Raw genomic sequence first — 105,000 nt, forward strand, 5'->3', positions numbered from 1 at the left:
TTCCTCCTAAACAAAAAAATATTTTTACACTTTTCTCCCTTCTTATACATATATTAAATAGTACATATACCCATCCTCATGTAAGAAGCGTGGTTTCTAAAAACAAAACATGAATAGAAATCCACTCACCAACCTCTCATCAATAGCATTTTAGATTTTTGAGAGCAGGATTAAACAAGGAGGGATTCCTATGCCTACGTGGCTAAAAAAACAAATGCAACGTGCATATTTCGAAAAAAACCGGTATCAAATTAAGTTATTAAATGAATGCTGGTTTTATTATAGCAAAATACATCAAAGCTCATAATCCATTACACTTTTTATTTCATAAAAAAAGAGCAGTTTCATCTGCTCTCTTCTCTTACTATTCAATCGGCAACATAGATAGTGCAACGCGTCCTTTTTTTGTATCAATATCATCTACCCATACTTTTACAATTTGCCCTACTGATACAACATCTAACGGATGCTTTACAAACTGTTTGCTAAGTTTAGAAATATGTACTAAACCATCTTGCTTTACACCAACATCAACAAAAGCACCAAAATCAACAACGTTACGAACTGTTCCTTCTAGTTCCATACCACGTTTTAAATCTTCTAATTTCAAAATCCCTTTTTTCAAAAGTGGTTTAGGCAACTCATCCCTCATATCTCGTTCAGGACTAATAAGCGCATCTATAATATCAACTAACGTCGGCTCCCCAACTCCTGTTTCTTGAGATAACTTAGAAATCTCTACTTCTTCCAATCTCTTTTGTAATTGCGGTTGTCCTACGTCATCTATCGATAACCCTAGACTCTTCAATAACAATTCAACATTTTTATATTGCTCTGGATGAATACCTGTTCGATCTAATGGATTCGCTCCTTCTAGTATACGTAAGAAACCTATACATTGTTCATAAGTCTTTGCACCTAAACGTGGGATTTTCTTTAATTCCGTGCGCTTCGTGAATTTCCCATCTTCTTCTCTCTTTGCTACAATATTTTTCGCAACAGTTTTCGATAAACCTGAAACATATTGTAACAATGCAACCGAAGCCGTATTTACATTAACCCCAACTTGGTTAACAGCTGTTTCTACTACAAATGTTAATGACTCATTCAGTCTCTTTTGAGATACATCATGTTGGTATTGTCCAACCCCAACTGATTTAGGATCAATTTTCACAAGTTCAGCAAGTGGATCTTGCAGACGTCTCCCAATAGAAACGGCACTTCTCTCTTCAACTTGTAAATTTGGGAATTCCTCACGGGCTAAATCAGAAGCTGAATATACACTAGCACCCGCTTCATTTACAATAATATAAAAGACATCTCGATTCACACTTTGTAATACATCTACTATAAACTCTTCTGTTTCTCTAGATGCTGTCCCATTACCAATTGCAATCATTTCAACTTGATATTTATCTATAATAGAAAGAACTTTCGTTTTTGCATCATCATATTTACGAACAGGTGGATGCGGATAAATAACATCGATATGTAGTACTTTCCCCGTATCATCTACTACAGACAATTTACAACCAGTTCTATATGCCGGATCTACCGCTAGCACGACTTTCCCTTTCATCGGAGGTTGTAATAATAAGTTACGTAAGTTCTCAGAGAAAATATGTATTGCTTGTTCTTCAGCTGTTTCTGTTAATTCTTTACGAATCTCTCTTTCGATTGAAGATTGAATTAATCGTTTATAACCATCTTCAATCGCTAATTGTACATAATGTGCACTTTTCGAATCGTTATCACGAATTACTTTCTTATTTAAGAAGGTTACTATCTCATCTACTGGTGGAACAACAGCAACTCTCAATATATCTTCTTTCTCGCCACGATTCATTGCTAATACACGATGTGGTACTACTTTTTGCAATGGTTCTTCATAACTGTAATACATTTCATATATATTCTTTTCATCTTTTTCTTCATCTTTCACGGAAGAAGACATAACACCTTTTCTAAAAGTAACATTTCGAATCCAACTACGATACGTAGCTTCATCTGAAACCATTTCTGCAATAATGTCTTGTGCACCTTGTAAAGCTTCTTCTGCAGATTGCACTTCTTTCTCTACATTAATAAATTCCACTGCCTTTTTAGCCGGATCTTCTTTCTTATATAACAATAACCATTCAGCTAATGGTTCTAATCCTTTTTCTTTAGCAACTGTCGCTTTCGTTCTTCTTTTCTCTTTATATGGACGATATAGATCTTCTACTTCTTGCAACTTTGTAGCTTTAACAATTTGCTGTCGTAGCTCTTCTGTCAGTTTCCCCTTCTCATCAATAAGACGAAGAACTTCTTCCTTCCTATCTTCAAGTTGCATCATATATTGCCATCTCTCTAAAATCGTACGAATTTGCACCTCATCTAAAGAGCCTGTCCATTCTTTTCGGTAACGAGCAATAAATGGAACTGTGTTACCTTCTTCTGTTAATTGAATAACATGACGAACTTGCTTTTCGGTAAAGCCTAATTCTTTCACTAACATTTTCATTAACGCTTGTCGATTATCTACCATTTCCATATACAACCGTAACCTCCTTGTATGTTTAAGTTAGGTTTTTAGGAAAGGGATTTACCTATAAACCCAAGGGTATTTTAACTATTGTAAGATACTCTTACTTGTAGATAGAGTGTTGCCGTTCACCTCCCTGAATCGTTGTATTCGTCTTGGAGACTGGTACCTCTATCTAATAAGTAGTTTACGAATGAGTTGGATGTTGCTGACCGTTGGTCATTCTTCGTATCTCTAACAAGGCAGTAACGCTTATTAGATTAGAGGATGTACAACTATCTTATAGCTATAAAATAAGGAGTGAACCTCATGTACTATGTCGGAATTGATATTGCCAAATTTAAACACTATGCTTCCATCATTGATCAAACAGGAAAAGCACTAACTAGACCCATTTCGTTTCAAAATCATACGGATGGTGGAAATAAACTTTTAGCCTGGATACATCAATACGTGGATAACCCTACCGATGTATTAATTGGAATGGAGGCAACCGGACACTATTGGCTAGCCCTCTATTCGTTTCTTTTAGAAAAAGGGTTTTCAGTCATTGTATTAAATCCTCTTCAAACCAATGCTTGGAGAAAGGGAACAGAAATTCGAAAGCGTAAAACAGATTCCATTGATGCAACCTTAATTGCAGACGTAATTCGCTTTGGAAGATTTACAGAAACCGCTTTAGCTGATGAAACAATGCTGGCATTAAAACAACTAAGTCGTTTCAGATATTCGCTTGTACATAGCGTGAGTGATTTAAAACGAAAAGCCATTGTGGTATTAGATCAAACATTTCCGGAATACCATACGGTATTCTCTGATATTTTTGGAAAAACATCCTCCGAAATTTTAATGGAATATACCACTCCCAGCGATTTTGAAAATGTCTCAATTGAACAACTAACTGAACTTATGGAAAAAGCTAGTCGGAAAAGAATTGGCGAAAATAAGGCGAAACAACTCCTACAAATCGCGTCCCAGTCCTTTGGTGTAAGATTTTGTAAAGATGCTTTTTCATTTCAATTAAAAATGTTACTCGAACAAATCAAATTTATTGAAGAGCAAATTAAGCATTGTGAACACCAGATGGGAGAGTATTTAGTTGAACTGGACACCCCTATCACAACCATACCTGGGATTGGCCCCATTTTAGGTGCCACAATTCTAAGTGAAATTGGTAATATTCATCGTTTTGATAAACCAGCTAAGCTTGTTGCCTATGCAGGAATTGATGCTTCCATTTCACAATCTGGGCAATATGAAGCATCAAAAGGTAGCATGTCTAAACGTGGCTCTTCACACTTACGACGTGCCTTATTTCAAGCTGCCATATCCGCCTATCGATGTGACCCAGTGTTACAAGCGTTTTATAAAAAAAAGAAAGCACAAGGAAAGCATTATTATGTTTGTATTGGCGCAGTAGCTAGGAAATTGTGTTACATTATTTATGCCATTTTAAAAAGTAATAAACCATATGAAATTCCACCACATATAGAATAAGTTATATACCACTCTCTATTTTTTCAGCCTTTCGATAAAGGCTTATTTCCTATGCTTTTTAAATTGAATACCCATATTTTCACTTTAATTTACAGTTGACTTTTCATAGTTGGTCTCTATAATAAAAAAGTTGCCCTTCAAAGAGAGCAACTTAAACTGCCGATTTAAAAATCTATTAGTCCTAAACTAATTTGTAGCGCTTCATCTACACGAATCATCATCACTTCATCTAAGTGAGTGATTTTGTCCGTTAAGCGCTGCTTATCGATTGTTCGAATCTGCTCAAGTAAAATAACAGAATCTCTCTCAAAACCGTACTTTTTCGCATCAATTTCCACATGAGTGGGTAATTTCGCTTTTTGAATCTGTGCAGTAATAGCCGCTACAATCACCGTTGGACTAAAACGATTTCCGATGTCATTTTGAATGACAAGAACCGGACGAACGCCTCCTTGCTCAGAACCAACAACTGGGGAAAGGTCTGCAAAATACACGTCGCCGCGTTTTACAATCAAAATATTACCCCCCGCTAACTAAGCGTTCTACTGTATGAGCTGCTTCATACTCTGCTAAGAAAGCTTCAGATGCAATACCAAGATTAATTTTTCCCATTTCAATGTACCCACGTCGCATTGATTCATGTTGGTAGCGTTTCTTCGTCTTATGTTGACGCAATAACAATTGTGTTGCCTGGCAAATTAGTTCATGGCGATTCTTATTCTCTTGTTTTCCAATTCCGTCCAATTCCGTTACCATTTGCTTTGGCAACCGAACCACGATTTCAGTAGTTACACTTGATTCGGACACAAAAATACACCTCCACCGTCAACTACACACCCAAATATATATATGACACCTATTGTAATAATACCATTGTATGGAGCCTGTTGCAAAGACTTCCTTATTCCTTGCTTATGTTTTCCAATTCACAAACAAAACATTCATCTTCTTAAATTTTTTATCTCATAACTAACTAAAAACAATAGAACTCCTCTTCAAAACTTACGTGCAACTTATATAAAAAATGATTATAAGTAAAAAGCTTCTCATCAAAAAGAGCTTATTATCCAGCAATGAACAGTCACTCCAATGACAAGAAGCAATCATACTACCTTCTATATATTGTTCAAGTAATTAATTATCTCTACAACCTTACCATTCCGTATAAATATTCTCGGCACACGGAAACTGATCGTTGCAATAATTTCATAATTAATAGTCCCTGAGTATTCCGCAACCTCTGTAGCGCTAATATACTCATCTCCTTGCCTTCCAATAAGCGTAACTTTCGTACCAAGTGGCACTTCACAAGGAAGATGAATCATGAACTGATCCATTGTTACTCGCCCTACAATCGGTACCCTTTTACCATTTATAAGCACTTCAAATCCTTGTAACCTCCTAAGCCACCCATCTGCATAGCCAATCGCTACAGTCGCAATCCATTCTTCAGTTTTCGTTCGGTAGGTGACGTTATAACTAATTCCATCACCTTTAATTACCTGTTTAATATGAGCGACTTTCGTATGAAGTGATAGCGCCGGTTCTAATTCAAATGGTAAAAAAGGACGTATTTCTACAGAAGGAGATAATCCATACATTGCAATCCCAATTCGCACTGCATTAAATGTAATCCCTTGAAAACGTAACGTCGCAGCACTATTAGCTGTATGAACAAACTTAGGATCCACTCCGAATTCTTTCAACCAACTTAACTGCTCTAAGAACGTGTTATATTGCTTATCAAAATACGAAGTCTCAACTTCATCTGCCGTTGCAAAATGCGTGTATACTCCTTCTAACTCTAAAAACGGTGCACCCTCTAAACTCTTTAAAAATTCTTTTAGCTCTTTTCTTTCACGTATTCCAATTCTCCCCATACCACTATCAAAGTTAATATGGAATTTCATTACAGATGAACCATCCCAAAGTTTAATTGCTTCGTCCACCCATTCTTTTTGAAAAACCGTTAGCGCTACATCATTTTCAGCAGCTACATTTACATCACGCGGCGGCGAGGGACCTAACACTAAAATCGGCTCAGTAATACCAGCCCTCCGAAGCACTAAAGCTTCATCTAAAAAAGCAACAGCTAACCTTGTTGCACCTGCTTCTAATGCCGTTTTAGCCACCGGTACATAATCGTGCCCATATGCGTGTGCTTTAACTACAGCAAAAATCTCTACATTACTTGGGATGAACTCTTTAATATGTGTAACGTTGTTATAAATGGCATCTAAATCCACTTCCACCCAAGTGTCACGGTAAAATGGTGCTTCTTCCATAAATACACTTCCTTATACACGATATGCGAAGCTTATTCTTTTATATGCTTCTTTTATGAAATCCACCTTCAAACGTAACTACTCAGCTTCTTCAAATAAAAAAACAGGCCAAATACATGTTTCCGATTCGAAAACATGAAAAGAAAATACTCCAATCAGAGAAAGAATCTATGCCAAATAGAGAAATTCTCTTATGAAGTCGTGTTATTCCAAGGAACCGTTCTAGTTTCTATGACTTGGTTTATCGCTTGTAAGACCGATTGTTTTTGTTTTTTCATGGTACTCATAAAGCTTCGTATCTGACAAAAAGATTCTGCGCCTTTCTTACTTCGGAAAGTCCCAGACACTTTCTGTTTTACTTTCGTCATCCGAATATCCCGTTCTGCTTGATTGTTATCAAATGGAATGGCTGGATGTTCTAAAAACCCTAGAATTCTGTCAGAATACTTGACGAAGCGATTCCATAAATTTTGAGAAGGCGTCTGCTTTCCTTTCTTCTTTTGTTTCGTGGAAAGAATCTGTTGTTCTTTCAATATGGATTGATACATAATAAACAGATTCTTTTGCGTCGCTTTTGGCATGGTACCTTCGGATTGCTTTTTCATCGTCAACGCTTGCGTTAGAAATTTCTGCATCTGTTGTGCCCATTGTTCTCCAGTACTATCTATAATTCCTTGTAAATCTCGTAAGAGATGGGCATTACATAAAACGTGACGACAATCTGTATACGCATCATACGATTTCCAACCATCATGCATCGCAATTCCAGAAAAAGATGGCAAGATTTCTCCAGCATCCATTGCTTCTTTTCCACGTTTTTGATGAATATGTTGCAATGTCACCTCCGGTGTACTGGCAGTATGTAACCATTGTGTTTTGTTTTCTACACGCATACCAGTTTCATCAAAATGGACAACAGGAGACTGCAGAATCTTTTCCTTTACTTCTTTTATGAATGGCTGCAATTGAGAAGCGAAAGCCTGTGTATGATTTACCAGGGTTCCTTCGCTTATAGAATGTCCAAAACAATCCTGAAAGAATTCTTTTGTTCGCTTCAAAGAAATGCATTGATAATGCGTTAAATAGGGAATCAGTCTTTTTATATTTGGACCATATTGAACAGGACGAGATACTGTCGAAGGAAATTGGGCTTCTTGGATAGAATGGCAATGTGGGCATTCTTTCTGTTCTACTTTATGTTCTGTCACTTCGATCTGAATAGGTGGTAAGTCATACACTTGGCGAATGCGATACCCTTTTACAGGCTCGTGGTTCAAGGAAGTATGACAACAAGTACAATATGTAGGAGAATGTGTAATCGTATGATCTGGAGTCGCTGTCAAACCAAGAGTATGTCCCTTGTGGCCCAACTGGCCACCCGTTTGACGATGAGACGGTTTGCGCAAACTTTTTGTAACGGGCTTACCCAAACCATCTGTAGAAGGTGGCTTATGACTATTTTTGGAGTTTTTTTTTGAAGCATTTTCTAGTTCTTGTATACGTTTTTCTAACTTAGAAAATGTTTCTTCAAATAAAGAAATAACAGCTTCAGGTCCTTTTTTATATGTATCTAAAATAATTTTTCGATCGACCATAAGATTCACCTCCCCTGTTTGATATACTCAGTATTTACAAATGGGAGGCATATGAAACTAGTAAAATTTAAAAAAGACACCGAAAGGTGGCTGAGTAGTTACCTTCAAACTAAGAAAAGACGTGGTGCACATATATCACCACGTCTAAGAAGTTTACTTCACCTGCTTCGCTGTAACTGAACGAGCAACCATTAACAGCTCCTTCGGCTCTAAACCTTTAGACACGAGCATATATTCTACTCCGTTATGCGACCACGTTACAGAGTCTTTCGTTAATGCACCAATCGTAAACCCAAGATCAACTGGTTCTCCACTTACACTTACCGCTGATGATGCCTCTGCAACTTTTGCCTTTTCTTGTATTAAAGTAAAGGCTTTCTTATTTCCAGTGTATGTGAGTATCGCACGCTTGCCACTGTCTGTCTTCAACTCTTTTTCATCTTGCAGAGTCATACCTTGTGGTGTATCAAGTGGATACAAAATAGCAAACGGTTTGTCTTCTTTCGCTGTTGTTTGAACATCTACCTGCGCTCTAGACATATTTTGTTTCGTATCAAATGCACCTTTATCAAATTTCGCATCGAATTTCACTTTAGAGAAATCTACTTTCACAAGAACATTTTGATCATTATCCATTAACTTCACTGAAACTGGAGTCAAGTCGCTCTTATTCAATGTAATCTCTTGTCTCGGCAACATATTTTGATGTTGATAGTTTGTTTTTGTTTTAAAAATATAATACTTATCTGTTTTCTCAAAAGTAAGGTTTTTCTTGTCCTGCAAAATATCTCTTACAAGTGATTCATATAAATAAGCCTGGCTACTATTTTGCGGCCAATCACTTTGAAAACGGAAGCTCTTATTAAGTGCTGGCGTTAATACAAATACACCTTCTTCATTTCTCAAAATAATTTGGCTCTGATCTTTTTTTGCATTTTTTAAATTCACACGATAAAAAGACGGTTCCTTATGCCAAATCTCTACGTTATACTCTTGAGGCTCATTGCCTGTTTTAATAGATAATTTTGCCTCAGCTTGATAACTTTTCATCCCTTTTACTTTTGATTCTAAATCTCTCACGACATCATCTTGCTTCTTTTCCATACAACCCGCCAACACAAAAACGGTCAACAAACCGACAAGAACTAAAAACAGACGCCTTTTCATCAATTCAGCCCCTTTGCCCCTATAAATGAATGGAAGATGTACCTTCCTTATCGCTACCTCAAATATATGAGACAAAGATATAAAATATGCAGACTAGCGTGACAAGCTTTCTAAAACAACTTGAGCAACAGCAAATTCCTTACTATGACTAATTGATAAATGAACAATATACTCTGTACTTGTAATCAGAATTGGCTTACCTCTTTCATCATTTTTCACTTCAATATCTAAAAAACTCACTTCTTTTCCGATACCAGTACCTACAGCTTTTGAATACGCCTCTTTCGCTGCAAACCTTCCAGCTACAAACTCTGTAAGGCGACTTCCTTTCAGCTCCATAGCAACATTACGTTCATTTTCCGTTAAAATACGTTCCATAAATTTAAGCTTTCCATCTAGCATTTTTTCAATACGATTTAATTCAATAATATCGATACCAATCCCTATAATCATTTCAAAATCCCCTTCTTCTATTTAACTTTCTTCTTTCATATTGATAAGAATAACAGAGAATCTTTCTGATGCAAAAGGGGTGATAGTAACCGTATGCTAATAAGATCCACTCATATTTCTTTACAACCGACTATTCTTACCTTACTGCTTATTCATTTAGTCATGATGATATTAGGCGACTTTTTTCTCTTACCACTGGCAGCCTCTAATGAATATATCGCGAAAGGAGAATGGTGGCGTGTCATAACTTCTCTTCTCGTACACGTAGACTTACAACATTTTCTTTCTAATAGTATTTTTTTGTTTGCTCTTGGTTCTTCTATCGAAAAGCAACTCGGACACTTTTCTTTTTTTATTCTATTTTTTCTCTCTGGAATTTCTGGAAATATTTCTTCTTATATTATTATGCCGCTTGAATATATTCACGCAGGTGCATCAGGTGGTATTTTCGGACTATTAGGTGCACAGTTATTTTTATTGTACAATCGATACCGCTCTTCAAAACCAAAAGAAATTGCCATTTTCTCAATTATGATACTTCTATTACTGCTATTTACTTTCTTTAACCCTTCTGCCAATCCGATCAGTCATTTAACAGGTTTAATAACCGGTGGCATTTTAACCCCTTTTTTAACAAAAAAAAAACGATGGTGCAAAGCTTATTTAATATAAAAGCTTGCACCATCGATAATTTCTACATCTACTTGTTCACTTAAATCTCTCATTAATTGAAATAAAGACTCATCCTTCATCTTCGCCTCAATCATACAATCAATTTGCGGAACACTTCCCTTTATCCTTCTTAAAAAAGATAAAAATGCGTCTACATTAACATAATCTGCATGAGCTCTTGGATCTTTTCCCTCTCTAGGGCTAGAGATATGCATTTTAATCGGCAACAAAGACGTTTCCCACGTATGAACAACACGTGCCCAATCTTCAAACCAATCTTCTTGCTCATTATTCATCATATGGTGATGCAAGTCAAATACGACGGGAATATCTAATTTTTCTCCTAAATATAATGGTAACTACTCAGCTTCTTCAAATAAAAAAACAGGCCAAATACATGTTTCCGATTCGAAAACATGAAAAGAAAATACTCCAATCAGAGAAAGAATCTATGCCAAATAGAGAAATTCTCTTATGAAGTCGTGTTATTCCAAGGAACCGTTCTAGTTTCTATGACTTGGTTTATCGCTTGTAAGACCGATTGTTTTTGTTTTTTCATGGTACTCATAAAGCTTCGTATCTGACAAAAAGATTCTGCGCCTTTCTTACTTCGGAAAGTCCCAGACACTTTCTGTTTTACTTTCGTCATCCGAATATCCCGTTCTGCTTGATTGTTATCAAATGGAATGGCTGGATGTTCTAAAAACCCTAGAATTCTGTCAGAATACTTGACGAAGCGATTCCATAAATTTTGAGAAGGCGTCTGCTTTCCTTTCTTCTTTTGTTTCGTGGAAAGAATCTGTTGTTCTTTCAATATGGATTGATACATAATAAACAGATTCTTTTGCGTCGCTTTTGGCATGGTACCTTCGGATTGCTTTTTCATCGTCAACGCTTGCGTTAGAAATTTCTGCATCTGTTGTGCCCATTGTTCTCCAGTACTATCTATAATTCCTTGTAAATCTCGTAAGAGATGGGCATTACATAAAACGTGACGACAATCTGTATACGCATCATACGATTTCCAACCATCATGCATCGCAATTCCAGAAAAAGATGGCAAGATTTCTCCAGCATCCATTGCTTCTTTTCCACGTTTTTGATGAATATGTTGCAATGTCACCTCCGGTGTACTGGCAGTATGTAACCATTGTGTTTTGTTTTCTACACGCATACCAGTTTCATCAAAATGGACAACAGGAGACTGCAGAATCTTTTCCTTTACTTCTTTTATGAATGGCTGCAATTGAGAAGCGAAAGCCTGTGTATGATTTACCAGGGTTCCTTCGCTTATAGAATGTCCAAAACAATCCTGAAAGAATTCTTTTGTTCGCTTCAAAGAAATGCATTGATAATGCGTTAAATAGGGAATCAGTCTTTTTATATTTGGACCATATTGAACAGGACGAGATACTGTCGAAGGAAATTGGGCTTCTTGGATAGAATGGCAATGTGGGCATTCTTTCTGTTCTACTTTATGTTCTGTCACTTCGATCTGAATAGGTGGTAAGTCATACACTTGGCGAATGCGATACCCTTTTACAGGCTCGTGGTTCAAGGAAGTATGACAACAAGTACAATATGTAGGAGAATGTGTAATCGTATGATCTGGAGTCGCTGTCAAACCAAGAGTATGTCCCTTGTGGCCCAACTGGCCACCCGTTTGACGATGAGACGGTTTGCGCAAACTTTTTGTAACGGGCTTACCCAAACCATCTGTAGAAGGTGGCTTATGACTATTTTTGGAGTTTTTTTTTGAAGCATTTTCTAGTTCTTGTATACGTTTTTCTAACTTAGAAAATGTTTCTTCAAATAAAGAAATAACAGCTTCAGGTCCTTTTTTATATGTATCTAAAATAATTTTTCGATCGACCATAAGATTCACCTCCCCTGTTTGATATACTCAGTATTTACAAATGGGAGGCATATGAAACTAGTAAAATTTAAAAAAGACACCGAAAGGTGGCTGAGTAGTTACATATAATGTTTCCTCTAACGTAAAGGTCGTATCATCATTTTCTAATATAATCATTTCTTGAATACCCCTTGGGACATTCGACCAATTCTCTATAAAGCGCTCTAATGCAAGTTCTTTATCTTTATATCCTCCTCCAACATGCAGTACACATCGTTGCTTATGTTCAATCCCCATGCCTTTTAATAATTTTTTGTGCATCTGCAATGTTTTTACAGATTGTTTAAAAACACTCTCTTCAGGTAAATTTAGTACAACAAAATGATCTGGATGGAAATCAATTCTCATATTCATATGAACTGCATATTCACCTAGTTTTTTTAAATTTTCTTTTAACGGACGAATATAGTTCCACTCTAGCAATTCCTCATGATTCGCTAAAGGAATGAGCTTTGAACTGAGCCGAAAGAAAGATATGTCATGCCCTTTATTATGCTTTAATAAACGTAAACAATTTTCTAAATTGGAATTAGCAATTCTTTCAAGCTTACGAATTGCAGCATCACGATCATCTAATTTCTGAAACTGTGCATACGTCATCGTTTGAGATGGAGATGCATTCTTCAAATGCACACTCATCGCAACGTAACCAAGCCTTACAAGCATATAACAGCCCCTTTTCTATCATAACTATTATGTAGTATGCACAATTATAGAAATAAAAAAAAGAGAATGCCCACAAAGGGCATTCTCTTTTTTTTATTAAGCTTGTGGACGGCTATGATGTTTTCTTTCGCCGCGTCCATTTGAAGAACCAGGGCGACCTTGGCCTTCACCTCTACGACCACGACTACCACCATCACGATTACGATCGCGGTTACCATCACGATTGCGATCACGGTTTCCGTCACGATTACGTCCATCACGGTTACGGTCACGATTACGTCCATCGCCACCGCCGCGTCCATCACGACTACGATTACGGTTACCATCACGGTATCCGCCTCCGTTACCGCCGCGTTTTTTAGAACCGCCGCCTCTTGAAACAACAGGTGGTTCTGATGTTAAAGCGATCGGAGTTGTATCCGGCTCTTTAGTCATCATTTTTAAAGCAGCAGCTACTACTGTTACAGAGTCATTTTCTTCTAACATTTCTTCTGCAATACGCTTGTAGTATGCTAAGTTTTCATTTTCAATTGTGCTTTGAAGCTTTTCAGCGATTAAACGTTGTTGACCTTCTAATGCCTCGTCAAGTGTCGGTGCATCCATACGGTCCATTTTACGTTTTGTTGTACGCTCGATATTTTTTAATTGTCCTGATTCACGTGGTGTTACAAATAGCATTGCAATACCTTTTTTACCTGCACGACCAGTACGACCGATACGGTGAACGTATGATTCTGGATCTTGTGGAATATCGAAGTTATATACGTGCGTTACGCCTGAAATATCAAGACCACGCGCAGCAACGTCTGTTGCAACAAGAACTTCAATAGAACCTTCTTTAAATTTACGTAATACAGACATACGTTTCGCCTGAGTTAAATCACCGTGAATACCTTCTGCAGCATAACCACGTAAGTTTAATGCTTCTGATAATTCATCAACACGACGCTTTGTACGACCAAATACGATTGCAAGCTCTGGAGATTGAATATCTAATAAGCGTGTTAACACGTCAAACTTTTTCTTTTCTTGCACTTCTAAATAGAACTGCTGAATGTTTGGCATTGTTACTTCTTTTGCTTTTACTTTAATGTGTTGAGGCTCAGTCATGAAACGCTCAGCAATACGGCGGATTGGATCCGGCATTGTCGCTGAGAATAGTAATGTTTGATGTGTTTCTGGCACATCTGTTAAAATTGCTTCAATGTCTTCAATGAAGCCCATGTTTAACATTTCATCTGCTTCGTCAAGAACAACTGTCTCTACGTTTTGCAGACGAAGTGTTTTACGGTTAATATGATCTAAAATACGACCCGGCGTACCAACAATAATGTGTGGGTGTTTTTTTAGAGCACGAATTTGGCGGTTAATATCTTGACCACCATAAATCGGTAAAATACGAACGCGTTTATGCTTACCAATTTTGTATAATTCTTCTCCAACTTGAATTGCTAATTCACGCGTTGGCGCGATAACAATACCTTGAACCGATTCTTTATGTGTATCCACTTTATCTAATAGTGGTAATCCGAATGCTGCTGTTTTCCCTGTACCTGTTTGCGCTTGCCCAATAATATCTTTACCTTGCAATGCATGTGGAATTGTTTCAGCTTGAATTGGTGTAGCCTCTTCAAAGCCCATACTTTCAACAGATTGCAGTAAAGAATCACTTAATCCTAATTCTCGAAATGTTGTCAATGTTACTTCTCCTTTTCTATCCTATACTTATCATTTAAAAAAAGGCGTTTTCCGAATTTGCGGAAAAGCCCTTTTCCTGAATGCTCACGTATATAAACGGGCGTATATTCTTCACGAAAATACTTCTAAACGTTATTACACTTTATCAATTATAAGTTTTGTATGTGTAAAAAGCAAACCCAACTGTTACCTTATTTTCATATTCAGAGTTTTTTTCTTCACTTTTATTTTTTTATATTTACTGTAAGCGCTTATTATAAGTTTCTTCTATTTTCGTAACTATCATCCCTATTTATATACACCAATTATTTCAACATCGTAATTACTTCTTCTAATTTCATACCGCGAGATGCTTTTATTAATACAACATCTTTCACATCGACTACTGCTTGTAAATCTTTTACTAACTCTTCTTTATTATCATACGCCTTTACACGTTCATTAGGGAAATTAATTTTTGCTCCTTCAGCAATTTGAGCCCCTAATCTACCGTATGTGAATACATGTGAGATTTTTGCTGGATCGATTAATTTTCCTACCTCATAATGGAACTGTACTTCTTGATCTCCAAGTTCTAACATATCACCGAGCACAACGATTTTTTTAGCAAAACCATCTAAACCATTCATTAAATGGAATGCTGCTTCCATAGCCGTCGGGCTTGCATTATAAGCATCGTTGATAATTGTTAAACCACTATTTGTTTTCACAATTTCCATACGCATGCCCGTCATTTGAAGTGTTACTAAACCTTCTTTCATCTCTTCCCACGTTACACCAAAATGTTTCGCAATTGCCATTGAAGCAAGTGTATTATACACATTATGTTTTCCTAACACCGGTAAGTAGAATGAAATATTTTCATCTCTATTCATTTTGAAATGTGTCCCAGTTGCTTGTAATGTTACAGTCGTTGGATAATAATCGTTTGCTCTTGCATCACCAAACGTAACCGTTTCTGCTGCTAAATTCATTCCAGGAACACGATTCGTTAATAAAGGCTCATCTCCGTTATATACGAACACGCCACCTTCTTGTAATCCTGTAACAATTTCTAATTTCGCTTCAGCAATTGCCTCACGAGATCCTAAATCCATTAAATGTGCCTCACCAATATTTGTAATGATAGCTGCATTAGGACGAGCTAACTTAGATAAGAATTCAATTTCGCCTCGGCTTGACATACCCATCTCTAATACTGCTACTTCTGTATTTTCTTCTAAGTTTAAAATGGTAAGAGGTAATCCGATATGGTTATTGAAGTTCCCTTCTGTTTTTTGCACTTTGAATTTAGTCGCAAGAAGACTTGTTACAATATCTTTCGTAGATGTTTTACCGTTACTACCCGTTACACCTACAACTTTAACATCCAATTGATCGCGATAGTTTTTCGCTAACATTTGCAATGCCGATAGCGTGTCTTCTACAAAAATAACCGGAAGATTCTCAGGTGGATTCGCTACATCTTTCATCCATAATGTAGCCACAGCTCCATTTTCAACAGCTTTATCTACAAAAGCATGTCCATCGAAGCGCTCCCCTTGAATCGGAACATACAAGTTTCCTTTTTCAATTTTTCTCGTATCAATAGACACGCCTTGAATAGTAATTCCCTCATATTGCTCTGCTAATTCAGTACCATTTACCATCTGTTCCACTTGCTTTAACATTCGCTTTATCATATATAAACGCTCCTTACATAGAGGAAGCACTATTCCTATGAATAGTGCTTCCTCCTTTTTTGTTAGATTGTATATTTAATTTTTTGTTTTTCTTCGTGACGTTCAATCGCTAAACGAATTAGCTCTTCGATTAATTCTGGATACGGTAACCCAGTATGTTGCCATAATAGAGGGAACATACTGAACGGTGTAAATCCTGGCATTGTGTTTACTTCGTTAATATACACTTCTCCATCTTTCGTTAAGAAGAAATCAGCTCGCGTTAAACCTGCACCGTCTAATGATTGGAATGCAATAATCGCATCACGCTTAATTACATTAGATTCTTCTTCTGTCATTTCAGCTGGAATAATTAGCGCCGTATCACCATCGATATATTTCGACTTATAATCATAGAAGTCCTTTTTCGGAACGATTTCACCTACAACTGAACATTTCGGCTCATCATTACCTAGTACCCCAACTTCTACTTCACGACCTACAATATTTTCTTCTACAATAATTTTGCGATCAAATTGGAATGCCTCTACAAATGCATCCTCAAGTTCTTCACGATTTTTACACTTATTAATACCAACACTTGAACCAAGGTTCGCTGGTTTTACGAAGCAAGGATATCCTAACTTATCTTCTACTTTAGAATAAGCTTCCTCACGATTTTTTTCCCATGCACTACGAATGAAGGATGCATATTTTGCTTGTTTTAAACCAGCCTCTGCAAAGATGTTTTTCATAACAACTTTATCCATACCAGCAGATGATGCTAGAACACCATTTCCTACATAAGGGATATTCATTAATTCTAATAGCCCTTGAACCGTTCCATCTTCACCGTTTGGTCCATGTAGTAATGGGAAAATAACGTCAATAGCGTTCTCCTCAGAAGCTGCAGATGGGATAATTTCTGTACTTAATGATAACGGAGAAATCGCATTTTCTGCACCGCTCATTTTTAAAGCTTCAACATCTGTTACTTCGCCTTCAATACGCTCACCGCGTACCCATTGACCTTGTTCTGTAATATAAATTGGATGAATCTCGAATTTATCTTGATTTAACGCTTTAATAGCAGCAAGAGCCGTCTGTAGCGAAACTTGATGCTCAGCTGATTTTCCACCATATAATAAACCTAATTTAATTTTCGTCAATGAAATCACCCTAACCAATTGTTTTCATTTTTCTATTTTAGCACTTTTTATAAAAATAGGTAGTTCCTATTTGAAATAAAATGTAACTTCCATAAATAATTAAATAACATCACTTATTGGTTTTTCATTTCATTTTCTATATAACTACACAAAATAAAATGACAATCTAATCTAGTTATGTACCTAAAATATGTAGAAATCCCCTTTTTTGTGTATGTCACCTATTCACTAAGAAGATTGTTTGGTTAGTGTGTCTTTTTGCCTTTGCTCAACAAGGCGATCTAAAGAAACATATACAATACCTGCAACTACACATCCTACAGCTAAAATTGTAAATAGAAAGTGACCAAGTAATCGATCTAATAAAAAACCGCCCAAAAGTGGACCAAATGCGCTTCCTGTAATCCACTGCAAACTTGCAGCTCCCATATAAGTCCCTCTCAAATGCTCAGGGGCCAAATTTGCTACAAATGTCATCTGTACAGGCGACATAATCATTTCACCTAACGTATATAAAGCATAAACGAACAGTAGTGTTATTAAAATAATTGTAGCATTTGTATTAAATTCTCCAAACCACTTCGGTAACCACCCTATAAAAAATAATCCAATCCCGAATAAACATGCACCATATAACATCGTCTTCCCGACCGGTTTATCCGTAGACCATTTTGAAATTTGAAACTGGAATAAAACAACTAATAGTCCGTTTAACGCCATTAAATATGGATATGGATTGTTCGTTCCAAAAATACGCTTCATTTCATTATCAAAATGTAGTGGCAACATGCCTTCCGTTTGAGAAAACCCCATCGAAATGATAATACCTGCTAATAAGTAAATCATTAATGCCTTATCTCGCATTACAATTTTCCAAACTGCCCCAGATTCCTTTTCTTTATGTTCTTCCTTATCTGTCCTCTTTGGCATCGTCTCTTGAATAAGAAGTAATACAAGTAACGCATAAAATAGCATTGTAGAAGAGGCAATAATAAACACAAGGTTCTTTGACAACACAACTACTGATGCTCCCATTATCGGACCAATCGCAGCACCTATATTGTGTCCCATTCGTAATAAACCATATGCCTCTGTTCTTTTTTCTGGTGCCGTTACATCCGCGACCATAGCTGATGCAGCTGGATGAAATAAAGAATTACTCAACCCTAAAAAAATAGATAAAATTGCATATGGAATAAATCCTTCTATAAATAGAAAACCGAGCATTAATAATGCATTACTTGCCATAGAAAATATCATAATAGGCTTTCTTCCATATATGTCAGCAATTCTCCCTCCTATAAGTGATCCAAAACTTGCAGCAATTGGAGAAAGCGCCATAATAACCCCAACTTCCAACAACGAATCTACCTTATCTTTTAAATATAATGCAAAAAAAGGCATTAACATCATCATTGCAATTCCATTTAACGTCTCTCCAATAAATCGAATCCATACGTTACGGTCCATCTCCCTTAACTCACGCCACGTATTTTTCATCATTTCACCCCTTTAGTTAGCCAACAATTATCTTATAATAAGTTCAGAAAAATGTAAATTTTCAAATAAAAAAATCCATTCTAACAGAATTAGAATGGATTTTTTCACTTATAAATTTGCAACATCTTCTTCTTTTTTACTATTATTTAAAGCACTATGTTTTCGGCTATATAAGAAGTAAACCGCTATACCAATAACCATCCATATCCCAAAACTAATCCATGCTGTCCCCGATAATTGAAGCATTAAGTATAAACAGAAGATCACTGTTAATGCTGGTAAAAATGGTACAAGCGGAGCCTTAAATGCCCTTGGTAAGTCTGGATGTGTTCTTCTCATTACGATTACCGCAACAGCTACGAGTGCAAATGCTGACAATGTCCCCATATTTACAAGATGTGCTAAAACATTTAAATCTATTAATCCTGAAATCAGTGCCGCAATAATTCCCGTTGTCCATGTATTTAAAAATGGCGTTTTAAATTTCGGATGAACTTTAGCAAGACGTTTCGGCAGTAAACCATCTCGGCTCATCGCATAAGAAACACGAACTTGCCCATACATCATAACTAGCATTACTGTTGTAATCCCTGTAATTGCTCCTACTGAAATTACCCCCGCTAAACCATCTTGTCCAATAAATTGAAGTGCAAAAGCAACTGGATCTGATATATTTAGCTGTCCGTATGGAACAATTCCTGTCAAAATAAGCGAAACAACGATATAAAGAACTGTACAAATTAATAACGATGCAATAATACCAATTGGTAAATCACGTTGCGGACGTTTCACTTCTTCTGCCGCTGTTGAAACTGCATCAAATCCTATAAATGCGAAGAATACTGTAGCCGCTCCAGCCATTACACCATCTAAACCAAATGGCATAAAAGGCGTCCAGTTTTCAGGTTTCACATAATTAAAACCAGCAAAGATAAAAATAAGAACAACTGCTATTTTAATAAATACCATAATGTTATTTACTCGTGCACTTTCACGAACACCCCTAGATAAAAGAACTGTCATCACTAAAATAATTAGAACTGCAGGTAGATCAATTATTCCACCCTTACCTGTACCAGGAGCCGAGGAGAGAATAGTCGGAATATGAATTCCAAACCCCTTTAATAAAGATTGAAAATATGCAGACCAACCGTTCGCTACAGCAGATGTAGCAAGTAAATATTCCAGCATTAAGTCCCAGCCAATTAAAAATGCGAATACTTCCCCCATCGTCGCGTATGTATACGTATACACACTGCCCGAGACAGGAACTGAAGAAGCAAATTCAGCATAACAAAATGCAGCAAAGGCACAAGCTAGAGCGGCAATCGCAAATGATAATATAATAGCTGGCCCAGAATGTTTCGCTGCCACAACACCCGTTAGAACAAAAATACCAGTTCCAACAATTGCTCCGATTCCAAGCATAGTTAAATCTAGCGCGCCCAATGTTCTTGCTAACGTTTTTTGCTTACTTTCTTGCATTAACTTTGCAATTGGCTTCTTTTGAAAAATTTGCTTCATCTTTCACTCCTCCAAGTTTTAAATTTTCTGAAAATTTTTAATTCGCTTTTTTATTTTACTCATTACGCTTTTCCTAGTCAATACTTTTGTCGAAACAAGTAGAAATTCTTCTGAATATGCACAATCCTTATTATTCTTTCTATATATCTTTCCATTATTTTTTTGGTATTATTATACATGTCGATTCCGTGAAAAAGGCATGCCCCCTTATTGAGAGCATGCCTTTTTACTTATTTCACAGTATATGAACCTTGTTCAATCCAGCTATACATATACTTTTCATCTTCTGTTTCATGTGCTTGTTTTACAATACGAAGCGGACGGAATGTGTCTATCATAACAGCTAATTCAAGCGTCTCTTTCTTCCCTATACTTGCCTCTGTTTTCCCCGGATGCGGTCCATGGGGAATCCCGCTCGGATGAAGTGTAATAGAACCTTCTTCCACACCTTTGCGACTCATAAAGTTTCCTTCTACATAGTAAAGAACTTCATCACTATTAACATTACTATGATAATATGGTGCCGGAATTGACTCTGGATGATAATCGTATAAACGTGGTACGAAAGAGCAAATAACAAAATTATGTCCTTCAAATGTTTGATGTACTGGCGGTGGCTGATGAATGCGCCCTGTAATTGGTTCAAAATCCTCTACATTAAATACCCACGGATATAAATAGCCATCCCATCCCACAACATCTAACGGGTGGTGTCCTAAAACATGTTTATGCATATAGCCTCTTGATTTTGTCATTACGACAAACTCGCCTTTTTCATCATATGTCTCTAATTTTTCTGGACCACGAAGATCTCTTTCACAAAACGGACTATGCTCTAACAATTGTCCGTATTCATTTCGATAACGACGCGGCGTTGTAATTTGGCTATTCGCCTCTACAACAAGAAACTTAGTCTCTCCTTCATCTGGAATAACACGATAAATCGTTCCAATTGGAATCGTTACATAGTCGCCTTTTCTATAGTGAATCGTTCCAAACATCGTTTCAATTTTCCCTGTTCCATAATGAACAAATAACATTTCGTCGCCATCACCATTACGATAGAAATAATCCATTTTTTCTGTTGGACTCACTACTCCAATTAATAAATCTTCATTTCCAAGTATGAAATTCCGTCCACTTATTGCATCACCACTTTTTTTACTTTCTTTCGTTCGAAAGTGGCGATGAGAAAGAGCAACATCCTCTTCATACTGCAACTGACAAGAATGCGATAATGCAGAATGACCTACTTCTGTCGGCATATAATGATGATACAAAATAGACTGCGTACCAGAAAAACCTTTTGTTCCCATTACCTGTTCACGATAAAGCGATCCATCTTTTTTACGAAATTGTACATGTCGTTTATGAGGTAGTTCTCCCATGTGACGATAAAACATGCCCATCACCCGCTTCCTTTTCTTTTTTGATTGTATTACGTAGTGTACCTAAACCAGTAATCGACAGTTCTACAACATCTCCATCTTGTAGCCACTCTTCTGTACCCAGTTCTAAAATACATCCTGTTCCTACTGTCCCAGAACCAATCACATCTCCTGGATATAACGTAACGTCCTCTGAAGCACGTTCAATCATTTCAGCAAATGTATAGTAAATATCTTGGAAGTTTCCTTTTGATAATAGTTTTCCATTTACATGAGCAGTCATTTCTAAATTATATCGATCACCATTACGATAAACGTCTAATTCCTCTTTCGTAACAAGATGTGCTCCTAAAGAAGTTGCAAAGTCTTTTCCTTTCGCTGGACCGAGACCTACTTTCATTTCTGTTGCTTGTAAGTCTCTCGCACTCCAGTCGTTCATAATGCAATAACCAAAAATATATTCCTCTGCTTGCTCACGAGAAATATTTCGCCCTTCTCTTCCTATTACGCAAGCAATCTCCAACTCATAATCAAGCTTTTTAGACTTTTTCGGACCAATTACAAAATCACTGGAACCAATTACAGCACGATGATTAGTAAAATAAAAAACCGGAATATCATACCATTCAGGCACAACATCTAATCCTCTTCGTCCGCGAGCTGTTTTTACATGTTGTTCAAATGCGTAAAAATCTCGAATACTACTCGGATTAGGAAGAGCAGCTGTCAATTGTACTTCTTCTAAAGCATATATACCCTTATTTGGATTCTTAATATTCCGCACTACTTCTACATACTCATCCGCTTTCTCTAAAAAAGCAATCATAGAAGAAGGGATTTTCCCTTCACTAGCAAGATTCATATCTATTACTTTGTCACCTTCAAGCCATCCAGCCCGTAGTTCTTTTGAAGGAAGACGAAATGTAACAAATTTCATCCTGATTCCTCCTTATAAAAATGAAATTTCCACCAGCAAAGGGACTTTTGCTGGTGGATACAAATCTTATAAGTTTCCGCGACGCTCTTGTTCTCTTTCAATTGATTCGAATAACGCTTTAAAGTTTCCTTCACCAAATCCACGAGAACCTTTACGTTGAATGATTTCAATAAATAAAGTCGGGCGATCTACAATTGGTTTCGTAAAGATTTGTAGTAAGTAACCTTCATCATCACGATCTACTAAAATCTTTAATTCTTTTAACTTATCAATTTCTTCATCGATTTTTCCAACTCGTGCAGTTAACTCATCATAATAAGTATCAGGTGTATCTAAAAACTCCACCCCATTTGCACGAAGCGCTTCAACTGTTTTAACAATATCACTTGTTAATAAAGCAAGATGTTGTACACCAGCTCCATTATAGAATTCTAGATACTCTTGAATTTGTGACTTTCTCTTTCCATCTGCTGGTTCGTTAATAGGAAACTTAATACGACTTCCATTCGTCATAACTTTCGACATTAACGCCGAATACTCTGTACTAATATCGTCATCATCAAAATGAATCATTTGTTTAAAGCCCATAACATTCTCGTAATAACTAACCCACTCTTCCATTTTTTCAACATTACCAACTACATGATCAACAGCAATTAAACCAGACTCTTCAAATGGAATATTAAATTCTACCTTTTGGAATCCTGGCATAAATGCCCCTTTATAATTTTTACGCTCTACAAGCGTATGAATTGTATCACCATACGTACCAATAACTGCTTTTTTCAATGTACCGTCCTCATCTGTTAATTCCTGCGGTGGAGCAATTGCGACGGCACCACGTTTCACTGCTTCTGAGTATGCTTTATCAACATCATCAACAAGTAGTGCCACATCCTTCACGCCATCACCATGAGTCTTTACAAACTCTGCAATACGATTTTCACTACTTAAAGCTCCAGACACAACGAAACGCATATTTTTTTGCACAAGAACATAAGATACCTTTTCACGGTTTCCAGTTTCTAATCCAGAGTAAGCCACAATTTTGAATCCGAACGCTCTCGCAAGATAATAACTCGATTGCTTTGCATTCCCTACGTAAAATTCCAAATGATCTACATCACGTACTGGAAAAAAGTCCTCCATTTGTGCAGCTAGCGTATCCATAGATTTTTGTTTCATAATATCTTCATCCCCCTGTAAATAGATTAAATGGTCCATACTTAAAACCAACCGAAAACGTTTCCAACGTTAATTAATAGAAATTAGTTAGCAAGCTAACAAATTCTGACCTTTAAAATTTTCTATCTTTTCTGTCAAATTCCTCTTTTTTTCTTACATATAAAATTCGACTTTTTTCTCTTTGAAATAAAGCGGGATTTTATTCAGTGGATTTTTGATTATTCGTTGAATCAAGTTTCAACCGCAACGTTTAATTAGCCATGCATGCTGGATAATGAGGTAACTTTAATACTTGAGGGGATATAAGAAGAATATAAAAAAGACTCCAACATATTAACTACTTACTAATACGTTAGAGTCTTTATTTTTTTTGAATGATTGTATTTATATATCTCATACTAATACATTTGCAAGGAATAGAATAAATGATGTTAATATTACCGCTCCACCTAAGGATCCTAATAAATCTATTTTTGTTACTTGAAACACTTGTTCACTGTTCATATCCCTCATTCTCCTTCCTTTTTTGTTTGATTTAAAACTTCTATTATACTAATACACTTGATAAAAATACGATTAATGCTGTTAATACTACCGCTCCACTTGCTGATCCTACGAAGTCACCTTTTGTTACTTGTAATACTTGCTCTTTCATATCTTTCATTCTCCCTTCCTTTTCTTTTGTTACAAAGCTTCTATTATACTAATACGCTTGATAGAAATACGATTAACGCTGTTAATACTACTGCTCCACTTGCTGATCCTACGAAGTCACCTTTTGTTACTTGTAATACTTGCTCTTTCATATCTTTCATTCTCCCTTCCTTTTCTTTTGTTACAAAGCTTCTATTATACTAATATGCTTGATAGAAATACGATTAATGCTGTTAATACTACCGCTCCACTTGCTGATCCTACGAAATCACCTTTTGTTACTTGTAATACTTGCTCTTTCATACCTTTCATTCTCCCTTCCTTTTCTTTTGTTACAAAGCTTCTATTATACTAATACGCTTGATAGAAATACGATTAATGCTGTTAATACTACCGCTCCACTTGCTGATCCTACGAAATCACCTTTTGTTACTTGTAATACTTGCTCTTTCATATCATTTATCCTCCCTTTTTATAAGTTATCTATATGTAATTTCTAAGAAATGTTTATTTCATAGTTTTTATGTTAACGTTACATTAAATTTGATAACGTAACGTTTGTAACATTAATGTAACATAACTATTATTACGTTGCAATATAATTACGTAAAATTTATTACACTTTTTTTACGTTTTTTTATAATAATCCTCAAAAGCCTTTATTTAATGCGTTTTTCACTAAGTTCACGTTTGTAACATTCGTGTAACATTACAGTCATAAAGTGAAATGTAGTCATATTCCTCTCTATTTTTGTTACAAATCGTTTATTTAGTGACACTAAACCTATCTAATCTTTACTTACTTTTAATATGAGATAAAATACCGTCTTTCCAAGATAAGTTTATATGTTTCCTCTATATAACTATGTATAATAAAAACAAAGAGGTGGTCATTTTGAAATTAATCGCATTAGATATGGATGGTACACTACTATCATCTAATCTTGAAATCTCCAAAGAAAACCTACAAGCAATCCAAACTGCACAAGAAGCTGGTCATATTGTAATGATCTGTTCTGGTCGTGCGAAAGAGGATGCTTTAAAGCTATTGGAAGAATATAAAGTATCTCTTCCAGTCGGAGCAAGCAATGGGGCTATTGTTTATGTGGATGGAAAAGTAATTAACTCGCGTTGTATACAAAACGACAAAGTGTACAAACTTGCAAAATTACTAGAATCTGAAGGTTTCCCATATAAGCTATATACGAATAAAGGAGTTTATTCTCCATATACATGGCAAGATCAAGTGATGCAAGCATTCGAAGAAAATAAGCATGCGCTTGATGTTACATTAGAGGAACTTGAACGAATTACAGAAAAGCAAAAGAAATCGAACCTAATTACTGATTTCAAAAAAATAGAAGATGTTGTAAATAACCAAGAACTAGAAATATCTAAATTCTTCATTTTAACGTTTAATGCAGCGCATCGCGCACAACTATTAAGTATATTACAAGAAGATGCTGATATTATGGTTACAGCATCGGCTCCTACTAACTTAGAAATTATGGATAAGAATGGACATAAAGGAAACGGGATACAGCAGATGGCAGCTCATTTTAATATCCCTATTGAAGATACAATTGCTATTGGTGATAATTTTAATGATGTACCGATGTTAGAAGTAGCAGGCTTATCTGTTGCAATGGGCAACGCTGAAGAAGATGTAAAAAAGCTATGTGATGTTGTAACACTAACAAACAATGAACATGGTGTTGCTCACGCAATCGAGCAATTTGTATTGAAACAAACTTAATCTAGTAAATAAAAAAAGGAATCTTTTTTGATTTTAGCGAATAAAAACAACATAAAATAATAGAATTTTAAAAAATAGCCCTCCACCTGACCCTTTTTGGTCAGGTGGAGGGCTATTTTTTTCATGTTTTGACAAGCTGCGGTGAGATAAGCTTGCATTTGGACAGACTTCAGCCCTCGAAACCGGGCATAGCGGTAGCCATGTAGTTCTTTGGCGTCTGCAAAGCTTCGCTCTATAGTGGAACAGCGTACTTTATACAACCTTTTCCCTGTAGCTGTTAGCTTGTTTTTTCTAGCAATATCCTTATATTTCTCCCACACATGATGAGTGATAACTTTTTGTTTTTGTTTCTTTGAAAAGCACACCTCACGTAACGGACAAACAGCGCAGTCTTCTGGATTCGATTTGTATTGACGGTATCCTTCACGATCAGTTGTTACATATTCTAGAATACATCCCATCGGACAAGCGAAAACATTCATTTCTTCTACATATTTAAATTGGCTTTTCGGTACTTCTTTATTCCGTTTTCCAAATCGGCGATACCCCATCACCATAAATATATTCCGTTCTGATAGTTTCTTACAGATATATCCTGTAAAATAGCCAGCATCAAGGGCAACAGCTTCTACTTTGAAGTCGAATTTATCAATCTGAGCTTGGAGGCGTGCTAAATACGGCTCGGAATCTGCCATATTTCCAGCCGTTACATAGGTATCTGTAATAATATTGTACTTCGCATCAGTCGTACGATGATCCAAGAAATGAAAACCATTTGGTTTTCCATCTCTCATTAAAAATCCACTATCTGGATCCGTTGTACTTATACGAGTTTTTTTGGTAGGGGTATCACTTTCCTTTCTAGGTTTTAATTCTTTTTTCCATGTACCTCACGATCTTCGATTACCGCAGCTTCTAGCTCGTCTATATAAAACTTTGCTTTTTCTTTTTTATATTTATGTACAAATTTATTTTTATTGGCATTGGCCTTAATATGTGTAGAATCTGTCATCAGTGCACGTCCTCCTACCATCCGGTGCTCCGTCGCTTGTCTCACAATCTCATCAAAAATTTCTTCGAAAATATTTGTATGAATAAAACGAGTACGACGATTCCAACTGATTGTAGAGTGATCCGGAATAGTATCCGATAGAGAAAACCCTAAAAACCAACGGTAGGCAATATTCGTTTTAATTTCCTTTTCCAATTGACGCTCAGAACGAATACCGTAAAAATATCCAATAAACATCATCTTAAATAAAACAATAGGATGAATGGACGGGCGTCCATTGTTTTCACAGTAATAAGGGCGTAACTTCTCTTCAATAAAATCAAAACTAATTGTCGCTTCAATTGCACGAAGGAAATGATCTTGTGGAACCAACTCTTCTACAGAAACAGATACACGCTCATCACGATGATTTTTTAAAGCACCCATCATAAAAAATCTCTCCTTTTCCTCTTTTTTATCAGTGTTGACACATAAAAAGAGGTTCAGACACAAAAACAGGCTGTGGAGAAGACTTTCTCCACAGCCTGAAAAGGACTCTTTCAATTTGAAAGAGTCCTTTTTTATACGTGATGACAAGCAACAAAATGCTCTGCACCAACATTACGGAATTCTGGTACTATTTTTTTACAAACATCCGTTGCAAATGGGCAACGTGTATGAAAACGACAGCCCGAAGGTGGATTTGCTGGACTTGGAATATCCCCTTCTAGTATAATTCGCTCTCGCTTCACTGTTGGATCTGGTATTGGAACAGCTGATAACAATGCTTTCGTATAAGGATGTAGCGGATTGGTAAATAACTCATCACGCGGTGCTGTCTCCACAATCGTACCTAAATACATAATTCCGATTTTCGTACATAAATGTTCTACTACACTTAAATCATGCGAAATGAATAAATAAGATAATCCCTTTTTCTCTTGTAACTCACTAAATAAATTAATAATTTGTGCTTGGATAGATACATCTAGTGCCGCCACAGGTTCATCAGCTACAATAAATTCCGGATTTAATACCATAGCTCTTGCGATTACGATACGCTGACGTTGTCCACCAGAAAACTCATGGGGATACCGGTCAATATGATAAGGAGCTAACCCACATAACTCCAATACTTCAATTACCTTTTCACGAACATTTTCTTTCGTCGCTAATCCGTGGGCCAACATTGGCTCTCCAAGCGCTTCTCCAATTCTCATTCTCGGATTTAATGAGCTAAATGGATCTTGGAAAACGAGCTGCATATTAGGGCGATGTTTTCTTAATTCATCCTTGGATAAAGAATGAACATCTTTCCCTTTAAACTTCACTTCTCCCTCCGTTTTTTGAACGAGGCGTAAAATTGTTTTTCCTATTGTTGTTTTTCCGCTCCCTGATTCGCCAACGAGACCAAACACTTCACCTTTATTAATAGTAAAACTTACTCCATCAACCGCTTTTACATGCCCAATTGTTCTACTAAATACGCCACCCTTAATTGGAAAATATGTCTTTAGATTTTTTACCTCTAATAATGGTTCACTCATTGTTCCGCACGCTCCTCATATAGCCAGCAAGCTACTTTATGATTTTCATCATTTACATTTAGATTTGGGGCTTCTTTCCCACATATTTCCATACAATACTCACAACGCCCACTAAAGTAGCAAAACTCACCTAAACCAACTAAATTCGGAACTTGCCCTGGAATAGAATATAGTTTATCTATTCGTTTTCCCATTACTGGTTTTGATTTCAATAATCCTTTCGTATAAGGATGTTTTGGATTTTGGAATATCTCTAGTACTGGGGCTTCTTCGATAACTTTCCCGCCATACATAACGACAACATAATCAGCCATTTCCGCTACGACACCTAAGTCATGTGTAATTAATAAAATCGACGTTTTAAATTCTTCTTTCACTTGTCTTAGTAGATCCAATATTTGAGCCTGAATAGTAACATCAAGAGCTGTTGTTGGTTCATCCGCAATTAATAACTTAGGATTACAACTAAGTGCAACAGCAATCATAATACGTTGTAACATCCCGCCGCTCAGTTCATGCGGATAAGAATGGACGATTTCATCAGCGCGGGCTATGCCAACTTTACGAATTAACTCAATTGCCTTCTTATATGCTTCATTTTTACTAAGTAATTCATGCTCCCTTAACGTTTCTACAATTTGCTCTCCTACAGTGAAGACGGGGTTTAGCGATGTCATCGGTTCTTGGAAAATCATCGCAATATCATTCCCTCGTAAACTACGAAGCTCTTTCTCTTTCATTCCTAAAAGACTTTTTCCTTCATATAAAATATCTCCACCTACTACACTGCCTGATTCAGCAATAAGTCCCATAATAGATAACGCCGTTACACTTTTTCCGCAACCAGATTCACCTACAACACAAACAGTTTCACCTTCTCGAACAGAAAAACTAACATGATTCACAGCTTTTACTGTCCCTTCTTCTGTCTGAAAGTGTGTTTGTAAATCTTTCAGCTCTACTACCGCTTTACTCATATCTCCTCACCTACCGTCTCATCTTTGGATCTAATGCATCACGAAGTGCATCACCAAGTAAATTAATTGATACAACTGTTATAAAGATTGCAAAACCAGGCGGAATCCATAACCATGGACGCTTTTGGAAATCGATTAATGAGTTAGCTGCGCTAATCATGTTCCCCCATGATGGTGTAGGTGGAACGACTCCAAGACCTAAGTAACTTAGTGCGGATTCTCCCAAAATAGAACCTGCAACACCTAATGTAGATACGACAATTAAAATGGGTAAAACATTAGGTATTAAGTGATATATAATTTTCCGGTAATCTTTTATTCCTAACACATCCGCAGCTTGCATAAATGCTTGCTCCCTAAGTGATAAAATTTGCCCTCTTACAAGGCGTGCAAGCCCTGGCCAACCTACTAAACTTAAAATAATCATAATGACATACAAACGATAATCAGACGGTACTTTCCACTCTGATAAAATCGCACCCATTATAATAAGTAACGGTAATCCTGGCATCGACATTAAAATATCTGCAAGTCGCATAATAATATTGTCCACAATACCACGATAAAAACCTGCAATCGCTCCTAATAAAGCTCCAAGTATAACCGATAAAACCATTGAAGCTAAACCAATGGTTAATGAAATACGTCCCGCTTGCATAAGCCTTGTTAAAATATCTCTTCCTAATTGATCTGTACCAAGCCAATGAGAAAAACTAGGTGGTTTGTTAATGAGCGCAACTTGTATTTTTCCTGATGCATATGGAGAAAAGAACGGACCGATAAAACAAAATAAAAACATAAAAATTAATGCATAAAACCCTACAAGTGCCATCTTATTTTTCTTTATCTTTTTAAAAGCTTGTCGCCATGGTGATGATTCATTTCTTCTCTTTTTTTCTTTTTTTTCTGTAATTACTGTAACAGTCTCCATTTCTTTCCCCCCTTACTTCAACCGAATTCTTGGATCAACAACTGCATATACGATATCTGCTAAAAAGTTTGAAACGATTGTTAAACAAGAAAGAAACATCGTAAATGCCATCAATACTGTATAGTCACGGAAATTTAATGCTTCTAATTGAATATTACCAATCCCTGGCCAGTTAAAAATTTGTTCAATAATAATTGCCCCAGAAAACAATCCAGGTAATTCAAATGCTAATAACGTAATTGCCGGTAAAATTGCATTTTTTAATGCATGCTTATAAATAACCGTCTTCTCCTTCAAACCTTTCGCTCTTGCTGTTCGTATGTAATCTTGTCTTACAACCTCTAACATACTTGTTCTAAAATAACGAGTTAGCGAGCCGACCCCAAGAAGTGTCAAAATAAATACTGGTAAAATCATATGTTTTGCAACTTCTATCACGTAAGCAACTCCTGTTGAATTACTGCCAACATCAATCATTCCACCTATCGGTAATAACTTAAAGTCAACCGCAAACACCTTAATTAAAAACAAACCGATAAAGAATGAAGGGAATGACATTGCTGCAAAAACACCGATTGTTACAAGTTTATCGAATAAAGAATGTTGCTTCGTCGCCGAGAATACACCGATAATAAGTGCAATTAGCCAAATAAAGAACAATGCAATAATTGCTACACTAAAAGAATTCCAAATAAATTTATTTAATAATGACGTTACAGGCTCTTGATATTGAAGCGAGAAGCCAAAGTCCCCTTGCAATGCATTACCTAACCAATGAAAATAACGCTCAACAATTGGTTTGTTCAACCCATATAACTCCCTCAGTTCAGCTGCTCTTTCCGGTGTAATTTTCGGGTTTGAATCAATATAATCCCCAGGAAGAAGTGCGAACAGGACGAAGATAATAATTGATGTACCAAGCAGTGTAGGAATCATTTGTAACAACCTACGAACAATATATGTTTTCACCCTTTTTCTCTCCAATCTTATGCTTAAAATAGAAGAACATTTTTTCAAAGCGGCACATTACTAACCGAATGAAAAAATGTCTTCTACTTATACATTCTTATCGTTATTTTTCAAATGATAATACTGGTAAGTTTGCACTAATACTGTTGTACTTTTCAGGATCAATTCCTTTTATATTCCCGTTATAACCAGTAATTGTTCTACGGTAGTTTAATAGAATTACTGGTGGATCATCACTTAATTCTTTATACAATTCTTTATAAATAGGTTTACGCTTTTCGATATCTACAGTTTCAATACCTTTTTGAATTAGCTCATCTACTTTTGCATTCTTATAACCAAGACTAGTTTCATTTGCAGTAGACAAATATTCACCAGCTGTTTCACTCGGATCACTTGTAATCGGTGTCGAAACAGAAGCTAAATCATAATCCCCTTTGTTTACCTTAGAAAGCATCGTATTAAAGTCCATAAATTCAGGATTAAACTCTACACCTATTTCTTTATAATTCTCTTTCGCAATCGGAATTAATAAATCACTATCTTTAGCCGAACTTGGACCGAAATAAGAAAGTTTTAATTTTTGACCATCTTTTTCACGAATTCCATCCGAACCAACTTTCCACCCTGCTTCATCTAATAATTTTTTCGCTTTTTCTTTATCGTATTCGTATTTATTAACTCCTTCTTCCGTATAAGCCCAAGAAGTTGGATGAATTGGTACATTGGCTACTGTACCGTATCCTTTTAACGCTGTATCAACATATTTTTTGCGGTCTAATCCGTAAATAAGTGCTTGGCGAACCTTTTTATCCTTTAAATAAGGCTTATTATTATTCATATAAATATAACTAAATGACGGTGCTGTTTCGATTTGGATATTGGCGAATTCTAAAGCCTTAGCCTGTTCAAGAACCTCATCACCAGTACCTAAGCCAGTATGGTCAACTTCTCCTGTTTGGAATAACTGAAGCTTCGTATCACCAGAAGTAATTTTATAAATGAAGTTTTGAATTTTTGGTTTACCCGCATAATAATTTTCGTTTGCTACAAAACGAACTTCTTGACCTGGAATATACTTTTCAAATTTATATGGACCCGCAGCTAATGGCTTTCCATATAAATCTTTTAAGTAATCTAAGCTTGTATTTTGCTTATAATCTTTTCCATAATAAGCTTTTGATAGTACTGTACCTCCTAAAACAAATATAGCTTGTGAATTCACTTTTTCAGTTGTAATTTTAATTGTTTGTGGATCAACAACTTGAATACCTTCAATTGAAGTTGCTTTTCCTTCCTTATATTCTTTACCACCTTTAACCGCATATTGAGAGATATCTACTTCACCTTCATATGCCTTATCATGTAAAAGCGTCAATGTGAAAGCTACATCATCCGCCGTTAATGGCGATCCATCACTAAATTTCAAATCTTTACGTAAATGGAATGTATATGTTAACTGATCAGAAGAAACGTCCCACTTCTCAGCTAATTCTGGAATTGGTTTCCCTTGTTTATCGGTTGATACAAGAGATGCAAAAATAACTGAAGTTACGTTTCCATCCCAACCATTTTGTTGGAAGTATGGCAAAAATACGCCGCCTGGCTTACTAATACCAACTACTAACGTATCTTTTCTATTCTTCGCTTTGTCTGGCACTTTCGTTTTATCTGTCGCAGCGATCTTTTCAATTTTCACATTTTTTAAATCCTGCTGTTTAACCGGCTCTGTAGAAGCCGTATCCTCCTGTCCCCCACAAGCAGATAACACAAGCGAACTACTAAGTAATACTGAAAATACACCAGCCCATTTTTTTGTCTTTTTCTTCATTGTCCCCACCCTAACTGTTTAATAGTTATACCCTTTGAACTTATTAGCTTATGTATGCCTCCCACAGCATATTTATAGCCAATCGGAAAAGTCGGTTTTAATCGTAAAAAAATAGATGTTTTTGAGGGGTAACAATCTTATTCCGACCTTTCCGGTAGACTTTATGGTTATTAGCTTATATCGTTCATTATGTTTTGTCAATTCTTTCTAAATAAATATTTTTAGAATTTTTCCAAAATTATCACTCTACATTTATACTTTAAGAAAACTCAGCTATAATTCATATTAAAAAACTTAAAAATCTACTTCTATTCCTTCAACATGAAACATAGAATACTAATAACCAATTACCAAAAAGGGGGCGAAAATATGGACAACCTATTCCAATACGTCCTGCACTACGTATTATTAACAATTATGATAGTCGGAGCGCTATTACTATTCCCGTTCTTCCCAAAGTTCGTCCTCTTTTTAGCTTTTTTTATCATGCTCGGGATCGCTATTATAATTTCAACGATAGAAGATGCCACGCAAAAAGAGAGCAGGGTTCAGCGCGTAAAGCTGTAACTTTGCTCTCTTTTCGTTTTCATTCAATAGTCTCTTTTATACATATTTATCCCGCTATTTGCCGGGCAGTAAGAACCCCACCTCAAAATTCAGCGAAAGCAAAAGAAGTTAGGTCGGAGTCGGGCTGCCCGTAAAAGCCCTCACTTTATCTCTCAGGAAATAATTAGCCTTTGTTTTTGTAATTACTCCTATCGAAAAGCCACTAATGACATTTCTTTTTCACCTTATCATTTTCATATGTTTCACAAACTATGCAAATTGAGGAACACGGATTTATCTAAGTTACTGTTTCACGTGAAACACATCTCTTCATTTAATCTTTAAAGCAAAATATCATTATGAAAAAGCCACTTCCTCCAACAAAACTGAAAGGAAGTGGCTTTCTACTCTTTACTCCACAATATTCTCTAACTCACTATATAACTTCGCTCGTAACAACTCTTTCTTCGTTTTTTCCTCATATAATTTTTCAAGTCTTTCAACATCAGCTACATGTTCCATTTCACATTCTATTGCATATATATCTTCTTCTATATGCATTAACTCATTTTCAATCTCTTCAAGATTCCTAGCTTCTTTCTCTTTTACAGGAACCGTTTCAACACTTTTTCTCCCTTGGCGTTTCTGCTTTATTACTTGCTTCTCAAGCTTTTCCTCCCACTTTTGACGAGCCCATGCATAGTTTCCTGCAAACTCAAATAATTTACATTCATCAATCCAGTACGTCTTTTCAAATAACTTATTTAAAAAATAACGATCATGTGAAACAGCTAGGATTGTTCCATTATATTGCTCAAGGGCTTCCTCTAAAACTTCCCTTGATTCAATATCAAGATGGTTTGTCGGCTCATCTAGAATTAGAAAATTGATGTCTTGATACATAAGTTGCGCAAGTCTTAACCTCATTTTTTCTCCACCGCTCAGTTGCGTTACTTTCTTAAATACTGCTGGACCATAAAATAAAAACTTAGCCAATATATGTCTTGCTTCTCCTTCTGTTACAGCTACATACTCTCTAAACGCTTCCAATACATTACTCTTCACATTTCCATACGTATGCTGTGATAAATAACCAATTTTGACACTACTACCAATTCGAATTTCACCAACGTCTGGATTTATTTCTTCTAATAGTAGTTTTAATAATGTAGTCTTTCCTGTACCATTACGACCAATGATAGCCGCACGCTCTTGAAAACGAACATGTAAATTCGCTTGTTCAAATAAAGGTCGTCCAGCAAAACCTTTACTCACTTCTTTCATTACAACAACATCTTTCCCGCTTCTCTCTTGCCCTTCAAACTGAAGACCCATCTGTTTTCGTTCTAAAATTGGCCTCTTTAATTTCTCTATACGTTCTAACGCACGTTCCATATTTCTCGCTCTTTTATGCAATCCTTCATTCGGAGGGTTCGCTTGATTTGCCCATTCACGTAGACGCTTAATTGCTTCTTTCATTTTCTTTATTTTCTTTTGTTGCTCCTGATAAGCTTGAAACTCTTGAAGTAATCTTTCTTCCTTCTCCTCAACGAACTGAGAATAATTCGTATGGTACACGTGTATCTCTCCATCTTCCAAATCAAAAATTTTCGTTACAACTTCATCAAGGAAATAGCGATCATGTGAAATAACTATAACTGTTCCAGTGTATTCTTTTAAAAATTGCTCTAACCATTCAACTGCAAATAAATCTAAATGATTTGTTGGTTCATCTAATAGAAGTAAATCTGGTTTCTGCAATAGCATATATGCAAGGCTTACTTTCGTCTGTTCTCCTCCACTTAATTCCGTAAATACTCTTGAAAATAAGTCTGTCACTTGTAAGCCATTTGCTACCTTCATTATATTTGCCTCGATTTCATAACCACCGAGAAATGCAAATTTTTCTTGAATGACTCCGTACCTCTCCATTAGCTTTTCCAAAGCAGATTGTTCCTGTTCCACCGCCATATTTTTTTCTAAAGCATGCATTTCTTTTTCTAATTCCTTTTCTACTTTAAAAGCAGAACTCAATACATCATATACAGTCATAACCTCATCAAACTTCGGAATTTGTGCGACATGACCAATACGTGTACCTTTCTTCATATGAATGGCTCCTGCATCCAAACTCTCCATTCCAGTTAGAAGTCCAAAGATTGTTGTCTTCCCACTACCGTTACGACCAACTAACCCAACACGTTCACCATTCTTTATTTCAAGCGATATATTTTCAAATATGATGTTTCCACCAAAAGATTTCATTACATTATTTACACTACAAATAGTCATTTTCCGTACTCCTTTCAATATAAAAAACCATGAGAAAGAAACATTCCCCATGGTTTTCGGCATAGAAAAAGGAAGCCAAATAGCGCCCTTTTCACACGTTTATTAAAAATGGGTGAAGAGATTTCTATCGTTCAATAGTCACTATGCAATTGTTAAAAAAGGGCATACGTATCCCGTTAACAACTACATCATGAAAAATCGCACGACAAAAATAAATAAAATCTAAAAATTTGGCACGCGCAGCTAAAGAACGTTTCATCTCATTCACCCCTTTCGTACGGAATTTAATACTTACTTCTTTATTATACTTTCCAATTTCATGTTTGAATAGTCATTTTTCTGAAAATAATGAAGATAGACTAAACATTTCAATAAGTGACATCAAATCTTACAAAACTGTTATGTTCACGTAATGGAAAGCGATAGTACGAAAAGATGCCTCCCTATACAATAAAGATGTAAACAAGCGAGACAAACAAAAGGAGGAAACAAACATGATGAAAGAAATCGTAAAAGCAATCTTTGAGGTATTAGTGAACGGACAAGCAGTTGTAAAAGAACTAAATGAACTATAAAAAGGAGTGAAGAAATATGATGAACATGGTGAAAATGATTTTACACGCTTTAGTCGATGCAAAAGCAGTTAGCCAAGAATTAAACCAACAATAAAAAGGGGTATATGAATATGAAGAAAGCCATTATTATCATTGCAAGCACAGCAATTACCTTATACACAATAAAAAAGAGAAAAAAGAAAAATAATGAAAATGTTCTATATTATCCATACACACTATTAGAGAAAAAATAAAAGACAAGGTACCCTATCGTAATGAGGATATCTTGTCTTTTATTTTTCCCCCTATTCCTTTAGAGGATTTCCTTCTCCTTTTCCCGAATGTATTAAGCGGGATTTTTACACATATTTTAAAGGGGCATATATACAAATGGATACACAACAACTATATTTTTTAAACGATATCGGTAAACAAAAACCAGAAAGTATTCGGAATAGAAGCGCTGCATGTCCATTTTGCGATAAAGAACAATTAACGGATATTTTAGCAACTGATGGTTCTATTATTTGGTTAAAAAATAAATTTCCTACATTACAAGATACATTTCAAACAGTGTTAATCGAAACCAATAATTGCGAAGATCATATCGCAACATATACAGAAGAACATATGAGAAAATTAATGCAATTTTCTATTCAACATTGGTTACACTTACAGAAGAACGAAGAGTTCGCATCTGTGATTTTATATAAAAATCACGGTCCATTTTCAGGTGGAAGTTTGCATCATGCACACATGCAAATTATCGGAATGAAATATGTAGATTATCTTGAAAATATTAAAGAGGAAAATTTCCAAGGAGTAATTGTTCAAAAAAATGAACGCATTGAGCTTAATATTTCAGAGCGTCCCATTATTGGCTTCACTGAATTCAATATAATCATTGATAATATTTCATATATAGATGAAATGGCAAATTACATTCAGCAAACTGTACGTTACATACTGATAGATTTTCATAAAGGATGCAGTAGTTATAACTTATTCTTCTATTACTTAAATGGAAAAATTATTTGTAAAGTTGTTCCTAGGTTTGTCGTTTCACCGCTGTATGTAGGATATAAAATACCGCAAGTTTCTACAAAACTAGAAGACGTAAAAATACAACTAGCGGAGTATTTCACAAAATGACACGATTATCAAAAAAAATAGAGTAGGTATCAAAACCTACTCTTTTATTACACCTTTATTTCGATAGTACACATCTTCTAATCCGATGTTATACTTCATGTTATTATCCGTCCACTCTGGCCCTAAATTCCCTGGCCATCCAGATGTATTCGCTATATATTTCAGTAATGCAAAATCAGTCAAACCTTTTTGCACCCCACGCTTATATCCTTTCATTAAATGCGGCATTGCAATTTGCGCATTTGTACGTGGATCTTTCAGCTCATCATCAGTTAAATGCTCTGGTGCAAGCCCGCCGCCGCGGTGTAGTTGAAACAATCCGAATGAAGTTCCATTATCTCCAACACTTCTTGGATTTAATCGACTTTCATGCTCGGCAATTGCAAGAGGTATCCATTCTGGAAGATTTACTTTCTTCGCTTCCTCTATAATGATTTGTTTCATCTGTTTTGCTTCTTCTGAATCAACATAGCTTGTTCCATTCACTAGCTTATCCATTCCTTCAGACTTTCCTTGGAAATATAAATATACTCCAAGAACAACTAAAAATCCTACAAAGAATTTCTTCACTACCTCTACCTCTTTCTCCGCTGAAATTTGTCCCCTTTCAGCCTTCCCTTTACAATTACCTACATTCTATTACTCTTTTATCATAGCAAATAACTATACATATTATCATCATGCTTTAGACCGATTTTGTGAAAAAACAGCTGGTAAATACGTGCAAAAATGTAACTTTCATAGACTATAACGCATTTATTGTATATAATTGTAAACTGAACTCTATATATAGAATAGGAGCATACAAAATGAAAAAATGCCTAACACTCTTGTTCAGCATTTTACTACTCATCCCTACCTACACCTCTGCACAAACATCATCAAAACCAAAAGTACTTGTTTTGTATAGTACACAAGACGATAAATTTTCAAATAATGTTCAAATCCTTAATACTCAATTAGGACATTTTACAAATGATATAACCGTAAAAAACTTAAAAGAAGCAACTTCAATTAATAACGTATCCTCCTATACACATATTGTTTATATCGGTGAAACAAAAGAAGTGTTTTCCGATGAAACGAAACAATTTCTAGAAAACTTCTCCGGCCCTGTATTAGTATTAGGACAAAATGTTGAACAATTATCTAAGCGTTTTTCTTTCATTACATTGAATAGTGATGATATACGAGTTAATAAAATTGAATATCCAGACAAGAAGCTAAAAAATACTTTAGAAGCGGAACGATTAATTCAATCATTTGATACGAATGGAACTGTGCTTGCTAGCGCCTTAAGCTCAAATAACACTAACCCACTAATCGTTCAGCATGAAACACCTTATTACGTTGCAACGCCAAATCTCTTTGACTGGATGTCTCATTACATCGGTGAAATGTTATTTTCTTACTTCGGAAAAGAGCCAACGACAAATAAAGTAGAAGCTTATTTACGTCTTGAGGACGTTCACCCCGCAGCAGATATAAATCAATTGAAAGAAATTGCTGAATTACTAAAAGAGAAAAAGATGCCTTACATGATTACGGTCATCCCTGTATATAAAGATCCAAATACGGGAAAGACAATACATCTAAAAGATAAACCCGAACTAGTCGATCTTTTACGCTCTATGCAAAATGATGGGGCAGCAATTATTATGCATGGTTATACTCACCAATTTTATGACAGTGAAACCGGTGAAGGGTTTGAATTTTGGGACGTAAAGACAGATCAACCAATTCGCCAACCGAAACATGAAAAACCGAAGACAAAAGATGACTTTCCAAATATAGAGGCATATAACCAATATGTAAAAAAAGGGGAAGAGTTTGAGGAAAAATATACGAAAGATCATATCGAAAAAGGAATTCAAGAACTTGTAGCTGCTAAACTATATCCTGTTGCCTTTGAAGCACCTCATTACACGATGTCTCAAAAAGGATATGAAATATTATCAAGATACTTTTCAACTTATGTAGGACAACTACAGTTAAATGATACAACTTGGAAATCCATGCACTCACCATATTATACAAGTACTCCGTCATTTTTACATGGAATGAAACTATTGCCTGAAACAGTCGGATTTATTGAAGAAAATAAACCACAAACTATTGCTAAAATGAAAGAACGTGCTCTATCTGTTTCTAAATTATCCGATGGAGTTATTGGAGCATTCTATCATCCTTACTTAGGTGTGAAACCATTAAAAGAAGTGTTAAAGGACCTAGAAAGTATTCCAAATATAGAATGGATTGATTTACAAAAGGAAAAGAATGAAGTAAAAATGAAAGATATTCATATTACGACGAATAAAGAAGGCATTCACGTTGAAAAACCAACCAGTGCGAATGACATAATTGATTATATAAAGCAATATGGCATCTTCCTTATACTAGGGTTCGTTATCATTGTCTTTCTTTTATTATTAAAACGTGCGAAAAAATTAGAATCCTAATACAAAACCACCGAGCGGACCGCTTGGTGGTTTTTTGTCCTATATCAAACCGTGGCATTTTATTAAATAAATTCAACTTTTACTTCTTCCGTTACATGATTAAAACTATAATTCTCCTATCCTTTCAAATAAAATCGACTTGTATTTTCATATATTGTTTCTGCGACCTTATCAATGGATATGTTTTTTATAGAACTAATTTCCTTTAATACCTCTCGAATCATTCTTGGGTGCGTTATAACATCTTCTTGAAATTCCCACGGACCATCTGTTTCTACCATCATATATTCAAGCGGATAATACGAAACGATTTTTCTAATCTTCTCCTTATGTAAAACATCCGGTGTAATCGAAATATAATAACCATTTCTCATCATCCGTTTCATTGTTTCATCGCTTCCTTTAAACCAATGGAAGTGTGCACGTGAAACTTTATATTTCTCTAGCAAATCACATACAATGTCAGCATCTTCATAAACTGCGTGTAATACAATCGGCAAATTATACTTACTAGCTAGTTCTATAAATTTTTTCAATACAGCTATGTATGGATCTACAGCAATTCTTTCATCTTCTTTCCTCAAATAATAGGGCAAACCTACTTCACCAATCGCAACAATTTTCTCTGCGTTCTGTTCAATAAGTTGATAAATCTGTTCACACTCTTCTTTATGAATCTGTTGCTCTGGATGAAACCCTATCGCTGGATATATAAAGGGATACTTCTTCGCTAAAGATAACGTTTCCTTACAAGATTGATAATTCATAGATACCGCAATAAGCCCCTTTATTTCCTTACTATTTTCCACCTCTTTTAGTAATCTGCTCTTCTCTTCATCCTTATATTGATCAACATGTATATGACTATCAATCCATTTCATCTTTATGCCCCCATAAAAAAAAACAAGAAAGGACTTCCTTTCTTGTTTTAGCATCTATATTATTTAACAATTAAGTTTGTTATGATATCAAATAATCCAATACACACTACGGCAACAGTAAAGTAGCTACAGAAATCTTTAATTGGTAACTTCACTACTTCTTCTTTACGCATCCCATTCTTCTCCCTTCTTACTAGATCCCTAATTATTTTTCTATCTGTATCTATTATGCAAAAAATATGACAAATTTACTATCGAATTAACTTACGTAAACCTTACAATGTTGTAAGGTTTAAAAAAGGATCCCCATCTTTATTCAGATGAGGATTATTAAAAATTAGTTGGTTTTTCATTCTTCATTACAAACAGAAAGTAATACATTGAGACTTTCTAGTTACACTATATGAAAATTACTATCTTTTAACTATCGAATTACATTACAGAAGGCTTACATGTTTGTAAGTTATGTGTAATGTAATTCGATAGTTCCCCTTACTTATATTGTAACTACTCAGCTTCTTCAAATAAAAAAACAGGCCAAATACATGTTTCCGATTCGAAAACATGAAAAGAAAATACTCCAATCAGAGAAAGAATCTATGCCAAATAGAGAAATTCTCTTATGAAGTCGTGTTATTCCAAGGAACCGTTCTAGTTTCTATGACTTGGTTTATCGCTTGTAAGACCGATTGTTTTTGTTTTTTCATGGTACTCATAAAGCTTCGTATCTGACAAAAAGATTCTGCGCCTTTCTTACTTCGGAAAGTCCCAGACACTTTCTGTTTTACTTTCGTCATCCGAATATCCCGTTCTGCTTGATTGTTATCAAATGGAATGGCTGGATGTTCTAAAAACGCTAGAATTCTGTCAGAATACTTGACGAAGCGATTCCATAAATTTTGAGAAGGCGTCTGCTTTCCTTTCTTCTTTTGTTTCGTGGAAAGAATCTGTTGTTCTTTCAATATGGATTGATACATAATAAACAGATTCTTTTGCGTCGCTTTTGGCATGGTACCTTCGGATTGCTTTTTCATCGTCAACGCTTGCGTTAGAAATTTCTGCATCTGTTGTGCCCATTGTTCTCCAGTACTATCTATAATTCCTTGTAAATCTCGTAAGAGATGGGCATTACATAAAACGTGACGACAATCTGTATACGCATCATACGATTTCCAACCATCATGCATCGCAATTCCAGAAAAAGATGGCAAGATTTCTCCAGCATCCATTGCTTCTTTTCCACGTTTTTGATGAATATGTTGCAATGTCACCTCCGGTGTACTGGCAGTATGTAACCATTGTGTTTTGTTTTCTACACGCATACCAGTTTCATCAAAATGGACAACAGGAGACTGCAGAATCTTTTCCTTTACTTCTTTTATGAATGGCTGCAATTGAGAAGCGAAAGCCTGTGTATGATTTACCAGGGTTCCTTCGCTTATAGAATGTCCAAAACAATCCTGAAAGAATTCTTTTGTTCGCTTCAAAGAAATGCATTGATAATGCGTTAAATAGGGAATCAGTCTTTTTATATTTGGACCATATTGAACAGGACGAGATACTGTCGAAGGAAATTGGGCTTCTTGGATAGAATGGCAATGTGGGCATTCTTTCTGTTCTACTTTATGTTCTGTCACTTCGATCTGAATAGGTGGTAAGTCATACACTTGGCGAATGCGATACCCTTTTACAGGCTCGTGGTTCAAGGAAGTATGACAACAAGTACAATATGTAGGAGAATGTGTAATCGTATGATCTGGAGTCGCTGTCAAACCAAGAGTATGTCCCTTGTGGCCCAACTGGCCACCCGTTTGACGATGAGACGGTTTGCGCAAACTTTTTGTAACGGGCTTACCCAAACCATCTGTAGAAGGTGGCTTATGACTATTTTTGGAGTTTTTTTTTGAAGCATTTTCTAGTTCTTGTATACGTTTTTCTAACTTAGAAAATGTTTCTTCAAATAAAGAAATAACAGCTTCAGGTCCTTTTTTATATGTATCTAAAATAATTTTTCGATCGACCATAAGATTCACCTCCCCTGTTTGATATACTCAGTATTTACAAATGGGAGGCATATGAAACTAGTAAAATTTAAAAAAGACACCGAAAGGTGGCTGAGTAGTTACCTTATATTTCGTACAATAAAGTTAGAAAGTAAGCCAAATAAGAAGAACACTCACATAACCAAATTACATTGCTAGTAGCTACTCTTCTTATACCTTTCACCCATGCTACTACAATGTACCCCCTTCCCCTTTATATAATAAAAAAGCCTTAGTCTATATGGACTAAGGCTTTTTTGTTAATCTCAAAAATACCCTTACCCAGTATTTTTATTTTCGACAAAAAATAGCCGGGGGTATATTTCACTATCTCATCGTTAAAAGTTTGCTCTTCGCATTTATAGGAATATTTGCAACCTCAATCTCTTCAATCGATTCACCGTAACGTCCTTTTGCAAAAACCTTTAATGCTTCATCTCTCTTTAACATATGCTTAACCGTTTTCTTTATTTTCTGCTCTCTACCACGTTCATCGAATGCAATAAATTCATATTCATACCACTCATCACCAATATACTGACCAATTGTATTCACAACCGTATAGTATTCTTTCGTCTTATAAAATGGATTATATTTATCGATAACTGGTCCAAGTTTCGTAGGCAGTAACATTACTACTATCACTATCATCGCTATTATAGTAGTGATCATTTTTTTCTTCATAATAAACATTCCTCCTCTGCAGGATATATATACATCCATTTTAAAAAGGTGGAATAAAATCTACTATTGAATCTCATTACATTACACTTACATTTTTGTAAGAATTAAAAAAGGTGAACGAATTTGCTCGTTCACCTTTTAGCTTGCTTTAAAGCCACCGCCAAGTACATCACGTACATCATGTATAACAACGAAAGCATCTTCATCTACCCGGCTAATAACTTGTTTTAACTTAACAAGCTCTTGTTTATTAATAACAACATATAAAACTTCTTTATTTTTACCAGTATATCCGCCGCGCCCTTCTAATACAGTAACACCGCGTGTCATATTTTTCGTAATAGCTTCACGAATTAAATCTGGTTGATTCGAAATAATTGTAACAGCCGTTTTTGTGTCCATTCCTTCTACAATGAAATCAATCACCTTCGCTCCAATGAACACAGCCACAAGTGTATACATCGCCTTTTCTTGCCCTATTATAAATACAGAACCAGCAATTACAACAATATCAATAATTAGTACGCCTTTACCTACACTCCAACCTAAATATTGATTTGCTAACTGAGCTAAGATTGCTGATCCTCCCGATGTACCTCCGGCTTTGAACATACAACCTAATCCAATTCCCACAAATAAACCAGCAAATAAAGCTGCTAATAATGTATCACTATTTACATGATACTCAATATGTTCTGTAACGTATAAAAACAAAGATGTTTCTACAATCCCTAAAATTGTATAAATCATTGTTTTCTTATCAAAAAATTTATAACCAACAGCTAGTAAAATTGCATTTATAGCAAAGTTCACAATTCCTGGTGACCAATCAAATAAGTAGTACGTAACAACCGTTAAACCAATAATTCCACCTTCCGATAAACGGTTTGGAATTGCAAAGTAATTAATACCAATTGCGAATAATAATGAACCAATTGTAATTAGTGTTATTTCCTTTATACGTTGATTAACCATAGTTCATACCCTCCCCCCATTTGACATTGTATCACTATCTCCTAGAGGTTTAGAAGTGGTTTTTATTCCGCATTTTCCCTCTTAAAAATTGAAATATTATGTTTAAACAGAGGGTTGATTAATTATTCATATTTGCTCTAACTGCACGGACAAATCGCTCCACATTCCCTTTCTGAATATACTTAGCGCGAATGGTTTCATGACTACAAGTAAATTCAAAATACGGATGAAAATCTATGCTATCTATATACAAATATGAATACTCTTTAAATGTTGAAGAATAGTACGGAAATTTCCCGTAAAAAAGGAGACGTCTAGTAGTGGCAACAAAAACCCCATGTTGATACGATAATATAAAATTATCCTTCTCAAATATCCCTACCACAAAAGCCAGAATCTTTTCATCATCATCTACATACTTTTTCATACTCGATAAAAGTTCATTCATGCATATTCCTCCAAATTCTATTCACTGCATTAACACTTGAAAAGAATCCATGGATTATTACAGACCGGTTTAACTCCTTTATAAAGTATGAAACGCGTTTCCTGTCAAAGATATTTCAAAAAAATAATCCGTTATGCGATTATACACATAACGGATTACGATTAAACTGTAGAGCGTTCCACAAGTTCGTATGGAATTTCCAGCTTTTCTTGTTCAGAACTCTCTTCATTCACTTTTCTATGCAACATTTCAAAAGCAGTTTTCCCTATCTCCTTTAAATTTTGATCAATAGTTGTCAATTGTAACACTTGCGAGATAGGTTGATTATCAAAGCCAATAATCGCTAAATCCTCAGGAACTTGAATCCCTAATTTTTCAACCTCTGTCATAACCCCAATCGCAACTTCATCACCTGCTACTATTAATGCTTCAGGAAGATCCTGCATCTCTTTTAACTTATGAGCCACTTTTACACCATCTTCTAGTGTAAAACATTCTGTAAAAATCCATTCTTCATTAACCTCTTCGTCTATAGATTGCAATTGCTGTTTATAAACATCAAAACGCTTTTGACTACTCGGCCCTAATTTTCTTCCCGTACAATAACCAATTTTTTTATAACCTTTCTCAATCAAATAATCCATTCCTAATTGAAAGGCCGCTGAATGATTCGTATATACACTTGAGATGTTTGAAATATCATTGTCTTCACAAGCAATTATTGCGCCGTAAGAAGCATACGGTTCTATCGTTTCCCAATCATTTGCACGTGAACAAATAATAAGACCATCCAATTGTTTTGTTTTTAACATATGTAAACTTTTCATTTCTTCTTTTTTATTATAATTCGTTTGGCAAAGTAGCACCCTGTAATTATGCGCTAACGCAGTCTCCATCATTCCGCTCACCATCGCATCAAAACACGGATGATTAATATACGGTAAAATCACACCAACAATATTCGTTTTTCCTTTTGATAAATGAACAGCATTTGCGTTTTGCGAGTAATTCAATTTCTCAACTATCTCTATAACCGCTTTTCTTTTTTCTTCACTTACATATGGGTGATCATTCAACACTCTCGAAACAGTCGTAACTGAAACTCCCGCCATCTTTGCAATATCTTTAATATTAGCCATACACTCACCTCTACCTTTAACTTAATGAATCTCATGAACATATGTCAAACCTTCTTATCATTACACCTTCATTCTTTTCTCTTACAAAAGTGTAATTTTTCTGTAAGCTAATTCGATAGTGACTTTCCGCAACATTTCATACAATTAAGTCAGAAACAAGGTAACAACTATTCGAAAAGGAGCGGATTAATATGATGAACAAAATAAAAACGAACAATTTCTTACATACAATGGGCATGGTATTTTCCGCTCTTATCGACGCAAAAGCTGTTGCTTCTACATTAAACAAGTAAGGAGAATGTATTATGAATAACATCACTTTTAACAAATTAGATTTTTTAGGACTAGCTAGTGGCTCGATTCTTCTTACTGCTTTTATTTACGCCGCTACGCTTGTATAACTTTGTGTCCCCTTTCCCCTTTCCCCTTTATTATAAATAGTAATAGAAAAGACGACCGTCTATGCCCGGTCGTCTTTTCTTATTTTTGATTTGATTGCAAAGCTTCTTTTAACTCCTCAAACTTCTCATTTAATTGATCCGTCATCATTTTCATAGCGGTTTTTCGATCTATTTGTTCTCCAGCCTCAATTTGAATTGGATCTCCAAAAATCAATTGTGCCTTTTTCCCCTTTATTAATTCTTTTACACTTGATGGACCAACATAAGCTGCTGGTACTAACGGAACATTGGAACGCATCGCAATTGTCACAGCACCCGCTTTTAATGAAACATCTTCCGCTGATCTTGTTCCACTCGGAAAAATCCCTACTACCTTTCCTTCTTTTAATAAACGTGATGGAATTTTAAGTGTACTTGGTCCTGGATTCGCACGATCTACAGGGAATGCATTTACATTTTTAAAGAACCAATTTTTGAATTTCCCTTCAAATAATTCTTTTTTGGCCATGTAATGAATTTGAGTTGGATACATCCCTGTAGCTAACATTAATACATCCATAAAACTTGTATGTGTACATGCAACAACATAGGGTCCACCTTCTGGTAGCTTTTCTCTTCCTTGTACTTCTACTTTCCCAGCTGTTTTAAATATATATTTCAACAAAAATGTAATTGGTTTATACATTTATTTCGTTCCTTTCTAAACATCCGAAGTATAATCATATTCTTATAATAATTATAACACTAAGTTTTAGGAGTTGGTAATAAAATTAAGGATGAATTGTTAAATTTCAATTCTTACAAAAGTGTAATTTTCTTGTAAGCTAATTCGATAGTTACTTCTTACTATATTTCATACAATTAAGTCAGAAACAGGGCAACAATTATTCGAAAAGGAGTGGATCAATATGATGAACAAAATGAAAACGAACAATTTCTTAAATACAATGGGCATGGTATTATCGGCTCTTTTCGATGCAAAAGCTGTTGCTTCTGCATTAAACAAGTAAGGAGAATGTATTATGAATAACATTACTTTTAACAAATTAGATTTTTTAGGATTAGCTAGCGGCTCTCTTCTTCTTACTGCTTTCATTTACGCTGCTACGCTTGTATAACTTTGTGTCCCCTTTCCCCTTTATATAGAAAAAGACGACCGTCTATGCCCGGTCGTCTTTTTAATTTTTTCTTTCTTTCAATTCTTTTAAAAGCTGTATCAGCTCAGCTTGTTGTTTTATCTTTTTACGACCATTTCGATTAATTGCTGCAAGCTCACAGGCAACTCCGACGGCGAAGAAAAACAATAAACTTTCTAACATGTGAAATCCTCCATTTGCCTATTAAACAGCTTGACGTAATTGTTCTTCTTGTAAAACTCTCTTATTTATATTTTCTTCTTTTCTCTGGCAAACGTTATTGCGAATAAGCGCTGCAATAACAAGTACAGTCCCTATAATATCAAACATTGTGATTTGATACCCTTGCATCATCATAATAGCTAAAGTCGTAATTGGTACAAAATTAATAAATAAAATCCCATTAATGGATGATAAAATTTTCACACCATAGTTCCAAGCAAGTAGCGCTACAATACCTGGCAATGTCATCATGAATAACAAATCATATTTCACAATAGAAATCGTTCCCATACTCGGAACTGAAATATATCCAAGCGACGTAATAATTACCGTTATAATTCCTGTAACAGTCGTACCGAATACACACGTCAACGTAGAATAACGTAATGTTGACCAATCACTACAAGTTTGACCACCCATCGTATAAATAACCCACCCTACAACACCAATAAATATAAATGCTAATGGGAACATATTATCTTTCAATGTTACAAAGAAACTCATGTCACCTTTTGTAATAACAAACACAGCTCCTACAAAAGCAATAACCATACTCGTTATCATATACTTCTTCGGTTTTATATGCTTATATCCCCATAAAATACAAATAGAAATCATCGGCATAAGTGCTTCCATAATGGAAGCTACCATTACACCCGACTTACCCATTAACATTTGCCCTAAAAATATGAGGACATTATATACTGTAAATGCCATCGTTCCAAAAAAGACGAGTAACTTTCCTCTTCCCTCTAAACAAAATGCCTGTTTTCCTTCTTTCACTAACAACAATACAATCAGCATTATCGCCACTGCTCCATAGCGAATAAGCGAAAAATAAAATGGATCTATGTATTCTAGCGCATGATCAGCAACTGGAAACATCGCTCCCCATGACATACTCGCAATTAAACACGCCAAAGCCCCTATTATCATTTGACCTCTTCTCACCGCAATCCCCCATTTCTTTCTATTTGCACAAAGAGAATTGTAAAAGAAAAAATATATCACGTAAAATGATTCAAAATGGAATTAAGAGACTTACAAATCTTTAAAAGCGTTGCCGATCAGGGTAGTGTAAGTAGCGCAGCAAAGGAATTAAATTATGTACAATCAAATGTAACTGCACGTATTAAACAACTAGAAAACGAATTAAAAACCCCACTCTTTTACCGCCATAAACGAGGAATGACTTTAACAGCTGAAGGAAGAAAAATGCTCGTTTATGTTAGTAAAATTTTGCAAGATGTCGACGAACTAAAACAAGTATTTTTAGATAGCGAAACACCTTCTGGTATATTAAAAATCGGTACAGTCGAAACAGTAAGTACACTGCCTACCATTTTATCTTCTTACTATAAAAGCTATCCGAATGTCGATTTATCATTACAAGCGGGTCTAACAGAAGAATTAATTAGAGAAGTACTTGATCATCAATTAGATGGCGCCTTTATATCAGGTCCTATTAAACATCCACTAATCGAACAATACGATGTTAGTACAGAGAAATTAATGCTTATAACACAAAATAAAGCCTTTCATATAGAAGAATTTACAACAACGCCTCTACTCGTTTTTAACCAAGGATGTGGATACCGCTCCAAACTAGAACGTTGGCTTAAAGACGAAGGTTTGCTACCAAAAAGAATTATGGAATTCAATATATTAGAGACAATATTAAACAGTGTTGCACTCGGTCTCGGAATTACACTCGTACCACAGTCTGCTGTCCATCATCTTTCTAAAGCAGGTAAGGTACATTGTCATGCAATCCCTGAAAAATACGGCAGTATTTCAACGGTTTTCATACGCCGTAAAGATAGCTATATGACGAATTCAATGCGTAGTTTTTTAAAAACTATTGAAGACCATCATCATATCAATATGCTGTGAAAGACATTCTTACATGAATGTCTTTTTTTCTTACAAAAGTGTAAGTCTTTCGTAAGCTAATTCGATAGTTGGAAGTATCCATATTCCCTATAATTAAGACATAAGCAGGGCAACAACTATTCGAAAAGGAGCGGATACGCATGATGAACAATATGAAATCAAATAAATTTTTAAATACAATGGGCATGGTGCTATCCGCACTTGTCGATGCAAAAGCTGTTGCAACTACATTAAACAAATAAGGAGAGATTATAATGAACAACATTACTTTCAACAAATCAGACTTTATCGGACTTGCAAGTGGAGCTACTCTTCTTACGGCTTTCATTTATACACTTGCTCAAGGTCTTATTTAACACTTTGTTTCCCCAAACCCCTTTATATATAGAAAAAGCTGCTCGTCTTATAGACAAGCAGCTTTTTAGTTTGTCCCGCTTTAATGGGCAGTAAGACCCCCACCTCAAAATTCAGCGAAAGCAAAGAAATTAGGTGGGGGTCGGGCTGCCCATAAAAGTCCGATTGGTGAAGGCTAATAATCAGTGGGGGATGAAGAACCCCCACACTGATTAAAGTTTCACTTTATTTCATATACAATTTGACCTGTTTTCGTAATATCATATCCGCCAATCGCATTTAATTCATTATGAAATTCTTCCGATTGCAGAATGTCTTTCACAACTTCAATCAGCTCTTCATTTTCTTTATTCTTCAAAATTACTAAATCATACTGTTCTTTCATGATTGGAATAAAGTCCACATTTACAATTTGCGAAAACTTTTCTGAACCTACTCCTACATCAGCTTTTCCATTTGCAACTTGCGTGGCAACACCAAGATGATTCGATTCTTCCCATTCATATCCACTAATATCAGCTTTATTTAATTTTCGGATTCGTAATTGTTCATCCACTAACACTCTAATACCAGAACCCTTTTCTCGATTCACAAACTTTATAGTGGACCCGGATATGTCAGCCCATGTCTTTATTTTCTTCGGATTTCCTTTTTGAACATAAAACCCTACATTTCTGGACAATAAATTAATCATAAGACATGGCTGTCCTACTAAAATACGTTTTACGTAAGGAATATTATATGTACCCGTTTCACCATCAAACAAATGCAAACTAACGATACTTCCTTCTCCTTGATACATTTTCACTAAACTCGTTAAGCTACCTTGATACGCTCTTAAAACATTAGAACTTGGCAAACGATTTTCTATACGTTTAGCTAACATATCTAACGTTAGTTCTTGACCACTAATAATACACGTGTTCAAGATACTACTACCATCGTTTTTCACAGGATTAACTTGTACTTTCCCTGTTTTCATTTGCTTTATATATTGATCTAAATCTGCTGCATCAATGCGCATCTGTCTACCAACTCTATAAGAAGGAAGTTCTCCTTTTTTAATTAAGTCGTATACAGTTAATTTTGATACTTTTAATCGCTTTGCTACTTCTTCCGTTGTGTAGGAATGATGATCCATAGACGATTCCTCACTTTCTCCTTTCATTGTAACAAAGAAAAGAATATTTCTCCTATTTTTTAAAAATAGACATATGTTCAAATTATATTCAATTATAACTAGTTATATTTAGTTATATTTAGTTATAATTAGATGTGTCAAAATGAAAGGGGATTTTTTTATGAATAAATTTATATTACGTTCCATCGGGGCACTTATACTTTCTTTCCTTCTTATATTTAGCGCTGCTTGTACAAGTGGGGAAAAGCATACAAAGTCAGCTGCTAAAGAGGATAAACCAGTTGAACTGACTATCTCAGCTGCTGCAAGCTTACAAGATGCATTAAAAGAACTCGAAAAACAATATAAAGAAAAAGAGCCAAATATCAAACTTTCTTTTAACTTCGGTGCTTCTGGAGCACTTCAACAACAAATTGAACAAGGTGCACCTGCTGATTTATTCTTCTCAGCAGCAGAAGATAAATTCCAAACCCTTGTAAAAAAAAGATTCATTAATGAAAAAGAGGGGAAAAATCTCCTTGGAAACGAACTCGTTCTAGTCGTCCCAAAAGATAGTTCTCTTACAAAAATTCAAGATTTAAAAGATGAAAAAATAAAAAAAATTGCACTTGGTACACCTGAATCTGTACCTGCTGGCAAATATGCAAAGGCTTCTCTAACACACGAAAACCTTTGGAATGATGTTCAAAATAAAGTCGTATTTACAAAAGATGTTCGCCAAGTGTTAACATATGTAGAAACAGGGAATGTCGATGCTGGTATCGTATACAAAACAGATGCTCTCATTTCGGATAAAGTAAAGATTGGTGAGACAGCAGCAGCTACTTCTCATGAGCCAATCCACTATCCTTTAGGTGTTATAAAGGAATCTAAACATAAGAAAGAGGCGACTTCATTTTATGAGTATTTGCAGTCAAAAGATGCACAATCTATCTTTAAAAAATATGGATTTACAGTCCTGTCGTAATTACTATGAGCATTGATGCTATTTTATCGCCTGTCTTTCTATCTTTAAGAGTAGCTGCATGCGCCACTATTCTCGTTACAATTTTAGGGACAATTGTCGGGCGAGCACTAGCTCGCTCCTCATGGCGATATAAAGTAATATTAGAAACCATATTTTTATTACCAATGGTACTTCCACCAACTGTTATCGGCTTCTTTCTCATTATCATCTTTGGAAACAACAGCCCGATCGGAAGGTGGGTTGAATCATTATTTCAGCAGTCTATTATGTTCACATCTACTGCTGCGATTATTGCTTCTACAGTTGTTGCATTTCCGCTTATGTACCAATCAGCGAAAACGGGATTTTCTATCGCAAATGTACAAATTGAAGAAAGTGCTCGTGACCTTGGCGCAAGTGAATATCAAGTTTTTCTGCACGTTACACTTCCGCTCGCATTTCCTGCCTTACTAAGCGGGATGATTTTGAGCTTTGTCCGCGCGCTCGGTGAATTTGGTGCTACACTTATGTTTGCCGGGAACATTCCTGGTAAAACACAGACAATCCCAACTGCAATTTACATGGCTATTGATGCAAGTAATATGCAACTCGCATGGACACTTGTAGTTATTACTATCGGTATGTCACTCGTATTTCTACTATGTATTCAACTTATTAATAAAAGAATTACTAACTCTTAAAGCAGCTTTTTTCGAAGCTGCTTCTTTATTTCTTAGGAAATAAAATATACCACCGGGAAATAACTGAATTTTACCTCTTATTAAAATATACATTTTATTTGAATTCACTTTCTAAAATAGGCAATTTCCTGTTATTATATGGAGGTGTTTCAAAAAATGAAGAAATGAAAACGCATTTATATCGTGAATTCTTCATCCTGTTTTAGCGATCGGTAATCTTCTACTCTATTAGTGGGGCATTACCGATCGTTAGAACGATATGTAACTATATTGGTATAGCAAACCGAAGGGAGTCTTGTAATGGACATTTTATTAGCGCTTCTCCCTGCAATTGCATGGGGAAACATCTTATTAGTAAGCGTAAAAATGGGCGGTGGTGCATATAGCCAAACGGTAGGTATGACAATCGGTGCTCTATTCTTCGCAACAATTATGTATGTATTTACTCAACCAGCTTTAACAATGACAATCTTAATTGTTGGTTTTATTTCAGGTTTATTCTGGGCTTTAGGACAAGTAAACCAATTAAAAACAGTTGAAAAACTAGGTGTTTCAACTACTGTAACGATTTCTACTGGTATGCAACTTGTTGCAACTTCTATCTTTGGGGTTATCGCTTTCCGTGAGTGGACTACTACTACAACGATCATTCTGGGAACGATTGCAATCCTATTAATCGTAGTTGGTGTTGTATTCACATCATTAGATGATAAAGAAAATGCTCAGCCACCTGGACAATTGAAAAAAGGACTTCTTACTTTAATTGTTTCTACTTTCGGCTATCTTGTATATGTAATTATTATTCGTTGGTATAATATCGATGGTTGGTCTGCTATTTTACCACAAGCAGTTGGTATGTTTGTTGGTGCGGTTGTACTGACGTCTAAACATAAACCATTTAACAAATATGCAATCCGTAATGCTTTGTCTGGTTTACTATGGGGAACTGGAAACTTATTCTTACTTCTTTCATTACCACGTGTTGGAGTAGCAACAAGCTTCCCATTATCTCAAACTGGAATCGTTATCTCAACATTCGGTGCGATTGTATTCTTAGGTGAAAAGAAAACAAAACGTCAATTGATCTTTATTGCACTAGGTAGTGTTTTAATTATCGGCGGCGCTGTATTACTTGGTATGACAAAAGCATAATCTTATATTCTATTAGTAAACCCCTGAAGCATATGTACTTCAGGGGTTTTTTAATTCTAATTATTTTCTAGATATAATTATTTGTATGTTCTTGCCCCTTATAATTGCTCTTCCACTCTAGCAAACCAGCTACACATATAAAGAGATTAATAATAGCTAATATTAGCATGAATTTCCTCCTTCTCATTATCCATTCCATCTACGGTAAGTCTTTTCTTTTTACAAAATTCTCTTAAAGATGATATCGTTTTTATAACATATCTCTACTAGAAAGGAATAAAGGATATGCTAACTAAACATCGAATTTTATTTATTGGTGCCGGTCGTATGGCAGAAGCTATATTTTCCGGATTACTTAAAACAAGCAAAGAGTACATCGAAGAAATTATCGTCTCTAACCGAAGCAACATAGAAAAGCTAAAACAGTTACAACATCAATATAATGTGTCTACTACAACAGATTGGAAACAGCATGTTACATCTGTTGATACGGTTGTTTTAGCAATGCCACCTTCGGCTCATGAAGAGTTATTAGCTGAGCTATCTCCGTTAATATCAAATCAACTAGTCGTAACAGTAGCAGCTGGCATTGGACCATCTTATTTAGAAGCTAGACTCCCAAAAGGCACGCCTGTTGCTTGGATTATGCCTAATACAGCTGCTGAAATTGGAAAGTCTATCTCCTTATATACAATGGGACAATCAGTAAACGAGATACATCAAGAAACCCTGCAACTACTTTTAAAAGGTATTGGTACTTCGCAACTTTGTACTGAGGAAGAAGTTCATCAGCTTACTGCAGTTACTGGAAGTGCACCAGCCTTCCTTTATTACTTTGCTGAAAGCTTAATTGAAGCAACAAAAAGTTATGGAGTTGATGAAGAAACCGCAAAACACCTTGTCATTCAAATGATTTCTGGCTCTGCTTCTATGCTTGAACAAACGCAAAATCCAGCTAACCTTCGCGAACAAGTAATAACGCCAGGTGGTTCCACAGCTGAGGGTCTCAAAACTTTATACGAATATAATTTTTCAGAGGCAATTCAAAAAGCAGTAGAAGCAACAAACAAAAAAGCTAGGGGGAAATAATATGATTTTAACAAGTTTAAAAGATTATACAACATTACATAACGGTGTAAAAATGCCTTGGTTTGGTTTAGGTGTTTTTAAAGTAGAAGATGGTTCAGAAGTAATTGATTCTGTAAAAGCAGCAATTAAAAATGGCTACCGCAGCATCGATACTGCAGCAATCTATCAAAATGAAGAAGGCGTTGGGCAAGCGATTCGTGAATCCGGTGTTTCACGTGAAGAATTATTTATTACCTCAAAAGTATGGAATAGCGATCAAGGATATGAAACAACGCTTCAAGCATTTGAAACTACATTAGAGAAATTAGGTCTAGAATATTTAGATTTATATTTAGTACATTGGCCTGTAAAAGGGAAATATACTGAATCATGGAAAGCATTAGAAACACTTTATAAAGATGGCCGTGTTCGCGCTATCGGTGTGAGTAATTTCCACATTCACCACTTACAAGACGTATTTGAAATTGCTGAAATTAAGCCAATGGTCAACCAAGTGGAATACCACCCACGTTTAGCACAAGAAGAGTTACATGCATTCTGTAAAGAACATAATATCCAGCTTGAAGCTTGGTCACCATTAATGCAAGGACAACTACTAGATAATCCAACGTTACAAGAAATTGCGACAAAATATAATAAATCAACTGCGCAAATTATTTTACGTTGGGATTTACAAAACGAAGTTGTAACAATTCCCAAATCAATTAAAGAACATCGCATTATTGAAAATGCAAACATCTTCGACTTTGAATTAAGTGCTGATGATATGAAAGCAATTCAAGCTTTAAATGAAGATCGTCGCGTTGGTCCAGATCCAGATAACTTTAACTTCTAGTAGAAAAACCACTGCCATATGCAGTGGTTTTTCCATTTAAGAAAACTGAAAATTTAAACTATATTTCATTTAGTTGACACTTCATTATTCAAGGTGTAAGATTTTGAATTATCAAAGAAACACAAAAATTAATAAAATTTATTCGTTTACTCATTGTATCAAGAGAGGTGGAGGGACTGGCCCTTTGAAACCTCGGCAACAGGTTCATTTTGAATACTGTGCCACTTCCTGCAAGCTTTATGCTTGAAAGATAGAATGAGGGACTTCGTTTATATACGGGTGCATAACTTGTACGTAAAAATCCCTCTTTCTCAATATGAAAAGAGGGATTTTTTATTTTTCATTTCCCTCATCATCATCCAAACTTAATTATTTAGGAGGAAAATCAAATGAAAAAGAAGTTTGTACCCGGTATTGCATCAGTTGTAGGAGTAAGTATTTTATTAACTGGTTGCGGTAATTATAAAAACGAAGCAAGCGGAGCAAATGCAAAAGACGAGGCACCTAGTAAACAGGTTTTAAACTTATCTTCACCTACTGAAATACGAACAATGGATACGGCTCGTGCTACAGATACTGATTCTGGTCAAGTAATGAGAAACGTATTTGAAGGTTTGTATAATCTTGGTGAAGGTAACAAACCTGTTCCTGGTGTTGCAAAATCTCATGAAGTAAGTGGCGATAAAACGAAATACACATTCCATTTGCGAGATTCAAAATGGTCAAACGGCACTCCTGTTACAGCTAAAGATTTTGTGTTCGCTTGGCAACGTGCCGTAGATCCAGCAACAGCCTCTGAATATGCATTTTTATTCTTTGATATTAAAAACGCAACAAAAATTAACAACAAAGAACTTCCAGCCGACCAACTTGGTGTAAAAGCAGTTGATGACCATACGTTTGAGGTAGAATTAGAGCGTCCTGTTCCTTATTTTATTAGCTTAACAGCGTTCCCAACATTTCTACCAATTAATGAGGAATTCTTTAAAGTACAAGGTGATAAGTACGCTTTAGAAGATAATACAATCTTGTACAATGGAGCTTTTACACTAAGCGATTGGAAGCACGAACAAAGCTTTAAATTTAAGAAGAACCCTACCTATTGGGATAAAGATACTGTCAAACTAGAAGAAATCAATTTTAATGTCGTAAAAGAAAAATCAACAGAAGTAAATTTATTCGAGTCAAAACAATTAGATCGTATAAAACTAACATCTGACTTCGTCGATAAATATAAAAAGGATGCTAACTTTAAAGAACGTCCAAACGTAGGCGTACAATTTTTACGTATGAATCAACAAAACAAAGTACTTCAAAACGTTTCTGCACGCCAAGCAATTGATCAAACAATTGATAGAAAATCCTTTGTAAATACGTTATTAAATGATGGCTCTACACCAACATTTGGTCTCGTTCCAAAAAACTTTGCAAAAGGACCTGAAGGAAAAGACTTCCGTACTGCAAACGGCGATTTAACAAAAGTTGATACAAAATCTGCACAAGAGTTATGGAAAAAAGCTAAACAAGAGCTTGGTTCTGAAAAGATAACATTAGAATTATTAACGAGTGATGCTGACCTTGATAAGAAAACTGGTGAATTCTTAAAAGGACAACTAGAAAAGAATCTAGATGGATTAATAGTAAATATAAAACCTCAGCCGCGTAAGCAACAAGTTTCGCTTTTATTAAAAGGTGACTACGAAATCGGAATTGATGGCTGGAGCCCTGACTTTGCGGATCCAATTACATTCCTTGAGCTATTTACAACGAATAACCCTTATAACTTAGATCATTACTCTAATAAGGAATTCGATGAAACAATAGCAAAAGTGAAAACAACTTTAGCTGGTGATGAAAAAGCTCGCTGGGAAGCATTACTAGCATCCGAGAAAATATTATTTAAAGACTCTGTTATCGCTCCTCTTTACCAAAAAGGCGAATCTTATTTAGAACGTTCTTATGTGAAAGGAATTGTGCAAGTAGACTTTGCAGGTCAATTAAACTTCAAGTGGACAAAAATTGAAAAATAAAGTGAAACTTTAATAAGCGGGGGTTTCTTCATCCCCACTTATTATTAGCCCACACCAATTGTTTTTTTAGCGAAATATATTAAAAATAGGTTCTCTCACACATGAGAATCTGCTTTTTTAATATATTATTCTGATAAATTAACAATCTATTTTTATTATTGACATATAGTTCTTTTCAGTGTTAATATTCTAAATAATCAAAGAAACAAAATATTTCACCATCAAAATATAATGTCTACTACGTTGAAACATATAACGATAGATTATAGTTCGACATGTATATACATATAGAACACCTGATTACCTATAAACAAATATTTATAATAGGTTTTATCTCCTTCTATAGCTACTTCAAGACACGGACATTATGACGTTACGAACAACACATTTAGGGAGGAACGAACAATGAAGAAAAAAGTTGTACCTGTTGTTGCATCTGTTTTAGGGGCAAGTCTATTACTAACTGCTTGCGGGGGAAATAAAGATAATGCAAGCGGAGCGAAAGCAAACGATAAAGCACCTGATAAACAGGCAATTAACTTATCATTCGCTTCAGAAATTCCAACAATGGATGTTGCAAAAGCAACGGATGGGGAATCCATGAACGTAATGCGTAATGTTTTTGAAGGGCTATATGCAATGGGAGAAGATAACAAACCGATTCCTGGTGTTGCTGAGTCGGTTGACATTAGTCCCGATAAAACAAAATATACATTCCATCTGCGTGATTCAAAATGGTCAAACGGTACTCCTGTTACAGCAAAGGACTTCGTCTTTGCTTGGCAACGTGCCGTAAATCCTGATACAGCAGCTGAATACGCATTCTTATTCTTCGATGTACAGAATGCGAAACAAATAAACCAAAAACAATTACCAATTGATCAACTAGGGGTCAAAGCTGTTGATGACAAAACGTTAGAAGTACAACTAGACCGTCCTGTTCCTTACTTCTTAAGCTTAACGACATTCTCAACATTCTTGCCAATTAATGAAGAGTACTTAAAGTCTCAGGGCGATAAATACGGTTTAGAAACAAATCATTTAATTTACAACGGTGCTTTCACATTAGATAACTGGAAACACGAACAAAGTTTCCAATTGAAGAAAAACCCTAACTATTGGGATGCTAAAACGGTAAAATTAGAAGAAATCAACTTCAATGTCGTTAAAGATAAGTCTACAGAAGTGAACTTATATGATTCAGGACAAATTGATCGCGTTGCTTTAACTGCAGAGTTTGTTGATAAATATAAGAGCGATCCAAACTTCAAGGAACGCGCTGAAGTCGGCATTCAATTCTTACGACTAAATCAGAAAAATGAAACATTAAAAAATCAACATGCACGCCTTGCTATTAACGGCGCAATGAATAAAAAGGCTTACGTAGAAACAATTTTAAATAACGGTGCTATTCCAGCTGAAGGAATGGTTCCTGCGAAATTTGCAAAGAGTCCAGAAGGCAATGACTTCCGTAAAGAAAATGGAAATCTAGTCAAGGATGATGTGAAAACAGCGAAAGAAAACTGGAAAAAAGCAAAACAAGAACTTGGTACTGACAAAGTAACAATCGAACTATTAACAAGTGACAATGCTTTAGCTAAAAAGACTGGTGAATATTTAAAAGGTGAATTAGAAAAAAACCTAGATGGATTAACAGTGAATTTAAAACCACAACCACGTAAACAACAGTTGAAACTACTATTAAGTGGTGACTATGAAATTGGTATTGACGGCTGGGGCCCTGACTTCGCTGATCCAATTACATTCTTAGATTTATTTACAACAGATAGTGCTTATAACTTCGATAAATACTCTAACAAAGAGTACGATGAGCTAATTCATAAAGTGAAAACAGATTTAGCTGGCGATGAAAAAGCACGCTTTGAAGCAATGAAGCAAGCTGAAAAAATTCTATTACAAGACGGCGCTGTCGCTCCTTTATACCAACAAGGCCGTTCTTACTTACAACGCTCTTTCATTAAAGGACTTGTAACAACTGACTTCGGTGGTGAGTTTAACTACAAGTGGACAGAAGTTACAAAATAATAAGTGCTAATAAAAAGGTATCCCACCGAGGATACCTTTTTATTTTATACTTCTTTAACTACAGAGCTTCTTCTTCCCTTTACCATTCCTTTTATAGCTAAAGTCATCACTGCTACTGATTGTGTAACCAATACAATAACTAATAATGAAATAATATTTCTCTCTAAACTAACTCCTCCAAATATTATTGTATAATAGCCATTCGCTGCATATGTTGCAGGAAATAATTCACTAATTGTTTGATATGTTTTAGAAAGCATTTCATGTGGCACAGTTACAACCATTTGTGTTAATGAAAGAAAGGCGAAAAAGACTATTGTCAATAATCCTCTTTTCCTTCTTTTTGCATTGAACCAAAACTCATCATAAATATAAACACAAACATCAAATATGTTCTCCACGTCAAAGAAGGTATATGCCCTGACCAAAGATAGCTAACTAAATAATTAATTCCCATAATACAAGACGATATTACTAAACTAATACTTATTAGTTTTACATATTTGAGCATATCTTTTCTCCTTGTTTTTATTTTTCTACTTCTTCAAACTGTAGATTCACCGGATCTTCTAAAAGTGTTTCATAAAAGTTCTCTGCCAAATCTGTTGAAGGGATTTTTTCATCTACTTCATCAAATCGAATACTATCTAGCCACACACAACCTTCTCCTGATAATAAAACACCAAATGCAATACCAAGTGCTTCTTCTTTTATATCTAATACAACCGAGTATGATTGCCAGTTATTCGTATTTTTAATGGGGCGATTTTGCATATTATCCATAGCGAGCGGTTCTGTATCTTTTCCATCTACTCGCATCCACAATCCTGCCCAATCTCTTACATTTTCACTCTTAATAAATGCTGTAAAACGTAATCTCTTCCCTACATATTTATCCGCTCGGAACATTTGCATTAATGTTGAAAATCCTCCATGCGTAACATTCTCTTTTGCTTTTATGTATGCAGATACTTTTCCTTGATGGACAACTTCATCATCTAAACCCATCTCATATTCAGCAGGATGACTTCCACTTAAGATCCATCCTTTCGGTATACCTTTTTGCATTGAAACACCCTCTCTTTCTATATAAAATGACTGAAAGTACTTTCGATATTTCTTTGGTGGTAATTGAAACATTCTTTTAAAAGCTCTCGTAAATGCCTCTTGTGAGGAAAAACCGTATTGCACTGCAATATCAATAACAGCTCTCTCCGTTGACACTAAAACTTGCGCAGCATGAGTTAACCTTCTCTTTCGAATATAATCTGTTACACTCATCCCAACATATCTTTGAAAGATGCGATGAAAATGGTACATCGATACTGCACTGTGGGATGCCACTCTTTCTGTTGTAAGCTCCTCATGTAAGTGATTCTCTATATATTCAATTGATTTTTTTATTATCTCTTTATATTCTTCATGCATTTTAGCCCCTCCCTCACAACTTCAATTTACCATATACATACAAATCGTTTTTGATTTAAATTGCGGATTAGTCCTTGTGACTGCAGGATAATAATTTATTTTCAACACATACATAATTACATGTTTTTGGGAAAAACTTGTATAGAACGAATTTACATAAGGAGGAATTTATAATGAGAATTCTACTATCAGTTTTATTAGCTCTTATGCTAGTACCTGCATTAACAGGATGTAAAGCTCCTGCCAAAGAAGACACAACTTCTAATAAAAAGACGACTGAAGAAGCAAAAAATGAGGCTCCTGCAGATTTAAAACTAAACTTCAATGAATTCGATTTAAAGGCAGACTACCAAGATACAAAGAAAGACTACGAAGCAGACTATAAAAATGTAGCAGCTGACAAGAAAATGGAAGCAAAAATTGAAGATCATAAAGCAGATGTAAAATTAACAGGAGACGAGGCTATCACAAAATTAAGCCCACTTCTACAAGAATTAAAATTTGATAAAGATACTCCTGACCAAGAAGTAATCGATCAAGTAGTGAACGTGTTCAAACTTGATAAAGACTATCAAAAATTCGATTTAGAAGTTGTCTTCTCTGATGGAACGAAAAAAGAATATAAAAGAGAAATAAAATAAAGAAGTAGGCGGTTGCCTACTTCTTTATTTTTGCATATCTTAAATCTGGTTTAGATCCAACATAATATTGAAGTCCAGATACCGTTTGTTTTTGTAAATAGGAATCCGACGGGAATATAATTGGAATTAATGGTGAATCTGTAAACATAATATCTTCCGCTTTATGCAATAAATCAAAACGCTTATCTTCATTTTGTTCTACTTCTGCTTCCTTCACTAAAGCATCAAATTCTTTATTATGCCATTTTGCATAATTGTTTGGACCATCACCTGCATATAAATCTAATTTAGTAATTGGGTCTAATAGAGAACCGCCCCATCCCATATAAGCTAATTGGAAATCACTTTGCTTATATGTGTCGATGTAACTCTTCCACTCTTTATTTTCTAATTTAATATCTACGCCAAGATTTTTCTTAAACATTTCTTGCATTGCTTCTGCTACTTTTTTATGTTGTGTATCTGTAGTGAATTTTAATGTTACTTCAGGTAATGTAGACCAGCCTTGTTCTTTCATACCTTCTTCTAATAATTTTTTCGCTTCTGCTGGATCAAATTTAACGTAACCACCTTTTTCTTTACGGAAATCACGCCCACTTTGTGTTTTTGCTCCTTCTGGAACGAATGCATTTGCTTCTTGTGCATTGTTTTTATACAGTTTTTCAACAATAAACTTACGATCAACTGCTAATGAGAATGCTTTACGTACTTTCGCATTTGTGAACGGCTCTTTTTCTACGTTAAACGAATAAATATAAGATGAAAATCCTGCAACACGTTTATATTCTTTATTTCCTTTTTCTTTCTCAATCATTTCTTGCGGTAAACTACTTAGTAAATCTAATTCTTTTGATTTGTATAATTGGTACGCTGTTTTAGAATCTGGAATAATACGAAACTCAATTTCTTTTAATGTTACCTTTTTATCATAGTATTCTTTATTTTTTTGTACCGTAATAGCCTGATTATGCTTCCATTCTTTTAATGTGAATGGTCCGTTCGTAATTAACTCTTTTGGATCTGTTTTTAATTTATTATTATCATCAATTGATTTTTTTGATAATGGAATGAATAATGAGCTTGCTAATTTTTGTTTAATGGAAGACACTGGGTGCTCAAGTGTTACCTTTAATGTTTGAGGATCAACAACTTGAATACCAACTTGTCCTTCTTCACCTTTTCCAGTATTGTATGCCTCTGCCCCTTTAATAAAATACATTTCTGTCGCATTCATAGAACCCGTTTTCGGATTTAATAATCGCTTCCATGCAAATTCAAAATCATTTGCTGTAATAGGAGAACCATCTGACCATTTAATATCTTTCTTTAAATGAATTGTATACTCAGTTCCATCAGCATTTACTTCTTCTTTCTCTGCTAATTCATTTTGATATTTTCCATCACTATCTTGTGTATATAAGCTTGAGAATAAATGTCCAATTACATAACCTGAAGTACTATCTGTCGCAATAGCGGAATCAAGTGTATATGGATCGCTACCAATATTCGTTACTAATCGATCGCCTTCTCCCTTACCAGCACTCGCCTTTTGCGTCTCTTTCTTACCGCAAGCGACCGAAGTAATCGCTAAAACAGTCATAATGATAAACAGTAAAAACTTCTTCATCCTACACTCTCCTTTAACCCGAAATTTTTGGTGTTGATGCTAACAATGTTTTTGTATAAGAATGTTGTGGATTACGGAACACTTCGTCCGTATTTCCAAATTCAACAAGTTCTCCTTTATATAAGACAGCCACTTTTTCACATAAATAGTGAACCATCGGCAAATCATGTGCGATAAATAAATATGTATAGCCTTGTTCCTTTTGAATTTTTTGCAGCAGATGTACAATTTGAATTTGCAATGAAACATCTAATGCTGAAATTGGTTCATCAAGAATCAATACTTCTGGCTCACACAATAACGCTCTTGCAATAGCAATTCGTTGACGTTGTCCTCCGCTAAATTCGTGCGGATAGCGATCGATATATCGTCTATCTAATCCCACACGTTCTAGCGCATCACCTGCTACTTTATCCTTTAATCCTTTATCACCTAAACGGAATGAAATATAACCTTCCGTTACGCTATCGCGTACTTTCCAGCGCGGATTTAATGCTGCTGTGGAATCTTGAAAAATGAACTGTACTTTCTGTAAGAAATCACGTTTATGAGCTGCCTTCAACTTGTGAACGACTTGACCGTTATAATCAATTTCACCAGACGTTGGGCTCTCGACCCCAGCTATGAGCTTACCAAGTGTTGTTTTTCCTGAACCACTTTCACCAATAATGCCAAGTGTTGTTCCTTTCGGAATAGAAAGTGATATGTCTTTTAACGCTGTGATTTCTTTACTTTTACTTCCATACGTTTTCTTTACTTGCTTTATAGTAATTAAATCTGTCGTCATGAGGCATTCACCTTCTCTTTTGATTTCGCTTTATTATGCTCTAGAACATGTTGCCAACAATGTGAACTATGCTCCTTAGAATATGTGGTTCTCTCTGGAAAACGATGAATACATTCTTTTATCGCTACTGGACAACGATTTACAAAAGGACAACCAAAGCTATTTAATGTTTCAATGGAAGGTGTCGTTCCTTCTATAGCACGTAATACCTTTTCAGAATCACCCATATTCGGAATTGCTTGTAGTAAGCTTTTTGTGTATGGATGTTTAGGGGAACCTATCACTTCCTCTATCGTTCCTTTTTCAACGACACGTCCCCCATACATAACAACTACTCGATCAGCTACTTCACGTACAAGTGCCAAATCATGTGTAATTAATAAAATACTCGTATTTTGTTTTTCTTTTCTTTCTTTTAATAGCCCCATAATTTGTTTCTGAATCGTTACATCTAACGCTGTTGTCGGCTCGTCTGCAATTACAAGCTTTGGGTGACAAGCAAACGCAATTGCTAAACAAATACGCTGCCTCATACCTCCGCTTAATTGATGTGGGTACTGTTCAAAGCGTTTCTCTGCTTCATGTATCCCTAAACCTGTTAACAAGTTAATCGCAATTTCCTTCGCTTCTCTTTTCTATTTTTTCCCATGTTGCAAAACTACTTCTGTAATTTGTTTGCCTACCTTCATCGTTGGGTTTAAAGATGAAAGCGGATCTTGAAATATAAAGGAAATATCTTTTCCGCGAATTTGATTCCATTCTGACTCTTGTAAATTCGTTAATTCCTTTGCTTGGAAAGCTATATTCCCATCATCGATATGAATTGATTCTTGATTCAAGCCGATAATGGATTGTGCTGTGACACTTTTTCCCGAACCACTTTCTCCTACAAGTGCAACTATTTCACCTTCGCTAATAGAAAAGGAAACATGCTTCACAATTGCTTGGTTACTATTCTCTTTTTCAACGGCTAACGTTACGTTTTCTAAAGATAAGAGCTGTCCCATGTTTTTTCTCCTTTCGATTCCGTTTTACGATTTTTGGATCAATTGCATCTTGTAAACCATCACCAATCGCATTAAATGCGAACATAATGAGCGCAATCATGATTGCTGGGAAGAATAGCTGCCACCATTCTCCACTCAATAATGTCCCAAGTGCATCATTCGTCATCGTCCCCCAGCTTGCTGCCGGTGATTGCACTCCTAGTCCGATAAAGCTTAAAAATGATTCTGAGAAAATAGCTGCGGGAATTGTAAATGATAAATTTACGATAATAATGCCCGTTAAGTTCGGAATTAAATGCCCGTATATAATTTTCATATGGGATGTACCTAATCGCTCCGCTGCAATAACAAACTCTCTTTGTTTTAAAGATAAGACTTGCGCCCTAACGAGACGTGCCATACCAATCCATCCTGTTAATGCAAGGGCGATGATAATGGTAAAAAGACCTGGTTTCATAACAATTAATAGTAAAATAACAATTAATAAATACGGGATACCGTATAATACTTCAATTCCTCTTATAATCCACTCATCAATTAGCGTTCCAAGGCGATTACGTCCTCTCACATATCCACTAAATCCACCAATCAGTACACCAAGACCTATATCGAGGGCAGCTGCTACTAATCCAACTGTTAGTGAAATCTTCCCACCAGCCCAAGTACGTGCCCATATATCTCTTCCCAAATCATCTGTTCCGAACCAATGCTCACTACTAGGTGGTAAGTTTGTTGCCTCTTTTACTTGTTCACTCGCAGTAAATGGCGTTAAACTTTCACCAACAAGTGAGAAAACAATAATGAGTAATAACGTCACTAATCCTAAAACTGCGATTGGATTCGATACAAACTTACGAAACACTTCTTTCTTTCGGCTAATCTTTTGCTGATCTTTATTTATCGTTAATTCTTTCTTCTCTTCATTTGTTAATAACTGGTCATTAATTTCATAAGCTCCCATCTAAACATCCCCCTCCTTACGTAATAGAACGAATACGTGGATCAACAATACGATGAATAATATCTGTAATAAAAATACATACAATTAAAAGTGCACTATAAAAAATGGTTGTTCCCATAATCACTGGATAATCTCGATTAAAAATACTATCTACAAAATATTTTCCGAGACCAGGAATTGAAAAAATCTTTTCAATAACGAAAGTACCTGTTAAAAGTCCCGCCATTAATGGTCCAACAAATGTAAGTACCGGAACAATTGCATTTCGAAGAGCATGTCTTATAATAATCTTCTTAATCGGTATACCTTTCGCTCTCGCTAACTTAATATAATCACTCTGCAGTACTTCGATCATATTAGAGCGAACAAATCTTGTAATCACTGCGATTGGTCCTAACGCTAATGCAAAGGATGGCAATACCGTATGTTCAAATGTACCCCAAGAAGCTGCTGGTAAGAGCTCGAATTGAATAGCCAATACTTGTATAAATAGTGGTGCTAAAATAAAGCTCGGAATAGAAATACCGAGGATGGCAAGTAAACTTACACCGTAATCAATTACCTTCCCATGATAGAGAGCAGCAAATGTACCTGCAGCAATTCCGACTAGCAATGAAATAATAAGTGCTTGTAAACCAATAATTGCTGATGGACCAAAACCAGTTGTTATAATTTCTGATACACCTTGCCCGGTTGATTGAACAGATTCACCAAAATCAAAATGAACTACGCCGTCTAAATAAGCAACATATTGATTCCATAACGGTTCATCAAGGTGATACTTCGCTCTCATGTTTTGGATCACTTCTTCAGGAAAGATTTTTGCATCTGATGAAAATGGATCCCCCGGAATAATATGCATAATTAGAAATGTCACCGTCGTAATAACCCATAGCGTGAACACCATAACTGATAATTTTTTAATTACATACACCCCAATAACCCCCTAAACACATATATTTACTTAGTTTTATAAACGTACTTTTTCCATTACTCCCTTTTCTCTTTTTAGAATACAAAAAGCCTTGATCTTAAAAAATAAGATCAAGGCTTAATAAACAAAGGCCCATCACTTATCTTTCAAGACTTGCTTGCTGGAATTAGCACGGTGTTCCTATTACAGAACCCGCTGCTGAGGTGTCATAGGGCCAGTCCCTCTACCTCTCTGGATAAGTAAATTGCTATATTATTATTTGGTTCAAATTGTATATTTCGAATTATAATTCTGAAAAAATGAAAAGTCAATCAAATTGGATATATTTAGAAAAATCAGTTTTTAATACTTTTATTTATCTATATCGTATTTCGCTTATAATAAAAAAAGATATGAAAGGAGTTATAAGATGGACCCCTTACTTCTAGCTACTATAGGATTACCCTTAACAATCGTTATACTTGTCATCATCGGCTTCTACAAACTCTTCATCAAAAAGAAAAGTATCACTTCTTTTTATACCCCTTTCGATAATATTACCGGGCAAACTATTTCCGAATTTCACGAAGAACAGAAGATATTAGTATCCGAGGATGAAGATGGAGATAGCAAGAAGAAAAAATAACCTTGCATAGGCAAGGTTATTTTTTCGTTTCTGCTTGAAAACGTTTATAGTATGTCGATGCTGTTGCAAAATTAATTTCTATATCACGAATCAACGATGAATCTTCTTCTTTAGCTAACTTCTGTAATTTTTTCATTGCTTGTTCCGATTCATTCAAGAAACCGACATATACCTCATGTTCTTGCTCTTTCGACTTCGGAACACGAATTTCTTTTCGTATATGATCAATATCTTCTAACATGCTCGTTGTTACCTTTTTCACATCTTCTTTATATGTAGCAGTCGTTATTTCCTTACCGCCCTTTTCTTTTGCCACTTCAAATAACTGCAGTGCTTTATTAATTTCTTTATTGATTTTTATATCGTATTTTTCATGTACTGCACGGTATTCTTTCATTTCTTCTGTTTGTTCAGTAGATTGCTCTACCTTTTCTTTCGGTTCTTTCGTATCCTTATTTCCATTACATCCTGCTAGAAGGATCATACTTCCCATTACAGCAATACCCAAAACCTTCTTCATCTCTTCTTCTCCTTTTATCTACAGCTACTACTCATTATAGTTTCTTTTATCTCCACTTGTTATTATACCGAGAACGCCCTACTTTTTACACTTAAGACGACATCGTAACATGTATACCAACATGTTTGTCACAGTATCGTCACTTTATACAAATAACTTTTGCACTGCTTTACTACTCACCTTACAAAACTGTAAGCACACATAAAGAACAAACCATGCTAGACTTACATATGCATAACGCAAACATATGTAAGGTTTTAAGGAGAATCATCGTAACTACTCAGCTTCTTCAAATAAAAAAACAGGCCAAATACATGTTTCCGATTCGAAAACATGAAAAGAAAATACTCCAATCAGAGAAAGAATCTATGCCAAATAGAGAAATTCTCTTATGAAGTCGTGTTATTCCAAGGAACCGTTCTAGTTTCTATGACTTGGTTTATCGCTTGTAAGACCGATTGTTTTTGTTTTTTCATGGTACTCATAAAGCTTCGTATCTGACAAAAAGATTCTGCGCCTTTCTTACTTCGGAAAGTCCCAGACACTTTCTGTTTTACTTTCGTCATCCGAATATCCCGTTCTGCTTGATTGTTATCAAATGGAATGGCTGGATGTTCTAAAAACCCTAGAATTCTGTCAGAATACTTGACGAAGCGATTCCATAAATTTTGAGAAGGCGTCTGCTTTCCTTTCTTCTTTTGTTTCGTGGAAAGAATCTGTTGTTCTTTCAATATGGATTGATACATAATAAACAGATTCTTTTGCGTCGCTTTTGGCATGGTACCTTCGGATTGCTTTTTCATCGTCAACGCTTGCGTTAGAAATTTCTGCATCTGTTGTGCCCATTGTTCTCCAGTACTATCTATAATTCCTTGTAAATCTCGTAAGAGATGGGCATTACATAAAACGTGACGACAATCTGTATACGCATCATACGATTTCCAACCATCATGCATCGCAATTCCAGAAAAAGATGGCAAGATTTCTCCAGCATCCATTGCTTCTTTTCCACGTTTTTGATGAATATGTTGCAATGTCACCTCCGGTGTACTGGCAGTATGTAACCATTGTGTTTTGTTTTCTACACGCATACCAGTTTCATCAAAATGGACAACAGGAGACTGCAGAATCTTTTCCTTTACTTCTTTTATGAATGGCTGCAATTGAGAAGCGAAAGCCTGTGTATGATTTACCAGGGTTCCTTCGCTTATAGAATGTCCAAAACAATCCTGAAAGAATTCTTTTGTTCGCTTCAAAGAAATGCATTGATAATGCGTTAAATAGGGAATCAGTCTTTTTATATTTGGACCATATTGAACAGGACGAGATACTGTCGAAGGAAATTGGGCTTCTTGGATAGAATGGCAATGTGGGCATTCTTTCTGTTCTACTTTATGTTCTGTCACTTCGATCTGAATAGGTGGTAAGTCATACACTTGGCGAATGCGATACCCTTTTACAGGCTCGTGGTTCAAGGAAGTATGACAACAAGTACAATATGTAGGAGAATGTGTAATCGTATGATCTGGAGTCGCTGTCAAACCAAGAGTATGTCCCTTGTGGCCCAACTGGCCACCCGTTTGACGATGAGACGGTTTGCGCAAACTTTTTGTAACGGGCTTACCCAAACCATCTGTAGAAGGTGGCTTATGACTATTTTTGGAGTTTTTTTTTGAAGCATTTTCTAGTTCTTGTATACGTTTTTCTAACTTAGAAAATGTTTCTTCAAATAAAGAAATAACAGCTTCAGGTCCTTTTTTATATGTATCTAAAATAATTTTTCGATCGACCATAAGATTCACCTCCCCTGTTTGATATACTCAGTATTTACAAATGGGAGGCATATGAAACTAGTAAAATTTAAAAAAGACACCGAAAGGTGGCTGAGTAGTTACGAATCATCTATGTACAACACAATACCTTTTATGGGAGAAGATATTCGTGTCCTTATTCGCGAAAAATCACTTCATATCGAAAATACAGAGAGCCTTCGCCGCGTATTAAAGAAGAAGCATGCTCCATTTAAGTTAGCTCAATATTTAAAACAACAACATACAAATCAATTTCATACCGTGCTCAATATATCGGATAAATCATTAACAATCGAAATCATCGGTCATGTCTACATTGGAAACTTTGCAGATACCTTAAAGGAAATCCCACGTATACCGAAGATTGCTCCTATTATCGTTAAAAAAGCGTATAAAATTACTGACCATACCGATATTATCGACTGTGGGGAAAAAGAAGTCGATAGTAATCGCTGGGTGTGGGATAAACTTGCTGTTTTATATGATACGATCATGAATAATATGTATGAGGTATTTCAAAGAAATGAAAAAAAGAACTGATTCAAAGGGAATGTTTGAATCAGTTCTTTTTTGTTAAGCCTCTAAATTTTGTTTTTGCTGCAGTTCAAACTGCTTCTCACTTCTTCTGGCCATAAATAGATAACATAACACTGCTCCTACTTCACAAAGCGCAATAACAACACCCATCGGTAATGCTGTATTACTTCCACCAATACCTACTAGCGGAGCGACAAGCGCTCCTGAAATGAACTGTAATAAGCCTAATAAAGCTGACGCTGTTCCTGCAGCTTGCTTCTGATTTCTCATCGCTAATGAGAACCCAGTTGTTGATACAACCCCGACACTTGATACAACAAGGAATAACGAACATAAAACACCGATTAAACCTATTCCTAGTACGATTGTCAGTAGTAAAGATAGGCCACCAACAGCTGCGATAATAATACCAGCAACAAATAATGTCTTCTCATTCACTTTCCCCGCTAAACGACCCGTTACCTGACTAGCAATAATAATACCGATGCCGTTAATCGCAAAGAATAAACTAAATTGCTGTGGTGATGCTCCGTATATGTTCTGCAACACAAATGGTGAGCCCGAAATGTATGCAAACATTGCCGCTGTTACTAATCCTTGTGACAATGCATATCCCATAAACAGACGGTCCTTTAACAATTTTCCGTACGTCGCCAAAGTCCCTGACAAACCACCCGTTTCTCTTTCTTCAGGAGGTAATGTTTCACGCAATACAAAAGTAGCTGAGATTAACATGAATACGCTAATTGCTCCAAGAACGATGAAAACACCGCGCCACGTTGTAAACTGTAATAATTGCCCCCCAATAATCGGTGCCAAAATAGGCGCTGCTCCGTTTACTAACATAAGCAGTGAGAAAAACTTCGTCATTTCAGAACCTGAATACATATCACGTACCATCGCACGTGATATAACAATCCCGGCTGATCCTGAAGCTCCTTGTAGGAAGCGCAATAACACTAATGTCCAAATAGATGGCGCAACAGCACAAAGTAAAGAAGAAGCAACATAAATAATAAGAGCAATAATAAGAGGTTTGCGTCTTCCGTAAATATCACTAATTGAGCCAACAAATAATTGTCCTACTGACAGCCCAAGCAAACAAGCTGTTAATGTAAGCTGCGCGAGGGATGCACCTGTTTGCAAATCATCCGTTAACTTCGGTAATGAAGGCAAATACATATCAATAGATAATGGTCCAATCGCCGTAAGTGTTCCTAATACAAGAATCATCCATAACCTGTTTGCCTTTACAGGTTTATATATTTCGTGATTAACTTCATTCACTTTTTCAATTCACCCTTTCCTATACAAACCGAATCGTAACAATTATAGTTACATCATAAACATACGTCAAGTACAGCGCATTTTCCTCTTTCATAATGTAAAAAAAGCGATAGAAATTCTATCGCTTTACTTTTTCACATTGCTATTCGTAAATTTAGATACTGAGGACATCATCTCTCCCGTATCTAAATATGTAATTTGAATTGGGTCTCCTACTTCTGTAAACATAGCATATGGGAATTTCTTCACCGGTATCATAAATACCTTTTGTTCATTCTCTAAAAGTACGTACACGATTGTATTTTCACCTGATTTTTCTTTATATACACGTTGTACAATACCTTCTTTTTGCGCTTCTTTTCCTGTTGAGGTTGGTCTAAATGTATCACCATTACCGCTCATTACGTTTTTATAATTCTCAAGCGCTTCTTTCTGCGAAGAACCTGTCGCAAATATTTTTGCATTAGCAGCATATACAACTGTATGTGCACGTACTAGGCCTCCGTCATCAACAACCGGAATAATCCAAGCTGGTTTACCGTATACGTTATAAATGACAGGCATTGTCCCATGCCATTTCTCTCTCTTAAAGGAATTATCTACTACTTCTGTAGCTGCTGAACCATCCATAATCCCCTTTACTTCTTTTCCATTATAGTAATATAGCTTGCCTGTGCGTGCATCTACTAATGAATATCCTAGGGCTGAATCTACTCCTTCTTTTGGAGAAGTAAAGTCTGTAAAATAATACAGTGTTCCATCTTTACCAAAGATCGGGGTCACGCCTTCTTTCGTTCCCCACTCAGTCGGAATTTTCATATCTGTTTGTGAGAATTTCGTATTCCAAAATCCGTGAATATATTTACCAAAGTACGTATTTAACGTAGATGCAGTCTCATGATTTAATACACCATCAACAAATTTAGGTGCCTTTCCTTTATCATATCTTTTCACTTCACCTGTTTGTGCATCTACTACGACAACACCTTCTACCTCAAATCCAGATCTTCCTGAAATAAATTCACCATACGTCATTGTATAATATGGTTTTCCTTTATCATCAACCTCAAATTTAGGTTTTCCTTTAAAGATTAAATTTGGTTCTGCTTGCCTTACCACACGCTCTAAATTATTACCAAAAAACATGCTTGGCACATATTTCATTTTATAACCGAGGTGCAGTTTCGCTTCCGCATCAGGATTCGTACCTGACATCGTTACATACCCTGGAATTGTCTCAGCTTTACGCGCTTTAAAAAATCCTGAAACTTCAATCGGCGCTACATATAAAGCTTCGCCGTTTACCATTTGTGGCGTTAATTCTCCTAGCTCAAAATAAGCTACTTTCGGAATATCACCAAATACTTTTTTCATCTTATTCTCCGCTGTCTTTGGCGGCACTGTAAACGGCTGGTCATTTTCAGTAAATGGCTCTGAAATATCTTTCTCTACCTTAACAACAGAATCATATTTCTTTTGCGAGATTACTATATCATGCAAATAACCAAAGTAGCCGTAACTTGCGAGTAAAATAAACATTAGAAGTCCTTTTAATGTGCCTTCTAATTTCCCTATTTGATCTTGTGAAAATAAAACAAGCCCAATTAAAATTGCTACTGCAACAGAATAATGAGTAAGAATCGAGTCTACCCGATCATCAATTAGCCAAAAGTATTCATAGATTGCAATACCTATCCAAAATAAAACAGGAATAACTAAAATAGATGATTTCTTACCCTTTACAACCTTCTTATCTCCCTTCTTATCCACTGCTCGAAGCTTACTACTACTTCTTGTCCATGGAATCAAAAACAAAGTAAGAATAGCTAAAACTACAAATTTCATCAAAGGCACTGTCCCCTTTTCTTTTGTATTCCCTTTTAGTATAACAAATAAAGGGTATTAAGGTGAAAATAGGAATAGTTATATTTTTTTACTACTTAATACAATCCCGCTCACTACATATAGAATAGATGCAATATAAAAAATTGTACCAATCGTAAAGAAATCTACTAAATATCCCGTGGCAATAACCGCTACTGCTCCGCCAATGGATGTCCACACATGGTATTTTCCAATCTCATAACCAGCCTTTTCCTGCGCAACCTTTCGTGCTAATGAAGTCTTCTCAGTATTACGCTGCACAGCACCTAAAACTCCCATTACAATTTGAAGAATATACACATGCCATACTTCCGTGGCAATCGGAAAGCAAAGCATTAAGATTGCCATGGACCAAGCGTATAGGATTAATAATTTTTTATCACCTACTTGATCAGATATCTTTCCCACTAGTGGATATACAAGTGCTGATGTTAAAGCAAATAAGCCATACGCCCAGCCAAATTGCGAGAAGCTATTTCCAACGTTTCGAAGCAATAATATATAAAAAGGAAATACCATACTTCCTGCCATCATGATGATACTTTGCGAAGCCACAAATCTTCTATATGTCATTTCGTATACTCCCTATAAAATAAATTCACAAATCTCTCTTCTGAATCTACTTCCTTCTTTTTCTTGAGAAATTCTTCAATACGAGGATATGCCCTCTTTAACTGCTCTTTCGTTGGATAAGAATAGTACGGCAAATAGTAACTACCGTTATGCTTTAAAGTAACATCAATCATCTTCCGAATGACATCCTCTGTTTTCTTTATCTCACTCTCTGAGCGTCCCTGGTTAATCAAAAGAACCAGCGCAAACATATCATCTTTCGCATAGGACAAAACTGCATTTTCATTCTTTTCCACGTAACGAATCGTAATGTTGAGTAAATTAAACTCTTCTTCATTTAATACGTTACGTAAATCATCTATATACTCCGTGAAAGCATCTATAGGCACAAAGTATTCTTGTAACACTTCGGTCCTATTTGGATTTTCATATTCCATAAAAGCACTATCTGATCTCATAACATTATTACGCGTCTCATACTTTCCATCTGTACGTTCAAAATAACCTCTTTGTATATCCCAAAATGTATTCTTTCCCCAATCACTATAACGTGATAACCCAAGTAAAAATTTCGGTACCGCTATAATATTTTCTTCCTTTAATTCACTGTACTCTTCTCTCATATTTTGATTTTGTGCCAAAGTATAATCTGTCACATACATCTCTTTTAAAAATGTATTTGGAGCAACAGAAATACGCGCTAAGTGCATACGAACATTTTCATCTCTTTTCACTTTCTCTTTGAAATAAGATACGTATTCTTTATAATCTATCATTCTCGTGTGCATTTCATATAATTCATCATCTGTTAACTTCAGCGTCACATCTAAAATAACTCCAAATAAACCGTAACCCCCAATGACATATGGAAATAACTCTGCATTTTCTTCTCTATTTACATTACGTACCGTACCATCTGCCATTAACAATCTAAATGAATCTACTGTATCAATTAGTGCCTCATGACGAATATCACGCCCGTGTACATTTACACTTAATGAACCACCAACAGTAAAAATATTTTGAGACTGCATGACCTGTACCGCAAGGCCATATGGATTTATTTTCTTCTAAATATCATTCCACGTGACACCACTTTGAACTGTAATCTGCTTCTTCTCTGGATCAAATTCTAATATTTTATTATATCCTTTCATATCGAGCATCGTGCCATTTGGATAATATGTCTGTCCTCCTTGGCTATGTTGCATGCCTGCAATGGAAATTTTCTCTCCTGAAACTTTTGCATCTCGCACTAATTTTATTAACGAGCGCTCTTCCGTAGCACTTTCAACACGTTTTATTTTTGTCGGAAGCAATTTACCTACATCACTCATAATAGGATGATCAATTTGTTTTTTATACGTATGTACAGACGTTGCAAGCAAAACCGTATATGCAACAATGACCGCCGCTATCTTTCCTTTTTTCAAATGACACTCTCCTCTTCTACATCTTTTCCTCTTTATATTGTACCTATTTTCCTATGAAGAAAGAATACAAAAAAGAGGGACCTTATTTTAGGTCCCTCCTTATCAAAACTGTTACTTTGCTGCTGGCAATTGTATTGGGTCAAACTTTTCATACGACGTATATTTTGCGTTCGTAATAATGTGTGCTTTATCCTTGCCATTGCTACTCATAATCATGTCTATCTTTGCTGATTCATATTTAAAATCTTTTGTAATGATATATTCTGCATCCACTTCTTCTATCTTCGCATTTTGTGCTTGTAACATTTTCTTCTGCGTTTCATCCATGCTAGTTAACATACTTTCTGTTTCTTGCCCTTTTAATGTAAATTTCAGTTTATATTTATCTCCGCTTTTCTCCAGCTTCATTTTATCTAAAACTACTTCCGGTACTTCTAATTTATCTATAATATCTTGAGTCGCTTTCATTCCACCAGCGTTTAATTGCTCCTCTGGTACGGTTACAACTTCTCCTGTATTAGGGTTTTTTACCTCACCAGCAACTTTACCATCCACAGTATACACTACAACATCTGTACCGGAAATATTCATTTCAGAACGAGAATTCTTTGTCTTTGGCTCTAATTGCATCTTAGCCTTTAATATATCCATCTCTGTTCCCTCAGCTTTTACCCCTACACCATATGTCATCGTTACATGTTCTTCATTTTTAAAAGCTTCATTCGTTTTCTTGAAAACATCTTTCGCCGTTAATTCCTTTTCTTTTTGAACGGATTCTTTTTTCGGCTCATCCGTCTTTGCTGTTTTCTCATTACTACACCCTACCCCTAGACTGATTGCAAGTACTAAACTTGAAACAAAAATAATTTTTTTCATACTGTTGCCCCCTTTCCCAAAATAATATCACCTCTTTTCCTATGAAATCTATATAATTCGTAATATTCTTCTTTAAATTTATTTCCTATATAGCAACATGTTTGAGAAAAAGTTTAAATATGATGTAAATAATAACAACTCATTTCAGGAGGTCATTATGAAAGCTATTATTTGCACAAAGTATGGACCACCTAATGTTCTCCAACTTCAAAATATAGAAAAGCCTAAACCTAAAAAAAATGAAGTATTAGTTAAAATTCACGCAACAAGTGTATCGACTGGAGATTGTAGAATACGTGGCTTTAATAGCCCCCTCTTATTTTGGATTCCTATGCGGATCATATTAGGTTTCAGAAAACCGAGAAAACCTATACTTGGCGTAGAGTTATCCGGTGAAATCGAAGACATTGGAACAGATGTAACACAATTTAAAAAAGGAGATCAAGTTTTTGCATTAACAGAACTAAACCTTGGTGGTTATGCCGAATACACATGCGTGCATGAAAGTGGATTAATAGCATTAAAACCTACCAATGTAACGTATGAAGAAGCGGCAGTTATTCCTTTTGGTGGAACTTCAGCGTTGCATTTTCTGAGAAAAGGCCGAATAAAAAAGGGGCAACAAGTTCTCATATATGGTGCCTCTGGATCAGTAGGAACAGCTGCCATACAACTCGCTAAATATTTTGGTGCGATCGTTACAGCTGTTTGTAGTAATTCAAATTTTGAACTAGTGCAATCTTTAGGAGCGGATAAAGTGATTGATTATACGAAAGAAGATTTTACTAAGCGGCGCGAGCGTTACGATATTATATTTGATGCAGTTGGGAAGCATAAAAAATCCCTTTGTAAACAAGTATTAGCGCCTAATGGAAAATATGTATCTGTGAATGGAATGATGGCAAAAGTAAGTAAAGAGGATATGATTCTACTAAAAAGACTAACTGAAACAGAACATTTAAAACCTGTTATTGATAGAACTTACCGATTAGAAGAAATTGCTGAAGCTCATATGTATGTGGAAAAAGGGCATAAAAAAGGAAACGTTTCGATTACCTTAAAATAAAATATATTCAGAAAACAATATTGACAATTCTTTTTGTAAGATTTACTATTAGTACCATACTAAAAAACTACATACACATACTCTTATCAAGAGTGGCGGAGGGACTGGCCCGATGATGCCCGGCAACCGAGCTTATGACGTATAAGCTAAGGTGCTAATTCCTGCAAAACGAGTTTTCGTTTTGGAAGATAAGAGAGGAACCTATTTCGTCTATTCGGCACCTCTCTTATTTTGAGAGGTGCTTTTTATTTTGGAACGTATATGAAGGGGGAATCATAGATGAAGAAAGTATTATTAAGCATTGTAAGCGGAGCAGTATTATTATTAGGCGCATGTAGTGTGAGTTCAGATAAAGAGGTAAAAGAATTAGACGAGAAAAAGATTACTGTCGGTGTAACAGGTGGACCACATGAACAAATTTTTGAAAAGGTAAAAGAAGTTGCAGCAAAAGATGGCCTCGAAATTGATATAAAAGTATTTAATGATTATGTAGCGCCAAACGTATCATTAGATGAAAAAAGCCTTGATGTAAATAGCTACCAAACGAAATCGTATTTAGATGTATTTAAAGCTGAACGCAATATGAAATTAGCTGAAGTATTTTCAACAGTAACATTCCCTATGGGTGTATATTCTAAAGATATAAAAGATGTAAAAGACTTAAAAGAGGGCGATGCAATTGCTGTACCAAATGACCCAACGAATGAACTTCGAGCTTTAAAATTATTTGAAAAAGCAGGGGTTTTAAAAGTGGATCCAAAGGCTACAGAAAAAGCGACTGCAAAAGATGTAATTGAAAATCCAAAAAAATTAAAGATTGTCGAATTAGAGGCATCTCAATTACCAACGCAACTAAGTGAAGTGAAAGCAGCTGCAATTAACACAAACTTTGCATTAGGTGCAAAATTAAGTCCAGCGAAAGATTCTATTTTCCGCGAAGGAAAAGATTCACCCTATGTGAACTGGGTTGTTGTTCGTACTGAAAATAAAGATGATGCCGTTGTAAATAAATTAAAGAAAGCTTATCAATCTAAAGAAGTAAAAGAGTTTATCGAGAAAAAATTTGATGGTTCTGTTTTACCGTCTTGGTAGGAGCTGACTATAATGATCGAATTAAAAAATATTTCCAAAGTATTTTCAACAAAAAAGGGGAATGTCGAAGCTCTTAAGTCAACTTCTATTAAAGTGGCAAAGGGCGAAGTATTTGGAATCATCGGATATAGCGGTGCTGGTAAAAGTACATTAATCCGCTGTGTAAATTTATTAGAAAAACCAACAACAGGAAATATCATTGTAAACAATCAAGACTTAACAACTTTATCGGCAAAAGAACTAGCAAAAGCAAGACAAAAAATCGGGATGATTTTTCAAGGATTCAATTTACTTAAAACTGTTACCGTTTATGAAAATATCGCATTACCGTTACGCCTTGCTGGCATTCCAAAAGCGGAAATTGAAAAAAGAGTAGAAAAGTATTTACGCATTGTCGATCTTTTTAATCGAAAAGATGCATATCCAAGTGAGCTTTCTGGTGGCCAGAAACAACGTGTTGCGATTGCTCGTGCACTATCACATGAACCTGAAGTGTTATTAAGTGATGAAGCAACGAGTGCATTAGATCCAGAAACAACCGATTCCATCCTTGATTTGCTATTAAAGATTAACGAAGAAATCGGAATTACGATTTTACTCATTACACATGAAATGAATGTTATCCAGCGTATATGTGACCGCGTTGCTGTTATGGAACATGGATCTGTAGTCGAAAACGGGACTGTAAAAGATATTTTCACAAACCCACAACATGTAACGACGAAGAAATTTGTAAATAGCGCATTTGCAGCGAAAATTCCAGAAGAGGTACAGAAAGAACTACAAAGTACTGGAGAAATTATAACACTTTCATTTATTGGCACTACTTCAGGGGAACCTGCCTTAGCCGTTGCCACAAAACGGTTCCAAGTATATCCGAATATTTTATCCGGTAATATTACGCAGTTAAAACATGAGGCATATGGGAAACTAGTCGTTCATATGCAAGGGGAACAAAATGAAATCCACCGTGCTTTATCATTTTTACAAGAGCAAGGAATCATCGTAGAAGGAGGTAGAACAGATTATGGGAAACAAGTCCTTTTTGGATGAATGGGGTAAAGTCATATGGGAAGCCACAATCCAAACCTTTCAAATGACATCTATTTCATTACTCATCTCGATCCTTATTGCACTGCCAATTGGTGTTACACTTGTTTTAACGAGACCTGGTGGACAGCATGAAAATAAAATCATCTATCCTATTCTTAATACGGTTATTAATGTTATTCGCTCTCTTCCATTTATCATTCTATTATTCTTTATTTTGCCTTTTACAAAGTTTCTAATGGGAACATCCATTGGCGTACAAGGTGTTATCGTACCGCTTGTCGTCTTCACAGCCCCTTATATCGCACGTTTAATGGAGACAGCTTTACTAGAAGTCGATCGCGGTGTCATTGAAGCCTACCAAGCGATGGGAGTCTCTACTATAAAAATCATTTGGCACGTTATGGTGAAAGAAGCTCGTCCCTCCCTTGTACTTGGATTAACAATCGCAACAATTGGCTTAATTGGCGCAACAGCAATGGCTGGCCTTGTGGGTGCTGGCGGGCTAGGGGATTTAGCATACCGCTTCGGACATTTACGCTACGAGCCTGAAGTAATGTATGCAACTGTCTTTATTTTAATTATCCTCGTTCAAGGATTACAGTCTTTAGGGAATGGTGTTGCACGAAGATTGAAGAAAGATTAAAAAAAGAAGGTATCTCACCAAGGTGAGATACCTTCTCAGAGTGTTGGGAAACCCTTTAGGGTTCCCAACACTCTGGAATCTTTTTTGATTTTAGCGAATAAAAACAACATAAAATAATAGAATTTTAAAAAATAGCCCTCCACCTGACCCTTTTTGGTCAGGTGGAGGGCTATTTTTTTCATGTTTTGACAAGCTGCGGTGAGATAAGCTTGCATTTGGACAGACTTCAGCCCTCGAAACCGGGCATAGCGGTAGCCATGTAGTTCTTTGGCGTCTGCAAAGCTTCGCTCTATAGTGGAACAGCGTACTTTATACAACCTTTTCCCTGTAGCTGTTAGCTTGTTTTTTCTAGCAATATCCTTATATTTCTCCCACACATGATGAGTGATAACTTTTTGTTTTTGTTTCTTTGAAAAGCACACCTCACGTAACGGACAAACAGCGCAGTCTTCTGGATTCGATTTGTATTGACGGTATCCTTCACGATCAGTTGTTACATATTCTAGAATACATCCCATCGGACAAGCGAAAACATTCATTTCTTCTACATATTTAAATTGGCTTTTCGGTACTTCTTTATTCCGTTTTCCAAATCGGCGATACCCCATCACCATAAATATATTCCGTTCTGATAGTTTCTTACAGATATATCCTGTAAAATAGCCAGCATCAAGGGCAACAGCTTCTACTTTGAAGTCGAATTTATCAATCTGAGCTTGGAGGCGTGCTAAATACGGCTCGGAATCTGCCATATTTCCAGCCGTTACATAGGTATCTGTAATAATATTGTACTTCGCATCAGTCGTACGATGATCCAAGAAATGAAAACCATTTGGTTTTCCATCTCTCATTAAAAATCCACTATCTGGATCCGTTGTACTTATACGAGTTTTTTTGGTAGGGGTATCACTTTCCTTTCTAGGTTTTAATTCTTTTTTCCATGTACCTCACGATCTTCGATTACCGCAGCTTCTAGCTCGTCTATATAAAACTTTGCTTTTTCTTTTTTATATTTATGTACAAATTTATTTTTATTGGCATTGGCCTTAATATGTGTAGAATCTGTCATCAGTGCACGTCCTCCTACCATCCGGTGCTCCGTCGCTTGTCTCACAATCTCATCAAAAATTTCTTCGAAAATATTTGTATGAATAAAACGAGTACGACGATTCCAACTGATTGTAGAGTGATCCGGAATAGTATCCGATAGAGAAAACCCTAAAAACCAACGGTAGGCAATATTCGTTTTAATTTCCTTTTCCAATTGACGCTCAGAACGAATACCGTAAAAATATCCAATAAACATCATCTTAAATAAAACAATAGGATGAATGGACGGGCGTCCATTGTTTTCACAGTAATAAGGGCGTAACTTCTCTTCAATAAAATCAAAACTAATTGTCGCTTCAATTGCACGAAGGAAATGATCTTGTGGAACCAACTCTTCTACAGAAACAGATACACGCTCATCACGATGATTTTTTAAAGCACCCATCATAAAAAATCTCTCCTTTTCCTCTTTTTTATCAGTGTTGACACATAAAAAGAGGTTCAGACACAAAAACAGGCTGTGGAGAAGACTTTCTCCACAGCCTGAGAAGGTATCTCACCAAGGTGAGATACCTTCTTTTTTATCTTTTAAATCCACCTTCTGAATGAATAACTTGCCCAGTAATCCACTCAGCTTCTTCACTTACTAGAAATTTAATGAGTCTAGCTGCATCCTTTGGCTCACCAATTCTGCCAAAAGGAAACATCGGCTTTAACCCTTGTTTTATCTCTTCAGTCATCCATCCTGTATCAGTTGGTCCTGGATTAATTGCATTCACTGTTATTCCTAAATGAGCTACCTCTGCTGACAACGTACTAGTAAGAGCATCAATAGCTCCCTTCGTTGTTGCATACGCTAGTTCTCCTACCATAGGACCTTGAAATTGCCCCGAAGTCATATTCACAATTCTACCACCAGATTTTTTATCAAATCCACGGGCAAATTGACTACTGAGCAATGTAGTCGCACGAATATTCACCATATAATGCTTATCTAATTCTTCAGCAGTCAACGTAGAGAAATCATTATTCGTAGAATATGCTGCATTATTAATTAATATATCAGGGTACCCTAATTGTTCAGTAACTTTATTTATAAGCTCTTTCGGTGCATCATTCCGAGTTAAATCTAACTCCATGCTTGATACTCTAACACCGTTTTGTAATAGCTCTTCTTCTAATTGTATTTGTTCATTTTTCTCAACGCCCCATGGCATCTCTTTATCATAATCCGTCCAATACGTAAAAAATATATCGTATCCTGATTCAGCCAATTCTTTGCAAATTGCTGCGCCTATACCGTCTAGACGACTTACACCTGTAACAACTGCTACTTTATGTTTTAATTGGTTCATCATATACTCCTCCAAGTTTAAAGGACGCATATTTTATATAAGAGATATAAACTTTCCCACAAAAAAGACAGATACATAAAATAGGTACCTATCCTTATAAAAGGGATGTACAATCCAAATATGCATTCCTTGAATGATTTACAGATGACTAAATAAACCCTCGCTTATGAGAGCAAAATTCATCTATCTAGTTTCTAATCATTACAAGTTCATCCACATATTGAGTCTTTGTCTCCTTTACATATATCTCCAAATTTTATTTTAGCACTAAAGATTTAATATTTCAAAAAATAAAAGAACCACTCCTATTTATAAAGTATCGTGTACTATAAACCATAGTGAATAACTAATTTAAATTTAAGTGTATACATTTATCATTACCTATTCGTTGTATAAGTGTAGGGAGGAAAAGTGATGGGAAAAGAAAATATATTTACCCCCTATCTTATCAATCTAGGGGAGGAAGTGTTCAAACTACTACTAGCGAAAGGGGCTATAAAAGAAGATGCAGAAGACATCATCCAAAATACCTTCTATAAAGTATACACATTGCTAGATAATCTAACTGAGAGTAACATACGTCCATGGTTTTTCAGAGTCGCATTAAATGAATACATTGATTTAAAACGCAAAAAAGAACAGCAAAACATCTGCTTAACTGAAGAAATCTATTCAAAACTTCAATATACAGACCGAGAATTGGATACAGTTTTAAATAAAGATGAGATTTTCTATTTATTAAAAGATATAAAATTAGAATATAAAGAAGCCTTCTTTTTAAAATATTATTACAATTTTACATACGAAGAAATCGCTCTAATACTAGATATTCAAGTAAACAGCGTCAAACAAAAATTACATCGTGCACGTAAGACAATTCATTCTAAAGTAGGAGGAAAAAATTAATGGATACTTCTTTAAAAGATGCTTTAAAAAAGGCTAAAAGGAAACAGTTGCTTAAAATCATCATTACCTCTATTATCGTTGTCATGATGCTTATCCCTATCATTTATAAAGTTGGCAATTACTTCGCAGCGAAAAGCTCTACGAAACTTCACGAACATCTCTTTTTACATAACGCAATTGCAGAACCGAATGTACAAATTGATTCTCAAGTAACAAGTAATTCATCTATGTTTGGCGGCAATATTATATCAAACCGTTCCAAAAACATTAACGGTTATGTATTCCCATGGAACACATTAACAAGTTCTTATGGTTGGTTCCTGACTCATATTGACTTCAATGAGTTAACACCTGGCTTTTATTGGTCAGATACAAATTTCTATGAGTATGATAAACAAACAAAGAATAAATTTGCGACATTTTATAATCCGGCTATTAAAGATTATCACGATGGTGTGCAAAATGAATTAGGTGAAGTTTCACAAATGAACAACTATGTTGCCGAAGTTGCCATCTCTTTCAATCAACCCTATACATTAAAAGAGGTTCAAACAAAAATACCAGATAACTTAAATATCGTATGGCTATATATGACCTCACCAATCAGAGATGAAAGTAAAGGACCTGCTGGTATGCCTGTTTACGGATTCAATCCAGACAAGTCTCCTAAAGAAGCGTACAAAGAGTTCATTGATTCACTTAATCAATACGATGACGATGGACATGACGAAGATATACAGAAGTTTTTAAAAGCAAACAAAAACAAACCATTTGATCAAGTGAAAATTTTAGGTGTTATGCTAACAGGAAAAACGGAAAACTTTAAAGCATTAGAAAACCAAGATTTTATTCGCGGTGCTTCTGTAGGGGTGACTGCGCAAGTTGTTCCTTATATAAAGCCAGAGAAATAATACGTAATGCCCAGATACACTAAAAAAACTACATGAATCTGTTTACTATGGGAGCTCTCTACTAAAATAGATAGCTCCCATACCACATTTATTCTTCACCTTCCAAAAATAAATTTCAAAATGCTTTATGTACAATTTTACAAATAAAAAATCATAAACTTGTAAATACAATATTGGAGGGATTTCAATGGTTATCAATTTTTGTAACTACTCAGCCACCTTTCGGTGTCTTTTTTAAATTTTACTAGTTTCATATGCCTCCCATTTGTAAATACTGAGTATATCAAACAGGGGAGGTGAATCTTATGGTCGATCGAAAAATTATTTTAGATACATATAAAAAAGGACCTGAAGCTGTTATTTCTTTATTTGAAGAAACATTTTCTAAGTTAGAAAAACGTATACAAGAACTAGAAAATGCTTCAAAAAAAAACTCCAAAAATAGTCATAAGCCACCTTCTACAGATGGTTTGGGTAAGCCCGTTACAAAAAGTTTGCGCAAACCGTCTCATCGTCAAACGGGTGGCCAGTTGGGCCACAAGGGACATACTCTTGGTTTGACAGCGACTCCAGATCATACGATTACACATTCTCCTACATATTGTACTTGTTGTCATACTTCCTTGAACCACGAGCCTGTAAAAGGGTATCGCATTCGCCAAGTGTATGACTTACCACCTATTCAGATCGAAGTGACAGAACATAAAGTAGAACAGAAAGAATGCCCACATTGCCATTCTATCCAAGAAGCCCAATTTCCTTCGACAGTATCTCGTCCTGTTCAATATGGTCCAAATATAAAAAGACTGATTCCCTATTTAACGCATTATCAATGCATTTCTTTGAAGCGAACAAAAGAATTCTTTCAGGATTGTTTTGGACATTCTATAAGCGAAGGAACCCTGGTAAATCATACACAGGCTTTCGCTTCTCAATTGCAGCCATTCATAAAAGAAGTAAAGGAAAAGATTCTGCAGTCTCCTGTTGTCCATTTTGATGAAACTGGTATGCGTGTAGAAAACAAAACACAATGGTTACATACTGCCAGTACACCGGAGGTGACATTGCAACATATTCATCAAAAACGTGGAAAAGAAGCAATGGATGCTGGAGAAATCTTGCCATCTTTTTCTGGAATTGCGATGCATGATGGTTGGAAATCGTATGATGCGTATACAGATTGTCGTCACGTTTTATGTAATGCCCATCTCTTACGAGATTTACAAGGAATTATAGATAGTACTGGAGAACAATGGGCACAACAGATGCAGAAATTTCTAACGCAAGCGTTGACGATGAAAAAGCAATCCGAAGGTACCATGCCAAAAGCGACGCAAAAGAATCTGTTTATTATGTATCAATCCATATTGAAAGAACAACAGATTCTTTCCACGAAACAAAAGAAGAAAGGAAAGCAGACGCCTTCTCAAAATTTATGGAATCGCTTCGTCAAGTATTCTGACAGAATTCTAGGGTTTTTAGAACATCCAGCCATTCCATTTGATAACAATCAAGCAGAACGGGATATTCGGATGACGAAAGTAAAACAGAAAGTGTCTGGGACTTTCCGAAGTAAGAAAGGCGCAGAATCTTTTTGTCAGATACGAAGCTTTATGAGTACCATGAAAAAACAAAAACAATCGGTCTTACAAGCGATAAACCAAGTCATAGAAACTAGAACGGTTCCTTGGAATAACACGACTTCATAAGAGAATTTCTCTATTTGGCATAGATTCTTTCTCTGATTGGAGTATTTTCTTTTCATGTTTTCGAATCGGAAACATGTATTTGGCCTGTTTTTTTATTTGAAGAAGCTGAGTAGTTACCAATTTTTTAAGAACTGATAAACGTGCTACTTTCATATTATTACTTTTACGGCTTTACATAGGGTATACATGGCTCGCTGCTGGGATAGGCAAAGTCTTCGGACAATCTTTTGACGCAAGTGGCTTTCTAAAGGGTGCTATTGCTCAAGCATCAGGTGACCACCCTGCAGTACAAAGTTGGTGGGCAGATTTTCTTCAACATTTTGTCCTTCCAAACGCAGACCTATTTAGCTTTTTAGTTCAATGGGGAGAAATTTTAGTAGGTCTAGGTTTAATTTTAGGCGGATTAACAAAAACAGCTGCATTTTTCGGAATCATAATGAATCTTTCATTTTTATTAAGTGGAACCGTTAGTGTAAACCCAAACCTGCTTATTTTGACTATGTTCATTTTAGTTGCAGGGCAGAACGCTGGACGTATTGGATTAGATGGCTATGTTTTCCCTAAACTTTTCCGTAAAAACAACCACGGAACATATAAATTAAGTAAAACTGCATAGTAACAGTTTACTTTTAAAATATAAATAAGAAAAAGAGCCTGAATATAGGCTCTTTTTCTTATTTCTCCTAATTTAAACTTTTAACGAGCCACGAAAACCTCTGGCAGCATAGTAAGAGTCTGCTCCATTATGGTACACGAAAACATGTCCAAAGCGATAATCGCAAAATAAAGCACCACCGAGTTCTCGAATATCTGAAGGTGTTTGTACCCAACTTGATGATTTCATGTCAAAATCGCCAAGTTGTTGCAATTCCCGATACTGTTCTTCCGTTAATAATTCAATGCCCATAGCATTGGCAACATCAATAACGTTATTTTCTGGTTTATGTTTTTTTCTTGATTCTAACGCTTCAAGATCATAACAAAGACTTCTGCGGCCTTTAGGACTCTCCTTTGAACAATCATAGAAAGTATATTCGTCCTTTTCTTCATCATAACCAACAACATCCGGTTCACCACCAGTTACTTCCATTTCGTTAAGTGACCACATTTTTTCATTATTAGTAGTCAGCTTCGCTTCAACTTTAGCCCATTCAAGACCTTCATGGCGGTTCATGTTTTTCTCAAAACGAGCTTGCAATACTTTCAATAACTCTTCACGTTTTTCTACTAGTAAGTCATTTTTATTTCCTGTCATATTAGTCCTCCCTGATTTATGTACTGATAGTAGTTTAAGTATATATTTTATAATAAATCATCTCAATATGAAGACCGTTTCAACCTTATGTCTTGTACAAACATCCCTTACAAAGTCCTAAAACCCTCCATACTCTCTCCAAGAATATAGTGTGAAAACCACATCAAGTTCTGCTTCATAATAGCCACATGAACTCCTGGTTGGTCAGAACTATATGCCATTCCTTTAAATATAATTAATTCTGTATCAACTTCCATATCCATTAATCCTTGATATAGATCATATGCATTTGTAATTGGAATTCTTGCATCCTTTTCCCCATGTTGAATTAAGGTAGGCGTACAAGCTGATTTAATATACGTCATAGGTGATGTCTTCGTATATATCTCTGGATCATTCCATGGAGTATTTCCTAAATACATTCTAATAAAGTAAGGTATATCTGTATTTACATAATGGGTACTCCAGTTAGTTATTCCACCGCCAACTGAAATAGCTTTAAACCGACTACTAAACGTAGAACAGAAAGCTGATACATATCCACCGTTGCTCCATCCCATAACTCCTACTCTATCCTTGTCTACCATCCCTTTTTCTACTAGTTCATCCACTCCAGATATAACATCATCGTAGTCAGCAATCCCCTGTTTTCTATAGTTAGCTTTTAAAAATTCATTACCATAACCTGAACTTCCTCTGTAATTTGGTTCTAAAACGATAAAGCCTTTTTCAACAAACTGTTCAATCGGATATTTCTCATTGAAGCAGTCTGAAAATATCGGAAAAGATGCCCAAGCCGGACCGCCGTGAATTACTACTAATAAAGGATATTTTTTATTAGTGTCCAACTCTACTGGCGTTGATAAAACACCTTCTATTTCAAGACCATCGCTACTTTTCCATGAGATGATTTCCCTGTTACTTCTAAGTTTCCCTTTGAAAAAGCTATTTTCATCCGTTATTTTTTTATCGTCTAAATAGATTTCAAAGGTTTCATTTGTTATAGCCTTATTGTAGGATATATGTTTGCCATCCTTTGTTATAGAAGCATCCATTATAAAGCCATCTACTTTTTCGCTTAATATTTCCACAGTGCCATCTTCGGCTAGCAATCCAATAAGATAATTCGTTTTATTCTGCCACCTAATTAAAACCCCTTTAGCTGTCCACTGTAATGGCATAACCGTACTATCAAAATCTGTTAAAGGTTGAATTAGCTCTCCGGTATTTATATCATATATCTCTAACGTACTATCTTGTATATGGTTTCTATAGTAACCCTTCTCTCTTATGCTTGCTGTGTAACATATTTCACTGCCGTCAGGAGAAAAGCAAACACTCCCTCCCAACAACTTATCCACATTCAGCTTTTGTAGCTCTCCAGCTTTAATATGGAGTATGTATAGATCTCCATTTATATAATCTGCCATATTTGAGCTTGGTGTCGCCATAAATACAACCTTTTTACCATCACTTGAAATATCAAATTCATGGATATGAAAATCCTTACCATCCGTTAATTGATAAACAACTCTGTTCTCGTGTTCATCTGTATCACTTTGTATCACCTTCTCTATTTCAATGTAATATAAACAATTATTCTGGTGTTCCTTACCTATATGTTGAAAATCTCCATATAGATCCTTACGTTTCTTTATCTCCTCACATTCTTTTGACTGCGTAACATAATAAAGACCCTTGCCATTAGGACCCCATTTGAATGTACTGACTCCTTCTTTCTCATCGGTAATTTGAACCTCTCTATAACCATCTAGTGACTTAACAAATATCTGATTTTTCCCATCACCAACTGGACTAAGATATGCGATACACCTAGCATCTGGAGACCATAATGGGTGTGTACTATCTATATCACCATTTGATAATGGGTAACTCTGCTTCTTATCTTTTTCATATATCCATACATGATTCCTATATGTATTGTCTTTCCAATCAGCCGTCTTCTTAACAAATGCTACGTTTTTACCATCATCACTTATGTTTGTACTTGATACGGTTGGCAATGAAATAATCTCTTCTATACTTAGATATGTTTTTTCATTCACTTTCATCAATATCCCCCCTTGAAATGTCCATAAATCTCTCGTCTCTTTTTGCCGTAATAAAGGAAATTGTTCACGAATACTTAAAATGATAACGGAAAATTCAGATAAATAAAAGTGAAGTCGATAAAGTAAAACTTTAATTTATGGAGTTCTATCCACTTACCAATTCTAGATGTTCTTTTTCGACACAAAAACACCCCTTTTAGATACAAATTTGTAAATTTATTTTGTAACTACTCAGCTTCTTCAAATAAAAAAACAGGCCAAATACATGTTTCCGATTCGAAAACATGAAAAGAAAATACTCCAATCAGAGAAAGAATCTATGCCAAATAGAGAAATTCTCTTATGAAGTCGTGTTATTCCAAGGAACCGTTCTAGTTTCTATGACTTGGTTTATCGCTTGTAAGACCGATTGTTTTTGTTTTTTCATGGTACTCATAAAGCTTCGTATCTGACAAAAAGATTCTGCGCCTTTCTTACTTCGGAAAGTCCCAGACACTTTCTGTTTTACTTTCGTCATCCGAATATCCCGTTCTGCTTGATTGTTATCAAATGGAATGGCTGGATGTTCTAAAAACCCTAGAATTCTGTCAGAATACTTGACGAAGCGATTCCATAAATTTTGAGAAGGCGTCTGCTTTCCTTTCTTCTTTTGTTTCGTGGAAAGAATCTGTTGTTCTTTCAATATGGATTGATACATAATAAACAGATTCTTTTGCGTCGCTTTTGGCATGGTACCTTCGGATTGCTTTTTCATCGTCAACGCTTGCGTTAGAAATTTCTGCATCTGTTGTGCCCATTGTTCTCCAGTACTATCTATAATTCCTTGTAAATCTCGTAAGAGATGGGCATTACATAAAACGTGACGACAATCTGTATACGCATCATACGATTTCCAACCATCATGCATCGCAATTCCAGAAAAAGATGGCAAGATTTCTCCAGCATCCATTGCTTCTTTTCCACGTTTTTGATGAATATGTTGCAATGTCACCTCCGGTGTACTGGCAGTATGTAACCATTGTGTTTTGTTTTCTACACGCATACCAGTTTCATCAAAATGGACAACAGGAGACTGCAGAATCTTTTCCTTTACTTCTTTTATGAATGGCTGCAATTGAGAAGCGAAAGCCTGTGTATGATTTACCAGGGTTCCTTCGCTTATAGAATGTCCAAAACAATCCTGAAAGAATTCTTTTGTTCGCTTCAAAGAAATGCATTGATAATGCGTTAAATAGGGAATCAGTCTTTTTATATTTGGACCATATTGAACAGGACGAGATACTGTCGAAGGAAATTGGGCTTCTTGGATAGAATGGCAATGTGGGCATTCTTTCTGTTCTACTTTATGTTCTGTCACTTCGATCTGAATAGGTGGTAAGTCATACACTTGGCGAATGCGATACCCTTTTACAGGCTCGTGGTTCAAGGAAGTATGACAACAAGTACAATATGTAGGAGAATGTGTAATCGTATGATCTGGAGTCGCTGTCAAACCAAGAGTATGTCCCTTGTGGCCCAACTGGCCACCCGTTTGACGATGAGACGGTTTGCGCAAACTTTTTGTAACGGGCTTACCCAAACCATCTGTAGAAGGTGGCTTATGACTATTTTTGGAGTTTTTTTTTGAAGCATTTTCTAGTTCTTGTATACGTTTTTCTAACTTAGAAAATGTTTCTTCAAATAAAGAAATAACAGCTTCAGGTCCTTTTTTATATGTATCTAAAATAATTTTTCGATCGACCATAAGATTCACCTCCCCTGTTTGATATACTCAGTATTTACAAATGGGAGGCATATGAAACTAGTAAAATTTAAAAAAGACACCGAAAGGTGGCTGAGTAGTTACAAATAAATATAGAAGGGGTATGTTTTTTAGTTTTAAAGGGGCTAAAGCACATCTATTTTATGTTTTGAAAGGGAGAATTGAAAAATCATATGAAGAATTTCAAAAAGAGTACAGGTAAAATTTTACTAGCATCTGGATTAGTAGTTTCTATGTCAGCTTGTCGTGTAACAAATTTATTTGGAGAAAAAGAAAAAACAAATGCTGAATCTGGTAAACAAGAAAGTAAAGAAACTAAGACAGAAGGTAAATCATCTGAAACAAAGGAAAAATCAACTAACTCAAAAGAAGAAAGTAAAGATGTTAAGATGATTATGGTTTTGCCTGAGGATTACCCACAACTTATGGTAGACATTGAAGAAGACTTATTAAGACGTCTAGATTACTATGATGCTTCTGTGAGGGATAATAAAAAGGGAAGTAAGTCAAATGAAGAGGTACGAGATAGTATTAAAGACTTAGATAAAGTATTTAATAAAATAGAGCGTATAGATGCACCAGGAAAATACAAGGAAGATCATAAGGAAATTGTAAAAGCTGTTCAAAAGTTAAAAGAATCTTTCAAAGAAGTATCGAAGTTATTTGATTACTCTAAAACACTTAAAGATACGGATGATGCAATCATAGATAAAGCAAACAATAAATTAGATGAAGCAAAACGCATTTGGAAACCTGTATTTAATAAGTTAAAAGCGGAAGCTAAGGGTGGTTCAACAACTACTTCTACAACAAGTGGTACTAGTTCTTCTAACTCACCGAGTTTATCTAGTGGTAATACAGTTAAAACATACAGTACCCAAGATAAAACTGGTATATTCAAAGGAAAAATTGATACACCAGACGAGGATTCCGCTAAGTTTAAGAATGTACAGAACAACTATAAAGACGGTACAGAGCTTGTAGGTAATTGGGGTATTGATTACGGAGACGGAGTCAAAACTACGTTAGTCCTAAAAGCAGATAAGACATTTGAAACATATGCAAATGGTTCTTATCCAAATAAAGATAATTACTTAACAGGAACATACCAAGCAGACGTTTCTTCCCATCAGTTAACGCTAATGGTGGAAAAAGGAACTCAAAATGGTCAAGAAGTGAAATTGGAAAGACCTATTTATTCATCATATGAGGTTAAAAATTTAGATGGTAAAGCGTTACAGATTTTCCACATAGACGAACAAGTAACAATTTGTTATGTAAAACAATAAATAACTAAAAAAACTCTGTAAAATGATTTTTACAGAGTTTTTTCTTAGTTTTAATTTATTTCAAACGTATAACTATATTTATTAACCTACCAATCTCCTACTCAACAGTAACAGACTTAGCTAAATTACGTGGCTTATCAACGTCACACTCGCGGTGAAGCGCTGCGTAGTATGAGATAAGTTGTAATGGAATAACTGCTACTAGCGGTGCTAGCGCTTCGTGTACAGCTGGTAATACGAAGCTGTCACCTTCCATTTCTAAGCCTTTCATTGAGATGATACATGGGTTAGCCCCGCGTGCTACTACTTCTTTCACGTTACCACGAATTCCAAGGTTTACGTGCTCTTGTGTAGCAAGTGCGATAACTGGTGTACCATTTTCAATTAAAGCGATTGTACCGTGTTTTAACTCTCCTCCAGCGAATCCTTCTGCTTGGATGTAAGAGATTTCTTTTAGTTTTAACGCACCTTCTAATCCTACGTAGAAGTCTACGCTACGGCCGATGAAGAAACAGTTACGCGTTGTTGCTAAAAATTGTTTTGCTAATGCGTCCATTTCTTCTTTTTGATCACAAAGTTCTATCATTGCATTTGCTACAAGTCCTAGTTCGTGTGTTAAATCGAAATCAAGAACTTCACCTTTTGCTTTAGCAATATCAGCTGCTAAAATTGAAAGTACTGCAAGCTGTGCTGTGTAAGCTTTCGTTGATGCAACTGCAATTTCTGGTCCAGCGTATAACGGAAGTGTATAATCAGCTTCACGAGAAAGCGTAGAACCAGGCACGTTTGTAATTGTTAATGCTTTATGACCCATTTCATTTGTTTGCACAAGTACTGCACGGCTATCAGCTGTTTCACCACTTTGTGAAATATAAATGAAGAATGGTCTTTCTGTTAATAATGGCATGTTGTAAGAGAATTCACTTGCCACGTGTACTTCAACTGGCATTTTTGCAAACTTCTCGATAAATTGTTTTCCAACAAGACCTGCATGATAACTCGTTCCACATGCAATGATGTAAATACGATCGCTATCTAAAATCGCATTGCGGATGTCTTGATTTAATTCAATTTCGCCATTTTCATCTTGATACTTTTGAATTATATTACGGATTACAAGTGGTTGCTCATCGATTTCTTTAAGCATGAAATGAGGATATGTTCCCTTTTCAATATCACTTGCGTCTAATTCCGCTGTAAACGGTGCACGTTCAATCGTTTCACCTTGTAAGTTTTTAATTGTAATACTTTCTTTCGTTACGATTACGATTTCTTTATCCATTAGCTCAATAAATTGATCTGTAACTTGTAACATCGCCATAGCGTCGCTTGCCACAACATTAAAGTTGTCACCAACACCTACTAATAGCGGGCTTTTGTTTTTAGCAACATAAATCATGTTTGGATTTTCAGCATCAAGTAATCCAATTGCATAAGAGCCATGTAAAAGAGATAGCGTATTACGGAACGCTTCTTCTACACTTAATCCTGTGCTCACTTGTTGTTCCATAAGCTGTACGATAACCTCTGTATCTGTTTCACTTACGAACGTTACATCTTGTAAATATTCCTTTTTCACTAATTCATAGTTTTCAATTACACCGTTATGAACTAATGTAAAGCGTTTTGATGTACTTTGATGCGGATGCGCGTTTACTTTACTTGGAACACCGTGTGTAGCCCAGCGTGTGTGTCCGATACCCACGCTTGCTGCTACGTTCTCATCTACGATTTCACGAAGTTTTGCGATACGGCCTTTTTCTTTGTATACAACAACACCGTTCTCTGCTTGTACTGCAATACCTGCTGAATCATATCCACGATATTCTAGCTTTTCTAAACCTTTTAATAAAATTTCCTTTGCATCTTGCTCTCCAATAAATCCTACGATTCCACACATGTTTAGTCGCCGTTACAAATGCTTACACTGCTCTGCGAACATGTAACGACATAGTCCGATACCATTTTTATTTATACTAAAAAACGGATTACATATTGCTAGCCCTGTAAGCTTGTAACGGCTTTCACCTTCCTCTCGATTGGGTTTAAGTCCGTATATACTTATACAGCTAGTTTTCATCCGTTCCTCTTCTCTCATCACACTTTCACCTTTGTCCACTAAGTCACCTTAATGATTTAAGTAAAAGCTTGCGGTTGTGATGAACAACCGGGAGTCATCCGCCGAAATCTCGATAAACCCCACCTCGTCAACTACACTATTTGTAGTTCTGGCGCTTTTATAATTTACAATATTTCCTTTGAGAAAAAGAACAAGACCATCTTATAACAAACATGGATAAACCGTCAATGAAATTTTTTTCATCGTCTATAAAACATATGAAAAAGGAGCACTTTTTGTGCTCCTTTTTCATATAAATTCAGCTAATTATTCAGCGCCAACTTCGGCTTTCACAACTTCTACAATGCGATGTACATATGCATCACAAACTTCTTGTGTTGGTGCTTCTGCCATTACACGAATAAGTGGCTCTGTTCCAGATGGACGAACAAGAATACGGCCATCACCGTTCATTTCTTCCTCTACAACACGAATAATTTCTTTGATTTTTTCATTTTCTAATGCTAATTTTTTATCTGTTACACGAACGTTTACTAACAATTGTGGGAATTTCGTCATTTCTCCTGCAAGCTCAGATAATGGCTTTTTCGTCATTTTCATGATGTTTACAAGTTGAAGTGCACTTAACATTCCATCACCAGTTGTAATGTAATCAAGTAAGATAATATGGCCTGATTGTTCTCCACCTAGGTTGTAACCCCCACGCTTCATTTCTTCCATTACGTAGCGGTCACCAACTGCTGTTTTATCACTTGTAATATTATTTGCTTCAAGTGCCTTGTAAAAACCTAAGTTACTCATAACAGTTGAAACAACTGTATTATGTTTTAATTGACCAGTTTCTTTCATATATTTCGCACAAATGAACATAATTTGATCACCGTCAACGATGTTTCCTTTTTCGTCTACAGCAATTAAACGGTCGCCATCGCCATCAAAAGCAAGTCCGATATCCGCACCTTTTTCTTTTACCAATTCAGCTAAGCCTTCTGGATGTGTAGATCCTACACCCTCATTAATATTCATACCGTTTGGAGAAGTTCCCATTGTTGAAATATCAGCTTCTAGGTCTGCAAATAAGTATGGAGCTAGAGAAGAAGTTGCACCATGTGCACAATCTAAAGCGATATGTAGGCCAGAGAAATCTTCTTCAACAGTTTGTTTAATGTACTGTAAATATTTTTGTCCACCTTCAAAGTAATCGCTCACTTGTCCAAGATTAGTACCTGTCGGACGTGGTAGTTCATCAACTTCTTTGTCTAATAAAGCTTCAATCTCAGCTTCTTGCTCATCTGTTAATTTAAAGCCGTCTGAACCAAAGAATTTAATACCGTTATCTTGTACTGGATTATGAGATGCAGAAATCATAACACCCGCTTGTGCATCTAGTGCTTTTGTTAAATAAGCAACGCCCGGTGTAGAAATAACGCCAAGGCGCATTACTTCTGCTCCAGTTGATAATAGACCTGCTACTAAAGCTCCTTCTAACATATGACCAGATACACGTGTATCACGACCGATAATTACTTTTGGACGATCTGTATCTTTTGTTAATACATAACCCCCAAAACGTCCAATTTTGAAAGCTAATTCAGGTGTTAACTCCTTATTTGCAACTCCGCGTACTCCATCTGTACCAAAATATTTACCCATTATGATTCGCTCCTTTTTCTTGCTCTTTTTGATTATCTACTGTTGGTTCTTGACTCGTTTCTTTATCTTTATCTTGATTTTGATTTTGGTTTTGATTCTTTTCCTGTTCTTTTTCTGAATCAGGTTCAGGATTTTTTGGTTTCTCATTTTGATTTTCTTGATCCGTATTTGAATCCGGTTGTTGACCATTACCCTGTACTTCTTTATCTGGTTTTTCTTTCTTCACAATAGTAACTTTAGCACTTTTTTGTTTTGGCTCTATTGAAATATTACCAGGACCGCTCACTTGAATGGAAATATCTTTCGTCCCTGAGGATACATTTTGCAGATTAATTACCGCTGTTATTTGAGCAGCTGTTATTTTATCTACTATACTTGCTTCTCCTGAAATATCAACACTTATCTTTCCATCTTGCGGCGAAAGTAGCTGAGCAGTAACATCTTTAGACAGTCCATTTTTCTGGATTGGGATACCATCAATCGTTTTTGTTTTCGTTTGTTTTGTTTTTTGCACTCCCACCGAAACCTTCACTTGATTCGGTTTTGCACTTGTTACACCCTTGGGTAATAAAACAGAGGCATCGAATGTTGTAGACTCTGTCAATTGACTAAGATCTACTTCGACCCCCTCTAGCGATTGTATATTATCCAAAATATCTTTTGGACCAGCTATCGTTACTTCTCTCGGTTCAACACTGATATTTGTAACCGCCAATCCTTCTGCTAAACTCCCCTTCTTCGTATACGTTACAGGAACAGTTTTTTCAGTATTATTGGCTGTAGTTTGCGTTGCCACATTCAACGTTACACTAATCTTAGATGGACTTGTTCTTACATTTAAACGTTTTCCTTCTTTATTGTATAATGTAACTTCGGGCGTTTTTGTAACAGTTTTATTAACACCTTTTAAATCAACATACGCTTTGGCAGAGGAAATGCTTTCAATTTCTTCTTTCGTCCCAACTACCTCAACAGTATCCGGTTTAAGGCTTGATTTTTCTAGAGTAGCCCCCGCTGGCATCTGATCCTCATTTGATAATTTCAGATCTACATGAACATATTTTCTCGCCTTTTCATGAAGAGTAACTTTAATTGTTGATGGCTGAACTGTTCCTTTCACATCATCTGGAAGCCCGTTCGTTTTTAAAGAAATCTCATAAGTTCCTTTTGGACTATCTCGCAAATCAACCGGTATGTCAAATTGTTTTTTTGCTTTTGCTGTAGCAACTGATGCTTTTGGGCCTTCTAATTTTACTTTAACGCCCTCTGCCGGAATACCACTTACAATATATTTCTCCTCATCATACTTAAGATTAATAGCATAATTAGTTAATGTTTCTTTCGTATCATTTGCAAAAGGTAATATACCTGATGTCGTATTTTTTTCAGTTAACGTCGCTGACATAAAAAGCATACACGCCAATAGTAATGAGATCCCTTTTAAAAACCAATGATTCTCCATTAACTTATCCATGACGCTTTCTCCTCCAATTCCATAAAGACGAAGAAGTCGTTTTTTCGTTTCCACTAAATTCAGCTAATAACATATCTTTCAGCTGTTCTGTCTTCAAATCACGATGCAACTTACCATTTTTCGTTAAAGAAATTTGACCAGTTTCTTCAGACACAACTACTGTAATACTATCAGTAACTTCACTAACTCCCATTGCAGCACGATGTCTAGTTCCTAATTCTTTAGAAATAAACGGACTTTCTGATAATGGAAGATAGCATGCTGCTGCTTTAATTGTACTTCCTTGCATAATTACCGCTCCGTCATGAAGAGGTGTATTTGGAATAAAAATATTAATAAGTAATTCCGATGATACGTTTGCATTAAGCGGAATACCCGTTTCCACATAATCACCCATACCGGTCTCTTTTGACAAAGTAATTAATGCACCAATTCTACGTTTCCCCATATATTCGGTTGCTTTTGCTATCGCTGTTGCAACCATTTCAGGTTCATCATCCTCATGCGTTCCAACACGCGAAAATAAACTCCCGCGCCCTAGCTGCTCAAGTGCTCTTCGCAATTCTGGCTGAAAGATAATAATAACGGCTAAAAATCCCCACGTTAATACTTGTTCAGTTAGCCAAGATAGCGTACGCAATTCAAGGAAAATACTGATCATCTTAACGACGATAATAACTGTAATCCCTTTTAAAAGTTGAACAGCTTTCGTCCCTCGGATTATAAGAATTAGCTTATATATAATAAACCATACAATGGCAATATCTAATGCCGTACTAAGATATTTCAAAATGGTCGTATCTTCAAAAGGCATGCTATCCCTTCCTCCTACTTACGAGCAATTCTATCCATATATTGAAATATTGTTTTATGCTCTATCTGTATGTATTTCCAACAACTAGTTAATTATACCATACATGAAACAAACGACAATTACAAACAACCCCCTTTAGCTCAAATTGGTAAGATGTCAAACATTTTTATTGTACAGTATAATATAAATCATTATTATACGCTTATTTTCAAATAAAAAAAGCAACTTCTCAGTTGCTTTTCTTACATTTATTTTAGTTTTTCACCGAATAAAGAACCCATTAAAGCAACTGCTGTTGTTGCCGTTCTATTTCTCTCATCTAAAATCGTATTTACCTCAACAAATTCAGCAGATGTGATAATATCAGCTTCTGCTAACATTTCCATCGCCAAATGACTTTCACGATAAGATAGACCGCCAATTACAGGCGTTCCAACACCTGGTGCATCATGAGGATCAAGACCATCTAAATCTAATGATAAGTGTACACCATCGGTATGAGATAAATATGCGATTGTTTCTTCCATCACAGCCGTCATCCCCATACGATCAATTTCATGCATTGAGAACACTTTAATACCTTCATTGCGAATGAAATCTTTTTCTCCTTCATCCAATGCACGCGCACCGATAATTACGACATTCTCTTTTTTCACCTTTGGATATGCTCCGTATAAATCTACAAGTGAAGAATGTCCATAACCTAAACTTGCTGCAAGTGACATACCATGAATATTTCCAGATGGTGAAGTTTCCTCTGTATTTAAATCACCGTGTGCATCATACCAAATAACGCCTAAGTTTTTATAATGTTTTGCTACACCAGCTAATGTACCGATAGCAATACTATGGTCACCACCTAATACAAGTGGAAAACGACCTTCTTCTATAATATGATCCACCTTACTTGCTAATTCATTACATACAGTTGCAACTTGTGTAAGGTTTCTTAATTTTGTATTTTCATCTATCTCTTTTTCTCTCTCTATACATATATCTCCCATATCTTTAACGTCATATCCAATTTCTTCAATTCTTTCAATTACCCCTGCATAACGGATCGCGCTCGGTCCCATATCAACTCCACGACGCATCTGTCCTAAATCCATTGGAACTCCAATAACTGAGATTTCTTTTTTCATAGATAGTATCCCCCTTTTATGCCTTCACTAAATATTTTAAATCTTTTATATAGTCTGACTCAACTCGACATTTTTCTGTATGGATATACAATTTATTCACTTATATTCACGTTGAAAACCAAATTTTAAGACTATTCTATGTATAAAGTTAACTTAATGAAACAATCGCAATCACTATTATTAAATAATAATAATAAAACACTCCTATATTTAGAAGTGTTTTTCTGATGCTATTTTCCATACTGTTGCAATATTCTTCGTTGTCATTTCAATATTTTCTTCTGCTACTTTATATGCTTCTTCTAGTGTCATCGGTCTCGTTGTGATACTAAATACCGCATCTATTCCTTTCTCGTACACAGCTGAATAATCAGATGATACAGACCCTCCAATAGCAATTACAGGCACAGAAAAACGTTTTGCACGCCCCGCAACACCCACAGGAGCCTTTCCATATGCAGTTTGTTTATCTATTCTACCTTCACCAGTTATAATAAGATGTGCATCTTCTATATGTTTATCGAAATTTGTATAATCTAATACAATTTCAATGCCCCTACGCAAGTCTCCCTTTAACACTGAAATAACAGCCGCTCCCATTCCTCCCGCTGCCCCTGCACCAGGTATTTCAGATACATCAAAAGATACATATCGTTTAAGCATATTCGCATAATGTTGTAAATTCTCATCTAGCTCTTTCATCATCTCTATATTTGCACCCTTTTGTCTCCCAAATACGAAAGATGCTCCCTGCATTCCGACTAATGGATTATCCACATCACATGCCGCTTCTATCTTTACCCCCTTTAAGCGTGGGTCCATTCGTGAAAAATCAATAGTAACAATCGAGTGTAATGTGCCTCCAGATGGATCTATTACTTCACCCTTACCATTTATAAACCTTACTCCTAAAGCCGCTAACATACCTGCCCCGCCATCATTTGTAGCACTTCCTCCAAGTCCTAAAATTATGTACTCCACTCCTTGATCTAGCGCATGTAATATAAGTTCTCCTGTTCCTTTTGTCGTTGTAATAAGTGGGTTGCGCTTTTCAACTGGAACGTGCTGTAATCCTGATGCTGCTGCCATTTCAATAAACGCTGTCTTTTTATCTTTAGAAATGCCATAAAAAGCTTGTATACCTTCTCTAAGCGGTCCTGTCACACTAATTGATATAATTCTCCCCCCTGTAGCATCAACAAGTGATTCAACCGTCCCTTCTCCTCCATCTCCAATTGGTATTTTCACATACTCTGCATTAGGAAAAATTGCTCTAAAACCTCTTTCAATAGCTCCACATACTTCTATAGCTTTTAGGCTTTCTTTATATGAATCAGATGCAATAACAACTTTCACAATTATCTCCCCATCCCTTATTTTTACGTTTTCTTCATTTTAAACGACAAGTATAAAAGTTGTCTTTTTAAACACAAAAAAAGCTTACATCGTATGATATAAGCTTTTTTATTTAGATGGAGCCTAGCGGGATCGAACCGCTGACCTCCTGCGTGCAAGGCAGGCGCTCTCCCAGCTGAGCTAAGGCCCCTTATTAATTAAGCGGAAGACGGGATTCGAACCCGCGACCCCAACCTTGGCAAGGTTGTATTCTACCACTGAACTACTTCCGCAAAAATGATGAGCCATGAAGGACTCGAACCTTCGACCCTCTGATTAAAAGTCAGATGCTCTACCAACTGAGCTAATGGCTCGTAAATGGCTGGGCTAGCTGGATTCGAACCAGCGCATGACGGAGTCAAAGTCCGTTGCCTTACCGCTTGGCTATAGCCCATTAATATTTACTAGTATGGTTATCTTTTCAAAAAAATAAACCCTCTCAGGTTATTTTAAAGAAAATGGTGGAGGGGGGCAGATTCGAACTGCCGAACCCGAAGGAGCGGATTTACAGTCCGCCGCGTTTAGCCACTTCGCTACCCCTCCGACATTTTAAATATATATGGTGGAGGATGACGGGATCGAACCGCCGACCCCCTGCTTGTAAGGCAGGTGCTCTCCCAGCTGAGCTAATCCTCCAAAAGTGGTGACCCGTACGGGATTCGAACCCGTGTTACCGCCGTGAAAGGGCGGTGTCTTAACCACTTGACCAACGGGCCAAAAAAGTTTTAAACCTATTCCCAAGCTTCCAACCGGGCTTGAACCGGTGACCTCTTCCTTACCATGGAAGTGCTCTACCAGCTGAGCTATGGAAGCATAATGGCTCCGCAGGTAGGACTCGAACCTACGACCGATCGGTTAACAGCCGATAGCTCTACCACTGAGCTACTGCGGAATAATATTAGCCTGGCAACGTCCTACTCTCACAGGGACAAGGTCCCAACTACCATCGGCGCTAGAGAGCTTAACTTCCGTGTTCGGTATGGGAACGGGTGTGACCTCTCTGCCATCATTACCAGACTTTTATCATTATAAACATTTCTTTCGAAATGTCAAGAAGAAATTTTAATATATATTCCTTCAAAACTAGATAACATTTGCTACATATTATATGGTTAAGTCCTCGATCTATTAGTATTCGTCAGCTCCACATGTCACCATGCTTCCACCTCGAACCTATCAACCTGATCATCTTTCAGGGATCTTACTAGCTTACGCTATGGGAAATCTCATCTTGAGGGGGGCTTCATGCTTAGATGCTTTCAGCACTTATCCCTTCCGCACATAGCTACCCAGCTATGCCCTTGGCAGAACAACTGGTACACCAGCGGTGCGTCCATCCCGGTCCTCTCGTACTAAGGACAGCTCCTCTCAAATTTCCTACGCCCACGACGGATAGGGACCGAACTGTCTCACGACGTTCTGAACCCAGCTCGCGTACCGCTTTAATGGGCGAACAGCCCAACCCTTGGGACCGACTACAGCCCCAGGATGCGATGAGCCGACATCGAGGTGCCAAACCTCCCCGTCGATGTGGACTCTTGGGGGAGATAAGCCTGTTATCCCCGGGGTAGCTTTTATCCGTTGAGCGATGGCCCTTCCATGCGGAACCACCGGATCACTAAGCCCGACTTTCGTCCCTGCTCGACTTGTAGGTCTCGCAGTCAAGCTCCCTTATGCCTTTGCACTCTACGAATGATTTCCAACCATTCTGAGGGAACCTTTGGGCGCCTCCGTTACACTTTAGGAGGCGACCGCCCCAGTCAAACTGCCCACCTGACACTGTCTCCCGGGTCGATAAGACCCGTAGGTTAGAATTTCAATACAGTCAGGGCGGTATCCCACCAGCGCCTCCACCGAAGCTAGCGCTCCGGTTTCAATGGCTCCCGCCTATCCTGTACAAACTGTACCAAAATTCAATATCAGGCTACAGTAAAGCTCCACGGGGTCTTTCCGTCCTGTCGCGGGTAACCTGCATCTTCACAGGTACTATAATTTCACCGAGTCTCTGGTTGAGACAGTGCCCAAATCGTTACACCTTTCGTGCGGGTCGGAACTTACCCGACAAGGAATTTCGCTACCTTAGGACCGTTATAGTTACGGCCGCCGTTTACTGGGGCTTCAGTTCAGAGCTTCGCTTACGCTAACCCCTCTCCTTAACCTTCCAGCACCGGGCAGGTGTCACCCCCTATACTTCGCCTTACGGCTTCGCAGAGAGCTGTGTTTTTGCTAAACAGTCGCTTGGGCCTATTCACTGCGGCTTTCCGTTAAGAAAGCACCCCTTCTCCCGAAGTTACGGGGTCATTTTGCCGAGTTCCTTAACCAGAGTTCTCTCGCACACCTTAGGATTCTCTCCTCGCCTACCTGTGTCGGTTTGCGGTACAGGCACCTTTTATCTCGCTAGAAGCTTTTCTTGGCAGCGGGGAATCAAAGACTTCGCTCCATAAGGAGCTTCCCCATCACAGCTCAGCCTTTACGATAAGCGGATTTGCCTACTTATCAGCCTAACTGCTTGGACGTGCACAACCAATCGCACGCTTCTTCTATCCTTCTGCGTCCCTCCATTGCTCAAACGATAAAGAGGTGGTACAGGAATATCAACCTGTTGTCCATCGCCTACGCCTGTCGGCCTCGGCTTAGGTCCTGACTAACCCTGAGCGGACGAGCCTTCCTCAGGAAACCTTAGGCATTCGGTGGACGGGATTCTCACCCGTCTTTCGCTACTCATACCGGCATTCTCA

General features: G+C 36.1%; 94 protein-coding genes, 9 tRNA genes, 2 rRNA genes, 6 pseudogenes and 3 riboswitches (1 of these 114 only partly in view). Of the genes and pseudogenes, 31 read left to right on the forward strand and 80 right to left on the reverse strand.

All coding sequences use genetic code 11. The annotated features are described in order from the left end of the window. Positions 1 to 190: 190 nt before the first annotated feature. Complete coding sequence (gene cmpA, locus AC3WVZ_RS25565; protein ID WP_001143642.1) at positions 191 to 307, forward strand: cortex morphogenetic protein CmpA; 117 nt, start codon at positions 191 to 193, stop codon at positions 305 to 307. 57 nt (positions 308 to 364) lie between these two features. On the opposite strand, the gene AC3WVZ_RS25570 is transcribed toward cmpA, so the two are convergent. After that, on the reverse strand, positions 365 to 2,533 hold the full coding sequence (locus AC3WVZ_RS25570) for a Tex family protein (protein WP_233935602.1): 2,169 nt from the start codon (positions 2,531 to 2,533) through the stop codon (positions 365 to 367). 300 nt (positions 2,534 to 2,833) lie between these two features. Between AC3WVZ_RS25570 and AC3WVZ_RS25575 the strand changes: the two genes are divergently transcribed. Next, positions 2,834 to 4,021 (forward strand): IS110 family RNA-guided transposase, encoded by a 1,188-nt coding sequence (locus AC3WVZ_RS25575; protein WP_078187060.1) that lies wholly within the window; start codon positions 2,834 to 2,836, stop codon positions 4,019 to 4,021. Between the two features lie 164 nt (positions 4,022 to 4,185). Here AC3WVZ_RS25575 and ndoA read toward each other — a convergent pair whose 3' ends face one another. The 6 genes from ndoA to acpS form a co-directional block, all read right to left on the reverse strand. Then, positions 4,186 to 4,536, reverse strand: a complete 351-nt coding sequence (ndoA, locus tag AC3WVZ_RS25580; protein WP_000635963.1) for a type II toxin-antitoxin system endoribonuclease NdoA — start codon at positions 4,534 to 4,536, stop codon at positions 4,186 to 4,188. A 4-nt stretch (positions 4,537 to 4,540) separates the two neighbouring features. Further along, positions 4,541 to 4,828, reverse strand: a complete 288-nt coding sequence (locus AC3WVZ_RS25585) for an antitoxin EndoAI (protein ID WP_000004570.1) — start codon at positions 4,826 to 4,828, stop codon at positions 4,541 to 4,543. Positions 4,829 to 5,136: 308 nt separating this feature from the next. Beyond that, complete coding sequence (gene alr, locus AC3WVZ_RS25590; RefSeq protein ID WP_233935604.1) at positions 5,137 to 6,306, reverse strand: alanine racemase; 1,170 nt, start codon at positions 6,304 to 6,306, stop codon at positions 5,137 to 5,139. Between the two features lie 191 nt (positions 6,307 to 6,497). Next, positions 6,498 to 7,901 (reverse strand): IS66 family transposase, encoded by a 1,404-nt coding sequence (tnpC, locus tag AC3WVZ_RS25595; protein WP_233935200.1) that lies wholly within the window; start codon positions 7,899 to 7,901, stop codon positions 6,498 to 6,500. A 153-nt stretch (positions 7,902 to 8,054) separates the two neighbouring features. Further along, complete coding sequence (locus tag AC3WVZ_RS25600) at positions 8,055 to 9,068, reverse strand: LolA family protein (RefSeq protein WP_492310907.1); 1,014 nt, start codon at positions 9,066 to 9,068, stop codon at positions 8,055 to 8,057. 93 nt (positions 9,069 to 9,161) lie between these two features. Next, positions 9,162 to 9,521 carry a holo-ACP synthase gene (acpS, locus tag AC3WVZ_RS25605; protein ID WP_000583416.1) on the reverse strand — a complete coding sequence of 120 codons (360 nt, stop codon included), beginning with the start codon at positions 9,519 to 9,521 and terminating at the stop codon, positions 9,162 to 9,164. 93 nt (positions 9,522 to 9,614) lie between these two features. On the opposite strand from acpS, the gene AC3WVZ_RS25610 reads away from it, so the two are divergent. Then, entirely contained in the window at positions 9,615 to 10,193 is a 579-nt protein-coding gene (locus AC3WVZ_RS25610) for a rhomboid family intramembrane serine protease (RefSeq protein ID WP_233935607.1), read from the forward strand. Here AC3WVZ_RS25610 and AC3WVZ_RS25615 read toward each other — a convergent pair. The 16 genes and pseudogenes from AC3WVZ_RS25615 to AC3WVZ_RS25690 all read right to left on the reverse strand — a co-directional run. Next, positions 10,181 to 10,546 (reverse strand): annotated as a pseudogene (locus AC3WVZ_RS25615) (UV DNA damage repair endonuclease UvsE); the annotation flags it as partial. The gene AC3WVZ_RS25610 and the pseudogene AC3WVZ_RS25615 sit on opposite strands and share 13 nt — an antisense overlap. A 119-nt stretch (positions 10,547 to 10,665) precedes the next feature. After that, positions 10,666 to 12,069: an IS66 family transposase gene (tnpC, locus tag AC3WVZ_RS25620; RefSeq protein ID WP_233935200.1), complete on the reverse strand. Its 1,404-nt coding sequence runs from the start codon at positions 12,067 to 12,069 to the stop codon at positions 10,666 to 10,668. A 60-nt stretch (positions 12,070 to 12,129) separates the two neighbouring features. Continuing rightward, positions 12,130 to 12,774: pseudogene (gene uvsE, locus AC3WVZ_RS25625) on the reverse strand (UV DNA damage repair endonuclease UvsE); the annotation flags it as partial. Between the two features lie 96 nt (positions 12,775 to 12,870). Beyond that, the gene (cshA, locus tag AC3WVZ_RS25630) at positions 12,871 to 14,472 is read right to left on the reverse strand and encodes a degradosome RNA helicase CshA (protein WP_000206592.1); all 1,602 of its coding nucleotides are present in this window, start codon (positions 14,470 to 14,472) and stop codon (positions 12,871 to 12,873) included. A gap of 305 nt (positions 14,473 to 14,777) precedes the next feature. Then, entirely contained in the window at positions 14,778 to 16,154 is a 1,377-nt protein-coding gene (murF, locus tag AC3WVZ_RS25635) for a UDP-N-acetylmuramoyl-tripeptide--D-alanyl-D-alanine ligase (protein ID WP_000595957.1), read from the reverse strand. Positions 16,155 to 16,216: 62 nt separating this feature from the next. After that, positions 16,217 to 17,302, reverse strand: a complete 1,086-nt coding sequence (locus AC3WVZ_RS25640) for a D-alanine--D-alanine ligase (RefSeq protein ID WP_000161427.1) — start codon at positions 17,300 to 17,302, stop codon at positions 16,217 to 16,219. A gap of 228 nt (positions 17,303 to 17,530) precedes the next feature. Beyond that, positions 17,531 to 18,802 (reverse strand): MDR family MFS transporter, encoded by a 1,272-nt coding sequence (locus AC3WVZ_RS25645; protein WP_233936608.1) that lies wholly within the window; start codon positions 18,800 to 18,802, stop codon positions 17,531 to 17,533. Positions 18,803 to 18,910: 108 nt separating this feature from the next. Further along, positions 18,911 to 20,326, reverse strand: coding sequence for a branched-chain amino acid transporter BcaP (gene bcaP / locus AC3WVZ_RS25650; RefSeq protein ID WP_000809361.1), 1,416 nt, complete (start codon positions 20,324 to 20,326; stop codon positions 18,911 to 18,913). 230 nt (positions 20,327 to 20,556) lie between these two features. Then, complete coding sequence (locus AC3WVZ_RS25655; RefSeq protein WP_013141710.1) at positions 20,557 to 21,729, reverse strand: homogentisate 1,2-dioxygenase; 1,173 nt, start codon at positions 21,727 to 21,729, stop codon at positions 20,557 to 20,559. After that, complete coding sequence (locus tag AC3WVZ_RS25660) at positions 21,695 to 22,651, reverse strand: fumarylacetoacetate hydrolase family protein (protein ID WP_000674004.1); 957 nt, start codon at positions 22,649 to 22,651, stop codon at positions 21,695 to 21,697. The genes AC3WVZ_RS25655 and AC3WVZ_RS25660 overlap by 35 nt, the downstream gene beginning before the upstream one ends. 66 nt (positions 22,652 to 22,717) lie before the next feature. Further along, positions 22,718 to 23,836, reverse strand: coding sequence for a 4-hydroxyphenylpyruvate dioxygenase (gene hppD / locus AC3WVZ_RS25665; protein ID WP_000810922.1), 1,119 nt, complete (start codon positions 23,834 to 23,836; stop codon positions 22,718 to 22,720). 393 nt (positions 23,837 to 24,229) lie between these two features. Then, entirely contained in the window at positions 24,230 to 24,340 is a 111-nt protein-coding gene (locus AC3WVZ_RS25670; protein ID WP_001083689.1) for a DUF3948 family protein, read from the reverse strand. A gap of 43 nt (positions 24,341 to 24,383) precedes the next feature. Then, a complete protein-coding gene (locus AC3WVZ_RS25675; RefSeq protein WP_000654250.1) occupies positions 24,384 to 24,500 on the reverse strand; it encodes a DUF3948 family protein in 117 nt (38 codons plus the stop codon). A 34-nt stretch (positions 24,501 to 24,534) separates the two neighbouring features. Beyond that, positions 24,535 to 24,651 carry a DUF3948 family protein gene (locus AC3WVZ_RS25680; RefSeq protein WP_000654250.1) on the reverse strand — a complete coding sequence of 39 codons (117 nt, stop codon included), beginning with the start codon at positions 24,649 to 24,651 and terminating at the stop codon, positions 24,535 to 24,537. A 34-nt stretch (positions 24,652 to 24,685) separates the two neighbouring features. Beyond that, the gene (locus AC3WVZ_RS25685; RefSeq protein ID WP_098683442.1) at positions 24,686 to 24,793 is read right to left on the reverse strand and encodes a DUF3948 family protein; all 108 of its coding nucleotides are present in this window, start codon (positions 24,791 to 24,793) and stop codon (positions 24,686 to 24,688) included. A 43-nt stretch (positions 24,794 to 24,836) separates the two neighbouring features. After that, complete coding sequence (locus tag AC3WVZ_RS25690) at positions 24,837 to 24,944, reverse strand: DUF3948 family protein (RefSeq protein ID WP_000664237.1); 108 nt, start codon at positions 24,942 to 24,944, stop codon at positions 24,837 to 24,839. Positions 24,945 to 25,385: 441 nt separating this feature from the next. On the opposite strand from AC3WVZ_RS25690, the gene AC3WVZ_RS25695 reads away from it, so the two are divergent. Further along, a complete protein-coding gene (locus tag AC3WVZ_RS25695; RefSeq protein ID WP_233935610.1) occupies positions 25,386 to 26,246 on the forward strand; it encodes a Cof-type HAD-IIB family hydrolase in 861 nt (286 codons plus the stop codon). A 71-nt stretch (positions 26,247 to 26,317) separates the two neighbouring features. On the opposite strand, the pseudogene AC3WVZ_RS25700 reads toward AC3WVZ_RS25695, so the two are convergent. The 6 genes and pseudogenes from AC3WVZ_RS25700 to AC3WVZ_RS25725 all read right to left on the reverse strand — a co-directional run. Next, positions 26,318 to 27,687, reverse strand: a pseudogene (locus tag AC3WVZ_RS25700) (IS1182-like element ISBth7 family transposase); the annotation flags it as partial. A 131-nt stretch (positions 27,688 to 27,818) separates the two neighbouring features. Then, positions 27,819 to 28,784: an ABC transporter ATP-binding protein gene (locus AC3WVZ_RS25705; RefSeq protein ID WP_001294518.1), complete on the reverse strand. Its 966-nt coding sequence runs from the start codon at positions 28,782 to 28,784 to the stop codon at positions 27,819 to 27,821. Next, positions 28,781 to 29,761, reverse strand: coding sequence for an ABC transporter ATP-binding protein (locus tag AC3WVZ_RS25710; RefSeq protein WP_233935613.1), 981 nt, complete (start codon positions 29,759 to 29,761; stop codon positions 28,781 to 28,783). Before AC3WVZ_RS25710 ends, AC3WVZ_RS25705 begins: the two co-directional genes overlap by 4 nt. Before the next feature lie 10 nt (positions 29,762 to 29,771). Next, a complete protein-coding gene (opp4C, locus tag AC3WVZ_RS25715) occupies positions 29,772 to 30,692 on the reverse strand; it encodes an oligopeptide ABC transporter permease (RefSeq protein ID WP_000451077.1) in 921 nt (306 codons plus the stop codon). 12 nt (positions 30,693 to 30,704) lie between these two features. Next, complete coding sequence (locus AC3WVZ_RS25720) at positions 30,705 to 31,661, reverse strand: ABC transporter permease (protein WP_000860749.1); 957 nt, start codon at positions 31,659 to 31,661, stop codon at positions 30,705 to 30,707. A 103-nt stretch (positions 31,662 to 31,764) separates the two neighbouring features. Then, entirely contained in the window at positions 31,765 to 33,492 is a 1,728-nt protein-coding gene (locus tag AC3WVZ_RS25725) for an ABC transporter substrate-binding protein (protein ID WP_233935615.1), read from the reverse strand. Between the two features lie 369 nt (positions 33,493 to 33,861). On the opposite strand from AC3WVZ_RS25725, the gene AC3WVZ_RS25730 reads away from it, so the two are divergent. After that, positions 33,862 to 34,059 (forward strand): hypothetical protein, encoded by a 198-nt coding sequence (locus AC3WVZ_RS25730; protein ID WP_233935617.1) that lies wholly within the window; start codon positions 33,862 to 33,864, stop codon positions 34,057 to 34,059. 390 nt (positions 34,060 to 34,449) lie between these two features. Here the strand turns inward: AC3WVZ_RS25730 and abc-f are convergent, their stop codons facing one another. Next, complete coding sequence (gene abc-f / locus AC3WVZ_RS25735; protein ID WP_233936609.1) at positions 34,450 to 36,381, reverse strand: ribosomal protection-like ABC-F family protein; 1,932 nt, start codon at positions 36,379 to 36,381, stop codon at positions 34,450 to 34,452. A 73-nt stretch (positions 36,382 to 36,454) separates the two neighbouring features. Further along, the gene (locus AC3WVZ_RS25740) at positions 36,455 to 36,589 is read right to left on the reverse strand and encodes an RAxF-45 family protein (protein WP_000830643.1); all 135 of its coding nucleotides are present in this window, start codon (positions 36,587 to 36,589) and stop codon (positions 36,455 to 36,457) included. A 420-nt stretch (positions 36,590 to 37,009) separates the two neighbouring features. Here AC3WVZ_RS25740 and AC3WVZ_RS25745 point away from each other — a divergent pair, with 420 nt between their 5' ends. Continuing rightward, positions 37,010 to 37,138 (forward strand): hypothetical protein, encoded by a 129-nt coding sequence (locus AC3WVZ_RS25745; protein ID WP_002023099.1) that lies wholly within the window; start codon positions 37,010 to 37,012, stop codon positions 37,136 to 37,138. 136 nt (positions 37,139 to 37,274) lie between these two features. Further along, positions 37,275 to 38,036 (forward strand): DUF4931 domain-containing protein, encoded by a 762-nt coding sequence (locus tag AC3WVZ_RS25750; RefSeq protein ID WP_000381030.1) that lies wholly within the window; start codon positions 37,275 to 37,277, stop codon positions 38,034 to 38,036. Positions 38,037 to 38,072: 36 nt separating this feature from the next. Here the strand turns inward: AC3WVZ_RS25750 and AC3WVZ_RS25755 are convergent, their stop codons facing one another. After that, a complete protein-coding gene (locus AC3WVZ_RS25755) occupies positions 38,073 to 38,606 on the reverse strand; it encodes a transglycosylase SLT domain-containing protein (protein WP_000713249.1) in 534 nt (177 codons plus the stop codon). Between the two features lie 239 nt (positions 38,607 to 38,845). On the opposite strand from AC3WVZ_RS25755, the gene AC3WVZ_RS25760 reads away from it, so the two are divergent. Then, positions 38,846 to 40,495 carry a DUF2334 domain-containing protein gene (locus AC3WVZ_RS25760; protein WP_233935619.1) on the forward strand — a complete coding sequence of 550 codons (1,650 nt, stop codon included), beginning with the start codon at positions 38,846 to 38,848 and terminating at the stop codon, positions 40,493 to 40,495. Positions 40,496 to 40,611: 116 nt separating this feature from the next. Here AC3WVZ_RS25760 and AC3WVZ_RS25765 read toward each other — a convergent pair whose 3' ends face one another. The 6 genes from AC3WVZ_RS25765 to AC3WVZ_RS25790 all read right to left on the reverse strand — a co-directional run bounded on the left by AC3WVZ_RS25765 (position 40,612) and on the right by AC3WVZ_RS25790 (position 46,664). After that, a complete protein-coding gene (locus tag AC3WVZ_RS25765; RefSeq protein ID WP_119682846.1) occupies positions 40,612 to 41,376 on the reverse strand; it encodes a TatD family hydrolase in 765 nt (254 codons plus the stop codon). Positions 41,377 to 41,996: 620 nt separating this feature from the next. Beyond that, a complete protein-coding gene (gene tnpC / locus AC3WVZ_RS25770; RefSeq protein ID WP_100910632.1) occupies positions 41,997 to 43,400 on the reverse strand; it encodes an IS66 family transposase in 1,404 nt (467 codons plus the stop codon). Between the two features lie 345 nt (positions 43,401 to 43,745). Beyond that, positions 43,746 to 44,102: a YxeA family protein gene (locus AC3WVZ_RS25775; RefSeq protein WP_233935620.1), complete on the reverse strand. Its 357-nt coding sequence runs from the start codon at positions 44,100 to 44,102 to the stop codon at positions 43,746 to 43,748. A 138-nt stretch (positions 44,103 to 44,240) separates the two neighbouring features. Next, positions 44,241 to 45,077, reverse strand: a complete 837-nt coding sequence (locus AC3WVZ_RS25780) for a YitT family protein (protein ID WP_000248045.1) — start codon at positions 45,075 to 45,077, stop codon at positions 44,241 to 44,243. Positions 45,078 to 45,195: 118 nt separating this feature from the next. Next, the gene (locus AC3WVZ_RS25785) at positions 45,196 to 45,525 is read right to left on the reverse strand and encodes a PH domain-containing protein (RefSeq protein WP_001004246.1); all 330 of its coding nucleotides are present in this window, start codon (positions 45,523 to 45,525) and stop codon (positions 45,196 to 45,198) included. Between the two features lie 161 nt (positions 45,526 to 45,686). After that, the gene (locus AC3WVZ_RS25790; protein ID WP_074790799.1) at positions 45,687 to 46,664 is read right to left on the reverse strand and encodes a LacI family DNA-binding transcriptional regulator; all 978 of its coding nucleotides are present in this window, start codon (positions 46,662 to 46,664) and stop codon (positions 45,687 to 45,689) included. Positions 46,665 to 46,969: 305 nt separating this feature from the next. On the opposite strand from AC3WVZ_RS25790, the gene AC3WVZ_RS25795 reads away from it, so the two are divergent. Next, complete coding sequence (locus AC3WVZ_RS25795; RefSeq protein ID WP_001059999.1) at positions 46,970 to 47,065, forward strand: DUF3948 family protein; 96 nt, start codon at positions 46,970 to 46,972, stop codon at positions 47,063 to 47,065. Between the two features lie 79 nt (positions 47,066 to 47,144). On the opposite strand, the gene AC3WVZ_RS25800 is transcribed toward AC3WVZ_RS25795, so the two are convergent. Next, positions 47,145 to 47,750 carry a lysophospholipid acyltransferase family protein gene (locus AC3WVZ_RS25800; protein ID WP_000277778.1) on the reverse strand — a complete coding sequence of 202 codons (606 nt, stop codon included), beginning with the start codon at positions 47,748 to 47,750 and terminating at the stop codon, positions 47,145 to 47,147. 337 nt (positions 47,751 to 48,087) lie between these two features. Here AC3WVZ_RS25800 and AC3WVZ_RS25805 point away from each other — a divergent pair, with 337 nt between their 5' ends. Beyond that, positions 48,088 to 48,183, forward strand: coding sequence for a DUF3948 family protein (locus AC3WVZ_RS25805; protein ID WP_001060007.1), 96 nt, complete (start codon positions 48,088 to 48,090; stop codon positions 48,181 to 48,183). A 60-nt stretch (positions 48,184 to 48,243) separates the two neighbouring features. Here the strand turns inward: AC3WVZ_RS25805 and AC3WVZ_RS25810 are convergent, their stop codons facing one another. Together AC3WVZ_RS25810 and AC3WVZ_RS25815 are read right to left on the reverse strand one after the other, a co-directional pair. Then, positions 48,244 to 48,384, reverse strand: a complete 141-nt coding sequence (locus AC3WVZ_RS25810; protein WP_000894065.1) for a YrzO family protein — start codon at positions 48,382 to 48,384, stop codon at positions 48,244 to 48,246. A 21-nt stretch (positions 48,385 to 48,405) separates the two neighbouring features. Beyond that, the gene (locus AC3WVZ_RS25815) at positions 48,406 to 49,374 is read right to left on the reverse strand and encodes a DMT family transporter (RefSeq protein WP_002182372.1); all 969 of its coding nucleotides are present in this window, start codon (positions 49,372 to 49,374) and stop codon (positions 48,406 to 48,408) included. 75 nt (positions 49,375 to 49,449) lie between these two features. Between AC3WVZ_RS25815 and AC3WVZ_RS25820 the strand changes: the two genes are divergently transcribed. Then, positions 49,450 to 50,316 (forward strand): LysR family transcriptional regulator, encoded by an 867-nt coding sequence (locus AC3WVZ_RS25820; RefSeq protein ID WP_000423031.1) that lies wholly within the window; start codon positions 49,450 to 49,452, stop codon positions 50,314 to 50,316. A 254-nt stretch (positions 50,317 to 50,570) separates the two neighbouring features. Then, positions 50,571 to 50,672, forward strand: coding sequence for a DUF3948 family protein (locus AC3WVZ_RS25825; RefSeq protein WP_001060017.1), 102 nt, complete (start codon positions 50,571 to 50,573; stop codon positions 50,670 to 50,672). 218 nt (positions 50,673 to 50,890) lie between these two features. Here AC3WVZ_RS25825 and AC3WVZ_RS25830 read toward each other — a convergent pair whose 3' ends face one another. After that, the gene (locus AC3WVZ_RS25830) at positions 50,891 to 51,811 is read right to left on the reverse strand and encodes a substrate-binding domain-containing protein (RefSeq protein ID WP_002180310.1); all 921 of its coding nucleotides are present in this window, start codon (positions 51,809 to 51,811) and stop codon (positions 50,891 to 50,893) included. Between the two features lie 160 nt (positions 51,812 to 51,971). Between AC3WVZ_RS25830 and modA the strand changes: the two genes are divergently transcribed. The 7 genes from modA to AC3WVZ_RS25865 all read left to right on the forward strand — a co-directional run bounded on the left by modA (position 51,972) and on the right by AC3WVZ_RS25865 (position 60,610). After that, entirely contained in the window at positions 51,972 to 52,778 is an 807-nt protein-coding gene (modA, locus tag AC3WVZ_RS25835; RefSeq protein ID WP_233935622.1) for a molybdate ABC transporter substrate-binding protein, read from the forward strand. A 5-nt stretch (positions 52,779 to 52,783) separates the two neighbouring features. Continuing rightward, positions 52,784 to 53,458, forward strand: a complete 675-nt coding sequence (gene modB, locus AC3WVZ_RS25840; RefSeq protein ID WP_050292905.1) for a molybdate ABC transporter permease subunit — start codon at positions 52,784 to 52,786, stop codon at positions 53,456 to 53,458. A gap of 300 nt (positions 53,459 to 53,758) precedes the next feature. Continuing rightward, on the forward strand, positions 53,759 to 54,610 hold the full coding sequence (locus tag AC3WVZ_RS25845; protein ID WP_000353544.1) for a GRP family sugar transporter: 852 nt from the start codon (positions 53,759 to 53,761) through the stop codon (positions 54,608 to 54,610). Between the two features lie 285 nt (positions 54,611 to 54,895). Continuing rightward, positions 54,896 to 55,699, forward strand: a complete 804-nt coding sequence (proC, locus tag AC3WVZ_RS25850; RefSeq protein ID WP_233935623.1) for a pyrroline-5-carboxylate reductase — start codon at positions 54,896 to 54,898, stop codon at positions 55,697 to 55,699. Between the two features lies 1 nt (position 55,700). Then, entirely contained in the window at positions 55,701 to 56,534 is an 834-nt protein-coding gene (locus tag AC3WVZ_RS25855) for an aldo/keto reductase (RefSeq protein ID WP_000604203.1), read from the forward strand. A 152-nt stretch (positions 56,535 to 56,686) separates the two neighbouring features. Continuing rightward, positions 56,687 to 56,791, forward strand: a riboswitch (SAM riboswitch). A gap of 132 nt (positions 56,792 to 56,923) precedes the next feature. Next, positions 56,924 to 58,564, forward strand: a complete 1,641-nt coding sequence (locus tag AC3WVZ_RS25860) for a peptide ABC transporter substrate-binding protein (RefSeq protein WP_233935624.1) — start codon at positions 56,924 to 56,926, stop codon at positions 58,562 to 58,564. Between the two features lie 405 nt (positions 58,565 to 58,969). Further along, a complete protein-coding gene (locus tag AC3WVZ_RS25865) occupies positions 58,970 to 60,610 on the forward strand; it encodes a peptide ABC transporter substrate-binding protein (protein ID WP_233935626.1) in 1,641 nt (546 codons plus the stop codon). A 44-nt stretch (positions 60,611 to 60,654) separates the two neighbouring features. On the opposite strand, the gene AC3WVZ_RS25870 is transcribed toward AC3WVZ_RS25865, so the two are convergent. From AC3WVZ_RS25870 to AC3WVZ_RS25880, 3 genes are read right to left on the reverse strand one after another with little or no spacing between them, the layout of a single operon-like run. Further along, complete coding sequence (locus tag AC3WVZ_RS25870) at positions 60,655 to 60,933, reverse strand: hypothetical protein (RefSeq protein ID WP_000156944.1); 279 nt, start codon at positions 60,931 to 60,933, stop codon at positions 60,655 to 60,657. Further along, positions 60,930 to 61,121, reverse strand: coding sequence for a hypothetical protein (locus AC3WVZ_RS25875; RefSeq protein WP_000922547.1), 192 nt, complete (start codon positions 61,119 to 61,121; stop codon positions 60,930 to 60,932). The genes AC3WVZ_RS25870 and AC3WVZ_RS25875 overlap by 4 nt, the downstream gene beginning before the upstream one ends. Positions 61,122 to 61,138: 17 nt before the next feature. Then, the gene (locus tag AC3WVZ_RS25880) at positions 61,139 to 62,038 is read right to left on the reverse strand and encodes a helix-turn-helix transcriptional regulator (RefSeq protein ID WP_233935628.1); all 900 of its coding nucleotides are present in this window, start codon (positions 62,036 to 62,038) and stop codon (positions 61,139 to 61,141) included. Between the two features lie 173 nt (positions 62,039 to 62,211). Between AC3WVZ_RS25880 and AC3WVZ_RS25885 the strand changes: the two genes are divergently transcribed. Beyond that, entirely contained in the window at positions 62,212 to 62,679 is a 468-nt protein-coding gene (locus tag AC3WVZ_RS25885) for a YusW family protein (protein ID WP_001221552.1), read from the forward strand. A gap of 16 nt (positions 62,680 to 62,695) precedes the next feature. On the opposite strand, the gene AC3WVZ_RS25890 is transcribed toward AC3WVZ_RS25885, so the two are convergent. The 5 genes and pseudogenes from AC3WVZ_RS25890 to AC3WVZ_RS25910 all read right to left on the reverse strand — a co-directional run bounded on the left by AC3WVZ_RS25890 (position 62,696) and on the right by AC3WVZ_RS25910 (position 67,995). Beyond that, positions 62,696 to 64,306 (reverse strand): peptide ABC transporter substrate-binding protein, encoded by a 1,611-nt coding sequence (locus AC3WVZ_RS25890; RefSeq protein WP_233935630.1) that lies wholly within the window; start codon positions 64,304 to 64,306, stop codon positions 62,696 to 62,698. Between the two features lie 13 nt (positions 64,307 to 64,319). Further along, the gene (locus AC3WVZ_RS25895; RefSeq protein ID WP_233935631.1) at positions 64,320 to 65,093 is read right to left on the reverse strand and encodes an ABC transporter ATP-binding protein; all 774 of its coding nucleotides are present in this window, start codon (positions 65,091 to 65,093) and stop codon (positions 64,320 to 64,322) included. After that, positions 65,090 to 66,100: pseudogene (locus AC3WVZ_RS25900) on the reverse strand (ABC transporter ATP-binding protein). Before AC3WVZ_RS25900 ends, AC3WVZ_RS25895 begins: the two are co-directional and overlap by 4 nt. Next, positions 66,057 to 67,061, reverse strand: a complete 1,005-nt coding sequence (locus AC3WVZ_RS25905; RefSeq protein ID WP_233935633.1) for an ABC transporter permease — start codon at positions 67,059 to 67,061, stop codon at positions 66,057 to 66,059. The pseudogene AC3WVZ_RS25900 and the gene AC3WVZ_RS25905 overlap by 44 nt, the downstream one beginning before the upstream one ends. Before the next feature lie 16 nt (positions 67,062 to 67,077). Continuing rightward, entirely contained in the window at positions 67,078 to 67,995 is a 918-nt protein-coding gene (locus AC3WVZ_RS25910; protein ID WP_000289312.1) for an ABC transporter permease, read from the reverse strand. Positions 67,996 to 68,131: 136 nt separating this feature from the next. Continuing rightward, a riboswitch (SAM riboswitch) is annotated at positions 68,132 to 68,237 on the reverse strand. 167 nt (positions 68,238 to 68,404) lie between these two features. Between AC3WVZ_RS25910 and AC3WVZ_RS25915 the strand changes: the two genes are divergently transcribed. Then, positions 68,405 to 68,620: a DUF3951 domain-containing protein gene (locus AC3WVZ_RS25915; protein ID WP_065382033.1), complete on the forward strand. Its 216-nt coding sequence runs from the start codon at positions 68,405 to 68,407 to the stop codon at positions 68,618 to 68,620. A 16-nt stretch (positions 68,621 to 68,636) separates the two neighbouring features. On the opposite strand, the gene AC3WVZ_RS25920 is transcribed toward AC3WVZ_RS25915, so the two are convergent. Both AC3WVZ_RS25920 and tnpC (AC3WVZ_RS25925) read right to left on the reverse strand, forming a co-directional pair. Beyond that, positions 68,637 to 69,140, reverse strand: coding sequence for a hypothetical protein (locus tag AC3WVZ_RS25920; RefSeq protein WP_212105793.1), 504 nt, complete (start codon positions 69,138 to 69,140; stop codon positions 68,637 to 68,639). 389 nt (positions 69,141 to 69,529) lie between these two features. Next, on the reverse strand, positions 69,530 to 70,933 hold the full coding sequence (gene tnpC, locus AC3WVZ_RS25925; RefSeq protein WP_233935200.1) for an IS66 family transposase: 1,404 nt from the start codon (positions 70,931 to 70,933) through the stop codon (positions 69,530 to 69,532). 111 nt (positions 70,934 to 71,044) lie between these two features. On the opposite strand from tnpC (AC3WVZ_RS25925), the gene AC3WVZ_RS25930 reads away from it, so the two are divergent. Then, entirely contained in the window at positions 71,045 to 71,491 is a 447-nt protein-coding gene (locus tag AC3WVZ_RS25930) for a hypothetical protein (protein WP_000282860.1), read from the forward strand. 33 nt (positions 71,492 to 71,524) lie between these two features. Here the strand turns inward: AC3WVZ_RS25930 and AC3WVZ_RS25935 are convergent, their stop codons facing one another. From AC3WVZ_RS25935 to AC3WVZ_RS25955, 5 genes and pseudogenes are all read right to left on the reverse strand, one after another. Next, entirely contained in the window at positions 71,525 to 72,784 is a 1,260-nt protein-coding gene (locus AC3WVZ_RS25935) for a multidrug effflux MFS transporter (RefSeq protein WP_224200803.1), read from the reverse strand. Between the two features lie 117 nt (positions 72,785 to 72,901). After that, on the reverse strand, positions 72,902 to 74,620 hold the full coding sequence (locus AC3WVZ_RS25940; RefSeq protein ID WP_000674047.1) for a DUF3981 domain-containing protein: 1,719 nt from the start codon (positions 74,618 to 74,620) through the stop codon (positions 72,902 to 72,904). Positions 74,621 to 74,698: 78 nt separating this feature from the next. Further along, positions 74,699 to 75,232, reverse strand: coding sequence for an MFS transporter (locus tag AC3WVZ_RS25945; RefSeq protein WP_233935635.1), 534 nt, complete (start codon positions 75,230 to 75,232; stop codon positions 74,699 to 74,701). Next, a pseudogene (locus AC3WVZ_RS25950) lies at positions 75,229 to 76,665 on the reverse strand (FAD-binding protein). The gene AC3WVZ_RS25945 and the pseudogene AC3WVZ_RS25950 overlap by 4 nt, the downstream one beginning before the upstream one ends. Positions 76,666 to 76,776: 111 nt before the next feature. Beyond that, the gene (locus AC3WVZ_RS25955; protein ID WP_000720094.1) at positions 76,777 to 77,541 is read right to left on the reverse strand and encodes a DUF6612 family protein; all 765 of its coding nucleotides are present in this window, start codon (positions 77,539 to 77,541) and stop codon (positions 76,777 to 76,779) included. 157 nt (positions 77,542 to 77,698) lie between these two features. Between AC3WVZ_RS25955 and AC3WVZ_RS25960 the strand changes: the two genes are divergently transcribed. The 4 genes from AC3WVZ_RS25960 (at position 77,699) to AC3WVZ_RS25975 (ending at position 81,395) form a co-directional block, all read left to right on the forward strand. Continuing rightward, the gene (locus AC3WVZ_RS25960) at positions 77,699 to 78,607 is read left to right on the forward strand and encodes an NAD(P)-dependent alcohol dehydrogenase (protein ID WP_233935636.1); all 909 of its coding nucleotides are present in this window, start codon (positions 77,699 to 77,701) and stop codon (positions 78,605 to 78,607) included. Positions 78,608 to 78,687: 80 nt separating this feature from the next. Next, positions 78,688 to 78,802, forward strand: a riboswitch (SAM riboswitch). Between the two features lie 84 nt (positions 78,803 to 78,886). Continuing rightward, entirely contained in the window at positions 78,887 to 79,699 is an 813-nt protein-coding gene (locus AC3WVZ_RS25965) for a MetQ/NlpA family ABC transporter substrate-binding protein (RefSeq protein ID WP_000756994.1), read from the forward strand. A 12-nt stretch (positions 79,700 to 79,711) separates the two neighbouring features. Beyond that, complete coding sequence (locus AC3WVZ_RS25970) at positions 79,712 to 80,752, forward strand: methionine ABC transporter ATP-binding protein (RefSeq protein WP_233935637.1); 1,041 nt, start codon at positions 79,712 to 79,714, stop codon at positions 80,750 to 80,752. After that, complete coding sequence (locus AC3WVZ_RS25975) at positions 80,727 to 81,395, forward strand: methionine ABC transporter permease (RefSeq protein ID WP_078386437.1); 669 nt, start codon at positions 80,727 to 80,729, stop codon at positions 81,393 to 81,395. Before AC3WVZ_RS25970 ends, AC3WVZ_RS25975 begins: the two co-directional genes overlap by 26 nt. A gap of 128 nt (positions 81,396 to 81,523) precedes the next feature. Here the strand turns inward: AC3WVZ_RS25975 and AC3WVZ_RS25980 are convergent. Then, positions 81,524 to 82,893, reverse strand: a pseudogene (locus AC3WVZ_RS25980) (IS1182-like element ISBth7 family transposase); the annotation flags it as partial. Between the two features lie 133 nt (positions 82,894 to 83,026). Next, complete coding sequence (locus AC3WVZ_RS25985) at positions 83,027 to 83,803, reverse strand: SDR family oxidoreductase (protein WP_233935638.1); 777 nt, start codon at positions 83,801 to 83,803, stop codon at positions 83,027 to 83,029. A gap of 411 nt (positions 83,804 to 84,214) precedes the next feature. Between AC3WVZ_RS25985 and AC3WVZ_RS25990 the strand changes: the two genes are divergently transcribed. The 4 genes from AC3WVZ_RS25990 to AC3WVZ_RS26005 all read left to right on the forward strand — a co-directional run bounded on the left by AC3WVZ_RS25990 (position 84,215) and on the right by AC3WVZ_RS26005 (position 87,942). Continuing rightward, positions 84,215 to 84,706 carry an RNA polymerase sigma factor gene (locus AC3WVZ_RS25990; protein WP_233935639.1) on the forward strand — a complete coding sequence of 164 codons (492 nt, stop codon included), beginning with the start codon at positions 84,215 to 84,217 and terminating at the stop codon, positions 84,704 to 84,706. After that, positions 84,706 to 85,617, forward strand: coding sequence for a sigma factor regulator N-terminal domain-containing protein (locus AC3WVZ_RS25995; RefSeq protein WP_233935640.1), 912 nt, complete (start codon positions 84,706 to 84,708; stop codon positions 85,615 to 85,617). Before AC3WVZ_RS25990 ends, AC3WVZ_RS25995 begins: the two co-directional genes overlap by 1 nt. A gap of 305 nt (positions 85,618 to 85,922) precedes the next feature. Next, positions 85,923 to 87,326, forward strand: a complete 1,404-nt coding sequence (gene tnpC / locus AC3WVZ_RS26000) for an IS66 family transposase (RefSeq protein ID WP_233935200.1) — start codon at positions 85,923 to 85,925, stop codon at positions 87,324 to 87,326. Positions 87,327 to 87,477: 151 nt separating this feature from the next. After that, on the forward strand, positions 87,478 to 87,942 hold the full coding sequence (locus tag AC3WVZ_RS26005; RefSeq protein ID WP_233936610.1) for a DoxX family membrane protein: 465 nt from the start codon (positions 87,478 to 87,480) through the stop codon (positions 87,940 to 87,942). Between the two features lie 72 nt (positions 87,943 to 88,014). Here the strand turns inward: AC3WVZ_RS26005 and AC3WVZ_RS26010 are convergent, their stop codons facing one another. The 3 genes from AC3WVZ_RS26010 to tnpC (AC3WVZ_RS26020) form a co-directional block, all read right to left on the reverse strand. Further along, positions 88,015 to 88,581 carry a DUF4256 domain-containing protein gene (locus AC3WVZ_RS26010; RefSeq protein ID WP_000147394.1) on the reverse strand — a complete coding sequence of 189 codons (567 nt, stop codon included), beginning with the start codon at positions 88,579 to 88,581 and terminating at the stop codon, positions 88,015 to 88,017. Between the two features lie 107 nt (positions 88,582 to 88,688). After that, positions 88,689 to 90,653 (reverse strand): S9 family peptidase, encoded by a 1,965-nt coding sequence (locus AC3WVZ_RS26015; RefSeq protein WP_233935641.1) that lies wholly within the window; start codon positions 90,651 to 90,653, stop codon positions 88,689 to 88,691. Positions 90,654 to 90,993: 340 nt separating this feature from the next. Further along, positions 90,994 to 92,397, reverse strand: a complete 1,404-nt coding sequence (gene tnpC / locus AC3WVZ_RS26020) for an IS66 family transposase (RefSeq protein ID WP_233935200.1) — start codon at positions 92,395 to 92,397, stop codon at positions 90,994 to 90,996. 179 nt (positions 92,398 to 92,576) lie between these two features. On the opposite strand from tnpC (AC3WVZ_RS26020), the gene AC3WVZ_RS26025 reads away from it, so the two are divergent. Then, positions 92,577 to 93,704 carry a DUF3994 domain-containing protein gene (locus tag AC3WVZ_RS26025; RefSeq protein WP_425594297.1) on the forward strand — a complete coding sequence of 376 codons (1,128 nt, stop codon included), beginning with the start codon at positions 92,577 to 92,579 and terminating at the stop codon, positions 93,702 to 93,704. Positions 93,705 to 93,801: 97 nt separating this feature from the next. On the opposite strand, the gene glmS is transcribed toward AC3WVZ_RS26025, so the two are convergent. From glmS to AC3WVZ_RS26115, 18 genes are all read right to left on the reverse strand, one after another. Beyond that, the gene (gene glmS / locus AC3WVZ_RS26030) at positions 93,802 to 95,604 is read right to left on the reverse strand and encodes a glutamine--fructose-6-phosphate transaminase (isomerizing) (RefSeq protein WP_000334163.1); all 1,803 of its coding nucleotides are present in this window, start codon (positions 95,602 to 95,604) and stop codon (positions 93,802 to 93,804) included. A 12-nt stretch (positions 95,605 to 95,616) separates the two neighbouring features. Continuing rightward, positions 95,617 to 95,802 carry a hypothetical protein gene (locus AC3WVZ_RS26035; RefSeq protein ID WP_001206405.1) on the reverse strand — a complete coding sequence of 62 codons (186 nt, stop codon included), beginning with the start codon at positions 95,800 to 95,802 and terminating at the stop codon, positions 95,617 to 95,619. 288 nt (positions 95,803 to 96,090) lie between these two features. Continuing rightward, entirely contained in the window at positions 96,091 to 97,437 is a 1,347-nt protein-coding gene (gene glmM / locus AC3WVZ_RS26040; RefSeq protein ID WP_000521476.1) for a phosphoglucosamine mutase, read from the reverse strand. Beyond that, positions 97,430 to 98,911 (reverse strand): CdaR family protein, encoded by a 1,482-nt coding sequence (locus AC3WVZ_RS26045; RefSeq protein WP_000359601.1) that lies wholly within the window; start codon positions 98,909 to 98,911, stop codon positions 97,430 to 97,432. Before AC3WVZ_RS26045 ends, glmM begins: the two co-directional genes overlap by 8 nt. Continuing rightward, on the reverse strand, positions 98,904 to 99,725 hold the full coding sequence (gene cdaA / locus AC3WVZ_RS26050; protein WP_001115697.1) for a diadenylate cyclase CdaA: 822 nt from the start codon (positions 99,723 to 99,725) through the stop codon (positions 98,904 to 98,906). The genes AC3WVZ_RS26045 and cdaA overlap by 8 nt, the downstream gene beginning before the upstream one ends. 248 nt (positions 99,726 to 99,973) lie before the next feature. Then, a complete protein-coding gene (gene rocF, locus AC3WVZ_RS26055; RefSeq protein ID WP_000711563.1) occupies positions 99,974 to 100,867 on the reverse strand; it encodes an arginase in 894 nt (297 codons plus the stop codon). 210 nt (positions 100,868 to 101,077) lie between these two features. Then, complete coding sequence (locus AC3WVZ_RS26060) at positions 101,078 to 102,223, reverse strand: glycerate kinase (RefSeq protein ID WP_000869587.1); 1,146 nt, start codon at positions 102,221 to 102,223, stop codon at positions 101,078 to 101,080. A 117-nt stretch (positions 102,224 to 102,340) separates the two neighbouring features. Next, positions 102,341 to 102,413, reverse strand: a tRNA-Ala gene (locus AC3WVZ_RS26065). A 10-nt stretch (positions 102,414 to 102,423) separates the two neighbouring features. After that, positions 102,424 to 102,495, reverse strand: a tRNA-Gly gene (locus tag AC3WVZ_RS26070). 8 nt (positions 102,496 to 102,503) lie between these two features. Further along, positions 102,504 to 102,576: transfer RNA gene (locus AC3WVZ_RS26075), tRNA-Lys, on the reverse strand. 5 nt (positions 102,577 to 102,581) lie between these two features. Then, positions 102,582 to 102,656 (reverse strand) — tRNA-Gln (locus AC3WVZ_RS26080). A 65-nt stretch (positions 102,657 to 102,721) separates the two neighbouring features. Continuing rightward, positions 102,722 to 102,805, reverse strand: a tRNA-Tyr gene (locus AC3WVZ_RS26085). Between the two features lie 17 nt (positions 102,806 to 102,822). Next, a tRNA-Val gene (locus AC3WVZ_RS26090) sits at positions 102,823 to 102,898 on the reverse strand. Positions 102,899 to 102,903: 5 nt separating this feature from the next. Then, positions 102,904 to 102,978 (reverse strand) — tRNA-Glu (locus tag AC3WVZ_RS26095). Positions 102,979 to 103,002: 24 nt separating this feature from the next. Then, positions 103,003 to 103,075, reverse strand: a tRNA-Thr gene (locus AC3WVZ_RS26100). A gap of 4 nt (positions 103,076 to 103,079) precedes the next feature. Continuing rightward, positions 103,080 to 103,154: transfer RNA gene (locus AC3WVZ_RS26105), tRNA-Asn, on the reverse strand. Positions 103,155 to 103,163: 9 nt separating this feature from the next. Beyond that, positions 103,164 to 103,279, reverse strand: a 5S ribosomal RNA gene (gene rrf, locus AC3WVZ_RS26110). 91 nt (positions 103,280 to 103,370) lie between these two features. After that, positions 103,371 to 105,000: ribosomal RNA gene (locus tag AC3WVZ_RS26115) — 23S ribosomal RNA — on the reverse strand (it continues 1,292 nt past the right edge of the window).

Source organism: Bacillus sp. CPT56D-587-MTF, assembly GCF_058792335.1.

Coding starts and splice junctions, on each gene's coding strand:
- cmpA (WP_001143642.1), top strand. CDS start 191: ATGCCTACGTGGCTAAAAAAACAAATGCAACGTGCATATTTCGAAAAA.
- AC3WVZ_RS25570 (WP_233935602.1), bottom strand. CDS start 2,533: ATGGAAATGGTAGATAATCGACAAGCGTTAATGAAAATGTTAGTGAAA.
- AC3WVZ_RS25575 (WP_078187060.1), top strand. CDS start 2,834: ATGTACTATGTCGGAATTGATATTGCCAAATTTAAACACTATGCTTCC.
- alr (WP_233935604.1), bottom strand. CDS start 6,306: ATGGAAGAAGCACCATTTTACCGTGACACTTGGGTGGAAGTGGATTTA.
- tnpC (WP_233935200.1), bottom strand. CDS start 7,901: ATGGTCGATCGAAAAATTATTTTAGATACATATAAAAAAGGACCTGAA.
- AC3WVZ_RS25600 (WP_492310907.1), bottom strand. CDS start 9,068: ATGAAAAGGCGTCTGTTTTTAGTTCTTGTCGGTTTGTTGACCGTTTTT.
- acpS (WP_000583416.1), bottom strand. CDS start 9,521: ATGATTATAGGGATTGGTATCGATATTATTGAATTAAATCGTATTGAA.
- AC3WVZ_RS25610 (WP_233935607.1), top strand. CDS start 9,615: ATGCTAATAAGATCCACTCATATTTCTTTACAACCGACTATTCTTACC.
- tnpC (WP_233935200.1), bottom strand. CDS start 12,069: ATGGTCGATCGAAAAATTATTTTAGATACATATAAAAAAGGACCTGAA.
- murF (WP_000595957.1), bottom strand. CDS start 16,154: ATGATAAAGCGAATGTTAAAGCAAGTGGAACAGATGGTAAATGGTACT.
- AC3WVZ_RS25645 (WP_233936608.1), bottom strand. CDS start 18,802: ATGAAAAATACGTGGCGTGAGTTAAGGGAGATGGACCGTAACGTATGG.
- bcaP (WP_000809361.1), bottom strand. CDS start 20,326: ATGAAGCAAATTTTTCAAAAGAAGCCAATTGCAAAGTTAATGCAAGAA.
- AC3WVZ_RS25655 (WP_013141710.1), bottom strand. CDS start 21,729: ATGTTTTATCGTCACATGGGAGAACTACCTCATAAACGACATGTACAA.
- AC3WVZ_RS25660 (WP_000674004.1), bottom strand. CDS start 22,651: ATGAAATTTGTTACATTTCGTCTTCCTTCAAAAGAACTACGGGCTGGA.
- hppD (WP_000810922.1), bottom strand. CDS start 23,836: ATGAAACAAAAATCTATGGATACGCTAGCTGCACAAATGGAGGACTTT.
- AC3WVZ_RS25670 (WP_001083689.1), bottom strand. CDS start 24,340: ATGAACAGTGAACAAGTGTTTCAAGTAACAAAAATAGATTTATTAGGA.
- AC3WVZ_RS25675 (WP_000654250.1), bottom strand. CDS start 24,500: ATGAAAGATATGAAAGAGCAAGTATTACAAGTAACAAAAGGTGACTTC.
- AC3WVZ_RS25680 (WP_000654250.1), bottom strand. CDS start 24,651: ATGAAAGATATGAAAGAGCAAGTATTACAAGTAACAAAAGGTGACTTC.
- AC3WVZ_RS25685 (WP_098683442.1), bottom strand. CDS start 24,793: ATGAAAGAGCAAGTATTACAAGTAACAAAAGGTGATTTCGTAGGATCA.
- AC3WVZ_RS25690 (WP_000664237.1), bottom strand. CDS start 24,944: ATGAAAGAGCAAGTATTACAAGTAACAAAAGGTGATTTCGTAGGATCA.
- AC3WVZ_RS25705 (WP_001294518.1), bottom strand. CDS start 28,784: ATGAGTGAACCATTATTAGAGGTAAAAAATCTAAAGACATATTTTCCA.
- AC3WVZ_RS25710 (WP_233935613.1), bottom strand. CDS start 29,761: ATGAGTAAAGCGGTAGTAGAGCTGAAAGATTTACAAACACACTTTCAG.
- opp4C (WP_000451077.1), bottom strand. CDS start 30,692: ATGGAGACTGTTACAGTAATTACAGAAAAAAAAGAAAAAAAGAGAAGA.
- AC3WVZ_RS25725 (WP_233935615.1), bottom strand. CDS start 33,492: ATGAAGAAAAAGACAAAAAAATGGGCTGGTGTATTTTCAGTATTACTT.
- AC3WVZ_RS25730 (WP_233935617.1), top strand. CDS start 33,862: ATGGACAACCTATTCCAATACGTCCTGCACTACGTATTATTAACAATT.
- abc-f (WP_233936609.1), bottom strand. CDS start 36,381: ATGGGGAATGTTTCTTTCTCATGGTTTTTTATATTGAAAGGAGTACGG.
- AC3WVZ_RS25740 (WP_000830643.1), bottom strand. CDS start 36,589: ATGAAACGTTCTTTAGCTGCGCGTGCCAAATTTTTAGATTTTATTTAT.
- AC3WVZ_RS25745 (WP_002023099.1), top strand. CDS start 37,010: ATGAATATGAAGAAAGCCATTATTATCATTGCAAGCACAGCAATTACC.
- AC3WVZ_RS25750 (WP_000381030.1), top strand. CDS start 37,275: ATGGATACACAACAACTATATTTTTTAAACGATATCGGTAAACAAAAA.
- AC3WVZ_RS25760 (WP_233935619.1), top strand. CDS start 38,846: ATGAAAAAATGCCTAACACTCTTGTTCAGCATTTTACTACTCATCCCT.
- AC3WVZ_RS25765 (WP_119682846.1), bottom strand. CDS start 41,376: ATGAAATGGATTGATAGTCATATACATGTTGATCAATATAAGGATGAA.
- tnpC (WP_100910632.1), bottom strand. CDS start 43,400: ATGGTCGATCGAAAAATTATTTTAGATACATATAAAAAAGGACCTGAA.
- AC3WVZ_RS25775 (WP_233935620.1), bottom strand. CDS start 44,102: ATGAAGAAAAAAATGATCACTACTATAATAGCGATGATAGTGATAGTA.
- AC3WVZ_RS25780 (WP_000248045.1), bottom strand. CDS start 45,077: ATGGTTAATCAACGTATAAAGGAAATAACACTAATTACAATTGGTTCA.
- AC3WVZ_RS25785 (WP_001004246.1), bottom strand. CDS start 45,525: ATGAATGAACTTTTATCGAGTATGAAAAAGTATGTAGATGATGATGAA.
- AC3WVZ_RS25790 (WP_074790799.1), bottom strand. CDS start 46,664: ATGGCTAATATTAAAGATATTGCAAAGATGGCGGGAGTTTCAGTTACG.
- AC3WVZ_RS25795 (WP_001059999.1), top strand. CDS start 46,970: ATGAATAACATCACTTTTAACAAATTAGATTTTTTAGGACTAGCTAGT.
- AC3WVZ_RS25800 (WP_000277778.1), bottom strand. CDS start 47,750: ATGTATAAACCAATTACATTTTTGTTGAAATATATATTTAAAACAGCT.
- AC3WVZ_RS25805 (WP_001060007.1), top strand. CDS start 48,088: ATGAATAACATTACTTTTAACAAATTAGATTTTTTAGGATTAGCTAGC.
- AC3WVZ_RS25810 (WP_000894065.1), bottom strand. CDS start 48,384: ATGTTAGAAAGTTTATTGTTTTTCTTCGCCGTCGGAGTTGCCTGTGAG.
- AC3WVZ_RS25820 (WP_000423031.1), top strand. CDS start 49,450: ATGGAATTAAGAGACTTACAAATCTTTAAAAGCGTTGCCGATCAGGGT.
- AC3WVZ_RS25825 (WP_001060017.1), top strand. CDS start 50,571: ATGAACAACATTACTTTCAACAAATCAGACTTTATCGGACTTGCAAGT.
- AC3WVZ_RS25830 (WP_002180310.1), bottom strand. CDS start 51,811: ATGGATCATCATTCCTACACAACGGAAGAAGTAGCAAAGCGATTAAAA.
- modA (WP_233935622.1), top strand. CDS start 51,972: ATGAATAAATTTATATTACGTTCCATCGGGGCACTTATACTTTCTTTC.
- modB (WP_050292905.1), top strand. CDS start 52,784: ATGAGCATTGATGCTATTTTATCGCCTGTCTTTCTATCTTTAAGAGTA.
- AC3WVZ_RS25845 (WP_000353544.1), top strand. CDS start 53,759: ATGGACATTTTATTAGCGCTTCTCCCTGCAATTGCATGGGGAAACATC.
- proC (WP_233935623.1), top strand. CDS start 54,896: ATGCTAACTAAACATCGAATTTTATTTATTGGTGCCGGTCGTATGGCA.
- AC3WVZ_RS25855 (WP_000604203.1), top strand. CDS start 55,701: ATGATTTTAACAAGTTTAAAAGATTATACAACATTACATAACGGTGTA.
- AC3WVZ_RS25860 (WP_233935624.1), top strand. CDS start 56,924: ATGAAAAAGAAGTTTGTACCCGGTATTGCATCAGTTGTAGGAGTAAGT.
- AC3WVZ_RS25865 (WP_233935626.1), top strand. CDS start 58,970: ATGAAGAAAAAAGTTGTACCTGTTGTTGCATCTGTTTTAGGGGCAAGT.
- AC3WVZ_RS25875 (WP_000922547.1), bottom strand. CDS start 61,121: ATGCTCAAATATGTAAAACTAATAAGTATTAGTTTAGTAATATCGTCT.
- AC3WVZ_RS25880 (WP_233935628.1), bottom strand. CDS start 62,038: ATGCATGAAGAATATAAAGAGATAATAAAAAAATCAATTGAATATATA.
- AC3WVZ_RS25885 (WP_001221552.1), top strand. CDS start 62,212: ATGAGAATTCTACTATCAGTTTTATTAGCTCTTATGCTAGTACCTGCA.
- AC3WVZ_RS25890 (WP_233935630.1), bottom strand. CDS start 64,306: ATGAAGAAGTTTTTACTGTTTATCATTATGACTGTTTTAGCGATTACT.
- AC3WVZ_RS25895 (WP_233935631.1), bottom strand. CDS start 65,093: ATGACGACAGATTTAATTACTATAAAGCAAGTAAAGAAAACGTATGGA.
- AC3WVZ_RS25905 (WP_233935633.1), bottom strand. CDS start 67,061: ATGGGAGCTTATGAAATTAATGACCAGTTATTAACAAATGAAGAGAAG.
- AC3WVZ_RS25915 (WP_065382033.1), top strand. CDS start 68,405: ATGGACCCCTTACTTCTAGCTACTATAGGATTACCCTTAACAATCGTT.
- AC3WVZ_RS25920 (WP_212105793.1), bottom strand. CDS start 69,140: ATGAAGAAGGTTTTGGGTATTGCTGTAATGGGAAGTATGATCCTTCTA.
- tnpC (WP_233935200.1), bottom strand. CDS start 70,933: ATGGTCGATCGAAAAATTATTTTAGATACATATAAAAAAGGACCTGAA.
- AC3WVZ_RS25930 (WP_000282860.1), top strand. CDS start 71,045: ATGTACAACACAATACCTTTTATGGGAGAAGATATTCGTGTCCTTATT.
- AC3WVZ_RS25940 (WP_000674047.1), bottom strand. CDS start 74,620: ATGAAATTTGTAGTTTTAGCTATTCTTACTTTGTTTTTGATTCCATGG.
- AC3WVZ_RS25945 (WP_233935635.1), bottom strand. CDS start 75,232: ATGACATATAGAAGATTTGTGGCTTCGCAAAGTATCATCATGATGGCA.
- AC3WVZ_RS25955 (WP_000720094.1), bottom strand. CDS start 77,541: ATGAAAAAAATTATTTTTGTTTCAAGTTTAGTACTTGCAATCAGTCTA.
- AC3WVZ_RS25960 (WP_233935636.1), top strand. CDS start 77,699: ATGAAAGCTATTATTTGCACAAAGTATGGACCACCTAATGTTCTCCAA.
- AC3WVZ_RS25965 (WP_000756994.1), top strand. CDS start 78,887: ATGAAGAAAGTATTATTAAGCATTGTAAGCGGAGCAGTATTATTATTA.
- AC3WVZ_RS25970 (WP_233935637.1), top strand. CDS start 79,712: ATGATCGAATTAAAAAATATTTCCAAAGTATTTTCAACAAAAAAGGGG.
- AC3WVZ_RS25975 (WP_078386437.1), top strand. CDS start 80,727: ATGGGAAACAAGTCCTTTTTGGATGAATGGGGTAAAGTCATATGGGAA.
- AC3WVZ_RS25985 (WP_233935638.1), bottom strand. CDS start 83,803: ATGATGAACCAATTAAAACATAAAGTAGCAGTTGTTACAGGTGTAAGT.
- AC3WVZ_RS25990 (WP_233935639.1), top strand. CDS start 84,215: ATGGGAAAAGAAAATATATTTACCCCCTATCTTATCAATCTAGGGGAG.
- AC3WVZ_RS25995 (WP_233935640.1), top strand. CDS start 84,706: ATGGATACTTCTTTAAAAGATGCTTTAAAAAAGGCTAAAAGGAAACAG.
- tnpC (WP_233935200.1), top strand. CDS start 85,923: ATGGTCGATCGAAAAATTATTTTAGATACATATAAAAAAGGACCTGAA.
- AC3WVZ_RS26010 (WP_000147394.1), bottom strand. CDS start 88,581: ATGACAGGAAATAAAAATGACTTACTAGTAGAAAAACGTGAAGAGTTA.
- AC3WVZ_RS26015 (WP_233935641.1), bottom strand. CDS start 90,653: ATGAAAGTGAATGAAAAAACATATCTAAGTATAGAAGAGATTATTTCA.
- tnpC (WP_233935200.1), bottom strand. CDS start 92,397: ATGGTCGATCGAAAAATTATTTTAGATACATATAAAAAAGGACCTGAA.
- glmS (WP_000334163.1), bottom strand. CDS start 95,604: ATGTGTGGAATCGTAGGATTTATTGGAGAGCAAGATGCAAAGGAAATT.
- AC3WVZ_RS26035 (WP_001206405.1), bottom strand. CDS start 95,802: ATGAGAGAAGAGGAACGGATGAAAACTAGCTGTATAAGTATATACGGA.
- glmM (WP_000521476.1), bottom strand. CDS start 97,437: ATGGGTAAATATTTTGGTACAGATGGAGTACGCGGAGTTGCAAATAAG.
- AC3WVZ_RS26045 (WP_000359601.1), bottom strand. CDS start 98,911: ATGGATAAGTTAATGGAGAATCATTGGTTTTTAAAAGGGATCTCATTA.
- cdaA (WP_001115697.1), bottom strand. CDS start 99,725: ATGCCTTTTGAAGATACGACCATTTTGAAATATCTTAGTACGGCATTA.
- rocF (WP_000711563.1), bottom strand. CDS start 100,867: ATGAAAAAAGAAATCTCAGTTATTGGAGTTCCAATGGATTTAGGACAG.